General features: G+C 71.9%; 118 protein-coding genes, 4 pseudogenes and 1 riboswitch (2 of these 123 cut by a window edge). Of the genes and pseudogenes, 44 read left to right on the forward strand and 78 right to left on the reverse strand.

Annotated features, from left to right (window positions below):
* A protein-coding gene (gene ppdK / locus OG470_RS36515) for a pyruvate, phosphate dikinase (RefSeq protein ID WP_328419265.1) crosses the window boundary here: on the reverse strand, positions 1–633 show its 5' portion. Its footprint begins 2,103 nt before the window's first position; only the first 633 of its 2,736 coding nucleotides appear in the window; its start codon is at positions 631–633; its stop codon lies off the left edge, out of view.
* Between the two features lie 290 nt (positions 634–923).
* Between ppdK and OG470_RS36520 the strand changes: the two genes are divergently transcribed.
* Complete coding sequence (locus OG470_RS36520; protein WP_442931238.1) at positions 924–2,675, forward strand: beta-N-acetylhexosaminidase; 1,752 nt, start codon at positions 924–926, stop codon at positions 2,673–2,675.
* A gap of 684 nt (positions 2,676–3,359) precedes the next feature.
* Positions 3,360–4,019: a C39 family peptidase gene (locus tag OG470_RS36525; RefSeq protein ID WP_328419267.1), complete on the forward strand. Its 660-nt coding sequence runs from the start codon at positions 3,360–3,362 to the stop codon at positions 4,017–4,019.
* Positions 4,020–4,082: 63 nt separating this feature from the next.
* Here the strand turns inward: OG470_RS36525 and dusB are convergent, their stop codons facing one another.
* The 4 genes from dusB to OG470_RS36545 all read right to left on the reverse strand — a co-directional run bounded on the left by dusB (position 4,083) and on the right by OG470_RS36545 (position 7,659).
* Entirely contained in the window at positions 4,083–5,255 is a 1,173-nt protein-coding gene (dusB, locus tag OG470_RS36530) for a tRNA dihydrouridine synthase DusB (protein ID WP_328419269.1), read from the reverse strand.
* Between the two features lie 64 nt (positions 5,256–5,319).
* A complete protein-coding gene (locus OG470_RS36535; RefSeq protein WP_328419271.1) occupies positions 5,320–6,699 on the reverse strand; it encodes a glycine--tRNA ligase in 1,380 nt (459 codons plus the stop codon).
* Positions 6,700–6,813: 114 nt separating this feature from the next.
* Positions 6,814–7,293 (reverse strand): hypothetical protein, encoded by a 480-nt coding sequence (locus tag OG470_RS36540; RefSeq protein WP_328419272.1) that lies wholly within the window; start codon positions 7,291–7,293, stop codon positions 6,814–6,816.
* Between the two features lie 24 nt (positions 7,294–7,317).
* On the reverse strand, positions 7,318–7,659 hold the full coding sequence (locus tag OG470_RS36545; RefSeq protein ID WP_328419273.1) for an antibiotic biosynthesis monooxygenase: 342 nt from the start codon (positions 7,657–7,659) through the stop codon (positions 7,318–7,320).
* Positions 7,660–7,688: 29 nt separating this feature from the next.
* Here OG470_RS36545 and OG470_RS36550 point away from each other — a divergent pair, with 29 nt between their 5' ends.
* From OG470_RS36550 to OG470_RS36585, 8 genes are all read left to right on the forward strand, one after another.
* On the forward strand, positions 7,689–7,946 hold the full coding sequence (locus tag OG470_RS36550) for a hypothetical protein (protein WP_328419274.1): 258 nt from the start codon (positions 7,689–7,691) through the stop codon (positions 7,944–7,946).
* A gap of 54 nt (positions 7,947–8,000) precedes the next feature.
* On the forward strand, positions 8,001–8,951 hold the full coding sequence (locus OG470_RS36555) for a metal ABC transporter substrate-binding protein (protein ID WP_328419276.1): 951 nt from the start codon (positions 8,001–8,003) through the stop codon (positions 8,949–8,951).
* Entirely contained in the window at positions 8,948–9,709 is a 762-nt protein-coding gene (locus tag OG470_RS36560) for a metal ABC transporter ATP-binding protein (RefSeq protein WP_328419278.1), read from the forward strand. Before OG470_RS36555 ends, OG470_RS36560 begins: the two co-directional genes overlap by 4 nt.
* 2 nt (positions 9,710–9,711) lie before the next feature.
* Positions 9,712–10,578 carry a metal ABC transporter permease gene (locus tag OG470_RS36565; RefSeq protein ID WP_328419280.1) on the forward strand — a complete coding sequence of 289 codons (867 nt, stop codon included), beginning with the start codon at positions 9,712–9,714 and terminating at the stop codon, positions 10,576–10,578.
* A gap of 43 nt (positions 10,579–10,621) precedes the next feature.
* Positions 10,622–10,921, forward strand: a complete 300-nt coding sequence (locus tag OG470_RS36570) for an ArsR/SmtB family transcription factor (RefSeq protein WP_282257156.1) — start codon at positions 10,622–10,624, stop codon at positions 10,919–10,921.
* A complete protein-coding gene (locus OG470_RS36575) occupies positions 10,918–11,316 on the forward strand; it encodes a Fur family transcriptional regulator (protein WP_328419284.1) in 399 nt (132 codons plus the stop codon). Before OG470_RS36570 ends, OG470_RS36575 begins: the two co-directional genes overlap by 4 nt.
* A 100-nt stretch (positions 11,317–11,416) precedes the next feature.
* A complete protein-coding gene (locus tag OG470_RS36580; protein ID WP_328419286.1) occupies positions 11,417–12,025 on the forward strand; it encodes a hypothetical protein in 609 nt (202 codons plus the stop codon).
* Between the two features lie 22 nt (positions 12,026–12,047).
* Positions 12,048–12,215: a hypothetical protein gene (locus tag OG470_RS36585; protein WP_328419288.1), complete on the forward strand. Its 168-nt coding sequence runs from the start codon at positions 12,048–12,050 to the stop codon at positions 12,213–12,215.
* Positions 12,216–12,249: 34 nt separating this feature from the next.
* Here OG470_RS36585 and OG470_RS36590 read toward each other — a convergent pair whose 3' ends face one another.
* The 5 genes from OG470_RS36590 to OG470_RS36610 all read right to left on the reverse strand — a co-directional run bounded on the left by OG470_RS36590 (position 12,250) and on the right by OG470_RS36610 (position 17,415).
* On the reverse strand, positions 12,250–14,256 hold the full coding sequence (locus tag OG470_RS36590; protein WP_328419290.1) for an acyl-CoA dehydrogenase family protein: 2,007 nt from the start codon (positions 14,254–14,256) through the stop codon (positions 12,250–12,252).
* Between the two features lie 120 nt (positions 14,257–14,376).
* Positions 14,377–14,877, reverse strand: a complete 501-nt coding sequence (locus OG470_RS36595; RefSeq protein WP_328419292.1) for a DUF6328 family protein — start codon at positions 14,875–14,877, stop codon at positions 14,377–14,379.
* A 126-nt stretch (positions 14,878–15,003) separates the two neighbouring features.
* Positions 15,004–15,753, reverse strand: a complete 750-nt coding sequence (locus OG470_RS36600; RefSeq protein ID WP_328419294.1) for an SIS domain-containing protein — start codon at positions 15,751–15,753, stop codon at positions 15,004–15,006.
* Complete coding sequence (locus tag OG470_RS36605) at positions 15,750–16,556, reverse strand: aminoglycoside N(3)-acetyltransferase (RefSeq protein WP_328419296.1); 807 nt, start codon at positions 16,554–16,556, stop codon at positions 15,750–15,752. Before OG470_RS36605 ends, OG470_RS36600 begins: the two co-directional genes overlap by 4 nt.
* 28 nt (positions 16,557–16,584) lie before the next feature.
* Positions 16,585–17,415: an alpha/beta fold hydrolase gene (locus tag OG470_RS36610; RefSeq protein WP_328419298.1), complete on the reverse strand. Its 831-nt coding sequence runs from the start codon at positions 17,413–17,415 to the stop codon at positions 16,585–16,587.
* 105 nt (positions 17,416–17,520) lie between these two features.
* Positions 17,521–17,625: riboswitch (TPP riboswitch) on the forward strand.
* Between the two features lie 76 nt (positions 17,626–17,701).
* On the opposite strand from OG470_RS36610, the gene OG470_RS36615 reads away from it, so the two are divergent.
* The 3 genes from OG470_RS36615 to OG470_RS36625 all read left to right on the forward strand — a co-directional run bounded on the left by OG470_RS36615 (position 17,702) and on the right by OG470_RS36625 (position 20,638).
* Positions 17,702–18,292 carry an ECF transporter S component gene (locus OG470_RS36615; protein WP_328419300.1) on the forward strand — a complete coding sequence of 197 codons (591 nt, stop codon included), beginning with the start codon at positions 17,702–17,704 and terminating at the stop codon, positions 18,290–18,292.
* A 110-nt stretch (positions 18,293–18,402) separates the two neighbouring features.
* Entirely contained in the window at positions 18,403–19,818 is a 1,416-nt protein-coding gene (locus tag OG470_RS36620; protein WP_328419302.1) for an ABC transporter ATP-binding protein, read from the forward strand.
* Between the two features lie 19 nt (positions 19,819–19,837).
* A complete protein-coding gene (locus OG470_RS36625; protein ID WP_328419304.1) occupies positions 19,838–20,638 on the forward strand; it encodes an energy-coupling factor transporter transmembrane component T family protein in 801 nt (266 codons plus the stop codon).
* Positions 20,639–20,692: 54 nt separating this feature from the next.
* Here OG470_RS36625 and OG470_RS36630 read toward each other — a convergent pair whose 3' ends face one another.
* Entirely contained in the window at positions 20,693–21,097 is a 405-nt protein-coding gene (locus OG470_RS36630) for a hypothetical protein (protein ID WP_328419306.1), read from the reverse strand.
* 291 nt (positions 21,098–21,388) lie between these two features.
* On the opposite strand from OG470_RS36630, the gene OG470_RS36635 reads away from it, so the two are divergent.
* Both OG470_RS36635 and gndA read left to right on the forward strand, forming a co-directional pair.
* Complete coding sequence (locus tag OG470_RS36635; protein WP_328419308.1) at positions 21,389–21,685, forward strand: MTH1187 family thiamine-binding protein; 297 nt, start codon at positions 21,389–21,391, stop codon at positions 21,683–21,685.
* 103 nt (positions 21,686–21,788) lie between these two features.
* Positions 21,789–23,231 (forward strand): NADP-dependent phosphogluconate dehydrogenase, encoded by a 1,443-nt coding sequence (gene gndA / locus OG470_RS36640; protein WP_328419310.1) that lies wholly within the window; start codon positions 21,789–21,791, stop codon positions 23,229–23,231.
* Between the two features lie 37 nt (positions 23,232–23,268).
* On the opposite strand, the gene OG470_RS36645 is transcribed toward gndA, so the two are convergent.
* The 5 genes from OG470_RS36645 to recO all read right to left on the reverse strand — a co-directional run bounded on the left by OG470_RS36645 (position 23,269) and on the right by recO (position 26,377).
* Positions 23,269–24,030, reverse strand: coding sequence for a pirin family protein (locus tag OG470_RS36645; protein WP_328419312.1), 762 nt, complete (start codon positions 24,028–24,030; stop codon positions 23,269–23,271).
* A complete protein-coding gene (locus tag OG470_RS36650; protein WP_328419314.1) occupies positions 24,027–24,254 on the reverse strand; it encodes a thioredoxin reductase in 228 nt (75 codons plus the stop codon). The genes OG470_RS36645 and OG470_RS36650 overlap by 4 nt, the downstream gene beginning before the upstream one ends.
* 187 nt (positions 24,255–24,441) lie before the next feature.
* Entirely contained in the window at positions 24,442–24,627 is a 186-nt protein-coding gene (locus tag OG470_RS36655) for a hypothetical protein (RefSeq protein WP_328419316.1), read from the reverse strand.
* A gap of 66 nt (positions 24,628–24,693) precedes the next feature.
* Positions 24,694–25,470, reverse strand: a complete 777-nt coding sequence (locus OG470_RS36660; protein WP_121655422.1) for an isoprenyl transferase — start codon at positions 25,468–25,470, stop codon at positions 24,694–24,696.
* A 4-nt stretch (positions 25,471–25,474) separates the two neighbouring features.
* On the reverse strand, positions 25,475–26,377 hold the full coding sequence (gene recO, locus OG470_RS36665; RefSeq protein WP_328419320.1) for a DNA repair protein RecO: 903 nt from the start codon (positions 26,375–26,377) through the stop codon (positions 25,475–25,477).
* 102 nt (positions 26,378–26,479) lie between these two features.
* On the opposite strand from recO, the gene OG470_RS36670 reads away from it, so the two are divergent.
* Entirely contained in the window at positions 26,480–27,286 is an 807-nt protein-coding gene (locus tag OG470_RS36670; RefSeq protein ID WP_328419322.1) for a DUF4097 family beta strand repeat-containing protein, read from the forward strand.
* Here the strand turns inward: OG470_RS36670 and OG470_RS36675 are convergent.
* From OG470_RS36675 to OG470_RS36710, 8 genes are all read right to left on the reverse strand, one after another.
* Complete coding sequence (locus OG470_RS36675) at positions 27,273–28,412, reverse strand: acyltransferase family protein (RefSeq protein WP_328419324.1); 1,140 nt, start codon at positions 28,410–28,412, stop codon at positions 27,273–27,275. The two genes, OG470_RS36670 and OG470_RS36675, sit on opposite strands and share 14 nt — an antisense overlap.
* A 188-nt stretch (positions 28,413–28,600) precedes the next feature.
* Positions 28,601–29,497, reverse strand: coding sequence for a GTPase Era (gene era, locus OG470_RS36680; protein ID WP_328426839.1), 897 nt, complete (start codon positions 29,495–29,497; stop codon positions 28,601–28,603).
* Between the two features lie 8 nt (positions 29,498–29,505).
* Positions 29,506–29,892 carry a cytidine deaminase gene (locus OG470_RS36685; protein WP_328419326.1) on the reverse strand — a complete coding sequence of 129 codons (387 nt, stop codon included), beginning with the start codon at positions 29,890–29,892 and terminating at the stop codon, positions 29,506–29,508.
* Positions 29,885–31,306, reverse strand: a complete 1,422-nt coding sequence (locus OG470_RS36690) for a hemolysin family protein (protein WP_386984698.1) — start codon at positions 31,304–31,306, stop codon at positions 29,885–29,887. Before OG470_RS36690 ends, OG470_RS36685 begins: the two co-directional genes overlap by 8 nt.
* A complete protein-coding gene (gene ybeY / locus OG470_RS36695; RefSeq protein WP_109818397.1) occupies positions 31,282–31,755 on the reverse strand; it encodes an rRNA maturation RNase YbeY in 474 nt (157 codons plus the stop codon). The genes OG470_RS36690 and ybeY overlap by 25 nt, the downstream gene beginning before the upstream one ends.
* 15 nt (positions 31,756–31,770) lie before the next feature.
* Positions 31,771–32,829 (reverse strand): PhoH family protein, encoded by a 1,059-nt coding sequence (locus OG470_RS36700; protein ID WP_328419334.1) that lies wholly within the window; start codon positions 32,827–32,829, stop codon positions 31,771–31,773.
* A 131-nt stretch (positions 32,830–32,960) separates the two neighbouring features.
* Positions 32,961–34,358: a serine hydrolase domain-containing protein gene (locus OG470_RS36705; RefSeq protein ID WP_328419336.1), complete on the reverse strand. Its 1,398-nt coding sequence runs from the start codon at positions 34,356–34,358 to the stop codon at positions 32,961–32,963.
* The gene (locus OG470_RS36710; protein WP_328419338.1) at positions 34,355–34,714 is read right to left on the reverse strand and encodes a histidine triad nucleotide-binding protein; all 360 of its coding nucleotides are present in this window, start codon (positions 34,712–34,714) and stop codon (positions 34,355–34,357) included. The genes OG470_RS36705 and OG470_RS36710 overlap by 4 nt, the downstream gene beginning before the upstream one ends.
* Before the next feature lie 94 nt (positions 34,715–34,808).
* On the opposite strand from OG470_RS36710, the gene OG470_RS36715 reads away from it, so the two are divergent.
* Positions 34,809–35,570, forward strand: coding sequence for an SDR family NAD(P)-dependent oxidoreductase (locus OG470_RS36715; protein ID WP_328419340.1), 762 nt, complete (start codon positions 34,809–34,811; stop codon positions 35,568–35,570).
* A gap of 25 nt (positions 35,571–35,595) precedes the next feature.
* Here the strand turns inward: OG470_RS36715 and OG470_RS36720 are convergent, their stop codons facing one another.
* The 3 genes from OG470_RS36720 to hrcA form a co-directional block, all read right to left on the reverse strand.
* A complete protein-coding gene (locus tag OG470_RS36720) occupies positions 35,596–36,330 on the reverse strand; it encodes a 16S rRNA (uracil(1498)-N(3))-methyltransferase (protein ID WP_328419342.1) in 735 nt (244 codons plus the stop codon).
* A 23-nt stretch (positions 36,331–36,353) separates the two neighbouring features.
* Entirely contained in the window at positions 36,354–37,502 is a 1,149-nt protein-coding gene (gene dnaJ, locus OG470_RS36725) for a molecular chaperone DnaJ (RefSeq protein WP_328426840.1), read from the reverse strand.
* A 73-nt stretch (positions 37,503–37,575) separates the two neighbouring features.
* Positions 37,576–38,598, reverse strand: coding sequence for a heat-inducible transcriptional repressor HrcA (hrcA, locus tag OG470_RS36730; RefSeq protein ID WP_328419344.1), 1,023 nt, complete (start codon positions 38,596–38,598; stop codon positions 37,576–37,578).
* A gap of 200 nt (positions 38,599–38,798) precedes the next feature.
* Here hrcA and OG470_RS36735 point away from each other — a divergent pair, with 200 nt between their 5' ends.
* Entirely contained in the window at positions 38,799–39,431 is a 633-nt protein-coding gene (locus tag OG470_RS36735) for a DUF4870 domain-containing protein (protein ID WP_328419346.1), read from the forward strand.
* Between the two features lie 66 nt (positions 39,432–39,497).
* On the opposite strand, the gene hemW is transcribed toward OG470_RS36735, so the two are convergent.
* Positions 39,498–40,721 (reverse strand): radical SAM family heme chaperone HemW, encoded by a 1,224-nt coding sequence (gene hemW / locus OG470_RS36740; RefSeq protein ID WP_328426841.1) that lies wholly within the window; start codon positions 40,719–40,721, stop codon positions 39,498–39,500.
* 19 nt (positions 40,722–40,740) lie between these two features.
* Here hemW and OG470_RS36745 point away from each other — a divergent pair, with 19 nt between their 5' ends.
* From OG470_RS36745 to OG470_RS36755, 3 genes are all read left to right on the forward strand, one after another.
* Positions 40,741–41,526, forward strand: a complete 786-nt coding sequence (locus tag OG470_RS36745; protein WP_328419348.1) for an enoyl-CoA hydratase-related protein — start codon at positions 40,741–40,743, stop codon at positions 41,524–41,526.
* 126 nt (positions 41,527–41,652) lie between these two features.
* Positions 41,653–42,513 (forward strand): hypothetical protein, encoded by an 861-nt coding sequence (locus OG470_RS36750; RefSeq protein ID WP_328419350.1) that lies wholly within the window; start codon positions 41,653–41,655, stop codon positions 42,511–42,513.
* A gap of 221 nt (positions 42,514–42,734) precedes the next feature.
* Entirely contained in the window at positions 42,735–43,637 is a 903-nt protein-coding gene (locus tag OG470_RS36755) for a phytanoyl-CoA dioxygenase family protein (RefSeq protein WP_328419352.1), read from the forward strand.
* A gap of 98 nt (positions 43,638–43,735) precedes the next feature.
* Here the strand turns inward: OG470_RS36755 and OG470_RS36760 are convergent, their stop codons facing one another.
* Positions 43,736–44,002 (reverse strand): helix-turn-helix domain-containing protein, encoded by a 267-nt coding sequence (locus tag OG470_RS36760; protein ID WP_328419354.1) that lies wholly within the window; start codon positions 44,000–44,002, stop codon positions 43,736–43,738.
* Positions 44,003–44,103: 101 nt separating this feature from the next.
* On the opposite strand from OG470_RS36760, the gene map reads away from it, so the two are divergent.
* Positions 44,104–44,922 carry a type I methionyl aminopeptidase gene (map, locus tag OG470_RS36765; RefSeq protein ID WP_328419356.1) on the forward strand — a complete coding sequence of 273 codons (819 nt, stop codon included), beginning with the start codon at positions 44,104–44,106 and terminating at the stop codon, positions 44,920–44,922.
* A gap of 106 nt (positions 44,923–45,028) precedes the next feature.
* On the opposite strand, the gene OG470_RS36770 is transcribed toward map, so the two are convergent.
* The 8 genes from OG470_RS36770 to OG470_RS36805 all read right to left on the reverse strand — a co-directional run bounded on the left by OG470_RS36770 (position 45,029) and on the right by OG470_RS36805 (position 53,062).
* Positions 45,029–45,670 (reverse strand): MOSC domain-containing protein, encoded by a 642-nt coding sequence (locus OG470_RS36770; RefSeq protein WP_328419358.1) that lies wholly within the window; start codon positions 45,668–45,670, stop codon positions 45,029–45,031.
* A gap of 126 nt (positions 45,671–45,796) precedes the next feature.
* Complete coding sequence (locus OG470_RS36775; protein ID WP_328419360.1) at positions 45,797–46,627, reverse strand: carbohydrate ABC transporter permease; 831 nt, start codon at positions 46,625–46,627, stop codon at positions 45,797–45,799.
* The gene (locus OG470_RS36780; protein WP_328419362.1) at positions 46,627–47,610 is read right to left on the reverse strand and encodes a carbohydrate ABC transporter permease; all 984 of its coding nucleotides are present in this window, start codon (positions 47,608–47,610) and stop codon (positions 46,627–46,629) included. The genes OG470_RS36775 and OG470_RS36780 overlap by 1 nt, the downstream gene beginning before the upstream one ends.
* Positions 47,607–48,896, reverse strand: coding sequence for a sugar ABC transporter substrate-binding protein (locus OG470_RS36785; RefSeq protein ID WP_328419364.1), 1,290 nt, complete (start codon positions 48,894–48,896; stop codon positions 47,607–47,609). The genes OG470_RS36780 and OG470_RS36785 overlap by 4 nt, the downstream gene beginning before the upstream one ends.
* Before the next feature lie 232 nt (positions 48,897–49,128).
* Positions 49,129–49,413, reverse strand: a complete 285-nt coding sequence (locus OG470_RS36790) for a GlsB/YeaQ/YmgE family stress response membrane protein (protein ID WP_091410004.1) — start codon at positions 49,411–49,413, stop codon at positions 49,129–49,131.
* A gap of 378 nt (positions 49,414–49,791) precedes the next feature.
* Positions 49,792–50,076, reverse strand: a complete 285-nt coding sequence (locus tag OG470_RS36795; protein WP_328419366.1) for a GlsB/YeaQ/YmgE family stress response membrane protein — start codon at positions 50,074–50,076, stop codon at positions 49,792–49,794.
* 426 nt (positions 50,077–50,502) lie between these two features.
* The gene (gene lepA, locus OG470_RS36800) at positions 50,503–52,380 is read right to left on the reverse strand and encodes a translation elongation factor 4 (RefSeq protein ID WP_328419368.1); all 1,878 of its coding nucleotides are present in this window, start codon (positions 52,378–52,380) and stop codon (positions 50,503–50,505) included.
* A 145-nt stretch (positions 52,381–52,525) separates the two neighbouring features.
* On the reverse strand, positions 52,526–53,062 hold the full coding sequence (locus tag OG470_RS36805; protein ID WP_328419370.1) for a DUF4240 domain-containing protein: 537 nt from the start codon (positions 53,060–53,062) through the stop codon (positions 52,526–52,528).
* A gap of 61 nt (positions 53,063–53,123) precedes the next feature.
* Here OG470_RS36805 and OG470_RS36810 point away from each other — a divergent pair, with 61 nt between their 5' ends.
* Positions 53,124–54,113, forward strand: coding sequence for an aminoglycoside phosphotransferase family protein (locus OG470_RS36810; RefSeq protein WP_328419372.1), 990 nt, complete (start codon positions 53,124–53,126; stop codon positions 54,111–54,113).
* A 182-nt stretch (positions 54,114–54,295) separates the two neighbouring features.
* Positions 54,296–54,562: a 30S ribosomal protein S20 gene (gene rpsT, locus OG470_RS36815; protein WP_109818418.1), complete on the forward strand. Its 267-nt coding sequence runs from the start codon at positions 54,296–54,298 to the stop codon at positions 54,560–54,562.
* Between the two features lie 16 nt (positions 54,563–54,578).
* Here rpsT and OG470_RS36820 read toward each other — a convergent pair whose 3' ends face one another.
* The gene (locus OG470_RS36820; protein ID WP_328419375.1) at positions 54,579–55,067 is read right to left on the reverse strand and encodes a hypothetical protein; all 489 of its coding nucleotides are present in this window, start codon (positions 55,065–55,067) and stop codon (positions 54,579–54,581) included.
* Positions 55,064–56,044 carry a DNA polymerase III subunit delta gene (holA, locus tag OG470_RS36825; protein WP_328426843.1) on the reverse strand — a complete coding sequence of 327 codons (981 nt, stop codon included), beginning with the start codon at positions 56,042–56,044 and terminating at the stop codon, positions 55,064–55,066. The genes OG470_RS36820 and holA overlap by 4 nt, the downstream gene beginning before the upstream one ends.
* An 812-nt stretch (positions 56,045–56,856) precedes the next feature.
* On the opposite strand from holA, the gene OG470_RS36830 reads away from it, so the two are divergent.
* Entirely contained in the window at positions 56,857–56,985 is a 129-nt protein-coding gene (locus OG470_RS36830; RefSeq protein ID WP_328419377.1) for a hypothetical protein, read from the forward strand.
* A 14-nt stretch (positions 56,986–56,999) separates the two neighbouring features.
* On the opposite strand, the pseudogene OG470_RS36835 reads toward OG470_RS36830, so the two are convergent.
* From OG470_RS36835 to OG470_RS36855, 5 genes and pseudogenes are all read right to left on the reverse strand, one after another.
* A pseudogene (locus OG470_RS36835) lies at positions 57,000–57,239 on the reverse strand (hypothetical protein); the annotation flags it as partial.
* 50 nt (positions 57,240–57,289) lie between these two features.
* Positions 57,290–57,675: pseudogene (locus tag OG470_RS36840) on the reverse strand (replication-relaxation family protein); the annotation flags it as partial.
* Between the two features lie 835 nt (positions 57,676–58,510).
* Positions 58,511–59,218 (reverse strand): annotated as a pseudogene (locus tag OG470_RS36845) (ComEC/Rec2 family competence protein); the annotation flags it as partial.
* Positions 59,215–60,044 (reverse strand): annotated as a pseudogene (locus OG470_RS36850) (helix-hairpin-helix domain-containing protein). The pseudogenes OG470_RS36850 and OG470_RS36845, both read right to left, overlap by 4 nt.
* A gap of 159 nt (positions 60,045–60,203) precedes the next feature.
* Positions 60,204–60,848 carry a dihydrofolate reductase family protein gene (locus OG470_RS36855; RefSeq protein ID WP_328419381.1) on the reverse strand — a complete coding sequence of 215 codons (645 nt, stop codon included), beginning with the start codon at positions 60,846–60,848 and terminating at the stop codon, positions 60,204–60,206.
* A 74-nt stretch (positions 60,849–60,922) separates the two neighbouring features.
* Here OG470_RS36855 and OG470_RS36860 point away from each other — a divergent pair, with 74 nt between their 5' ends.
* Complete coding sequence (locus OG470_RS36860; protein WP_328419382.1) at positions 60,923–61,444, forward strand: winged helix-turn-helix transcriptional regulator; 522 nt, start codon at positions 60,923–60,925, stop codon at positions 61,442–61,444.
* Positions 61,445–61,532: 88 nt separating this feature from the next.
* Here the strand turns inward: OG470_RS36860 and OG470_RS36865 are convergent, their stop codons facing one another.
* On the reverse strand, positions 61,533–61,733 hold the full coding sequence (locus tag OG470_RS36865) for a DUF397 domain-containing protein (RefSeq protein WP_328419384.1): 201 nt from the start codon (positions 61,731–61,733) through the stop codon (positions 61,533–61,535).
* Positions 61,724–62,491: a DUF5753 domain-containing protein gene (locus tag OG470_RS36870; protein ID WP_328426845.1), complete on the reverse strand. Its 768-nt coding sequence runs from the start codon at positions 62,489–62,491 to the stop codon at positions 61,724–61,726. Before OG470_RS36870 ends, OG470_RS36865 begins: the two co-directional genes overlap by 10 nt.
* Before the next feature lie 357 nt (positions 62,492–62,848).
* On the opposite strand from OG470_RS36870, the gene OG470_RS36875 reads away from it, so the two are divergent.
* The gene (locus OG470_RS36875; RefSeq protein WP_328426847.1) at positions 62,849–63,130 is read left to right on the forward strand and encodes a hypothetical protein; all 282 of its coding nucleotides are present in this window, start codon (positions 62,849–62,851) and stop codon (positions 63,128–63,130) included.
* The gene (locus OG470_RS36880; RefSeq protein ID WP_328419386.1) at positions 63,127–63,372 is read left to right on the forward strand and encodes a flavin reductase; all 246 of its coding nucleotides are present in this window, start codon (positions 63,127–63,129) and stop codon (positions 63,370–63,372) included. Before OG470_RS36875 ends, OG470_RS36880 begins: the two co-directional genes overlap by 4 nt.
* Before the next feature lie 3 nt (positions 63,373–63,375).
* Here the strand turns inward: OG470_RS36880 and OG470_RS36885 are convergent, their stop codons facing one another.
* From OG470_RS36885 to nadD, 5 genes are all read right to left on the reverse strand, one after another.
* Complete coding sequence (locus OG470_RS36885) at positions 63,376–64,149, reverse strand: SDR family NAD(P)-dependent oxidoreductase (protein WP_328419388.1); 774 nt, start codon at positions 64,147–64,149, stop codon at positions 63,376–63,378.
* Between the two features lie 4 nt (positions 64,150–64,153).
* On the reverse strand, positions 64,154–65,008 hold the full coding sequence (locus OG470_RS36890; protein ID WP_328419390.1) for a DegV family protein: 855 nt from the start codon (positions 65,006–65,008) through the stop codon (positions 64,154–64,156).
* A 105-nt stretch (positions 65,009–65,113) separates the two neighbouring features.
* Positions 65,114–65,743 carry a histidine phosphatase family protein gene (locus tag OG470_RS36895; protein WP_328419392.1) on the reverse strand — a complete coding sequence of 210 codons (630 nt, stop codon included), beginning with the start codon at positions 65,741–65,743 and terminating at the stop codon, positions 65,114–65,116.
* Positions 65,740–66,147, reverse strand: a complete 408-nt coding sequence (gene rsfS / locus OG470_RS36900) for a ribosome silencing factor (RefSeq protein ID WP_328419394.1) — start codon at positions 66,145–66,147, stop codon at positions 65,740–65,742. Before rsfS ends, OG470_RS36895 begins: the two co-directional genes overlap by 4 nt.
* Positions 66,148–66,257: 110 nt before the next feature.
* Positions 66,258–66,854, reverse strand: a complete 597-nt coding sequence (gene nadD / locus OG470_RS36905; RefSeq protein ID WP_328419396.1) for a nicotinate-nucleotide adenylyltransferase — start codon at positions 66,852–66,854, stop codon at positions 66,258–66,260.
* Between the two features lie 122 nt (positions 66,855–66,976).
* Between nadD and OG470_RS36910 the strand changes: the two genes are divergently transcribed.
* On the forward strand, positions 66,977–67,654 hold the full coding sequence (locus OG470_RS36910; RefSeq protein WP_328419398.1) for a PadR family transcriptional regulator: 678 nt from the start codon (positions 66,977–66,979) through the stop codon (positions 67,652–67,654).
* 160 nt (positions 67,655–67,814) lie between these two features.
* The gene (locus OG470_RS36915; protein ID WP_328419400.1) at positions 67,815–69,029 is read left to right on the forward strand and encodes an FAD-dependent monooxygenase; all 1,215 of its coding nucleotides are present in this window, start codon (positions 67,815–67,817) and stop codon (positions 69,027–69,029) included.
* Positions 69,030–69,075: 46 nt separating this feature from the next.
* Here the strand turns inward: OG470_RS36915 and pepN are convergent, their stop codons facing one another.
* Positions 69,076–71,592 carry an aminopeptidase N gene (gene pepN, locus OG470_RS36920; protein ID WP_328419402.1) on the reverse strand — a complete coding sequence of 839 codons (2,517 nt, stop codon included), beginning with the start codon at positions 71,590–71,592 and terminating at the stop codon, positions 69,076–69,078.
* A gap of 69 nt (positions 71,593–71,661) precedes the next feature.
* Here pepN and OG470_RS36925 point away from each other — a divergent pair, with 69 nt between their 5' ends.
* Positions 71,662–71,880 carry a DUF397 domain-containing protein gene (locus OG470_RS36925; RefSeq protein ID WP_121653657.1) on the forward strand — a complete coding sequence of 73 codons (219 nt, stop codon included), beginning with the start codon at positions 71,662–71,664 and terminating at the stop codon, positions 71,878–71,880.
* A gap of 42 nt (positions 71,881–71,922) precedes the next feature.
* Here the strand turns inward: OG470_RS36925 and OG470_RS36930 are convergent, their stop codons facing one another.
* Positions 71,923–72,330 (reverse strand): hypothetical protein, encoded by a 408-nt coding sequence (locus OG470_RS36930; RefSeq protein WP_328419407.1) that lies wholly within the window; start codon positions 72,328–72,330, stop codon positions 71,923–71,925.
* 448 nt (positions 72,331–72,778) lie between these two features.
* Here OG470_RS36930 and OG470_RS36935 point away from each other — a divergent pair, with 448 nt between their 5' ends.
* Together OG470_RS36935 and OG470_RS36940 are read left to right on the forward strand one after the other, a co-directional pair.
* Positions 72,779–74,026 carry a cytochrome P450 gene (locus OG470_RS36935; RefSeq protein WP_328419409.1) on the forward strand — a complete coding sequence of 416 codons (1,248 nt, stop codon included), beginning with the start codon at positions 72,779–72,781 and terminating at the stop codon, positions 74,024–74,026.
* 15 nt (positions 74,027–74,041) lie between these two features.
* Positions 74,042–75,169, forward strand: coding sequence for a glycosyltransferase (locus OG470_RS36940; RefSeq protein ID WP_328419410.1), 1,128 nt, complete (start codon positions 74,042–74,044; stop codon positions 75,167–75,169).
* Here the strand turns inward: OG470_RS36940 and OG470_RS36945 are convergent.
* The 3 genes from OG470_RS36945 to OG470_RS36955 are packed head-to-tail and all read right to left on the reverse strand — an operon-like array spanning position 75,163 to position 77,364.
* Positions 75,163–75,813 (reverse strand): DUF3618 domain-containing protein, encoded by a 651-nt coding sequence (locus OG470_RS36945; protein WP_328419411.1) that lies wholly within the window; start codon positions 75,811–75,813, stop codon positions 75,163–75,165. The two genes, OG470_RS36940 and OG470_RS36945, sit on opposite strands and share 7 nt — an antisense overlap.
* Positions 75,810–76,277 carry a phage holin family protein gene (locus OG470_RS36950; protein WP_328419412.1) on the reverse strand — a complete coding sequence of 156 codons (468 nt, stop codon included), beginning with the start codon at positions 76,275–76,277 and terminating at the stop codon, positions 75,810–75,812. Before OG470_RS36950 ends, OG470_RS36945 begins: the two co-directional genes overlap by 4 nt.
* Positions 76,278–76,308: 31 nt before the next feature.
* On the reverse strand, positions 76,309–77,364 hold the full coding sequence (locus OG470_RS36955; protein WP_328419413.1) for a hypothetical protein: 1,056 nt from the start codon (positions 77,362–77,364) through the stop codon (positions 76,309–76,311).
* 231 nt (positions 77,365–77,595) lie between these two features.
* On the opposite strand from OG470_RS36955, the gene OG470_RS36960 reads away from it, so the two are divergent.
* A complete protein-coding gene (locus OG470_RS36960; protein WP_328419415.1) occupies positions 77,596–78,087 on the forward strand; it encodes a DUF4383 domain-containing protein in 492 nt (163 codons plus the stop codon).
* 70 nt (positions 78,088–78,157) lie between these two features.
* Complete coding sequence (locus OG470_RS36965; protein ID WP_328419417.1) at positions 78,158–78,817, forward strand: DUF6766 family protein; 660 nt, start codon at positions 78,158–78,160, stop codon at positions 78,815–78,817.
* A 33-nt stretch (positions 78,818–78,850) separates the two neighbouring features.
* On the opposite strand, the gene OG470_RS36970 is transcribed toward OG470_RS36965, so the two are convergent.
* The 16 genes from OG470_RS36970 to OG470_RS37045 form a co-directional block, all read right to left on the reverse strand.
* Positions 78,851–79,210 carry a GNAT family N-acetyltransferase gene (locus tag OG470_RS36970; protein WP_328419419.1) on the reverse strand — a complete coding sequence of 120 codons (360 nt, stop codon included), beginning with the start codon at positions 79,208–79,210 and terminating at the stop codon, positions 78,851–78,853.
* 159 nt (positions 79,211–79,369) lie between these two features.
* A complete protein-coding gene (gene obgE, locus OG470_RS36975) occupies positions 79,370–80,842 on the reverse strand; it encodes a GTPase ObgE (protein WP_328419421.1) in 1,473 nt (490 codons plus the stop codon).
* A 92-nt stretch (positions 80,843–80,934) separates the two neighbouring features.
* A complete protein-coding gene (gene rpmA, locus OG470_RS36980) occupies positions 80,935–81,189 on the reverse strand; it encodes a 50S ribosomal protein L27 (RefSeq protein WP_109818441.1) in 255 nt (84 codons plus the stop codon).
* Between the two features lie 11 nt (positions 81,190–81,200).
* Positions 81,201–81,515: a 50S ribosomal protein L21 gene (gene rplU, locus OG470_RS36985; RefSeq protein ID WP_328419425.1), complete on the reverse strand. Its 315-nt coding sequence runs from the start codon at positions 81,513–81,515 to the stop codon at positions 81,201–81,203.
* 168 nt (positions 81,516–81,683) lie between these two features.
* Complete coding sequence (locus tag OG470_RS36990) at positions 81,684–82,196, reverse strand: hypothetical protein (RefSeq protein WP_328419426.1); 513 nt, start codon at positions 82,194–82,196, stop codon at positions 81,684–81,686.
* A 117-nt stretch (positions 82,197–82,313) separates the two neighbouring features.
* Entirely contained in the window at positions 82,314–85,364 is a 3,051-nt protein-coding gene (locus tag OG470_RS36995; protein ID WP_328419427.1) for an Rne/Rng family ribonuclease, read from the reverse strand.
* 131 nt (positions 85,365–85,495) lie between these two features.
* Positions 85,496–86,215, reverse strand: coding sequence for a TIGR03936 family radical SAM-associated protein (locus tag OG470_RS37000; RefSeq protein WP_328426849.1), 720 nt, complete (start codon positions 86,213–86,215; stop codon positions 85,496–85,498).
* A gap of 240 nt (positions 86,216–86,455) precedes the next feature.
* Complete coding sequence (gene mycP / locus OG470_RS37005; RefSeq protein ID WP_328419428.1) at positions 86,456–87,838, reverse strand: type VII secretion-associated serine protease mycosin; 1,383 nt, start codon at positions 87,836–87,838, stop codon at positions 86,456–86,458.
* A 10-nt stretch (positions 87,839–87,848) separates the two neighbouring features.
* The gene (locus tag OG470_RS37010; protein ID WP_328419430.1) at positions 87,849–89,273 is read right to left on the reverse strand and encodes a hypothetical protein; all 1,425 of its coding nucleotides are present in this window, start codon (positions 89,271–89,273) and stop codon (positions 87,849–87,851) included.
* A gap of 10 nt (positions 89,274–89,283) precedes the next feature.
* Positions 89,284–89,724 (reverse strand): hypothetical protein, encoded by a 441-nt coding sequence (locus OG470_RS37015; RefSeq protein ID WP_328419432.1) that lies wholly within the window; start codon positions 89,722–89,724, stop codon positions 89,284–89,286.
* A gap of 118 nt (positions 89,725–89,842) precedes the next feature.
* Entirely contained in the window at positions 89,843–90,037 is a 195-nt protein-coding gene (locus OG470_RS37020; RefSeq protein ID WP_328419434.1) for a hypothetical protein, read from the reverse strand.
* Positions 90,034–90,396: a YbaB/EbfC family nucleoid-associated protein gene (locus tag OG470_RS37025; protein WP_328419436.1), complete on the reverse strand. Its 363-nt coding sequence runs from the start codon at positions 90,394–90,396 to the stop codon at positions 90,034–90,036. The genes OG470_RS37020 and OG470_RS37025 overlap by 4 nt, the downstream gene beginning before the upstream one ends.
* Entirely contained in the window at positions 90,393–90,803 is a 411-nt protein-coding gene (locus OG470_RS37030) for a YbaB/EbfC family nucleoid-associated protein (RefSeq protein ID WP_328419438.1), read from the reverse strand. Before OG470_RS37030 ends, OG470_RS37025 begins: the two co-directional genes overlap by 4 nt.
* Before the next feature lie 20 nt (positions 90,804–90,823).
* The gene (locus OG470_RS37035) at positions 90,824–91,549 is read right to left on the reverse strand and encodes a hypothetical protein (RefSeq protein ID WP_328419440.1); all 726 of its coding nucleotides are present in this window, start codon (positions 91,547–91,549) and stop codon (positions 90,824–90,826) included.
* Positions 91,550–91,609: 60 nt separating this feature from the next.
* Entirely contained in the window at positions 91,610–91,918 is a 309-nt protein-coding gene (locus OG470_RS37040; RefSeq protein ID WP_328419442.1) for a hypothetical protein, read from the reverse strand.
* A gap of 106 nt (positions 91,919–92,024) precedes the next feature.
* A complete protein-coding gene (locus OG470_RS37045) occupies positions 92,025–94,019 on the reverse strand; it encodes a TIGR03960 family B12-binding radical SAM protein (protein WP_328419444.1) in 1,995 nt (664 codons plus the stop codon).
* Between the two features lie 156 nt (positions 94,020–94,175).
* On the opposite strand from OG470_RS37045, the gene OG470_RS37050 reads away from it, so the two are divergent.
* Complete coding sequence (locus OG470_RS37050; protein ID WP_328419446.1) at positions 94,176–95,561, forward strand: hypothetical protein; 1,386 nt, start codon at positions 94,176–94,178, stop codon at positions 95,559–95,561.
* A gap of 14 nt (positions 95,562–95,575) precedes the next feature.
* On the opposite strand, the gene OG470_RS37055 is transcribed toward OG470_RS37050, so the two are convergent.
* Together OG470_RS37055 and ileS are read right to left on the reverse strand one after the other, a co-directional pair.
* Complete coding sequence (locus tag OG470_RS37055; protein ID WP_328419448.1) at positions 95,576–96,265, reverse strand: lysophospholipid acyltransferase family protein; 690 nt, start codon at positions 96,263–96,265, stop codon at positions 95,576–95,578.
* Between the two features lie 164 nt (positions 96,266–96,429).
* Positions 96,430–99,576 (reverse strand): isoleucine--tRNA ligase, encoded by a 3,147-nt coding sequence (gene ileS / locus OG470_RS37060; protein ID WP_328419450.1) that lies wholly within the window; start codon positions 99,574–99,576, stop codon positions 96,430–96,432.
* A gap of 342 nt (positions 99,577–99,918) precedes the next feature.
* Here ileS and OG470_RS37065 point away from each other — a divergent pair, with 342 nt between their 5' ends.
* From OG470_RS37065 to OG470_RS37080, 4 genes are read left to right on the forward strand one after another with little or no spacing between them, the layout of a single operon-like run.
* Complete coding sequence (locus tag OG470_RS37065; protein WP_328419452.1) at positions 99,919–100,938, forward strand: ArsR family transcriptional regulator; 1,020 nt, start codon at positions 99,919–99,921, stop codon at positions 100,936–100,938.
* 59 nt (positions 100,939–100,997) lie between these two features.
* Entirely contained in the window at positions 100,998–102,008 is a 1,011-nt protein-coding gene (locus OG470_RS37070; RefSeq protein ID WP_328419454.1) for an ABC transporter ATP-binding protein, read from the forward strand.
* Positions 102,005–102,778: an ABC transporter permease gene (locus tag OG470_RS37075; protein WP_328419456.1), complete on the forward strand. Its 774-nt coding sequence runs from the start codon at positions 102,005–102,007 to the stop codon at positions 102,776–102,778. Before OG470_RS37070 ends, OG470_RS37075 begins: the two co-directional genes overlap by 4 nt.
* A gap of 10 nt (positions 102,779–102,788) precedes the next feature.
* Positions 102,789–103,577 (forward strand): ABC transporter permease, encoded by a 789-nt coding sequence (locus OG470_RS37080; RefSeq protein WP_328419458.1) that lies wholly within the window; start codon positions 102,789–102,791, stop codon positions 103,575–103,577.
* Positions 103,578–103,645: 68 nt separating this feature from the next.
* Here OG470_RS37080 and OG470_RS37085 read toward each other — a convergent pair whose 3' ends face one another.
* Positions 103,646–104,929: an IS110 family transposase gene (locus tag OG470_RS37085; RefSeq protein ID WP_328416230.1), complete on the reverse strand. Its 1,284-nt coding sequence runs from the start codon at positions 104,927–104,929 to the stop codon at positions 103,646–103,648.
* A gap of 358 nt (positions 104,930–105,287) precedes the next feature.
* Positions 105,288–106,838, reverse strand: a complete 1,551-nt coding sequence (locus OG470_RS37090) for an alkaline phosphatase D family protein (protein WP_328419460.1) — start codon at positions 106,836–106,838, stop codon at positions 105,288–105,290.
* A 138-nt stretch (positions 106,839–106,976) separates the two neighbouring features.
* Here OG470_RS37090 and OG470_RS37095 point away from each other — a divergent pair, with 138 nt between their 5' ends.
* The 3 genes from OG470_RS37095 to sigJ all read left to right on the forward strand — a co-directional run bounded on the left by OG470_RS37095 (position 106,977) and on the right by sigJ (position 109,579).
* Positions 106,977–108,155 carry an acyltransferase family protein gene (locus OG470_RS37095; protein WP_328419462.1) on the forward strand — a complete coding sequence of 393 codons (1,179 nt, stop codon included), beginning with the start codon at positions 106,977–106,979 and terminating at the stop codon, positions 108,153–108,155.
* A gap of 120 nt (positions 108,156–108,275) precedes the next feature.
* A complete protein-coding gene (locus tag OG470_RS37100; RefSeq protein ID WP_328426851.1) occupies positions 108,276–108,707 on the forward strand; it encodes a carboxymuconolactone decarboxylase family protein in 432 nt (143 codons plus the stop codon).
* Positions 108,704–109,579 carry an RNA polymerase sigma factor SigJ gene (sigJ, locus tag OG470_RS37105; RefSeq protein ID WP_328419464.1) on the forward strand — a complete coding sequence of 292 codons (876 nt, stop codon included), beginning with the start codon at positions 108,704–108,706 and terminating at the stop codon, positions 109,577–109,579. Before OG470_RS37100 ends, sigJ begins: the two co-directional genes overlap by 4 nt.
* Before the next feature lie 49 nt (positions 109,580–109,628).
* Here the strand turns inward: sigJ and ndk are convergent, their stop codons facing one another.
* Positions 109,629–110,054 (reverse strand): nucleoside-diphosphate kinase, encoded by a 426-nt coding sequence (gene ndk / locus OG470_RS37110; RefSeq protein ID WP_328419466.1) that lies wholly within the window; start codon positions 110,052–110,054, stop codon positions 109,629–109,631.
* Between the two features lie 142 nt (positions 110,055–110,196).
* Here ndk and OG470_RS37115 point away from each other — a divergent pair, with 142 nt between their 5' ends.
* Positions 110,197–111,618, forward strand: coding sequence for a VOC family protein (locus OG470_RS37115; RefSeq protein WP_328419468.1), 1,422 nt, complete (start codon positions 110,197–110,199; stop codon positions 111,616–111,618).
* Between the two features lie 31 nt (positions 111,619–111,649).
* Here OG470_RS37115 and OG470_RS37120 read toward each other — a convergent pair whose 3' ends face one another.
* Positions 111,650–111,651: a 2-nt sliver of a DUF4233 domain-containing protein gene (locus tag OG470_RS37120; RefSeq protein WP_328419470.1), read on the reverse strand. The gene runs 463 nt beyond the window's last position; only 2 of the gene's 465 nt are visible here; its start codon lies beyond the right edge, outside the window; its stop codon straddles the right edge of the window (only 2 of its three bases are visible, at positions 111,650–111,651).

Consider the following 111,651-nt stretch of genomic DNA (forward strand, 5'->3'; position numbering starts at 1 on the left):
GAACTCCCGACCGGTGTGCTTGACGAAGATCTTCTTGTACGAGTCGACCAGCCCGCGCAGGTCGTCGGCGTCCAGGTCCAGGTCGTTGTGGGTGCCCTTGGCGCGCTTGACCTCGTCGAGGGCGTGCTCGAACTCCTCGCCCGGCACGTCGCAGACGGTCTTGCCGAACATCTGGATGAGTCGCCGGTAGGAGTCCCAGGCGAATCTGTTCGCGCCGCCGGAGGCGGCCTGGTCAGTGGAGCCGCCCGCCTGGGCGGAGAGCCCCAGCACGCTCTGGTCGTTGAGGCCGACGTTGAGGACGGTCTCCATCATGCCGGGCATGGAGAACTTGGCGCCGGAACGGACGGAGACCAACAGGGGGTCCTGCGGGTCGCCGAGGCGCTTGCCCATCGCGCGCTCCAGCGATTCCAGGTGCGCCTCGATCTGGCCGGCGAGCCCGTCCGGCTCCCGGCCGGTCGCGAGGTACGCCTGACAGGCCTCGGTGGTGATGATGAAGCCGGGGGGCACCGGCAGCCCGAGGTTGGTCATCTCGGCCAGGTTTGCGCCCTTGCCGCCGAGCAGGTCCTTGAGGTCCTTGTTGCCCTCGGAGAAGTCGTAGACGTACTTGTGATCGACGGTCTCTTGCGCTGCCACCAGAGCCTCCCACGCGCGCCGGATTGACACTTAACGAAGGTTCAGTTTCCTCATACCCCGGGACGGACCACCGGTAATCCCGGGGTTGACATCGATCGGTGGGCGAAGGTTAAGCGAACATCGAGCGGCCGGGGACCGTTCGGTGACAATAGGCACAGCCATCACGACTATCCGCGTTCGTACCGGTTTTTGGGAACGCTTCCACGCGCACGATCACGCATCCCGCCCTCTCGCCGTACTCTTGATGGCAACGCAGCCAGCGAAACTCACTTTTGCCATATTCGGCGCGAATACACCCCGGAGCCGCCGCCGTGTCGACCTTCTCCTCCCCCGGATCCGCCGCCACCCCCGGCGCGGCCGGATCCACCGACCCGATCTCACTGTCGGGGCACGAACCGGACGCGGCCACGCTGGCCCGGGCCGCCGAACGGGCCGCCGGTGAGCTGCTCGCCCCGCCGGCCCCGGTCCGTCTGACCGACGTCGTGCCCGCCCCGCAGGAGGTCGAGCCGAACCCGGCCGAGGACTGGCTGCTGCCGGCCGAGGCGGTCATCGTGGCCAGCGCCGATCCCGCCGCGCTGGCGGTCGCCGAACAGCTCGCCGAGCTGCTGCGTCCGGCCACCGGATACCCGCTGCCGGTGACCGACGCCGCCGGGCCGGCACCGGTCGACGGCATCGCGCTGGTCCTGACCGACGACGACGGCCTGGGCGCCGAGGGGTACCGGCTGGCCGTGACCCGGGCCGGGGTCACCGTCACCGCCGTCACCGCCGCCGGCCTCTTCTACGGCGCGCAGACCCTGCGTCAACTGATGCCACCGGCGATCGAGAGCCCGGTCCCGGTCGCCGAGCACTGGATGCTGCCCGGCGGGTCGATCGTCGACCGGCCCCGGTTCCCGTACCGGGGCGCGATGCTCGACGTGGCGCGGCACTTCTTCGCCGTCGCCGACGTACTCCGGGTGATCGACCACCTGGCCCGGTACAAGCTCAACCACCTGCACCTGCACCTGACCGACGACCAGGGCTGGCGGATCGCCGTCGACTCCCGGCCACGATTGACCGCCGTCGGCGGGACGACCGAGGTCGGCGACGGCCCCGGCGGGTTCTACACGAAGGCCGACTACCGCAGGATCGTCGAGTACGCCGCCGCCCGGCACATCACCGTGGTGCCGGAGATCGACCTGCCCGGCCACACCAACGCCGCGCTGGTCGCGTACCCGGAACTGGCACCGGACAAGGTCGCACCGCCGCCGTACACCGGCACCGAGGTCGGCTTCAGCTACGTCGACCCGGCCGACGAGCGGACGTACGACTTCATCGCAGACGTGCTGGGCGAGGTGGCCGCGCTCACCCCGGGGCCGTGGCTGCACATCGGCGGCGACGAGGCGTTCAAGGTCAAGGGCGAGGTGTACACCGGTTTCGTCGAGCGGGTGCAGCGGATCGTCGCCGGCACCGGTAAGACCGTCGTCGGCTGGCACCAGCTCGCCCCGGCCGCGCACGCCGACGGACGGGTGCTCCAGTGGTGGGGCACGAACGGCGAGGACTCGGCCATCACTGCCGAGGCGGTACGCCAGGGCGCCCGGCTGATCGTCTCCCCCGGCAACCACGCCTACCTGGACATGAAGTACGCCCCGGACACCCCGGTCGGGCAGGACTGGGCCGGCCTGATCGACGCGCGACGCGCGTACGACTGGGATCCCGGGTCACACGTGACGGGCGTGCCGGAGGCGGCGGTACTCGGCGTGGAGGCCCCGCTCTGGACCGAGTCGATCACCTCGCTGGCCGAGATCGAGTTCATGCTGTTCCCTCGGCTGCCCGCCATCGCCGAGCTGGGCTGGTCGCCCCGGGCTACGCACGACTGGGCCGGGTTCCGCGACCGGCTGGCCGGACACGGCGCGCGCTGGACCACCGCCGGGATCACCTTCCACCTCTCCCCCGAGGTCCCCTGGCCGGCTGAGGGGACCGGGGCCGCCCAGCCGACCCGCCCGCACCTCCCGACCCAGCCCGGCCCCGGTACCGCCCCCGTCCCAGTCGCCGACCAGCCCTGACGCCCCGCACCCGCGACCTCGCCTCACCCGTCACCCAGGCCCCTCACAGGCCGCGAGTCGGCTGGGAGGCCGACGCTCGGGCGGAAGATCGACGCTCGGGCGGGTCGACGGCGGTGGGGCACCCGCACCGTTGAGCGTGATACCTGAGAGTCATATTGATACCTCAGAGTCATCACGCTCAAAAGCGCGCACCCGGCCGACGCACGGCGGCGGGCCTCCTAGGTCTGCGCACTTTCCGGGAGGTGTAGGCGTCGGCGTGCCGGGAGGCAGCCACTTTCGCGGAAAGCGCGTGGCTCGACGCCGGTCGACGTGTGCGGCCACGTGGGTGTGTTGTCCGGTTCGGGATGTAAGCCGGATGGGTGGGTGTCCGGTTGTGGGGTGGGTCGTCCCGTGGTCGGGGCCACCCTCAGCGTGGAATCGGGGGCCGGCCCGGGTCGTTATACCTGGCATGCGACCGTGGCCCCCTGGCCCGGTGCGCGGCAGCCGCCGGGAACACCCGCCAGGCCGCCCCGGTTACATCCCCCTGTAGCCAGCCGCCGGGAACACCCGACCGGCCGGCACGGTTACATCCCCGGAACCCCGAGCAGGTCCCCCCGGATCGCCGGACCGTTCCCCCCTTCTTGAACTTCCTTGACGCGGCACCCCCCTGCCGCGTGCACCCCCGATGCAGAGGAGCACGCCATCATGCGTACCGATCTGATTCGTAAGACCGCTCTGACCGCTGCTGGGCTCGCTTTCACCGGCGGTGCGATCGCCGGCCCCGTGACCGCCGCTTACGCCGCGTCGGATGCCAAGCCCGCTACGCAAACCCAGTCGGACCGTAAGTCGTCGGGTGAGCGTCAGCTGGGTGTGCGCTACGAGGCGCAGCCGAACTTCTACTACTGCGGCCCCGCCGCCGCCCGCAACGCCCTGTCCGTGCAGGGCAAGGACATCAGCGTGGACGCCATGGCCAAGGAAATGGGCACCACCGAGGCCGGCACCAACTCCATCAACGACATCACCCCGGTGCTGAACAAGGAAACCGGTAAGAACGACGCCTACCGCAGCGTCGAGATCAGCACCCCCGCCGCTGACAGCAAGCAGACCGACAAGCTGCGCGCCGACGTGGTGAAGACCGTCGATGACGGTCGGGCCGTGGTGGCGAACATCGCCGGCACCAGCGTCGACACCGACGGCACCAGCCACTCCTTCGAGGGTGGGCACTACATCAGCGTCGTCGGCTACCGCGACAACGGCAACATCGTCAAGATCGCCGACTCCGCCGACCCGAACCAGGCCTCCTACGAGGTCACCGTCGAGCACCTCGCCGACTGGATCGCCACCCGCGGCTACGCCACCAGCTGACACCCAGCAACCAACGCGAAGGGCCGGACCCCGACCGGGGTCCGGCCCTTCGTCGTCGTTCGGTCAGCCGCCGGAGTCGTCCATCTCCGCGCCCTCGGGTACGACGTCGTCGTCCCGGCTGGCCAGCCAGCCGTCCGGCAGGAAGACCTTGCCCGGGGAGTTTGTCCGCCCGCGCGGCTGGCCCAGGGCTGCCACCGGGAACGGCTCCGCCGGGTCGAGCTTGCCAAGCAGATCGTCGAGCTGAGCCAGGCTCTCGATCATCGCCAGCGAGCGGCGCAGCTCGCCGCCGACCGGAAAACCCTTGAGGTACCAGGCGACGTGCTTGCGAAAGTCGGTGCAGCCGTCCCGCTCGCCCCGGGCTGGGTTGCGCGCGCCCGCGACGAACTGGTCGACCAGCAGCTCGGCGTGCCGGCGCATGGTCACCGCCACCTCGCCGAGGGTGGGCAGCCGCCGCTCCGGCCGGCCGTTGAAGGCGGCCTCCAGGTCAGCGAAGAGCCACGGGCGGCCCAGGCAGCCGCGCCCGACCACCACGCCGTCGACCCCGGTGTGGGCGACCATCCGCAGAGCGTCGTCGGCCTCCCAGATGTCGCCGTTGCCGAGCACCGGCACGTCCAGGGCCTGCTTGAGGGTGGCTATCGCATCCCAGTCGGCGGTGCCCGAGTAGCGCTGCCCGGCCGTCCGGCCGTGCAGGGCGACCGCGGCCACCCCGGCGTCCTGCGCGGCGAGCCCGGCCTCGACGTACGTCAGATGGTCGTCGTCGATGCCCTTGCGCATCTTCACGGTGACCGGCACGCCGGCCGGTGTCGCGGCGTCCACCGCGGCCTTCACCAGCCGGGCGAAGAGCCGGCGCCGCCACGGGAGCGCCGCGCCGCCACCCCGGCGGGTCACCTTGGGCACCGGGCAGCCGAAGTTGAGGTCGATGTGATCGGCCAGGTTGCGCTCGACCACGATCCGCACGGCGGCGGCGGTGATCTCCGGGTCGGTGCCGTAGAGCTGGAGGCTTCGCGGCTGCTCGTCCGCACCGAACGCGATCATGTGCAGCGTCTTCGGGTTCCGCTCGACCAGCGCCCGGGTGGTGATCATCTCGCAGACGTAGATGCCGCCGCCCTGCTCCCGGCAGAGCCGGCGGAATCCGACGTTGGTGATCCCGGCCATCGGCGCGAGCACCACCGGCGGCCACACCTGGTACCGCCCGAGAGTCAACGGGCGCAGCGCAGGGACGGTCGAGGCGGTCACCGGACAAGTGTACGGGGCCCCGGCCGGCGCTTTCCGCGTCGGCCGAGGCCCCGTAACCACCGTCTCAGCAGCCGGGGAGGCGCTCGATCAGGTAACGCTCGACCTGGTCCAGGGAGATCCGCTCCTGGGCCATGGTGTCCCGGTTGCGGACCGTCACGGCGTTGTCGTCCAGGGTGTCGAAGTCGACCGTCACACAGAACGGCGTGCCGATCTCGTCCTGCCGGCGGTACCGGCGGCCGATCGCCTGCGAGTCATCGAACTCCACCACCCAGCGCTTGCGCAGCAGCGCGGCGAGATCCTTCGCCTTCGGCGACAGCGCCTCGTTGCGGGACAGCGGCAGCACCGCCACCTTGACCGGGGCCAACCGCGGGTCGAACCGCATCACGGTGCGCTTGTCCACGCCGCCCTTGGTGTTCGGCGCCTCGTCCTCGTCGTACGCCTCCAGCAGGAAGGCGAGCACCGCGCGGGTCAGACCAGCGGCCGGCTCGATGACGTACGGCATCCAGCGCTCGCTCTTGGTCTGATCGAAGTAGGACAGGTCGACGCCGGAGTGCTTGCTGTGCGTGGAGAGGTCGAAGTCGGTGCGGTTGGCCACGCCCTCCAGCTCGGCGAACTCGGTGCCGCCGAACTGGAAGCGGTACTCAATATCCACCGTCCGCTTCGAGTAGTGGGAGAGCTTCTCCTTGGGGTGCTCGTACAGGCGCAGGTTGTCGGCCGACAGGCCCAGGTCGAGGTACCAGTTCCAGCGCTCCTGGAGCCAGTACTCGTGCCACTGCTCGTCGGTGCCCGGCTCGACGAAGAACTCCATCTCCATCTGCTCGAACTCGCGGGTCCGGAAGATGAAGTTACCCGGGGTGATCTCGTTGCGGAACGACTTGCCGGTCTGCGCGATGCCGAACGGCGGCTTCTTGCGGGCGACCGTCTCGACGTTCTTGTAGTTGACGAAGATGCCCTGCGCGGTCTCCGGGCGCAGGTAGTGCAGCCCTTCGTCGCTCTCCACCGGGCCCAGGTAGGTCTTCATCAGGCCGTTGAACATCTTCGGCTCGGTGAAGGTGCCCTTGTTGCCGCAGTTGGGGCAGTTCAGCTCGGCGAGCGAGGTCAGCGGCTTGCCGTGCTTCTCGGCGTACGCCTCCTCGAGGTGGTCAGCCCGGAACCGCTTGTGGCAGAACTGGCACTCGGTGAGCGGGTCGACGAACTCGGCGATGTGGCCGGACGCCTCCCACACCTTGCGGGCCAGGATCACCGCGGAGTCGAGGCCGACCACGTCGTCGCGCTGCTGGACCATGGTCTTCCACCACTGTCGGCGGACGTTCTCCTTCAGCTCCACGCCGAGCGGACCGTAGTCCCACGCCGATCGGGTGCCTCCGTAGATCTCGCTGGAGGGGAAGACGAAGCCTCGGCGCTTGGCGAGGCTGACGACGGCGTCGATACGGTCGGCTGGCATGTTTCCTCCTACGCCGGCTGGCGGTCGGCGGGGGCGAGATGTGGATGGAACGGTCGGTTCGGGACAACGGTACGACCACCATCGCCCCGAGCCCAGGAGAATACCGGGGGCGGGTCAGCTCACCCCGCAGACCTCCATGCCGCCGGTCTGACCGTCCTGGCCCAGGCTCACCTGCTGCTGTTCCCGGTCGCCGCCGTCGAGCGTCACATCCACCGGAACGGTCAGGTTGGTGGTGTCCACCTCACCCACCCGGAACGCGGCGACCTGCGGCTCGGCGGCCGCCCGCCGCTCGAACTCGGGGCGGGACTCGCGCCGCTGCGCGTCGTCGCAGAGCTGGTCGTAGGCCCGCCCGTAGTTCCGCTCGACCAGCGCCTGGTAGTAGTCGCCGGTCACGGTGCGACCCTGTTCGCGGATCGCCTGCACACCGCTGACGGCGAGGCCGACCACGGCCGTGCCACCCCCGCCGCAGCAGAGCAGCACGGCGAGCGCGCCGACGCCGAGGCCGATCCAGAGCCGGGTCCGGCGGCCCTCGGTGGGCGGCGCGGCGAACGGCGGAGCCACCCCGGGACCGGGTGGCGGGGCGGGTGCGGTCATAGGAGCAGGGTAGTGCCAGACGGCTCAGCGGTAAGGACCAGCAGCCCGATCACTCTCGGCGATGACCACGGCCCCACCGGGCGCCGCACTGGCCAGCGCCTCGTACGCGGACGGCTCGTCAACGGACTCGGCGAGTAACGGCACGGCGCTCACCTTGACCTCGAAGGCACCCAGCGCCCGCCGGTAGGTGCCGACCGACTCCCACTCGGTGACCAGGGACCAGTACCGGGGGTCGTCCAGCGCCCGGACCAGTTGACCGCGCAGGTAGCCGGGCCGGGCGGCCAGCGCGGTGAGGGCGGCGTGCGCCCGTTCGGTGAAGTCGTCGGCGACATCGACGTCGACCACGAACCGGTTGGTCACCAGCACCGGGGGTTCCTCCTCGTAGAGTCTGTGGGATGCAGCGTACGCAGCGCCCTCTGCTCGCCCGGTTGGCCGGGGCGAACCCGACGTCGGTGTTCCTGCTCACCCTGGTGGTGGTGCTGGTCGCGTTCTTCACCCCCGGCGTGATCGGCGGGCTGCTGACGCTCGCGCTCGCCGCCGGGCTGATCGCCCTGATGGTCACCACCTGGCCGGTTCAGGCCCCGCAAACGCGGCTGATCCGGCTGCTGATGCTGACCCTGCTGGTCACGGTGGGTCTGGCGAAGCTGCTCTGACATGCACTCATGCGTTTTTGACAATCATTATCGTTACGACGGACAGTTGGCGGCATGACCAACCGCACCACGTCCCGTGTCCTGGCCGCCGCCACCGCTGTGCTCGCCCTGAGCGCCGGGGCCGGCTGTTCCACCGGCGGTGCCGCCGGCGCCGATCCCCAACGGGTCGACGTGGTGGCCGCGTTCTACCCACTCCAGTTCCTCGCCGAGCGGATCGGCGGCGACGCGGTCCGGGTCACCAACCTCGCCAAGCCCGGCGCCGAGCCGCACGACCTGGAGCTCAGCCCGAGCCAGGTCGGCCAGGTCAGTGAGGCGGAGCTGATCGTCTACCTGAAGGGTTTCCAGCCGGCGGTGGACGACGCCATCGCGCAGAGCGGTGGCGACCGGGCGTTCGACGTGACCAGCGTGCAGCCGCTGCTGGACGCGACCGCCGGGGGGCACAACCACGAGGGCGAGGAGGAGCACGGCGAGGAGGAGCACGGCGGCGGCAAGGACCCGCACGTCTGGCTCGACCCGACCCGGCTGGCCGGCATCGGCGACCAGCTCGCCCAGCGGCTCGGCAAGGCCGACCCGGACCACGCCGCCGACTACACCGCCCGCTCCGCGGCGCTGCGCGCCGACCTGACGGCCCTGGACGGCGAGTTCAACCAGGGATTGCAGACCTGCCAGCGGCGGGAGATCGTGACCAGCCACACCGCGTTCGGCTACCTGGCCGACCGGTACAAGCTCGACCAGGTCGGCATCACCGGGCTGACCCCGGACGTCGAGCCCTCGCCGCAGCGGCTCGCGCAGGTGATCGAGGAGGCGAAGGAGCACCAGGCCACCACGATCTTCTTCGAGACGCTGGTCAGCCCGAAGGTCGCCGAGACCATCGCTGGTCAGGTCGGCGCGAAGACCGCCGTGCTGGACCCGATCGAAGGGCTCGCCGCCGGCAGCGGCGCGGACTACCTTTCGGTGATGCGTACCAACCTGCAGACCCTGCGGACGGCGTTGAGCTGCTCGTGAGCGCACCCGTCATCACCGTCGAGCACGGGGTCGTCGGCTACGACGGCCGCCCCGTGCTCCGGGACGTCTCGCTCACCGTGACCGCCGGGGAGGTGGTCGCGGTGCTCGGGGCCAACGGCTCCGGCAAGTCCACGCTGATCCGCGCCGTGCTCGGGCTGGTGCCGCTCAGCGCCGGCTCGATCACCCTCTTCGACCGGCCGTTGCGCCGCTTCCGGCAGTGGAAACGCATCGGGTACGTCCCGCAGCGGCTGGGCGCGGGCGGCGGCGTGCCGGCCACCGTCCGCGAGGTGGTGGCCTCCGGCCGGCTGGCCCGCCGGGGGATCCTCCGTCCGCCGGGTGCGACCGACCGGGCCGCCGTCGACGCCGCGCTGCACGCGGTCGGGCTCGCCGACCGGGCCGCCGACCCGGTGTCCACCCTCTCCGGCGGCCAGCAGCAGCGCACCCTGATCGCCCGCGCGCTGGCCGGCCAACCGGAACTGCTGGTCCTCGACGAGCCCACCGCCGGGGTGGACGCGGCCAGCCAGGAGGCGTTCGCCGCCGCGCTGCGCGGCTTCGTGGCCGACGGCGGCACGGTGCTGCTGGTGGCCCACGAGTTGGGCCCGCTGCGACCGGTGATCAGCCGGGCGGTCGTCGTCCACCAGGGCGGGATCTGTCACGACGGCGCCGTGCCGGACCCGGCCGGCCATCACGCGGAGCCCGACCACGACCACGTGCACCCGCACGGTCCCGACGAGCCCGCCGGGCTGTGGAGCAACTGACCATGGAACTCTTCCAGTACCCGTACATGCAGCGCGCCCTGATCGCCGCCCTGGTGATCGGCCTGGCCGCGCCGGCGCTCGGCATCTACCTGGTGCAGCGCCGGCTCACGCTGATCGGCGACGGCATCGGGCACGTGGCGTTGACCGGCGTCGGCGCGGGCCTGCTGCTCAACCGCTCGCCGGTGCTGGTGGCGGTGATCGTCGCCACCGCCGGCGCGATCGCCATCGAGCTGGTCCGCGCCCGCGGGCGCACCTCCGGTGATCTGGCCCTGGCCCTGCTCTTCTACGGCGGCATCGCCGGCGGTGTGCTGCTGGTCGGCCTCTCCGATGCCACCAGCGCCAACCTCAACGCCTACCTGTTCGGGTCGCTGACCACCATCTCGTCCGCCGACCTGATCACTATCGGGGTGCTCGGCGCGGCGATCCTCGTCACCATGATCGCGTTGCGGCCGGCGCTCTTCGCGGTCAGTCACGACGAGGAGTACGCCCGGGTCTCCGGCCTGCCGGTGCGCACCCTCAACCTGCTGATCGCGGTCACCACCGCGATCACCGTGACCATCGCGATGCGGGCCGTCGGGGTGCTGCTGATCAGCGCGCTGATGGTGGTTCCGGTGGCCACCGCCCAGCAGGTCACCCGGGGCTTCCGCAGCACGATGACCGCCGCCATGGCGCTCGGGTTCTTCGCCGCCGGCTCCGGCGTCTGGGTGGCGGCGACGGCGGACACCGCGCCGGGCGCCTCGGTGGTGCTGGTGGCGATCGCCTCCTTCCTGGTGGTGGCCGTGGCCGGCGGGGTCTGGCGGGCGGTGCGCCGCCGGGCGACCCCGACCGCCGCGCTGGCCCCGGAACCGCACGAGGTCGTGCTCCGCTGAGCCGGATCAGCGGAATGTCCGCGATATTGGTTACCGTTGCAGGATGACCAGCGCAACAGGCTACGAGGGGTTCGATGGGGCCAGCGAGTTGCTCCGCGCCCTGTCGGCGCCCATCCGGCTGGCCATCGTCAGCGAGCTCGCCGACGGCGAGCGGTGCGTGCACGAGCTGGTGGAGAAGCTCGGCGCCGCCCAACCGCTGGTCTCCCAGCACCTGCGCGTGCTTCGCGGCGCGGGCGTCGTGCGGGGTTCCCGCCGAGGTCGGGAGATTGCGTACAGCCTGGTCGACGAGCATGTGGCGCACATCGTGGCGGACGCGGTCAGCCACGCCGGGGAGGGATCATGAGCGAGAGCAGCACAGCGGTGCGCAACACCCGGCAGCGTTCGGCGGTGAGCGCCCTGCTGGGCGAGATGGAGGGCTTCCACAGTGCCCAGGATCTGCACGCGATGCTCCGGCAGCGCGGCGAGCGGGTCGGCCTGACGACGGTCTACCGCACCCTGCAGGGGCTGGCCGACGCGGGTGAGATCGACGTGATGCGTCCACCGGGCGGCGAGCATCTCTACCGCCGGTGCAGCGAGGGGCACCACCACCACCTGGTCTGCCGGGCCTGTGGGAGCACCGTCGAGGTGGCCGGCCCGGCCGTGGAGAGCTGGGCCGACCGGGTCGCGGCTCAGCACGGGTACGCCGACGTCAGCCACACCCTGGAGATCTTCGGCACCTGCCCGACCTGCGTGCACTGACAGCGTCGCCCCGGCCGCGTCGGGGCCGCTCGGGTCGTGGCCGTCCCGGCGGTTGATCCGACGGGTGCCGGGCCGGGCCGTTCGTGGCACGCTGTCCGGCGTGAAGATCTACGCCGATCGCTTTCCGACCGCCGCCCGCCAGTTGTTCACCGACCTGCTCGTCGTCGCGTGGGTGTACGTCGCGATCCGCGGCGCGCTCTGGCTGCACGACCTGGTGCAGAAGCTCGCCGTACCCGGACAGAAGTTGGAGGGCGCCGGCAGCGGGCTCGCCGACAATTTGGGCGAGGCCGGCGGCAAGGTCGGCCGGGTGCCGCTGGTCGGCGACGAGCTGACCGCGCCCTTCCAGCGGGCCGCCGACGCCGCCCGGTCCCTCGCCGACGCTGGCCGCGACCAGCAGCACCTGGTCGACCAGCTCGCCCTCGCGCTCGCCATCGCGGTGCTGATCTTCCCGCTCGGCCTGGTGCTGTTCGGTTGGCTGCCGCTGCGGGTCCGCTGGATGCGCAGGGCCTCCTCGGCCGCACAACTGGCCTCCGGCCCGGCCGGGCGGGACCTGCTCGCCCTGCGCGCGTTGGCCACCCAGCCGCTGGGCCGGCTGACCCGGATAGCGCCGGACGTGGCCGAGGCGTGGCGGCGCGGCGACGACGACACGGTCGACGCGCTGGCCGCGCTGGAGCTGCGCCAACTCGGCCTGCGCGCCAGGAGTCGCTGACTGGCCCGCTAAGGTCGTCGGCGTGTTCTACTTCCTGATCGTCATCGCCGTCCTGCTGCTCGGCTACGCCGCGGTCCTGGTCTCCTTCGTCCGCCGGGGCAAAAAGATCCCGCCTGCGGCGTACCTGGCCCTGGCGGGGCTCAACGGCCTGATCCTGGCGGCGGTGCTGGCCTGGGCGGTCTCCCGCTGACCGCCCGGCGCGACGGCACGCCGGGCGGCACCGGTCACGGCTTGGGCGGGATGCGGCGGCGAACGTCCTGCGCGGTGGACGGGCCGGGCGACCAGCCGGCCACCCAGGGCAGCTCGTCGGACGGGGTGATGACCCCCTCCTCCAGGCCCGCGTAGCGGCCGGCGAGGATCCGCTTCGCGGCGGCGGTGTCGACCGAGTCGGTGTTGTCCCAGAGGGCGCTGAACAGCGCGTCCACCCGGACCCGGGCCTGCCGGCAGAACAGGTCGGCCAGCTCGACGTTCTCCGGTCGGCTGTCCCGCTCGGCGACGGCCCGGACGCAGACCGCCGACATCGCGAACAGCTCCGCGCCGATGTCCACCACCCGGCCGAGGAACGCCTGCTTGCGCTCCATCTTTCCCTGCCAGCGGGACATCGCGTAGAACGTCGACCGGGCCAGCTTGCGCGACGACCGCTCCACCTGCCGCAGGTGCGCGGCCAGCGGCCCGAACTCGGCGTACGCCGACGGGTTCTGCCCCCGGCCGACGGCCAGGGTGGGCAGCCACTTCGCGTAGAAGGCCCCGGCTCGGGCGCCGGCCCGGGCCTTGCGGCCGAGCCCCGCCTCCGGGTCGATGATGTCGCCGGCCACCGACAGGTGGGCGTCGACCGCCTCCCGGGCGATCAGCAGATGCATGATCTCGGTGGAGCCCTCGAAGATCCGGTTGATCCGCAGGTCGCGCAGCATCTGCTCGACGGCGGCCGGGCGTTCGCCGCGGGCGGCCAGCGAGTCGGCCGTCTCGTAGCCGCGCCCACCCCGGATCTGGACCAGCTCGTCGGCGATCTTCCAGGCCATCTCGCTGGCGTACAGCTTGACCAGCGCCGCCTCGATCCGGATGTCGTTACGGTCGTCGTCGGCGAGCAGGCAGCACAGGTCGAGCATCGTCTCCATGCCGTACGTGGTGGCGGCGATGAAGGAGAGCTTCTGCGCGACCGCCTCGTGCTCGCCCACCGGCCGACCCCACTGGACCCGGTCGGCAGCCCAGTCCCGGGCCACGTTCAGCGCCCACTTGCCGGCGCCCACGCACATCGCCGGCAGTGAGAGCCGGCCGGTGTTCAGCGTGGTCAGGGCGATCTTCAGCCCCTTGCCCTCACCGCCGATGACGTTCTCGGCCGGCACGAACACGTCGTGGAACCGGGTGAGACTGTTTTCCAGGCCGCGCAGGCCGATGAACTCGTTGCGCCGCTCCACCGTGATGCCCGTGCTGTCGCCGTCCACCACGAACGCCGTGATGCCACCGCGCCGACCCTCGGCGGCCGGCACCCGGGCCATCACCACCAGCAGGGTGGCCACGATGCCGTTGGTGGCCCACAGCTTCACCCCGTTGAGCCGGTAACCGGTGCCGTCCTCGGTCGGCTCGGCGATGGTGGCCAGCCGGGCCGGGTCGGAGCCGACGTCCGGCTCGGTGAGCAGGAACGCGGAGACCTCGCCAGCGGCGAGCCGGGGCAGGAAGCGCTGCTTCTGCTCGGCGGTGCCGAACATCTTCAGCGGCTGCGGCACCCCGATCGACTGGTGCGCCGAGAGCAGCGCGCCGATCGCCGGGCTGACCGAGCCGGCCAGCATCAACGCCCGGCAGTAGTGCAGGTTGCTCAGCCCGAGACCGCCGTACGAGCGGTCGATCTTCATGCCGAACGCACCGAGGTCGGCCAGACCGTGGAACACCGCGTCCGGAATGGACCCGTCCCGCTCGATGGCGGCACCGTCCACCTCGGACGTCAGGAAGGCGCGGAACCGGCCGAGGAAATCCTCCGCGCGGGCCACATCGGCTGGGTCGGAACGGGGCCACGGATCGATCAGGTCGAGCCGGAACCGGCCGAGGAACAACTCCTTGCCGAAGCTGGGCCGGTCCCAGACGGACTCCCGGGCGGCCTCGGCGACCTGCCGAGCCTCCTTCTCGGAGACCTGCCCGGCCTCTGCCGGCAGCGGCGCCGCGCCGCCCTGGGTGCTGGGGGTGGCGCCGGAGTCGGGGCCGTCCGGTGCAGGTCGGCTGTTCTGCGTCGTGGTCACGGCTGCCCCCTCGAAGCTCGGTGCGGCTGCGTCGACATGCGCGACTACCGTCACGCTACCCCCGGTTGTTACCCAGGGGTAGCGCTCCGTGAAGATCGAGTTCGGCCTCGCCCGGCGGCGTCAGTCGGCCAGAGCCCGCGGGTCGTCGTCGTCATCGTCGATGTCGTCCTCGCCCCAGTTGCGGCGGGCGAACGGCAGGAGCATCCAGAAGGTGAGGAACCAGAGCCCGGTCAGCGCGCTGAGCACGAAGGCGATCGGCCGGTCCAGCACGAAGTCGGTGATCAGCAGCACCGCGCTGACCATCGCGATCAGCATGAAGGCGAGGCCGCCGGTGGCCATCCGGTGGGCGAAACGGACCAGCTCCGGCTTGCGGCCCTGCCGGAACAGCGCCCGGTGGAACGCCACCGGGGAGATGATCATCGCGGTGGCGGCGGCCGCCGCGAGCAGCGCGACGATGTAGACGTCCCGCTGAAACTCGCTGGTCTGGGTGAAGCCGTTGCTGAACGGCAGGGTGAGCAGGAAGGCGAAGAGGATCTGCACGCCGGTCTGGGCGACCCGCAACTCCTGCAACAGGTCGGCGAAGTTGCGCTGCCAACGCTGCTTGTCGGTCTCCTTTGACACGTGCTACCTCCGGTGCGACGGTACTGCCGGCGATCCTGGCCGCCGGCAGCAACGCCAATGCCCCACCCGGCCGAGCACGAAACAGGTTCACGACACCAGTCGGTCACCTGCCCTGCCCGAGCGGGCTCAGGAGCCGCGCCGGATCCGGCCCGCGTACCGGGCCTCCAACTCCGCGTTGTGCGCGTCGCCGTCCGGGATGTTCGCCGACAGGTAGACCGGGGGCCGCTCCCCCGCCGCCAGCAACCGGGCCACCACCTCCACGGTGATCTGCTGGGCCAGCAGAGCCGCGGTGATCGAGGAGACCGCGCCGACCGCGCCACCGCCGGGCAGCGGCAGCGTCGCGTCGCCGTACGGTGCGCCGTTGTCGAGCACCACGTCGGCGAGGTCGGCCAGCTTGCGCCCGGACGGGTGCCGGGAGGCCATCCCACCGGAATGTTGTGCGGAGGTGATCGCCACCAGCCCGTGCCCGCGCTGCTTGACCAACGTGGCGAACTCCACCATCGCGCCGTTGACCCCGGAGTTCGAGGCGAGCACGAAGACGTCGGCGGGCCGCACCGGGGCAAGCTCGTAGAGCCGGTGCGCCACCGCCGGGTCCCGTTCCAGCAGCGGGCCGAGCCGCTCGGCCGGCTCCCCGCCGAGCAGCACCAGATCACGCAACGCGATCCGGTTGGTCGGCACCAGGCCACCGGCCCGGCCGGCGATCTCCATGGCCAGCGCCTCCGAGTGCCCGGTGCCGAACGCGTGCACCACCCCGTCGGCGCGCACCGCGTCGGCGATCAGGTCGGCGGCCTGCTCCACCGCCGCCCGCTGGCTGGCGGCCACCCGGCCGATCGTCTCGGTCACCACGGCCAGGTAGTCCTCGGCACTCACGCTCATGCATCCTCCATCGTCCGGTTGCGGGCCAGCCAGTGCACCGCGAAGTCGACCGCCGCCCGCTGGCGCATCAACCTGCCGGTCCCGGTGCCGACCGGTCCGATGCGGACCGCCCCGGTGGCCTCCAGGTCCCGGCCCAACGCGCCGAAGTCGGTCTCGTCGAGCCGTACGTCCTGCCACCACACCCATTCGCGGCCACCATCGGCGGTACGCACCGCCCCGCCCAGCCGCTCCCTGGGCGGGGACGGTCGGCGGTACTCGGCGAGGTGCAGTGAGGTGTTCACGTCATGGTCCACGCCGAGCAGCAACACGTCGGCGTCCAGATCGTGGAGCCGGGCCAGCGGGGAGCCCTCGCCGAGCATGTCGGCCCGGTCGTGCCCGGCCACCACCTGATCGGCGGCCGGCCCGAGCGCGGCGAACGACACCTGCGGATGCGAGCTGCGCAGTGCGCCCGGCCAGCCACGGACCGTCTCGGCGAGCACACCCATGTACCGGCTCGGGGTGACCGCCGGGTCGAAGCCCGGCATCTCGGCGCGGATCAGCGGCCACCAGTCCGCCGGCACCGGCGGGTTGCGCCACTGCGCGGGGTCGCTGTTGTCGGGAGTGTGGGTGGGCACCACGAGGGTGCCGTCCGGGCCGAGGGCGTCGCGCAGGGCGAGCACCACCGCCTGCGGCCCGCCGCAGACGAAGCCCAGCGGGCGCAGCGCGGCGTGCACCAGCAGCGTTGCGCCGGGGCGTACGCCCAGCAGGCGCAGTTGCGCGGCGAGCGACCGCCGGGTGCCCGGCGTGCCGGCGTCCGTCGTCACAGTGGTCCTCCTCGCTGCCCGGCGCGGTTCAGGCCGCGCCGGCGACCCGGGCCAGGATCGCCTCGGCCAGCGGGCCCGGCGCGGCGTCCGGAATCCAGTGACTCACCCCGGGCAGTTGTACGAAGCGGTAATCCCCGGTCACGTTCGCGGCGCACGCCTCCGCGGCGGTCCGGCCGATGGCGATGTCCCGGTCGCTCCACAGGTACGTGGTGGGCACCGCGACCGGGCCGACGTCGGCCAGGTCGGCGCGCGACATCGCCCGGTACCAGTTCAGGGCGGCGGTGAGCGCTCCCGGCTCGCGCATCGGGTCCGCGTAGCGGGCCACCCGGGTCGCGTCGCCCACCCCGCCGAGCAGCTTGCGCAGCGCGGTCGCGTTCCACGCCAGCAGCACCTTCTCCGCCTTTTCCGGCTTGCGGAACAGCGCGATGTACGACGAGCGGGCCTTCTGCTGGCCGTCGTTGGCGAGCGCGTGTGCCATGGCCGCCGGATGGGGCACGGACACCGCGGTCAGCGTGTGGACCCGCTCGGGGTGCTCGGCGGCCATCGCCCACGCCACGACGGCGCCCCAGTCGTGGCCGACCAGGTGAACGGCGTCCAGACCGAGAGCGTCGAGCACCGCCACCACGTCGGCGACCAACTCGGGGATCCGGTACTCGGCGACCGCCGCCGGCCGGGCGCCCGGCGAGTAGCCCCGCTGGTCCAGCGCGTACGTGCGCAGCCCGGCGGCGTGCAGCGCCGGGACGACCTCGTCCCACTCACCGGAGTGCTGGGGGAAGCCGTGCAAAAGCACGACGGGTGCACCGCCCGATGGGCCACCGGTGCGTACCTCGAACGTGAGACCTCGCGCGTCGACCCGCATGATCGTCAGCCTACCCAGCCGGCGTGGTGCGGGCCGGCCGCCGAGGTGGCGGACGTCCTGCTGGGCCGGCACCCCCGGTCGGTGCTAGCGTCAGCGAGACAACTTCACATCCGACAGGGGAGCGCACAGCGCTGAGAGTGCGGGCACGCCCGCAGACCCTCGAACCTGATCTGGGTAATGCCAGCGCAGGGAGTTCGGTCGACCTCCAGCCGCGCCGCCGTCCGGTGCCAACCGGGCTGCGGCGTGCGTCTTCTCCTGGTTCGCATTCAGGACTGGGAGCATCCACATGAACCACACCGACACCAACCGCTGGCGCACCATCGACATCGTGGTCGCCTCGGTGATCGCGGTCGCCTTCGGCGTCATCTTCTGGGCCTGGGGCCTGGTCTGGAGTGCCACCGAGGGCGCCTTCGCCTTCTTCCCGCCGGCGCAGACCCTGCTCTACGGGGTCTGGCTGATGCCGGCCGTGCTCGGCGGCCTGGTCATCCGCAAGCCCGGCGCCGCGCTCTACTGCGAGACGGTGGCCGCGGTCCTCTCCGCGCTGCTCGGCAGCCAGTGGGCCGGCACGGTCATCCCGCAGGGCATCGTGCAGGGAATCGGCGCCGAGTTGGCCTTCGCCGCCTTCCGGTACCGGTCGTTCCGGCTGCCCACCGCGGTACTGGCCGGCGCGCTGACCGGGCTCAGCGCCGCCCTGTTCGACTTCTTCGTCTGGAACGTCGACTACGCGCTCACCGACTACCGCATCCCGTACGCACTGCTCACCATCGTCAGCGCCACGGTGCTCGCCGGCGCCGGCGGTTGGCTGCTCACCCGCGCCCTGGCCAACACCGGCGTCCTCGACCGCTTCCCGGTAGCCCGCGACCGCCCCGCCATCTGACCATCCGTGTCGATCATGAGGTTGACCGGCGGATTGATCTTCGAAACACCCGCCAACCTCATGATCGACCGGGCAGGGTGGATCGGACGCTGAGTGGGGGTGTGGGTGCGGTGAGCGGGGTGCAGTTGCGGGGGTTCGGCTGGCGGCACGCCGGGCGCCTCGCCTGGGCGGTGCGTGGGGTGGACCTGCGGGTCGAGGTTGGGGAGCGGGTGCTGCTGCTCGGGCCCTCGGGGGCCGGCAAGAGCACCCTGCTCAGCGCACTGGCCGGGCTGCTACCCGAGGACTCCGGCGAGCAGGAGGGCACGGTCGAGATCGACGGGCTCGACCCGCGCAAGGGGCGGGAACGGGTCGGCATCGTCTTCCAGGACCCGGAGACCCAGTTGGTGATGGCCCGATGCGGCGACGACGTCGCGTTCGGGTTGGAGAACCGGGGCGTGCCGGCCGACGAGATCTGGCCCCGGGTGGACGAGGCCCTGCATCGGGTCGGCTTCCCGTACTCCCGGGACCGGAACACCGCCGCGCTCTCCGGCGGCGAGCAGCAACGCCTCGCCCTGGCCGGCGCGCTGGCGCTGCGACCCGGCCTGCTCCTGCTCGACGAGCCGACCGCCAACCTCGACCCGGCCGGCGCCGACCTGGTCCGGCGGGCGGTGGCCGGCGCGCTGGACGCGGACACCACGCTGATCCTGGTGGAGCACCGGGTCACCGAGGCGCTGCCGCTGGTCGACCGGGTCGTCGTCCTGGAGCCCGGCGGCGGGGTCCGCGCGGACGGCCCGCCGGCGGCGGTCTTCGCCGCGCACGGCGACGCCCTCGCCGCCGAGGGTGTCTGGGTGCCGGGTCACCCCATCGCGCCCCGGCCGGCGACCGCCGCCCCCGGCGAGCTGTTGCTCACCGCCGACCGGATCGGCCTGCCGCCCCGGCTGGGCCCCACCGACCTGGCGGTACGCGCCGGCGAGGCGCTCGCCGTACGCGGGCCCAACGGCGCCGGCAAGTCGACGCTGGCACTGCTGCTCGGCGGGCTGCTCCGGCCGGGCGCCGGCCGGGTCACCGCGTCCGCCGAGCTGGCCGGGCCGGATCAGCGCACTCCCCCGCACCGGTGGCGGGCACCCGCGCTGGCCCGCCGGATCGGGTCGGTCTTCCAGGATCCGGAGCACCAGTTCGTCACCAGCACGGTCTTCGACGAGTTGGCGCTCGGCCCGCGCCGGACCGGCCAACCCGAGGCGGCCGTCAAGGAGACCGTGGCCGGGCTGCTGGACCGGCTGCGGCTGACCCGGCTCGCCGCTGCCAACCCGTACACCCTCTCCGGTGGCGAGGCGCGGCGGCTGAGCGTGGCGACCGCCCTGGCCACCGCGCCCCGTCTGCTGATCTGCGACGAACCCACCTTCGGCCAGGACCGACGCACCTGGCGGGAGTTGGTCGACCTCTTCGCCGACCTGCGCGACGCCGGGCACGGCGTCGTCACGGTCACCCACGACGCGGACTTCGTCGCCGCGCTCGCCGACCGCACCGTCACCCTGGAGCGATCGTGACCAGCGGGGACGACAACCGATGATCAGCATCGAGCCGGTCGCCGCGCCCGGTGCGCCGCTGGCCCGCCGCAACCCGGTGGCGAAGGTGGCCGCCGCACTGCTCTTCTCGTTCATCCTGCTGGCCACCCTGGACCCGGTGGCCCCGGCGATCGCCATCGCGGTCGAACTCGCCGTGCTGCCGCTGTTCGGCATCCGCTACCGGGTGCTGGCCCGGCGAGCGTGGCCGCTGCTGGTCAGTGCCGCCGGCATCCTGATCACCCTGGTGCTGTTCGCCGCCGACCGGTCCGGCCGGGTCCTGCTGGACGCGGGACCGGTGCTGGTGACCACCGGAGTGCTGCTCACCGCGCTCGGCCTGGTGCTGCGGGTGCTCGCGGTGGCCCTGCCCGGCGTGATCGTCTTCGCCACCACCGACCCCACCGACCTGGCCGACGCGCTGATCCAGAACGCGAAGGCGCCGGCCCGGTTCGCCATCGGGGCGCTGGCCGCGTTCCGGCTGGTGCCGCTGCTCGGTCAGGAGTGGCAGATGATCAGCATGGCCCGGCGGGCGCGTGGCGTCGACGCCGGGCGCAACCCGGTGGCGAAGCTGCGGCTGTTCACCTCCACGGCGTTCGCGCTGTTGGTCGGTGCGATCCGCCGGGGCACCCGGCTGGCCGTGGCGATGGACGCGCGCGGCTTCGACGCCGGCACGCCGCGTACCGTGGCCCGCCGTCAGCCCTTCACCCGCGCCGACACCCTGCTGATCGTCGCCGCAGCGGTGCTGGCCGGCACCGCCCTGACGACCAGCATCCTCCTGGGAACCTTCCGCCCCCTGATCGGCTGACCCCACCCCACCCACAGCAGAGCTGAGGGCGGGGCGGGGCCGACAAGGGTTGGTTCAGCTGCGGCGGAAGGCGTAGCGGCGGGGTTGGCCGGCGCGTTGGCTACGGCCGCCAGCGGAGCGGGGGCCGCCGCCCTGCGGCGGTCCGGCCGTCGGTGCCGCTGGCCGTTCGGCCGCCGGCAGGTCGACCACCGCCGGCACGTTGACCACCGGCGGCACCTCGATCCCTGCCGGCACCTCGGTTGCCGTCGGCACGTCGGCCAGCGGCAACAGGTCGACCGGCCCCGCCGGCGCGGTCGGCAGCGCCGACCCGACCAGCATGGCCGGTAGGGCCGGCTCGACCGGTGGGAGGTCGGGACGGGTCAGCGGTAGCGGCAGCGAGCCACGGCCGGCCGCCGGGTCGGTGCCGGGCGGCGTCGGTGCGGGGGTACGGGACTTCTTCGGGTTGCGCCTGGCTGGCATCCGGGCCTCCTTCGGGCCGATCGACACGGCCGGTCCCGCGCTCCGGCGGTCGGTCGGTTCGGCTGGTGACCGTCGCAGCGTGACGGTCGAACGGGGAAGGGACTGCTCACCGGGGTCGAGCAGGGCCAGCACCGCCGCACGGCGGGTGGGGATGCGGGACGCCCGGGAGCGCACGGACCGCTGCGCGGGGCGGCGGACCGGCTCGGAGAGTGGGGCGTCAGATGCGCATGCCCAGACGCTATCCCGTTGGCGGGCACCGGCGCATCCGGTTTTCCTGGCACGATCGGCACCATGCTGATCGCGTTCTCGATTACCCCGCTCGGTGTCGGTGAGTCCGTCGGTGACCTGGTGGCCGAGGCGGTGCGGGTGGTCCGCGAGTCCGGCCTGCCCAACCGGACGGATGCCATGTTCACCACCGTCGAGGGCGAGTGGGACGAGGTGATGGCGGTGGTGAAGCGGGCGGTCGACGTGGTGGCCGCGCAGGCGCCCCGGGTGAGTGTGGTGCTCAAGGCCGACATCCGGCCGGGAGTGACCGACGCGCTCACCGCGAAGGTGGCCCACGTGGAGGATCGGTTGGCCCAGGGCTGAGCGCTACCGGCCGGTGACCGGCTGTCGACGACGACGCCCGCACTCCCACGCACCGCGATACGGTCGCAGCACGGCAGTGCGACGGTGAGAGGTGGCGGCACGGATGGCTGAGCAGGCGACGGCGCAGATCGGTGTGACCGGGCTGGCGGTGATGGGCCGCAATCTGGCCCGCAACCTGGCCCGCAACGGCTTCACCGTGGCGGTGCACAACCGAACGCCTGCGCGCACCCGCAGCCTGATCGCCGAGCACGGCGACGAGGGCACGTTCGTGCCCGGCGAGTCGATGACCGACTTCGTGGCGTCGCTGGAACGACCCCGCGCGGTGATCGTGATGGTCAAGGCGGGTGCGCCCACCGACGCGGTGATCGACGAGCTGGTGCCGCTGCTGGATGAGGGCGACATCATCGTCGACTGCGGTAACGCCCGCTTCGCCGACACGCGTCGCCGGGAGGAGTCGCTCCGGGCGCGAGGGCTGCACTTCAGCGGCACCGGTGTCTCCGGCGGCGAGGAGGGCGCGCTGCTCGGGCCGAGCATCATGCCGGGCGGCTCCGCCGAGTCGTACGCCAAGCTCGGGCCGATGTTCGAGAAGATCGCCGCGCACGTGGACGGCGTCCCGTGCTGCATGCACATCGGGCCGGACGGCGCCGGGCACTTCGTCAAGATGGTGCACAACGGCATCGAGTACGCCGACATGCAGCTCATCGCCGAGGCGTACGACCTGCTCCGGGCTGGCCTGGACGCGGAGCCGGCGCAGATCGCGGAGATCTTCCGCGACTGGAACAGCGGCGAGCTGGAGTCCTTCCTCATCGAGATCACCGCCGACGTGCTGGCTCACCACGATTCCGCCACCGGCCGGCCCTTCGTGGACGTGGTGCAGGACCGGGCCGAGCAGAAGGGCACCGGGCGGTGGACCGTGCAGAGCGCGCTGGACCTGGGCATCCCGATCACCGGGATCGCGGAGGCGACCTTCGCCCGCTCGCTCTCCGGGCACGTCGACCAGCGCGAGGCGGCCCGCCGGGCGTTCCCGGACGCCGGTGAGAAGTGGCAGGCGGCCGACCGGGAGGCGTTCATCGAGGATGTCCGCCGCGCGCTGCTCGCCTCGAAGATCGTCGCGTACGCGCAGGGCTTCGACCACATCCGCGCCGGCAGCCAGGAGTACGACTGGAACATCGACCTCGGCGGCACGGCGACCATCTGGCGGGGCGGCTGCATCATCCGGGCCCGCTTCCTGAACCGGATCCGCGAGGCGTACGACGAGCAGCCCGACCTGCCGACGTTGCTGGTGGCGCCGTACTTCGCCGACGCGGTCGGTGCCGGCGTGCCGAGCTGGCGGCGGGTGGTGGCCGACGCGGTCCGGGCCGGAGTGCCGACGCCGGCGTTCTCGTCGTCGCTGGCGTACTTCGACGCGCTGCGCGCCGAGCGGCTGCCCGCCGCGTTGATCCAGGGCCTGCGGGACAACTTCGGTGCGCACACCTACCAGCGCGTCGACCGCGAGGGCTCGTTCCACACCACCTGGGCGGGAGAGCGCACCGAATCCCCCGCCTGACGGCGTGCGCCTGGCCTCTCCCCGTCTCGGAGCGGGGTCAGGCGATGGTCGCGTGCATCTCCCAGACGAGGATCTCGGCCGGCTCGTCCGCGGTGACCCGACGGCCGCCGGTCGCGGTGAGTCGGGCCGCGTCGCCGGTGCCGAGGGGGCCGCTGCCCTCCAGGGTCACCGTGCCGTTGGGCACGTACAGGTGCACGAAGGGCGCATCCGGGATAGTGACCTCGTCGCCGGGGCCGAGCCGGGCGGCGTGCAGGGTGGCGTACCGGTTGCGGATCCGGATCGCGGACGCCCCGTCGTAGCGGTCCATTCCGGAGGCGATCGGGACCAGGCCGCCACGCAGCAGTTCGTCCTCGATCTCCAACTGCTCGTAGCCGGGGTCGACGCCCTGCTCGTCGGGGAGCACCCACATCTGCACGAAGTGCACCGGGTCGCTGTGTGGCGCCTGGTTGTTGAGTCGCCAGGCGTCGTTCTTCTCCGAGTGCAGGATGCCGGTGCCGGCGCTCATCCGCTGGGCCAGCCCCGGGTAGATCACCCCGGAGTGGCCGGTGGAGTCCTGGTGCACCAGGGAGCCGCGCAGCACCCAGGTGACGATCTCCATGTCCTCGTGCGGGTGGGTCTCGAAGCCGGCACCGGGGCGGACCACGTCGTCGTTGTTGACCAGTAGCAGACCGTGGTGGGTGTTGGCCGGGTCGTAGTGCCGGGAGAACGAGAAGGAGTGCTTCGAGTCCAGCCAGGAGATCCTGGTGGCGAAGCGGTCCTCGGCCCGGTGTACGTCGACCGATGGGGCGGGCGCGGTCACCAGGCACGCTGCCCGGTGTCGGAAGACGACGGCGCCCAGGTCAGGGCCGGGTCCCCAGTGGCCAGCTCGGCGATCTCGCCGCTGCGCAGCTGCGGCGTGTGGCCGAACTCGGCGCAGTGCTGCTCGGCGATCTCCGAGCAGATCTCGGCCACCTGCTCGCAGATCGGGTCGCCCAGGTCGGCCGCGTTCAACGCCATGATCATCTTGTACCGGAGATCCCGCATGTCCACCTCCGACCGCCTCGGTCCCGCCACCTTCGGACCCTACCCGCCACCAACCCGCAGCACCCCGAAACGACTCCCTCCCGGGGCGACCGCCCCGGTCGGGTCGCCGCCACCGCCGACCCGACGGGTGCGGACACGGAGCGGCGCCGCCCCCGAAGATGTGGGGGCGGCGCCGAGGATCACAGGGTTACCAGAATCGGCGACGCTTGGCCTTCTGGGGGCGGATCAGGTCGGCACCCTTGGTCAGCAGCCGACTCGCCCCGGAGGGACCACGTCGGGCCTCCAGGGTGTGGCTGAGGCGGCGGGCACCGGCCGCGGCCAGTGGCACCGCGATCGCCATCACCGCCCACTGTGCAATGCGCTTCTGGATCATGTGGGTTCACCTCCGTCAGTGGCTCCTGACATCACTGATACCCAGCGTGACGTGCCGGTAAGCCTCTCAGCCCACCGGGGCGACCGGGTTGGGCAGCGCACCGCCGAACCGCCGGTCCCGCTGGGCGTACAGCTCGCAGGCGTACCAGAGGTGGCGGCGGTCGAAATCCGGCCAGAGCGTGTCCAGGAAGACCAGCTCGGCGTACGCGGTCTGCCAGAGCAGGAAGTTGGAGATCCGTTCCTCCCCGGAGGGGCGCAGGAACAGGTCCACCTCCGGGATCTCCGGGTGGTAGAGGTACTTCGCCACGGTCTTCTCGGTGACCTTCGCCGGATCCAGTCGGCCGGCCGCCACGTCGCGGGCGATCGCGGCGGCGGCGTCACCGATCTCCGCCTGCCCCCCGTAGTTGACGCAGAACTGCAGGGTCAGCGTCGAGTTGCCGCGGGACATCTCCTCGGCGGTCTGCAGCTCGGAGATGACGCTCTTCCACAGGCGCCCGGGCCGACCCGACCAGACCACCCGGACACCGAGGTCGACCAACTGGTCGCGGCGGCGGCGGATGACGTCCCGGTTGAACCCCATCAGGAACCGGACCTCGTCCGGCGAGCGCCGCCAGTTCTCCGTGGAGAACGCGTACGCCGACAGGTAGGGGATGCCCATCTCGATCGCACCCTCGATGGTGTCGAAGAGGCTGTGCTCCCCCGCCTCGTGACCCTTGGTGCGCGGCAGCCCGCGCTCCTTGGCCCACCGGCCGTTGCCGTCCATCACCACGGCGACGTGCTTTGGCACCGCCTCGGTGGGCAGCGCCGGCGGACGGGCGCCCGACGGGTGCGGTGTCGGCGGCATCGGCTCACGCCGGCCGGCCCTCATCGATCGGATCACTCTCTCTCCCCCTGCTCGCACCGTCCGCCCCGGCCTCGACGTCGCCGCGCGGCCGGAGCATCGCGGCCCCAGCGCCCCCCGACGGCGGGACCGTGCCGGTCACCGAGGGACCCCGGTCGACCAGCGGGAGCGAGCGTAGCGCGCGTTCCAGATGCCACTGCAGGTGCGCCGCGACCAGCCCACTGCACTCCCGGCGGACGCCGGTCTCGGTGGCGTCGGCGACCACCCAGTCGCCGGTGGCCAGCGCGGACATCAGGTCGATGGTGGCCGGCGCGGGATGGGCCGCGCCGGGCGGTCGGCAGTCCGGGCAGACCGCGCCACCGGCCGGTACGGAGAACGCCCGGTGCCGCCCGGGTGTGCCGCAGACCGCGCACGCGATCAGCGCCGGCGCCCAGCCCGCGAGGGCCATCCCGCGCAGCAGGTACGCGTCGAGCACCAGCGTGGTGGCGTGCTCGCCCCGGGACAGCGCCTTCAACGCGCCCACGGTGAGCTGGAAAAGCCGCAGCGACGGCTCCCGCTCCACCGGGGTCAGCCGCTCGGCGGTCTCGGCGATCGCGCTGGCCGCCGTGTAACGGGGGTAGTCCCCGAGGAACCGCTTGCCGTACAGCTCGATGCCCTCGACCTGGCTGACGGTGTGCAGCGAGCTGCCGTGGTTGCCCTTCGGGTCACCGGCGAGCTGGAGGTCGACGTGGCCGAACGGCTCCAGGCGAGCACCGAACTTGCTGGTCGTGCGGCGGATCCCCCGGGCCACCGCGCGCAGCCGGCCGTGCCGGCGGGTGAGCAGGGTGATGATCCGGTCGGACTCGCCGAGCTTCTGCACGCGCAGCACCACCGCGTCGTCGCGGTAGAGCTGTCGGCGATACCCGGCCATCGGACCATTCTCCCTCGGGGTGTGAAATCAGGGTCGGATCGGGGTGGACGCGCGGACGAACCCCGATGCGCCCGGCGCGCGACCGGCCGTAGCGTGCTGGACATGGCACTGCACCGGACCACCGGCCACCCCCGTCACCGCGCCGTCGCTCCCGTCGCACTGGGGGCGGCCACCGCCCTCATCCTGCTCACCGGGTGCGACAACCTGGCGTTCCGCCGCCTCGACTACGACAACACCGAGGCGGTGAAGATCACCACGATCCGGGTGCTGCCCGGTTCCGGCGACCTGGTGGTGCACGGCACCGGCTCGGCGTCCGAGGTGCGGATCAAGCGGGTGGTGCGCTACCAGGGCGGCGAGCCCAACAGCCGGTACGAGATCAAGGACGGCGAACTGCTACTGGACGCCGACTGCGGCGACCGGTGCAGCATCTCCTACGAGGTGACCGTGCCGGAGGGGGTCGCCGTGCAGGGCGAGACCGGCTCCGGCGATGTCGAGCTGACCCGGGTCGGCACGGTCGACCTGCGACTCGGCTCGGGCGACGTGCGGGTCGCCGGCGCCACTGGCGCGGTCGGCGTGGAGACCGGCTCCGGCGACATCGTCGTGAGCGAGGCCAGCGCGGCGGTACGGCTACGCGCCTCGTCCGGGGACATCGCCGCGCGCCGGCTGAGCGGCGCGGTCGACGCCGAGGCTCAGTCCGGCAACGTCACGGTCGAGCTGGACGCGCCGGCCTCGGCCCGGGCGCACGCCTCCAGCGGGGACGTCACGCTGGTGGTGCCGGCGGGCAGCTACCGGGTCCGCTCCAGCACCGGCTCCGGCGACGCGCGGGTCACCGTTGCCGACAACCCGGCCGCGTCGCTGGTGCTCGACGGCTCGGCGGGCAGCGGCAACGTGACGATCAGCGAGCGCTGACCTCGACGGTGGCCGCCTCCCCGGCCACCCGCTGCGCCGGTACGACGGGCCGTCCGACGGTCGCCCCCACGCCGGTCTGGTTCGCCGGTCGATTGTCGGAGCGGATCGGCGGGCCGGACTGGCGGGGCGGGCCACCGGGGAGCAGTTCCGGGCGCCGGCGGGCGGCGACGTCCTCGACCCAGCCGACGGCCAGGGTCACCACCCCGACCAGTGCGAAGACCAGCAGCACCCGGATGGCCAGCCCCAGCGGATCCTGGTGGGACCAGCCGACCACGTCCACCAGCGGGGTGAGCGCCACCACGAAGGGCATGTGCCAGAGGTAGATGGTGAGCGCCCGCCGATTGACCACGGTTACCGCCCGGTCGGCCAACCGGCTACGCCTCAGCCAGTCGATCCCGGCCGGTGCCCGACCAAGAACGATCAGGATGAACGCGGTGGACCAGAGGGCGTTGCCGAGATGGTTGTCGTTGAGGTCGTACCCGCGCGGGCCTGGATGCGCGACGATCCAGGCCCCGCCGGCCGCGGCGAGCACCAGCGCCGCCGGGTACAGCACCCGGCCGGCGAGCCGGCGCAGCATCCCGGCCTGGTGGGCGAAGCCGAGCAGCCACGCGCCGAAATAGAGCCCGAACTCGCGCAGCACCGCCGGGGGCGCCGGGTAGATCCCCACCTCGATCGCCACCAGCAGGAGGTACGGGGCGAGCAGGGTGGGCAGCGGGGCACGCCGGAACAGCCAGAGCGCGATCGGTGAGGCGAGCACGAACCACAGGTAGTCGCGCAGATACCAGATGACGCTCAGCGCCAGGGCACCCCAGTTGTTGGCCGGCGGGTCAGCGATCGGGAACAACCACAGCAGCAGCCGCGGCGTCACCGGCAGCCCGGTGAACAGCATGGCCGGCACGAAGACCGCGGCCATCACCCACAGCGACGGCAGCAACCGGCGCAGCCGGCGGCCGACCGCCACCGGCCCCGAGCGGTTCAGCGAGGCGGCCATCAACGAGCCGGCCAGCGCGAACATCACCGACATGGCAGGAAAGACGAGCGTGAGGGTCGCCCACCCGGTGACGTGGTAGACGACCACTCGGACGATGGCCAGGAAACGGAGCAGATCTAGGTACCTGTTGCGCATCAGCCTGCATCTGGGTCGGGGACGCGGGATGTACCTCCCCTACCCTGCGCGGCGGCATCGCCAAACGGCCGTGGCCCCGATCAAACGTGAATCTTGCCATCGGCCCGACCGAAGATGATCGTGTTGCCGGGTGGCACCCACCCCTCGGCCGGCCCGACCGGAGTGCCCGGCCGGACCGGTGAGACGGGTCAGAAGCCCAGCTTGCGCAGCTGCTTCGGGTCGCGCTGCCAGTCCTTCGCCACCCGCACGTGCAGGTCCAGGTAGACCCGGGTGCCGAGCAACTCCTCGATCTGCTTGCGGGCGTTGGTGCCGACCTCCTTGAGCCGGCTCGCCCGGTGACCGAGCACGATCGCCTTCTGGCTGGGCCGCTCCACATACAGGTCGGCGTAAATCTTCATGAGCTGACCCTCGGGGATCATCTCCTCCACCACCACCGCGATGGAGTGCGGCAGCTCGTCGCGGACCCCTTCCAGGGCCGCCTCCCGGATCAGCTCCGCGACCAGCACCTGCTCCGGGTCGTCGGTCAGCATGTCGTCCGGGTAGAGCTGCGGCGACGGCGGCAGGTAGCTGGTCATCACGTCGACAAGGGTGTCCACCTGGTGCCCGGAGACCGCGCTCACCGGCACGATCTCGGCGAACTCGCCCATCTTGCTGACCGCGAGCAACTGCTCGGCCAGGCGGCGCTTGTCCACCAGGTCGGTCTTGGTGACCACGGCCAGCACGGTCGCCTTCAGCTCGGCCAACTCGCCGGTGATGAACCGGTCGCCGCGCCCGACCGGCTCGTCGGCCGGGATGCACAGGCCGATCACGTCCACCTCGGTCCAGGTCGATCGGACCAGGTCGTTGAGGCGCTCGCCGAGCAGCGTACGGGGGCGGTGCAGGCCCGGCGTGTCGACCAGGACCAGCTGCGACTCCGGCCGGTGCAGCACGGCCCGGATGACGTGCCGGGTGGTCTGCGGCTTGTTCGAGGTGATCGCGATCTTGGTGCCGACGATGGCGTTGGTCAGCGTGGACTTGCCGGCGTTGGGTCGGCCGACGAAACAGCCGAACCCGGCCCGGTAGGGGCGTGCCTCCGGATCCTTCACGCCGCCGGTCACTGGGTCACCGTGCCGAGCACGGTGCCGTCCGGTGCGGCCACGTGGATCGGCGCGTCCACGGCGAGGTCACGCACCACCGCGTGCCCGGCGCCGTCCAGCGTCGACGCCTCGGTCACCACCGCCGCCGCCTCCAGCCGGGTCGCCCCGGCCGCCACGGCCGAGGCCACCGCCAGTTGCAACGCGGTGAGGGTCAGCGAGGGCAGCGCGACGCTGGCGGCCGCGTACGTCCGGCCGTCCTGGTCCCGGACCGCGGCGCCCTCCACGGCGCCGACCCGCCCGCGGGCTCCCCGGGCCAGGACGACGAGCTTGCCGTCCTCGGCGCTCAGCGGGGCCGGCGCGGTGGGGGTGGGCCGGGCGGCGTGCGCGGCGGGTGTGTCAGGCATCGGCGGGTTGCCTCTCCTCGTCTCGATTGTGGTCCTGGTCGTCTCCGGGGCCGGCCTGCTCGCCGCGCCCTCCGTTGTCCTGCTCGTCGCCCGGCTCCACCCGGCTGACCAGGACGGTGTCGATCCGGTTGCGTCGGCCGGTGGTGCCCTCGGCGACCAGCCGGAGGCCGGCCACCTCGACCTCCGCTCCGGGGATCGGCACCCGCCCGAGCGACTGGGCCAACAGACCACCGACCGTCTCCACCTCGTCGGCGGGCAGGTCGGTGTGGAACAGCTCGCCGAGATTCTCCACCGGCAGGCGGGCGGTGACCCGCACCGAGGAGTCGGCCAGACGTTCGACCGGCGGGCGTTCGACATCGTACTCGTCGGTAATCTCGCCGACGATCTCCTCCAGGATGTCCTCGATGGTGACCAGGCCGCCGGTGCCGCCGTATTCGTCGACGACGATGACCAGGTGGTTGCGGGCCGCCTGCATCTCCGACAGCAGGTCGTCGACCGGCTTGGACTCCGGTACGAAGGTCGCCGGGCGCATCAGCTCGGCCACCGGCAGTTGCTCGGCGGCCGGGTCACCGCCCCGGGAGCGCCGGATCAGGTCCTTGAGATAGAGCACGCCCAGCACGTCGTCGACGCTCTCGCCGATCACCGGGATGCGGGAGAAGCCGGAACGCAGGAAGAGCGCCAGCGCCTGCGAGAGCGTCTTGCCCTCCTCGATCCACACCATCTCGGTACGCGGCACCATCACCTCACGGGCGATGGTGTCGCCGAGCGCGAAGACCGAGTGGATCATCTGTCGTTCGCCGTGTTCGACCACACCCCGTTGCTCGGCCAGGTCGACGAGCTCGCGCAGCTCCACCTGGGTGGCGAACGGTCCCTCCCGAAAGCCGCGCCCCGGGGTGACCGCGTTGCCGATCAGGATGAGCAGCGACGCGAGTGGGTTGAGCGCCCGGCCCAGCCAGCGGACCAGTGGCGCCACCGCCCGCCCCACGGCGTACGCGTGCTGCCGGCCGATGGTGCGCGGGGCGACCCCGACCACCACGAAGCTGACCACGGTCATCGCGCCGGCGGTGACCAGCGCGGCCCGCCAGCCGGCGCCGAAGCTGTCCACCGCGACCAGGGCCACCAGCGTGGTGGCGGTCAGCTCGGCGAGCAGCCGCAACAGCAGGAGCAGGTTGAGGTGCCGGACCACGTCGCCGGCCACCGCCTGGAGGGTCCGGGCGCCGCGTACGCCGTCCCGGGCCAACTCGGCGGCGCGGGCCGGGGAGACGGCGGCGAGCGCCGCCTCGGTCATCGCGATCACGCCGGCCAGCACGACCAGGCCGGCCGCGAAGACGATCAGTTGTAGATCGGGTAGGCCGGCCGTGGGGCCGGCCGCCAGTAGTGGAGTGGACATCACTGGTTGCGGGTCGACCGCCAGCTCGCCAGCAGTCGGGCCTGGAGCGCGAACATCTCCCGCTCCTCCTCCGGCTCGGCGTGGTCGTACCCGAGCAGGTGCAGCACCCCGTGCACGGTGAGCAGGTGCAGCTCGTCGGCCGGGGCGTGCCCGGCGGTCGCCGCCTGCTTGGCCGCCACCTCGGGGCAGAGCACGATGTCACCGAGCAGGGCGGGCTCACCGCCGGCCGGGGCGCTCTCGCCCGGGCCGTGGTCGACGCTGCCCTCGTCCATGGGGAAGGCGAGCACGTCGGTCGGGCCCTCGCCGCCCATCCAGCGGTGGTTCAGCTCGGTCATGTAGTCGATGTCGACCAGCAGCACGGACAGCTCGGCGAGGGGGTTGACCCCCATCTCGTCGAGGGCGTGCCGGGCGACGGCGAGCACGGCGTCGGTATCAACGTCGACGCCGGACTCGTTGGCGATCTCGATGGACAACTGCTTTCCTCTGCTTTAGCGGCGTCGGCCGGCCCGGCCGCCCTGGGCGGGTCGCCCGGGCACGGCGTGGACACCCTGTGCCTGCTGGTTCTCCCGCTCGGCGTCCCAGCGGGCGTACGCGTCGACGATCTGCCCGACCAGCTGGTGGCGGACCACGTCGGAGCTGGACAACTGGGCGAAGTGCACGTCCTCGACGTTCTCCAGGATGTCCCGGACCACCCGCAGACCGCTGGTCGTCCCGCCGGGAAGGTCCACCTGGGTGACGTCACCGGTGACGACGATCTTGGAATTGAAGCCGAGCCGGGTGAGGAACATCTTCATCTGCTCGGGCGTCGTGTTCTGCGCCTCGTCCAGGATGATGAACGCGTCATTGAGCGTCCTGCCCCGCATGTACGCCAGCGGGGCGACCTCGATCGTGCCCGCGGCCATCAGCTTCGGGATCGACTCCGGGTCGAGCATGTCGTGCAGCGCGTCGTAGAGCGGGCGCAGGTACGGGTCGATCTTCTCGTTCAGCGTGCCGGGCAGGAAGCCCAGCCGCTCGCCCGCCTCAACCGCCGGTCGGGTCAGGATGATCCGGTTGACCTGCTTGGCCTGCAACGCCTGGACGGCCTTCGCCATCGCCAGGTAGGTCTTGCCGGTGCCGGCCGGGCCGATGCCGAAGACAATGGTGTGCGAGTCGATAGCGTCGACGTACCGCTTCTGCCCGAGCGTCTTGGGACGGATGGTGCGCCCGCGCCGGGAGAGGATGTTGAGCGTCAGAACCTCGGCGGGCCGCTCGGCGCTACCCTGCTCGAGCATGCCGACGGTACGTCTTACCGCGTCAGTGGTCAGGGTCTCGCCTTTCTCGATGAGTTCGAGTAGCTCGCTGAAGACCCGCTCGGCGAGGGCGTTGTCCGCAGGGGCGCCGGTGATGGTGATCTCGTTGCCACGGACGTGCACGTCACTGGTGACCGAGCGTTCGACGAGTCGAAGGATCTCGTCACCCGCGCCAAGCAGATTGACCATGATCTTCGAGTCGGGCACGGTGATCCTGGTCTGCACCCGGGGCGGGCCGGGAGGTGGGGTGCCGGTCATAGGTCGGGCCGAAGGCCCCTGCGCACCTGCTCTCGATCTCAGCGCCGGCTCTACTGGCACGGCGTGCGGACGTTACACCCATCGTATCGGGTCAACGCGGCCCGCATCGTGTCCATTTCCGCTGGCCGCGATCAACTCCCGGACCGGAAGTCGTACCGGTCGAAGGTCTCCTGGTGGCGCGAGAAGCGGTACGTCGCCCAGTGCATCCGGACCACCGTGCCGGCCTCGTCCCGGGTCATCCTCAGCAGCTCGCCGGCCTCCCGACCGGAGACCGTGCGGAACACGTCCGGGCGGTCCGGCAGCGGGGTGAACACCGCTGGCGGGCGCCCCGCCGGGTCGCCGGCCCCGCGCGCCCGCAGGGTGCCGTCGTGCCAGGAGAAGACGTACTCGAAACCCTCACCCCACCAGCGGCCGAGCACGCCCCGCAGGGCCGCCGGAGCAGGTGGGCCGGGCCGCCACGGCTCGATCTCGGCCGGGTCGTGCTCGACCGCCGCGGCGAGCAGCTGGTGCGGCAGGTCGAACAGCTCCGCCGCCGTGCCGGAGGAGCCGAGCACCGCGGCACCCATCGCGCCCGCCGTGCCGTCGCCACCCCGCCGGCCGTAGACCGCGGCCAGGAAACCGGGCATCGCCCCGTCGTGCCCCACGTGCACCACCCGCTCGCCCTGCGGGATGAGGATCAGCCCGAGCCCGAAGCCGGCGCCCCAGAGCGTCTCGTCGGTGGTGGTCAGCGGCCAGCGCATCTCGTCCAGGGTGCCGAGGGTGAGCACCGCGCCGGCCGGGTCGAGCGCCGCCGGGTCGGCGAGGAACGCCGCCCAGCGGGCCATGTCGGTCGCGGTGCTCCAGAGCTGGGCGGCCGGGCCGACCGCGCCGAAATCGGTCGGCGGCTCCGGATGCGCCTCGTCGGAGTACGCGTCGACCAGGAACCCGGTGGCCGCAGCCGGCCCGGGGGTCACCGTGGTGTCGGTCAGCCCCAACGGCGTCAGCACCCGCTCGGTGAGCACCTGCGCCCAACTGCCACCACGCAGGCGGGCGACCAACTGGCCGAGCACGGCGAGCCCGAGGTTGGAGTAGTGGAAGCGGCGGGCCGGCGGCAGCACCCGCTCGGCCCGGTCCAGCTCGGCCACCAGCCGATCGTCGTCCGGCGCGCTCAGGGTGTCCCAGACGTCACCGAACGGCTCGCGCTGCAGGCCGCCGGTGTGCGAGAGCAGCCGGCGGACGGTCAGCTCTCCGTGCGCCGGCAGGTCCAGGTGCCGGCCCACCGGGTCGTCCAGGTCCAGCAGCCCGTCGTCGCGGCACTGGAGGGTGAGCACCGCGGTGAACGTCTTGGTCACCGAGCCGATCCGGAACTGGGTGCGCGGTCCCAGCGCGTTGTCGCTGCCGGTGTCGCCCACGGTGCACTGCCACAGCGGCCGGTCGGCCCGGTGCAGCGCCGCCGACACCGCCGGCACCCGGGCGTCGGCCTGCACCCGGCGGACCAGGCGGCCCAGCCGCTCGTCCACGCGGGCGTCGGGCCCCGGCCCAGTGCTCACGCCAGGTCCCGGGCGAGCATCGGGCCGAGCGGCGCGCCACCGAGCAGGTGCGCGTGCGCGTGGAAGACCTCCTGGCCGCCGTACGCGCCGGTGTTGAACATCAGCCGGAATCCGTCGCCGAGCAGCCCCTCGTCGTCCGCCACCGCGGCGGCCGTGGCCAGCACCTCGCCGGCCAGCGCCGGGTCACCCTCGGCGAGGGTGGCGACGTCGGCGTAGTGCTCCTTCGGAATGACCAGGAGGTGCACCGGCGCCTTCGGGTCGATGTCCCGGAAGGCGAGCGTGGTGGCGGTCTCCCGGACCACGGTGGCCGGGATCTCCCCGGCGACGATGCGGCAGAACAGGCAGTCGGATCCCATCCGGGCAGTGTAAGGAAAGGGCCCCCTGTCAACGCCTCCGGTGGCGCAAGGGTCCCTTCCCGGCGTTCGCGCCGGCTACGGCAGGATGCCCTGCATGACGGATCGGGCGGTACTGGTGACCGGGGCCTCGCGCGGAATCGGGCGGGCGGTGGCGACAGCGTTCGCGGCCGGTGGCGACCGGGTGGCGATCCACCACCGCGACTCGGCGGACGCGGCCGAGGAGCTGTGCGCGCAGCTGCCCGGCGAGGGGCACGTGGTGGTCCGCGCCGACCTCACCGACCCGGATGCGGTGCGGGCCATGGTGGACCGGGCCGCCGAGCTGCTCGGTGGGCTGGACGTGCTGGTCAACAACGCCGGGGTGTACGGCGACCGGGACGACCCGCACCCGATCTTCGGCGCGTCCTACGAGCAGTGGCAGCGGCGCTGGCGGCAGGTGCTGGAGACCAACCTGACCGGTGCCGGCAACGTCATCTGGTGTGCCGCCCAGCACATGCGGGAGCGCGGCGGCCGGATCGTCAACGTCTCGTCCCGGGGCGCGTTCCGCGGCGAGCCGCAGCAGCCGGCGTACGGCGCCAGCAAGGCGGGGCTGAACGCGCTGGGCCAGTCCCTCGCCGTGGCGCTCGCGCCGTACGGCATCGCGGTGGCCACCGTCGCGCCGGGCTTCGTGGCGACCGACATGACCACCGAGCACCTGCGCGGCGAGAGCGGCGCGGCGATCCGCGCACAGAGCCCGTTCGACCGGGTGGCCCGGCCGGAGGAGATCGCCGCCGCGGTGCACTGGCTGGCGTCGCCACAGGCCGAGTGGGCCTCCGGCACCATCGTCGACCTCAACGGCGCCTCCTACCTGCGCAGCTGACCGCCGGGGTGCAGCTGTCGGACGGTCACCAGCGGCTGAGCCGGGTGGCGAGCACGCTGAGCGCCGCGACCCCGGCCGTGGAGGTGCGCAGCACCGCCGGCCCGAGCCGCACCGGTCGGCCTCCGGCCGCGCGGAACGCGGTCAGTTCGGCCGCGTCGATGCCGCCCTCGGGGCCGACCACCAGGACGATCTCCCCGGCGGTCGGCAGCTCGGCCGTGGTCAGCCGCTCCTCGGCCTCCTCGTGCAGCACGAACCCGGCGGCGGCACCGGCGATCCGGCGGGCCACCGTCGCGGTGGACTCGTCCGGTGCACCGGCCACCACCGGCAGCCACGGCCGGCGGGCCTGCTTGGCCGCCTCCCGGGCGGTGGCCACCCACTTCTCCCGGGCCCGTACGCCCCGGTCACCGCGCCACTGGGTCACCGAACGGGCCGCCGCCCAGGGCACGATCTCGTCGACCCCGACCTCGGTCATCGCCTGCACGGCCAGCTCACCCCGGTCGCCCTTGGCGATGCCCTGCACGGTCACCAGCCGGGGTACGGGCGCGTCCGCGTACCCCCGGGAGGTGACGGTGAGCTCCAGGCTGCCCCGGCCGACGGCGGTGACCACGGCGGCGGCGGTGCCGCCCCGGCCGTCGGCGAGCAGCAACTCCTCGCCGACCCGCAACCGCTGCACGGTGGCGGCGTGGTGCCCCTCGGGACCGTCGAGGGTCAACGCGTCGGCGGTGGGCAGGGACTCGACCAGGAACAGCGGCGCGGACACGATGATCAGGCTAGCCGCAGTGGTCAGGCGTGACCGTTGAACGCGTCGCGCATCCGGGAGAAGAAGCCGCCCTGCTTGGACAGCTCGGCGACCTCCTCACCGCGGGTCTTGGCGAAGTCGCGCAACATCCGCTCCTGGTCCGGGTCGAGCTTCGTCGGCGTCCGGACGTCCAGGTGCACGTAGAGGTCGCCCCGGCCGGTGCCGCGCAGGTGCGGCACGCCCCGGGCGCGCAGCCGCAGGGTGCTGGCCGGCTGGGTGCCGGCCTTGACGTCGACCGTCTCCTCGCTGTCCAGTGTCTTGATGGTCAGTCGGGTGCCCAGTGCCGCCGCGGTCATCGGCACGGTGACCCGGCAGTGCAGGTCGTCGCCCTTGCGGGAGTACACGTCGTGCGGCCGCTCGTGGATCTCCACGTAGAGGTCACCGGCGGTGCCGCCACCCGGACCCACCTCGCCCTGCTGGGCCAGCCTGATCCGCATGCCGTCCTCGACACCGGCCGGGATCTTGACGGTCAGCGAACGGCGGGTACGCACCCGGCCGTCGCCGGCGCAGGTGGGGCAGGGGTGCGGGATGGTGGTGCCGTAGCCCTGGCAGACGGTGCACGGCCGGGCGGAGACCACCTGGCCGAGGAAGGTGCGCTGCACCGACTGCACCTCGCCCCGACCGCCGCACGCCTCGCAGGTGGCCAGGTGGGTGCCGGCGGCCGTGCCGGCGCCGGAGCAGGTGGTGCAGAGCACCGCGGTGTCGACGGTGATCGGCGCCTCGACGCCGAACGCCGTCTCGTGCAGGTCCAGCTCCAGGCGCAGGATCGCGTCGGCGCCCGGCCGGGTCCGCGGACGCGGGCCACGGGCGCCACCCGCCGCGCCGCCGAAGAACGCGTCCATGATGTCCTGGAAACCGACGAACGGGCCGGCCCCGCCCGGACCGCCCGGACCGCCAGCGCCGCCGCCACCACCGGGGGCGAGCGGGTCGCCGCCCAGGTCGACGATCTGCCGCTTCCGGTCGTCCGAGAGGACCTCGTACGCGGCGTTGATGTCCTTGAACTTCTCCTGTGCCTCCGGGTCCGGATTGACGTCCGGGTGGAACTGGCGCGCCAGCTTGCGGTAGGCGCGCTTGATCTCGTCGTCGGAGGCTTCCCGGCTCACACCGAGAATGCCGTAGTAGTCCCTGGCCACTGCGTTCCGTGTCCTCATGTTCGTCTCGCGTTGCGCCGGTCGTCGGCCGGAGCCGGCCGTCGGCCCTGACTGGTCAGTTCTGGGCCAGCAGCTCGCCCACGTAGCGTGCCACGGCGCGCACCGTGGCGATGTTGCCGGGGTAGTCCATGCGGGTGGGCCCCAGCACCCCCAGGCCGCCCACGATGGTGGCGCCGGGGCCGTACCCGGTGCTGACCACCGAGGCGGCGCGCAGGTTGTCGAACTCGTTCTCGTCGCCGATCAGCACCCGGGTCGTGCTCGGCTCGGTCTCGCCGATGAGCTTGAGGAGCACGACCTCCTCCTCCAGCGCTTCGAGGATCGGGCGCAGCGAGCCCTGGAAGTCGAGCAGGCCGCCCCGGGTGAGGTTGGCGGTGCCGGCCAGCGCGATCCGCTCCTCGTGCCGCTCGACCAGCGTCTCCAGCAACACGGTGGCGAGGGTGGTCATCGTCGGACGCAGCTCGGTCGGCGCCTCTTCGACCAGCGTCTGCACCAGCGGCGGCGTATCGGACAGCCGGGCGCCGGCGAGCTTCTCGTTGACCAGCCGACGCAGGTCGGTGACGTCGTCGGCGGGCACCGGCCCGGGCAGCTCGACCAGCCGCTGCTCCACCCGACCGGTGTCGGCGATCATGACGAGCATCAGCCGGGTGGTGGAGATCGGCACCAGCTCCAGGTGCCGCACCGAGGATCGGGCCAGGCTCGGGTACTGCACGACGGCGACCTGCCGGGTCAGCTGGGCGAGCAGCCGCACGGTGCGGTGCACCACGTCGTCGAGGTCGACCGCACCGACCAGGAAACGCTCGATGGCCCGGCGCTCGGCCGGGCTGAGTGGCTTGACCCGGGACAGCCGGTCGACGAAGAGGCGGTAGCCGCGGTCGGTGGGCACCCGGCCGGCACTGGTGTGCGGCTGCCGGATGTAGCCCTCCTCCTCCAGCACGGCCATGTCGTTGCGGACCGTGGCCGGGGAGACGCCGAGCTGGTGCCGCTCGACCAGCGCCTTGCTGCCGACGGGCTCCTGGGTGGAGACGTAGTCCTCGACGATGGCGCGGAGCACGGCTAGCTTGCGGTCGTCGAGACCCATCCTCCGCACCTCCTGTCGCACGTCGGCCGCCGGCCACGGTGGGGCCGGCGGACCGTCCTGGCACTCGACTGTAACGAGTGCCAGTCTACGTCGGCGTACCCGCCGGCGCGATGATCAAGGTCGTCGCTGTCCGTTCAGCCGCGCCGACCCGGCGGTGTCGCTCTGGTGCGGCATTGCCACGGGCCCTTACCGTGACATCCATGACTGAACCACCTCGCCCTCCCGGCGCGGGAGACCCCGGCGGATACCCGACGGACCCGACATCCCCGCCGCCCTCTCCGGGCGCCTCGGCCGAGCCACCCACCGCACCACTGTCCGGGGCACCCGGCCCGGGCGGCTATCCCCCGGCCGGTGGCTATCCGCCGCCCACTGGTGACCAACCGCCGTCGGGTGGCTACCCTCCGTCGGGCGGCTATCCGCCAGCCGGGGGCTACCCTCCTGGCGGCTATCCGCCCGGTGGCGCCTACGGCGGCCCCGGCGGCGGCTACGCCAACAACGAGGACAAGACCTGGGCGCTGGTCGCGCACTTCGGCGGCGCCGCCGGGATGATCATCAGCGGCGGCGTGCTCGGCTGGATCGGCCCGCTGGTGGCGATGCTGGCCCGGGGCAACCAGTCCCCGACGGTTCGGGCGCACGCGGTGGCGGCGCTCAACTTCCAGCTCATCTGGTCGATCGTCGGCCTGGTCGGCTGGGTGCTCTCCTGCATCGTGATCGGCTTCATTCCGGTCGCGGCGGCGATCATCCTCGGCGCCGTGTTCGGCATCATCGCCGGGATCAAGGCCAACGAGGGCCAGCTCTACCGCTACCCGCTCTCCGGCAGCTTCATCAAGTGATCCGGGCCGGCCGCTCCCCCGGCCGGTCCGGCACACCGTCGCGCCGACCGGGGGGCGGCGCGACGGTCAGGGCAGCAGGTCGCGGACCACGGCGTCGGCGAGCAGCCGGCCGCGCAGGGTGAGCACCGCCCGGCCGGCCGCGTACTCCGGGGCGGCCAGCAGGCCGCCGGCCAGCGCCCGCTCGGCGCCGGCCCGGCCGGTGGCGTCGAGCACCGCCAGCGGCAAACCGGTGGCGAGCCGCAGCCGGAGCATGACGTCCTCCATGTGCGCCTCGTCGACGGTGAGCACCTCCCGGGCCAGGCCGGGCGACGCGCCGGCGGCCAACCGCTGGGCGTACGCCGACGGGTGCTTGACGTTCCACCAGCGCACCCCGCCGACGTGGCTGTGCGCCCCGGGGCCGAGACCCCACCAGTCCGCGCCGGTCCAGTAGAGCAGGTTGTGTCGGCACCGGGCCTCGTCGGTGCGGGCCCAGTTGGAGACCTCGTACCAGGACAGGCCGGCCGCGTCGAGGGCGGCCTCCGCAGCCAGGTAGCGGTCCGCGGCGACGTCGTCGCTGGGGTACGGCAGCTCACCGCGACGCATTCGGGCGGCCAGCCGGGTGCCGTCCTCCACGATCAGGGCGTACGCGCTGACGTGGTCCACCCCGGCGGCCACCACCTGGTCCAGCGAGGCGGCGAAGTCCTCGGCCCGCTCCCCCGGAGTGCCGTAGATCAGGTCCAGGTTGACGTGCTCGAACCCGGCGTCGCGCGCCTCCAGGGCGGCGGCGGTGGCCCGGCCGGCACTGTGCCTGCGGTCGAGGATCGCCAGCACCCCCGGGGAGGCGGACTGCATGCCGAGCGAGATCCGGGTGTAGCCGGCTGCCCGCAGCAGCTTCAGCGATTCCGGGGTGACCGACTCCGGGTTGGCCTCGGTGGTCACCTCGACGTCGGCGGCGAGCCCCCAGGTGCGGTCGATGCCGTCGAGGATGCGGGCCAGGTCGTCGGCGGGGAGCAGGGTGGGCGTGCCACCGCCGACGAAGACCGTGTCGACCCGGGGCGGCGGGCTGTCACCGAGCACCCGGGCGGCGAGCGCCAGCTCGGCCAGCACCGTGTCGGCGTACCCCTCACGGCTGGCACCGCCGCCCAGCTCGCTCGCCGTGTAGGTGTTGAAGTCGCAGTAGCCGCAGCGGCTGGCGCAGAAGGGCACGTGCACGTACACGCCGAAACCGCGCTGGCCGACCGCGGCGGTGGCGGTGGCGGGCAGCGATCCGTCGACGGGGACGGTCTCACCATCTGGAAGGACGCCGGGCATGGCCACTAGTGTGCCCGGCATGACCTCTCCCGACGTCCTCGTGCGGGTCGCCACGGCCCGCGGGGTGACCACCCTCACCCTGGACAGCCCGCACAACCGCAACGCACTCTCCACAGCCCTGATGACCCAGCTGCTGGGTGGGCTGGCCGACGCGGTCGCCGACGAGGCGGTCCGGGTGATCGTGCTGGACCACACCGGCCCGGTCTTCTGCTCAGGTGCGGACCTGAAGGAGACCGCCTTGGCGTACGCCAGCGGGACGGTGCCGGCCGGGATGCTGGGCGAGGTGCTCGCCGCGATCTGGGAGTGCCCCAAGCCGGTGCTGGCCCGGGTGGCGGGGCCGGCGCGGGCCGGCGGGTTGGGCCTGATCGCGGCCGCCGACCTGGCGGTCTGCGCCGACGAGGCGACGTTCGCCTTCACCGAGGTGCGGATCGGGGTGATCCCCGCGGTCATCTCGGCGACCGTGCTGCCCCGGCTGCACCCGCGCGCCGCCGCCGAGCTGTACCTGACCGGGGACACCTTCGACGGCCGGCGGGCCGCCGAGATCGGCCTGGTCACCGCCGCCGTCCCGGCGGACGGGCTGGACGCGGCGGTACGCCGGTACTGCGACTCGCTGGTGCGCGGCGCGCCCGGCGCGCTGGCCGGCGCGAAGGACCTGCTGCGCCGGCCGGGCACCGCCGAGTTGCGCGGCGAACTGGCCCGGCTGTCGGCGCTGTCGACGGGCTACTTCCTCGGCGACGAGGGACGCGAAGGGGTCACCGCGTTCCGGGAGAAGCGGGACGCCAGCTGGGTACCCGCCGCGGATTAGCCGGTTTGTCCTGCCGACGGCGGGGAACGTCACTCTGGCCTTCCCCGCTCCCCTCGGGCGTGAACCGGTCGGACGACCCGGACGACGCCATCGGGGACGTACGCTTGGCGGACTGTCGATCTGGGGGTGTGGGTGCGAACTCGTGCAGCCGTGGCGGGCGGGGTGGTTCTCATCCTCGTCGCCGTGATCGCAGTCTGGCTCGTCGTGCGGCAGGTCGGGGACCGTCTGCAGCTACCACTGGCGAGCCGGAAATGCACGGTCCAAGCCGACGGCCGGGTCGCCCTGGACGCCGACCAGATGGCCAACGCGGCGACCATCGCGGCGATCGGCGCACAGCGCGGGATGCCGGAGCGGGCCGTGGTGGTCGCGCTGGCCACCGCGTACCAGGAGTCCGGGCTACGCAACCTCGCCGATGGCGACCGTGACTCGGTCGGCCTGTTCCAGCAACGTCCGAGCCAGGGCTGGGGCACCCCGACACAGATCCGCGACCCGCGCTACGCGGCGAACCGGTTCTACGCGGCACTGAAGAAGGTGCGCGGCTGGGAGAAGATGCGGGTCACCGACGCCGCCCAGCGGGTGCAGCGCTCGGCGTTCCCCGAGGCGTACCAGAAGTGGGCCGACGACTCCGAGGTGCTCAGCCGGGCGCTACTGGGCGACGTCACCGGGGCGGTCGCCTGCACGGTGGGGCGTACCCCGGTGATGCGCGGCGCGGCAGCGGCCGCCCAACTGACCCGCAACCTGGTGCTGGACTGGGGGTTGTCGGGCACGGACACCGCAGGCCAGACCGGGCTGGCGGTGACCGCGGGCGACCAGCGCGACGGCTGGCGGTACGCGCACTGGCTGGTCTCGCACGCCCAGGACCACGGGGTGAAGCGGGTCCGCTTCGGCGACCTGGAGTGGACCGCCCGGGACGGCACCTGGGGGCGGGTGACCGGCGAGCAGAGCGCGTCTGGTCAGGTGGTGGCCGAGGTGTTCGCCGAGGGGTGAGCGGCCCGGATCTCTTAACCGGCAGTCACCGCACAATCGGACAACAGCCAACAAACGCCGCTATTTATCGCGGAAATCTGACTCTACGGAGTGGCTCCGCTGCGCATGGTCCGGCTGAGGTCCATTCCTGTCATGCGCACTCCCCGCTGCCAAGGTGATCGCGTTACGATCGGCGGCCTGTGCCAGAAATGATTTCACCTCATGGGGAGGGGTACGACGCGGTGTTCGATTACGGCGACCGGACCGGCTACGAACCGATCAGCGACACTGACCGCAAGGAGTTTCACGAGCAGGGCTTCCTCCTGCTGCGCAACGTCCTGACGGAGGACCACCGGGCGGCGCTGGAGGCGGCGGTCGACCGCGTCTACGCGGAGGAGCAGGCAAAGGGCACCACCAAGAAGGACGGCACCCTGCACCTGCTGGGCTTCCTGGAGCGCGACGAGCTCTTCGGTGAGCTGCTCACCCACCCGATCACCTTCCCGTACATGTGGGGGCTGGCCGGCTGGAACATCTACACCCACCACAACCACCTGGACGTCACTCCGCCGGCCGCCGAGCCGGAGAAGCCGTACTGGGGTTGGCACCAGGACGGGTACCGGCAGAACTCCGACCCGGAGACGATGGACCCGAACCTGCCCCGGCCGATGTTCTCGCTGAAGGTCGCGTACGTGCTCTCCGACCTCTCCGAGACCGGCCGCGGCGCCACCAAGGTCATCCCTGGCAGCCACCTGTGGAACTCGCTGGACCGGCCCAAGGACCTCAGCGTGCACAACCCCGACCCGGAGGGCACGGTGGAGATCACCGCCAAGCCGGGCGACGCCTTCATCTTCGACCGCCGGCAGTGGCACTCCCGGTCGACGAACCTGTCGACCATCACCCGCAAGATGCTCTTCGTGGGCTACACCTACCGGTGGATCCGCCCGCTGGACGAGCTGCACCCGGACCTGAACGGCGAGTGGTACCGCAACCGCACGCCGGTGCAGCGCCAGCTGATCGGTGAGGGCACCCACACCGCCAACTACTGGGGCATCAACTGGGACGGGTACGTCGACGACGAGATCCCGCTGCGCAAGGAGCTCAAGGAGCGCGGCCTGCTGGACCGCAGCGTCCCCTGGCTTCGCTGAGTCGTTAGCCGAGAGCCCCTGACATCGCCGATGTCGGGGGCTCTCGCGTGTCCGCCGGCTTTCGGCACAGCCGGCCCTCAGGCGCGGCCGGCCCGCGGTTAGGACGCTTCGCGGAGGCGCAGGTCGGCCAGCCACACCTCGGCCAGGTCGCTGAGCGCGACGCCGAGAACCTCGCTGAGGCAGACCACCGTGCCGAACGCGGGTGCCGGGAGCCGGCCCACCTCGATCTTGCGCAGCGTCTCCGGTGAGATGCCGGCCGCCACGGCCACCTCGACGGGGCTGCGGCCACCTCGGGCGACCCGAAGCGCCGCCCCGAGACGTTGCCCCGCTGCGATCTGTTCAGGTGTGAGCGGTGGGCGAACCATGTCAGCAGGATAGATCCGCCTTCTCGGACCGGCAACGCCCACCGGCCGGCGCGCCGACCAGCGTGGTATAAATATACCGCTACGAAGAGGGAGGGTTGATCGTGATCGAGCTTAAGTCCCCTGAGGAGATCGAACGGATGGCCGTGACCGGCCAGTTCGTCGGCGAGCTGCTGGCGGAGCTGCGGGAGGTCGCCGCCGTCGGGGTCAACCTGATGGACCTCGAGCACCACGCCCGTCGCCGGATCAAGGAGCGTGGCGCCGAGTCCTGCTACTGGGACTACACACCGTCGTTCGGTCGCGGCCCGTTCCGCAACGTCCTGTGCCTCTCGGTCAACGACGCCGTGCTGCACGGCCTGCCGCACAACTACGCCCTGCGCGACGGTGACCTGCTGAGCATCGACATGGCGGTCGGGATCGACGGCTGGGTCGCCGACTCCGCACTGTCCGCCGTCATCGGCACCCCCTCCCCGGATGACCTGAAGCTGATCGAGGCCACCGAGGCCGCGCTGGAGGCCGGGATCGACGCCGCGCGGCTGGGCAATCAGCTCGGCGACATCTCCGCCGCCATCGGCGGGGTCGCCCGCCGCTACGGCTACCAGGTCAACGCCGAATTCGGCGGGCACGGCATCGGCCGCACCATGCACGAGGCCCCACACGTGGCCAACGACGGCCGCTCCGGCCGGGGCATGAAGCTCAAGCCCGGCCTGACGATCGCGATCGAGCCGTGGTTCTGCCACAGCACCGACAAGATCAAATATGACAAGGACGGGTGGACGATCCGGTCCGCGGACGGCTCGCGCACGGCCCACTCCGAGCACACCGTCGCGATCACCAAGGCCGGCCCTCAGGTGCTGACCCCCCGCCCCGGGCACGACACGAGGCAGGGCACCCGCAGCGGGCAGTCGGCCGCGACGTCCTGACGAGCGCCGCTTCGGGGCGTGTGCGGTCGGACGGAGCAAGGGTGAACCGCCCCGAGGGCAGCCAAGTTTCAGGCACGGCCGGCCCTCAGGCGCGGTCGGTGGTCGGTCAGGCGCGGCTGGCGAGGCGGCGGCGGGCCTTCTTCCTGATCGCCACCGGCAGGTCCTCCGCGTCGAGCAGCCGGGGCAGCAACTCCGGCTCCAGGCTGGTCGCCCGGAACACCTCGCCGATGGTCACCCCGTGCGCCGGCCGCTCCACGACCTCGACCGGGTCACCGGCACCCACCTCGCCCTCGCGCAGCACCCGCAGGTACGCCCCCGGGGTGGCACGCACGGTGAACCGCCGGATCAGGTCGGGCATCCCCCAGAAGCCGGCGAACGTGGTGCAGGGGGTACGCGGCATGGTCACCTGGAGCACCGCCGTGCCGATCGCCCACTGCTCGCCGATCACCGCCCCGGTCACGTCGACCGCGTAGGTGGTGAGGTTCTCGCCGAAACCGCCGGGCCGGACGGCGCGGCCGATCTCCGCGGACCACCACGCGGCGTCCTCCTCGGCGTACGCGTAGACGGCCTTGTCCGGCCCGCCGTGGTGGGCGCGCTCGGCGATGAAGTCGCCGACCAGGCCACCGGCGAGCAGCGGCACCGGCCCGTCGACCGGTCGCTTGTCGATGCCGCTGCGACCGCTCGCGTCGCCGGCCCACTCCGCCTCGGTCACCACGCCGAGGTTCACCGCTGCCACCCTGCCCGTCATGACGGTCAGCCTAGTGGCGGCGCTGCGCCCGACGCGCCCGCCGATACCCGCACTCGACGCGGCGTGGCGGCCCGGGCCGGCCTGGGCCGCACGCGGTCCGGTCAGCCCCGACGCTGCCTGCCCTGGTCAGCCCTTGACGGCGCCGGCGACCAGGCCGGAGACCATCCGTCGTTGCACCAGCAGGAAGAAGATGATGACCGGCAGGGTGAACAGGGTGGAGGCGGCCATCACCGGCCCCCAGTTGGTGTCGTCCCGGCCGAAGAAGAAGGTCATCGCCACCGGCAGGGTGTAGCGACCCTGGTCGTTGATGAACGTCAGCGCGAAGATCAGCTCGTTCCACGCGGTGATGAAGGAGAAGATGCTGGTGGCCACCAGGCCGGGCGCCACCAGCGGGAAGAGGATCCGGCGGAAGGTCTGGGCCCGGGTGGCCCCGTCGATGGCCGCCGCCTCCTCCAGTTCCTTGGGCACGGCCGCGACGAAGCCCCGCAGCATCCAGACCGCGAACGGCAGCGAGAAGCCGAGGTACGTGAGGATCAGGCTGGGCAGGGTGTTGTAGAGCCCGAGCCGCTGGATCATCAGGAACAGCGGGATGACCAACGCCTCCAGCGGGATCATCTGCACCACCAGCAGCATGATCAGGAAGCTGGTCCGCAGCTTGAACCTGAACCGGGCGACCGCCGTCGCGGCGAGCAGCGCGACCAGGCCACTGAGCACCACCGTCGAGACCGCCACCAGCGCGCTGTTGAGGAAGAAGTCGAAGAAGCTCACGCCGGGGATGAGGTTGCCGGTCAGGATCTCCCGGTAGTGCGTCAGCGTCGGGTGGGTCGGCACCGGCTGCGGAGTGGCCGAGAAGATCTCGCTGCTCGGCTTCAGCGAGGTGGAGATCATCCAGTAGACGGGGAAGGCCGCGAAGAGCGCGACCAGCAGCCCGGCGGCGTTGAGGGCGACCTTCTTCACTACTCGTCCTCCTGCTTGAGCACCATCCGCACGTAGAAGCCGGTGACCACGAGCAGGATCAGCGTGAGGATCACCGCGATGGCCGCACCGAGGCCGTACTTCGGCGGCGGCGAGAACGCCTCCGCGTAGGAGTAGATGGAGAGCATGAACGTCGGCCGGTCCTGGGTGCCGCCAGCCAGCACGAACTGTTGGGTGAAGACCTTGAAGTCCCAGATGGTGGAGAGCACGATCAGGATCCCGAAGACCGGGCGCAGCAGCGGGAAGGTGATCTTCCAGAACACCCGCCAAGGGCTGGCGCCATCCACCCGGGCCGCCTCGTGCAGCTCGCTCGGCACGCTCTTCAGGCCGGCGAGCACGCTCACCGCGATGAACGGGAACGAGTGCCAGACCACCACCAGGGTGAGGATGGCGAAAAAGAGCAGTGGCGAGTTGAACCAGCCGTAGCCGGTCCAGTCACTGCGGCCGAACAGGCCGTTGGAGAGGCCGTCCGGCAGCGCGTTGAACAGCCAGGTGACCAGGCCGCTCGTGTCGTCGAAGATCCACTTCCAGACGATCGTGCCGGTCAGCGCCGGGGTGGCCCAGGCGAGCATCACGCAGCTGGCCACGAAGGTGGCCATCTTGCGGCCGAGCCGGTTGAGCAGCAGCCCGACCAGGGTGCCGAGAACCATCGTGAGCAGCACGTTGGCCGCGGCGAACAGGACCGTGTTGCGCAGCACGGTCAGGAAGAACGGATCCGAGAGGATCTCGGTGTAGTTGCCCAGCCCCACCCATGGCCACTCCCGGTCGCCGCGCAGTTGCCGGACGCTGTTCAGCCGGTAGAAGGACATCGTCACCACCTGGCCGAGCGGCCAGAGCAGCAGCACACCGATGATCACCAGCGCGGGCAGGAGCAGCAGGTAGGGCAGGCGGTCCACCGGGCGGCGCCGCCGCGCGGGGGTCTCCCGCGCGGCAGCGGCCTCCGGCGCCTCGGTCAGCGTGGTCACTTGGCGTTGAGGATGCTTTCCATCTCACCGGCCGCATCGGCGGTAGCCTTCTCGACCGTCTTCTGACCCTTCATGACCGAGCTGTTCATCGCCTGGGTCACCGTCTTCGTCCGGCTGACCTCCACCCACTTCGGGGTGAGCGGCGTGAGCTTGGTGTTCTGCATGGTGGTGGCGAACGCCGCCATGATCTTGTCGTTGGCGTACGTGTCACCGGCGACCAGGTCCTGGTAGACCGGGAAGAAGCCGAGGCTGCTCGCGAAGCTCTGCGAGTTCTTCTTGTTCAGCAGCACGGTCAGGTAGTCCCAGGCCAGGTCCTGGCGCTCGCTGTCCTTCCAGATCGCCAGGTCCGAGCCACCGGCGAAAGCGGGTGCCGCCTTGCCGTCGGGACCGGGGATCGGGAACGTACCCCAGACCTTCTCGATCTCGGGGTTGTCCTTCTTGATGGCACCCTGCTGCCAGCTGCCGGCGAAGGCCATCGCGGCCTTGCCGGTGGCGAACTGGGTGCGGGCGTCGATCTCGTTCCAGCCTGCCGCCGCCGGCGGAGCCACCTTGTGCACGGTCACCAGGTCGGTCCAGAACTTGACCGCCCGCTGCGCCTCGGGGGTGGTGTAGCCGGACTTCCAGGTGCCGCCCTGGTTGCTGGCGATCTCACCGCCGGCCCCCCAGAGGAAGGAGTAGAACGGCAGCTCGGAGTTGCCCGGCAACGCGATGCCGTAGGTGCCCGGCTTCTTGGCCTGCACGGCCTTGGCCGCGCTGACCAGCTCGTCCCAGGTCTTCGGCGGCTGCACGCCCGCCTCGGCGAACCAGTCGGTGCGGTAGTAGATGGCCCGCACGCCGGCGTACCAGGGCACGCCGTACTGCTTGCCGTCGAGCTGCGCGTTGCGGACGAGGTCGGGCAGCAGGTCCTTGCCGTCGGTCCAGCCACCCATCCGCCCGCTCACGTCGGCGAGCGCCTCCTGGGCAGCCCAGCCCTGGGTCTCGGTGTTGCCCAGCTCGGTGATGTCCGGTCCCTCACCGCCGGCGAGCGCGGCCTGGAACTTCTTGGGCGCCTCGAGCCACGGGAGGTACTGCACCACCACGTCGGTGTCGGGGTGCTTCTGCCGGAACTCGGTCTCGACTCCGTCGAGGAAGGCGTTCTGCGCGTCGCCGCCTTCGCCCATCATCCAGACCGTGAGCTTGCTGTTGTCGGCCGCGTCGTCATCGGAGCCCCCGCCGCAGCCCGTCAGCACCATCGCGGCCGAGGCCACTACGGCAGTGACCGGGGCCAGCCGCTTCCACCTGTTCACGCCACTTCTCCCCTCGCGCCGCCTGGAACTAACCTTCCACGCCGCACCCTAGTACGAAGAATTCCTTTACGACAGTGGGCGCATCGACGGAGCGAGGCGACCGTACCGCAGCGGATCGGCGAAAGGGACCGTGGCATCAGGCCGAAGTCGGGCACTTCAGCACGAAGAAGCGCCCGGCCGATGGCCGGGCGCTTCTTTCAGTAGTGCGGTGGTCGTAGGTGATGCCAGGTCGTTATCGGGTGACGCTGCGGCGGCGACCCACGCCAGCCACCAGCGCGACCGCAATCGCGGCCACCACGACCTGCACCAGCAGCTCGGCCCAGTCGATCCCGCTGGTCTCGGTCGCGATGCCGATGGCCCGCGCCAGCACCGTGCCCAGCAGGGCCGCGCCGACGCCGATCAGCAGGTGCAGCCAGATCGGCATGTTCTGCCGGCCCGGGACGACCAGGCGGCCCAGCGCGCCGACGATGAGACCAACAACGATGGCAGTGATGATGCCCCACACGGTGAGCTCCACGGTCGCCCTCCTTCAAAGAATGTCTGACGCACAACGTGCGCTTCCTGTCGTGACCGCTAAGTGCCCGATCCACCGAAATTCCAAACCGACTTTGCCCACCAGAGGATCACGATCAGGCATACACGGACGTGTTCCACCGGCGACCGCTCTCCCGAGGCAACCGGCCTCTCGGGAGATGCAGCAAGATCCGCGCAACATCGCCGAAAGTGCTGCCTCCCAACGGGTTGAGACAGCACTTTCGGCGAAAGTGCGCGGATCTTGAGGCCATCGCGCGGCGCGGTCACCCCGGGCGGCCAGGTGAACGCCGATGGGCGCCCGACCAGTCGGCCGGGCGCCCATCGGAAGTGTTGCGGTGGTACGAGGTGATGTTGGGGGGTGTTATCGGGTGACGCTGCGGCGGCTACCCACACCTGCCACCAGCGCGACCGCGATGGCCGCCACGACGACCTGCACCAGCAGCTCGCCCCAGTCGATCCCGCTGGTCTCCGTCGCGATGCCGATGGCCCGCGCCAGCACCGTGCCCAGCAGGGCCGCGCCGACGCCGATCAGCATGTGCAGCCACATGGGCATGTTCTGCCGGCCCGGGACGACCAGGCGGCCCAGGGCCCCGATGATGAGACCAACAACAAGCGCAGTGATGATGCCCCACACGGTGAGCTCCACGATCGCCCTCCTTCAAAGAATGTCTGACACACAATGTGTGCTTCCTGTCGTGACCGCTAAGTTCCCGACCCACCGGAAATCCAAACCGACTCACTCTCAACGGAGAGCGGCACACGTCAATGCTGGTCGGGTGCGTCGATTGGCACGGGAGCGCGTCCAACCAGGTAGAAGGCCATCTCGTCGGATCGCCCACCGCACGGCGAGGCGGAGAAAATTTTCTTCACCAGCCGCCAGCCGCCAGGCCGTGCTGGCGCTCTGCCCGCGGCGGGCGGCGGGCCACCGGGATCCGGACACGGCGACGGCCGGTGCCCCCGGCCGTACGCCTGATCGTGGCGACCGGCCCAGCCGGGGCACCGGCCGTTCTCGTCAGTCAGCGCCGGCGTACCGGCGGTTCTCGTGAGTCAGCGCCGGCGGACCGGCGTCGGGTCACTTCTTGCCGGCGGCCTTGCCGTCGCCGGAGTCGGAGGAGAGGGCGGCGATGAATGCCTCCTGCGGCACCTCGACCCGGCCCACCATCTTCATCCGCTTCTTGCCTTCCTTCTGCTTCTCCAGCAGCTTGCGCTTACGGCTGATGTCACCGCCGTAGCACTTGGCGAGCACGTCCTTGCGGATCGCCCGGATGGTCTCCCGGGCGATGACCCGGCTGCCGATGGCCGCCTGGATCGGCACCTCGAACTGCTGGCGCGGGATCAGGGTGCGCAGCTTGGCGGCGATGGTGACGCCGTAGTTGTACGCCTTGTCCTTGTGCACGATGGCGCTGAACGCGTCCACCGGCTCGCCGTGCAGCAGGATGTCCACCTTCACCAGGTCCGATGCCTGCTCGGTGGAGGGCTCGTAGTCCAGCGAGGCGTAGCCCTTGGTCCGGCTCTTCAACTGGTCGAAGAAGTCGTAGATGATCTCCGCGAGGGGCAGCGTGTAGCGCAGCTCGACCCGGTCGGCGGAGAGGTAGTCCATGCCGAGCAGGCTGCCGCGCCGGCCCTGGCACAGCTCCATCACCGCGCCCACGTAGTCGTTAGGCGTCAGCACGGTGGCCCGGACCACCGGCTCGTACACCTCGGCGATCTTGCCGGTCGGGTACTCGCTGGGGTTGGTGACGACGATTTCCTCGCCGTCGTCCGTGATCGCCCGGTAGACCACGTTCGGCGCGGTGGAGATCAGGTCGAGGTTGTACTCGCGCTCCAGCCGCTCCCGGATGATCTCCAGGTGGAGCAGGCCGAGGAAGCCGCAGCGGAAGCCGAAGCCGAGCGCCCCGGAGGTCTCCGGCTCGTAGTCCAGCGCGGCGTCGTTGAGCTTGAGCTTGTCCAGCGCCTCACGCAGGTTGGGGTAGTCGGACCCGTCGATCGGATAGAGGCCGGAGTAGACCATCGGCTTCGGGTCCTTGTAGCCACCCAGCGCCTCGGACGCCGGCCGGCTGTTGATGGTGACCGTGTCACCGACCCGGGACTGCCGGACGTCCTTCACGCCGGTGATCAGGTAACCGACCTCGCCGACACCGAGCGCCTCGGCCTTCACCATCTCCGGCGAGATGACGCCGATCTCCAGCAGCTCGTGCACCGCCCCGGTGGACATCATCTTAATCCGGTCCCGGGCGCTGATCCGGCCGTCGATGACCCGCACATAGGTGACCACGCCGCGGTAGACGTCGTACACCGAGTCGAAGATCATCGCCCGGGCGGGCGCCTCGGCGTCACCGACCGGCGGGATGAACTGCCGGACAATCTCGTCGAGCAGGTACGGAACCCCCTCGCCGGTCTTGCCGGAGACCCGGATGCAGTCGGCAGGGTCGCCGCCGATCAGGTGCGCCAACTCCTCGGCGTACTTCTCCGGCTGGGCGGCCGGCAGGTCGATCTTGTTGAGCACCGGGATGATGCGCAGGTCGTTCTCAAGGGCCAGGTAGAGGTTGGCCAGGGTCTGCGCCTCGATGCCCTGCGCGGCGTCGACCAGCAGCACGGCACCCTCGCAGGCGGCCAACGACCGCGACACCTCGTAGGTGAAGTCGACGTGCCCCGGGGTGTCGATCATGTTGAGCACCGCGTGCTCGCCGGTCCGCTCGCCCTCGCGGATGGTCCACGGCATCCGGACGGCCTGACTCTTGATGGTGATGCCGCGCTCGCGCTCGATGTCCATCCGGTCCAGGTACTGGGCGCGCATCTGCCGGGGGTCGACCACGCCGGTGAGCTGCAACATCCGGTCGGCCAGGGTCGACTTCCCGTGATCGATGTGGGCGATGATGCCGAAGTTCCGGATGCGACCGGGGTCGGTGGCACCAGGAGCGTTCGCGCCGGGATCGAGCTTCGGTGGCACAGCGGTCCGTTCTGGTCGGCTGACGTGAGCAGGCCGGCGCACCGCCGACCCCCTCTATGCTCCCACGCCGCCGGGGTGCGTCCGCTGCGCGGGCGATCCTCCCTACCCCGCGACCCCGGCACTGGGCGCCGAACCGCCCAACACCTCACTCCATCGGCGGCTCAACGAAGAGCGCGGCCAGCCGGGGCAGCCGGCGGCGGGCCTCCTCCTCGTCGTCGAAATCCCAGAAGTCGTTGAGATCCGGCGCGCGCACCGGCTCCCGGTCCGCCGGCAGTTCCGCCGCGGTGGCCTTGCGGTACGCGTCCCAGGGCACCGCCAACATGTGCTCGGCGGAGAACTCCTCGCCGCTGAGCGAGGCGGCCCGCACCTGGGGCAGCTCGGCCAGCGAGTCCGGGTCGGTGACCGCGCGCGCGAAGACCGCCCGGCCCTGGGTCATCAGCCAGCCCCGGAAGTGCTCGAAGCCGTCCGCCGAGGCACCCCCGTTGATCAGGTACGCCGCTCCCCAGAGATCCGCCTTGTGCGAGGCGGCCAGCACCCGCGTCTGGTGCCGGGCGTATCCGACGATGTCCTCCGGGTCACGCTCGGCGAGCAGCGCGACAGCCCGCGCGGCGACCGGACCCGGTTCTCCCCCACCGCCGGCACGGGCCTGGTCGATCAGCTGCCAGAAGTCCTCGGTCCTCATGGCTTGGCAGTCTCGCAGTGTCGCCGCACGCCGCGCACGTACCCCGGGGCAGCATGGTGGGGTGTCGTCCCCCACGCCGTTGCCTCCGGTCCCGTACCACGCGAGTGCGCTGCGCCCGTCGTGGCCGTCGTTGCCGGCGGCGCTGCGGGACGCGATCGCCGACCGGCTCGGCGCGCCGGTGGTCACCGCCAGGGTCGCCGGCGCGGGCTTCACCCGGGGCTTCGCCGCCGTGCTCGGCACCGCCGACGGCGGCCGGGCCTTCGTCAAGGCCGCACCCGCCGCCGAGCAACCGCACCTGGTCGACTGGTACGCCCGGGAGGCCGCGATCCTCGACCGGCTGACGGCCGGCCTGCCGGCGCCCCGCCCCCGGTGGACGCTGTCCGAGGCCGGCTGGTTCGTGCTGTGCACCGACGCCGTCGACGGCCACACGCCGCAGCTGCCCTGGGTACCGGCCGAGCTGGACGCCACGCTCGCCGGGTACGCCGAGGTCGCCGCCGCGCTGGCCGACCCGCCGGTCGAGCTGACCGCGCTCGGCCTGCCGCACCTGGCCGACCTGGCCCGGTCGGACATCCTCTGGTGGGAGGAGGTCGCAGCCGGTCGGGAGCCGTCGCCGGTGCTGCCGCCGCCCCTGCGGGACCGGCTGCCCGAGCTGGTGGCGCTGGAGTCCCGCCTCCCCCAGTACGCCGCCGGTGTGACCGGCCTGATCCACGGCGACCTGCGGGTGGACAACGTGCTCATCGGTGCGGACGGCCGGGCCTGGTTCTGCGACTGGACCTGGGTCTGCCACGGGCCGGCCTGGTTCGATCTGGCCGGCCTGCTGATCACCGCGTACGCCGGCGGCCTGGACGCGGACCGGCTCTTCGCCGCGCACCCGGTGACCGCGGGCGCACCCCCGGACGCGCTGGACGCCACCCTGGCCGCGTTGGCCGGCTACTACCTCACCGGCGCCGCGGCAGCGCCGGTGACGGCCTCGCCGCACCTGCCCGCGCACCAGCGGTGGAGTGGCGAGCAGGCACTCGACTGGCTCGCCCACCGCCAGGGCTGGCGGTGACCGGCCGGGGCGTAAACTTGTCCTCGATGGGCCGGGTGATCGACGCGTTCGGCCGCGCGGTGGCCGGCCGTTTTGGCTCGTCCCGGGCGACCTGGTAACCTGGCTCTTCGCGCAGCGATGACGCATGTTCGTCATCCCGCGCATAAGCTGACCAACCCGAGCTATCAAGACGAGGCTGTCGCGTGGCGAACATCAAGTCCCAGATCAAGCGCAACCGGCAGAACGAGAAGGCCCGGCTGCGCAACAAGTCGGTCAAGTCGTCGCTGAAGACCGCCGTCCGGAAGTTCAACGAGGCTGCTGAGGCCGGTGACGTCGAGAAGGCCACCGCGCTGATGCAGGACGCCTCGCGCAAGCTGGACAAGGCCGTCAGCAAGGGCGTGATCCACTCCAACCAGGCCGCGAACCGCAAGTCCGCGATCGCCAAGCGCGTGGTGGCTCTCTCCGCCTGACGACTCACCGTCAGACCTATTCGGAAAGCCCCGGACTCCGGTCCGGGGCTTCCGTGTGTCCAGCCTCGGTCGCTGGCGTCGGTCGGTCCGCCCGGTCCGGACGGCGAACAGGCCGCGCCGGATCGGCGTCGATCACCACGCCGGTGACGCTGTGCGAGATCCACTCCACCCGGGCCCGGCCGACAACCGGCTCCATCTGGCGGCGGAAGCGGTCCCGTTCCTGCTCGGGCACGAGCGCGGCGGAGCGGACCACGATCGCGGCCACCATGTCGTTGAGTTTGACCATCACCGCCACCACGGCCGGCAGCACCAGCACGGACCACCAGGTGACCAGCTCGGCGAGGGCGAGCAGTGCGGCCAGCGCGATGGTGCCCTCGAAGAAGAGAAAGCAGAGCACCCCGCCGGGGTTGACGAACCGCAGGTTGAGGAGCCGGGCGTAGAGCGGCCGGTAACGCTCCTCATCGGCGGGGATGGTGGCCCACGCCGTACGGTTCGGCCCGGTCACCGGCCGCTGCCCTGCCGGGCCGCCGCGACCGAGAAGACGGCACGCTCCAGGGCGTACGCCCGATCGTCCGAGCCGCCCTTGACGGCCGCGTTGCACTCGGCGGCGACCTGCATGGCCCGAACCAGGCCCTCAGGCGTCCAGCCGCGCCCCTGTCGCTGCGCCCGCTCGATCTTCCAGGCCGGCATGCCGAGACTGCTGGCGAGCTGGTACGGGTTGCCCCGCCCGGCCGACGCCACCCGGGCCACCGTGCGCACCCCGTCGGCCAGGGCGTCGGCGATGGGCACCGGGTCGACCCCGACGTGCAGGGCCCAGCGCAGCGCCTCCAGAGCCGCCGGCACGTCGCCGACCATGGTGGCGTCCGCCACCGTGAAGCCGGTCACCTCGACCCGACCCCGGTAGTAGCGGGAGACCGTGTCGGCGCTGATCCGCCCGTCGGTGTCGGCGATCAGTTGGGAGCAGGCGGCGGCCAGCTCGCGCAGGTCGTTGCCGACCGCCGCGATCAGCGCCTCGGCGGCGTCGTCGGTGCATTTGCCACCGGCCCGGCGAATCTCGTCGCGGACGAAGGCCAGCCGCTCGCGGTGCCCCTTGAGCTTCGCCGCCGGGACCACCGTCGCGCCCGCCGCCCGCAGCCCGTCGGCGAATGCCTTGCCCTTGGCAGCGCCCAAATGCAGCACCAGCAGCTGAACCTCCGGGTCGGGGTTCTTCGCGTACGCGAGCAGCGCGGTGACCAGGTCCTTGCGGGCATCCTGGCCGGAGCGCAGGATGAGCAGCCGCCGCCCGCCGAACAGCGACGGGCTGAGCATCTCGGCGATCTCGCCGACGGTGAGCGCGCTCGCCTGGTACTCGCGGACGTCCACCTCGGGGTCGACGCTGCGGACCCTCGCGATCGCTTCGGTCACGGCGCGCGTGGCGAGCAGTTCCTCATCGCCGAGGACGAGCAGAATGGGGGCGAGGCTGGCGGGGGTCACGCCGCCCATATTCGCACGGCCCACGGTGGGATCGTGCCTGGTCATTCGCCGCTCACTCGGCGCAGCCCGCACTCAGTGCAAATCCCGACATTTATCGCATTTCATTATCTAATGCATAAGACGGCAGACGTGAACGGCAACAGCACCAGCGAGCGCTGATGTCGAGGCCATGTCGTGCGTAGCGTCCGATGCACTGAAGTGCTTCGATTACCCGGGTGAGAAACGCATCCCGGCTCTCGATCGCGGCGGCCATCGCAGTCGGCACGGCGGGCTACTTCGTTCCGACGCCGTGGTCTGTCGTCGCGGTCGCGCTCGACCTCCTCCTGCTGTCGACGGCTGTACTCCTCACCAGGGTCGGACGCCGTGCGAACGTCGTCGAACCCGGACGCAGCGCGAACATCGTCGAAGCGAGAAGGTTGGAGGACGTCCCTCCGATCGGCCAGCGCCCCGGCCATGTTGGCGAGCACGACCAGGGGACGAGCGAGACCCGGCCGGGCGACGGAGATATCCGGGTGGGGAGCGCTCCGTGGCGCGGCACCACCGCACCGCCGCCCCCACCTCCGCTGGACGACCTGCCTGAGCCATGGTTCCCACCAACCACCGACGCGCCGCCGTCGTATCCGCACGAGACCGGGCCGGCACCATGGGGGAGACCGCCAGAACGACCTGCCGCACGGCCGAGCGAGGCAGGTCCCCGATTCCGTGCGTCGCAGGCACGCGACTCCCACTCGGCGACCAGCCGGGTCCGGCGACCGGAGGCGCCTGCGTCGAGCGTTTCCACGCGGGCCACGGTGGCGGCTCACTCGCCGACACCTGACGAGATGCTGAGGGGCATCACGACGATCGTGGAGACCACCCGCAGGGGCCAGCAGTCCCAGATCTGGTGGTTCCTGGCCGGGGTCGCCGCATCGATCCCCGCAGGCATCCTGGTCAACCTCCTCACCGGCTGACCGGCGCCCGGCCGTCAGGGGCGCTGACCCGCCGGCACGCACCGGCGGACCACGGCCAGGCCATCGCCCGCCCGGATCGCCGCCAGGTCCCCGTCGGTGTCGGTCCGCAACACCCGGACACCGCCCCTGCTCAGCCGGGCGAGCAGCCCCGGATTCGAGTGCCCGTAGGTGTTGCCGGTGCCCACCGGCACCAGGGCGACGGCCGGCCGGACGGCGTCGAGAAACCCCGGATCCTGGCACGCCGAGCCGTGGTGCCACCAGTGCAGTGCCGTGTCGGGGTGGGTGCGGGCGTGGCAGCGAGGTCAATGAAGACCTGGTTGCCACCGAGCAGGTGCGGCAGGTCCGGCCGGCCGGTGAGGGGTTGCTTGCGGCGGCGGGCCTGGTCGCGGCGGGGTGGACCAAGGCCACGTTGGGCGTGAACGTGTCCGTAGCCGAGTTGGTCCAGGACTAGTGGTACGGGTGCGAGCCGCCGTAGGCCCGGTTGGGTCGAAACCGGTCTGTCGCGCGCAGGACGGTGAGGCGGCGTAGTCGGCGTTGGGCGAAGTCCAGGGACGGGAACAGTGCGGTGGCGATCTGGTCGGTGGTGAGGACGCCGTGGTCGTAGAGCCAGCCGAGGAGCTGGTCGTCGCGGGCGGTGATGCTGGCCTGTAGACGCAGCAGCGGGTCCGGAGCCGGTAGCGGTTTACGCATGGGCGGCCCTTGGGGGGACACCCCACACCGGTAGCGGTTTACGCATGGGCGGCCCCTGGGGGGACACCCCACACATGAGGGTGTGTCTGGAGCCGCGCCGGACTCCTGAGAGGGGGTCTGGCCTGGGCTGTGAGCGGGATCGGGGGGTCGGTTCGGGGGTCAGTGTCAAGACGGACGGTGCAACGGGGATCGACACCGACGTCGGCACGGCCAGCAACACCGGTTCCGCTGAAACGATGGTGTGGAAGGTTGTGCGCCCCGGGTCGGTGACGGCCCTGGTGGCGCGGGTGGGGGTCGCTGAGCTGGTTCAGCATGCTTGTTACTCCTTTGAGGAACGGAATGCGGGATGGATGGCGAGGCGTGCGCTGGTCACCCTGCCGCCGGGCGGGACGGTGTTCGCTCTGCCAGGTCGGGTCAGGTTCTGTCAGGAGGCGGGTTTCCTGACAGACGCGTGTGCTGGTCTCACGTCAACGGCTCGGTCTGACAGAAGTGACGGATTGTGGTTCTGTCACGCCGCCTCCCGGTGTGACAGGTCCGGCGCGGGTGGGGTGGTCTCGGCGCGCAGAGCGCGCACGAGCGTGGAGGCGGTGGCGTTGGACAGTTGGTGCCCGTCCGCGCGCAACTGTCGGGCGAGGGCCTTGCGGGACAGCGGTGTCCCCTCGGCGGTCAGGGTGCGGGCGGCGGTCCGGGCGGCCGGGACCAGCGCGGCGATCTCCGGACCCCGGTCCCGGACAGTCGGGTCGTGGGCCCGTCGGTCCGGGACCGCCGGGTCCTGGTCCGCCGGGGCGGGGACTGCGGTGGTGGAGTCCCGGACCGGGGCAGTGTTCGCCGGGACCGGAAGTGGCGGTGCGGGGACCGGCTTGTGGGTGCGCGTCCCAGCGGCGCGCTGCGCCCAGGACGGCACACCGTGCCGCAGGGGTGGGCCGCTGGTGCTGAGCACCGCAGCGGTGAGGTCACCTCCGCGCGGGACGCCGAGCCGACCCTCGGCGGTGAGGCGCTGCCCCGGCAGCAACCCCCGCCAGGCCGGGTCGGTGGCCAGAATCAGCAACCGCACCGATGCTTCGACCCGTCGGCCGTCCGGGCCGGTGAGTCGCACCAGCTCGGTCGGCACCAGCAGCATGCCTGGGCGCGCGGCGGACCGGATCGGACGCGGATCGTCCCGGACGACCAGGTCAGCGGTGACCGGGGCGCGCTGCTCGGCCAGGACGCGGATCGGCTGCGCGTCCCGGACGACGAGCCGGGCGGCGGTGGCCGTCGCACCGCAGACCACGCCGAGGCCGACCGCGACAGCGATCCAGCCGTACCGGCGGGCGGCGGCCCGGGGATGGCCGAGGCGGCCGAGCAGGTGCAGGGCGCTCAACGCCGTCAGGCCGGCGGCTGTGCCGCCCAGCACCAGGACCGGCCGGGCGCCGAGGTGCAGGCCGGCGAGCGCGCTGAGCCAGGTGGCCACGGCGAGCCCGGCCAGCCGCAGGTCCGGTGGTTGGGTCTGACCTTGGGCAACGCTCAAGCCGCCCGGCGCACTGACGATGGAATGGCCCCTCACACCGTCACCAGATCCTTGAGCTGCTCGTAGCGGGCGTCGCCGATCCCGTCGACCTGGCGCAGGTCGCCGACGGACTTGAACCCGCCGTGCTGATCCCTGTGCGTGAGGATCCGCTGGGCGAGGACCGGCCCGACCCCAGGCAACGCGTCGAGCTGCCCAGCGTGGCGGTGTTGAGGTTCAGCGGCTCGGCGGCGGGTGCCGCCCCACCCACCGCCGGGCCGGCCGCACCGCCCGGCACCGGCGGTGGCGTCACCCCCACCACGATCAGCTCCCCGTCGGTGAGCTTGCGGGCGGGATTGAGCAACGCCACGTCGACACCGGGCAGCGCGCCGCCGGCCGCCTGCACCGCGTCGGCGAGGCGGGATCCGGCCGGCAACCGCACCAGCCCGGGTCGACGGACCTTGCCGGCGACCGCCACCACCAGCTCGCCGGTGCCGGAGGCGCTGGGGTCACCCGCCGAGGTGGCCGGAGCGGCCTCGCTGGCCAGCGGGGCGACCGGCTCCTGCTGCGGCCGGGACCGCCAGGCCCAACCGGCGGCACCCAGCACGACCACCGCGGCGACGACCGCCAGCGCCCGCACGCCGCGCCGCCCCGGGTCGAACGCCCCGGGACCGGGCAGCCGCGAACCCGGCCCGGCCGCGAGGCCGTCCGGCCCCGGGGGCACGCCCGCGTCCGGCTCTATAAGCGGCCCAGCCCGGGGCGGCAACGCGCCGACCAGAGGTACGCCCGCGAACGGCGTCTCAGCCGGGGGTGGCAGCACGCCGACCGGCGGGACAGTCAGCCGGTGCAGGCGCTGGCGTACCTCTGTCTCCTCGTCGTGCGGCACGACGCGACGCTATGGCGACGGACGGCGTGGCGGGACGTGCTGGCATCGCCCTGTGGATAAGTAACGCCAGTGTGGACAGAGCCCTGATCATCGTCGGATCTGCTACGGGGCCAGCAGCACGGACATCGATCGCCGTGCGATCGTGCCGGGGGGCGGTGGTCATCGTCTCCAGAACAGGAGGTGAGTGACTCCGCTGGGGCTCGGCACTGACTCAAGGTGGAAGCGGTCGAGGAGATCAGTGTGGCTCTCCCACAGCCGCTCGCCTCGACCGAGGTCGAGGCGAGCGACAGCGATGTGCATCGTGTCGACCAGGTCGGCCTCGATGAACTCGCGGATCGTGGCAACCCCACCACCGAGGCGTACGTCCCGACCAGCGGCGGCCTCCTTCGCGCGTGCCAGCGCCTCGACCGGGCTCGCATTGAGGAAATGAAAGGTGGTGTCAGACAGGGTGAACGACGGGCGTTCGTGATGGGTGAGCACGAAGACCGGCGTGTGGAACGGTGGGTTGTCCCCCCACCATCCCTGCCAATCGTGGTTCTCCCAGGGGCCGCGCTGGGGGCCGAACTTGTTACGACCCATGATCTCCGCCCCGATGTTGTAGTCGTAGTCGCGGGTCATGTAGTCGTCCAGGCCGCGAGTGCCGCCGGGTTCGGTGCGGTACACGAAGCTGGCAGTAGCGGCGCGCCAGGAGAACAGTGGGGTGGGGTCTGCGTGGCCGAAGGGCCGCTCCAGGCTTTGCCCCTCACCGGTACCGAACCCGTCACGCGACACCATGAAGCTCTGCACCCTTAGCAACTGCGGCATGTCTCCTCCTCTGGATCGGACGAGCAAAATCCGATTGCAACTTACAACCGGTTGCACCGTACTAGACTGATGGCATGCTGCAACCAGTAGGGGTCGGTCGCCTGCCCGTGTCGGAGGGAAAATCGGGGTGCCCGATCAATCTGACCGCCGAACTGCTGGGCGACCGATGGAGCCTGGTCGTGCTGCGGGACATCATGTTCGGCGGCCACAGGCACTTCCGCGAGCTGCTCACGAACTCGATCGAAGGCATCGCGTCGAACATCCTCGCCAGCCGCCTGTCGAAGCTCGTCGACGCGGGCCTGCTCACTCGGCACGATGACCCGAGCCACCGACAGAAGATCGAGTACCGGCTCACCGAGGCAGCGATCGAACTCGTTCCACTCATGGCTCACCTCGGCGCCTGGGGCTCCCGATGGCTCCCAACATCACCTGAGCTGTCGATCCGCGCCGAACTTCTCGCTCACGGCGGTCCTGACTTATGGGAGAGGTTCATGGACGAACTCCGCGCCGCGCACCTCGAAGGCCGTCCACACCCTGCCGACGGCGTCCTCGCCGAACTCACCCTGGCCTACGAACGGGCCGCTTCCACCAGCTAGAGAAGAGCAGTTCCCGAACACGCGCGTCCTGCAACAGATAAGCCCCGGCACACCATCACGGGTGACCCGGGCTCCTGCTTAGGTCTGGTCAGCTTACGGTGCCAATTCCCTTTGCCAGGCTCACGAAGCTCTGCCAGGCCGCCGGCCCGAAGGTCAACGTGCCGCCGTCGCGGTCCTTCGTGTCGCGGACGAGCACGACGCCGGGCAGGTTGTCGGCGACCTCGACGCAGTCACCCTGGTTGTTCCCACTCTTCGCGGACTTGCGCCACCGCGCGCCGGTCATGTCCATGATCTTGCTGCCTCCCTCAGAAGATCCAGGGAGCGACCACGAGGAAGGGCTTCGCCCCGGATCCGTTCCCACCGTCGGTTCAGGGTAACAATCTCGGTTGGCTCATCGATGATCTGCGCTTGAGCCTGACTGTCGACGTACGCCACGTGCACTCCGGTTCCAAGCTCAGCGATCGTGAACGGGCCACCGAGGCCGGGGTACATGCCGACGTCCTGGGGCACGATGTGAATCTGCACCGAGGGAAGCTGTGCACATTCGACCAGGTAGGCGAGCTGTTCGGCCATGAGTGCCCGATCGCCGTACGCCTGCCGCCGGAGGACGTTCTCATCGAGGACGGCTACGTAGAGCGGTCCGCCCAGTCGTCGCAGGATCGCGTGCCGCCCGGTTCGGGCCGCCACCATCTCGTCCACCTTAATGGGCAACAGCCCCTCGCCCTCGACCGTTGCCCGTGCGTACGCCTCGGTCTGGAACAGGCCGGGAACCCAGGCAAGCTGAAAGCCGCGCAGTGCCACCGCCTCCCGCTCGATGTCCACCCAGGGGCGGAACCACACGGGCTCCCGGCGTTTGAGCACATCCGGCCAAAGGTCCCCCTCCTCGCGACCGAGAATCGTTGCGACCTTCGATCGGTGGCGAGTCTGCGGGATACGTCCGGGGTTCGCCCACTTGGCTGCCGTCTTCGGGTCGACGCCTATCTGAGCTGCGAGGCTGTCCGCTGTCTCGCCCGCTGCCGACATCGCCTCAATGACTGCATGGTTCATCCGATTCCTCCCCGGAACGTTCTGCACGTCCATTGGAGATACTGCTACGCAGTGTGTTCGACCTGCAACCCTTGGCAAGGTGCTTCGTAGACGGCGCGGCCGGCAGGGACCCGAACCCGGCGGACGCGTTCGTAGCGGGGCCGCCCCACGGGCGAGCACTCACGGGGCGGCCCCTCCCACCAGCGTCCAGGGGAGACCGTGCCGAACGACAAGCCGCAGCCGAAGCCCGCAAACCCGCCACCGACGTCACCGCCCGCCAGCCCGGTCGTACCAGGCCCCATCAGGCCGTTCATCCCGCCGTTCCGTGGGCCGGGCCAGGTCGGCTACCGCGTTCCCGATCACGGTCGGGGGTCGGTTATTGCGCGCAAGGTTCATTCCAGCGAGGTCCTGCTCCTGACCCGCGCGGCAAGCCCGCAGTTCTTCCGACCCATCACGGTTCGGGTCATCCGGGTCCTGGATTGGATCACGTACGACGGCTGGCTGTGGATCGACGCCTACCAGCTCGCGCCTGACGGCACGGCGCTGGCTCGGCGGTCTTTGTTCTTCATGCCGGAGGGTGCCCACTGGGTGAAGGCCCCTGCGGTCGTCCCGGGACGTCGCCAGTCGGTCCGCCGAAGCCCGGTGAGGGTCGGCGGATGACCGGCCGCCCGAAGCATGCTCCGATCAAGCCGTCCTGGCGATGCCGGACCTGCGGGATCGCCTGGCCCTGCTCGGCCGCGAAGCTGTGGCTCCTCGGCGAGTACCGCAACGACCGCCCGGCCCTGCTGGTCCACCTGGCGTCCCTTCAGGAGGAAGCAGCCGGCCACCTGGCCGCGCTCAACCCGAGCGCCCTTTCGGCCAACCTCACAGACCGCTTCGTCGACTGGGCTCGTGGCCGCTGACTGTCAGCGGGCCTCTGGGTCGAGGCCGAGCACAGCCCGTCCCCCGTCCACCGGCAAAGTCACCCCGTTGATGAAGCTCGCCGCTGGCGACAGCAGGTACGCGACCGCCTCCGCCACCTCGTCGACCCGCCCGATCCGGCCCACCGGGTGCAGCCGGGTCAGTTCGGCGTCGATCCACTCGGCCTGGGTGGGCTCCTGGGTTGCCAGAAAGTCGGCATGGCGCTCGGTGGCGATCGAGCCGAGCGCGACAGCGTTGGCGCGGATGCCGTGCCGCCCGTATTCGACGGCCAGCGCCCGGGTGAGCCCCTCCACGGCGGCCTTCGCCGTCGAGTACGGCAGGGCGCCCGATACCGGTCGGTGGGCCTGGTGCGACGAGATGTTCACGATGGACCCGCCCGCACCGGCGGCCAGGAACCGGCGGACCGCCACGGCGGCGCCCACCACGGCCGGGCGCAGGTTCTGCCCGATCAGGTCCAGCACCGCGTCGGCCGACGCCGAGTGCAGCGAGGCGTCCCGGAACACCGCCGCGTTGTTCACCCAGCCGGTCAGCGGTGCGGCCCGCTCCGCCTGGTCGGCGGCCTGCTCGGCCACCCGCTCGTCGCTGGCGTCGCCGACCACCGCGACCAGCCGGTCGGCGGCCGGGTGCCCGGCCAGCCAGTCCAGCGCGTCGGCGTCACGTTCCATGACGACGACGGTGGCACCGGTCGTCACCAGCCGTTCCACCACGGCCCGGCCGACACCACGGCCTCCCCCGGTCACCACGCACGATGTGGGCACCGGCTCAGCCTGCCGGCCGTCGGTGGACGACCACGCAGGCCAGCCCCGGACCGGCGTGCGCGGCGACCACCGCGCCCGCCTCGGAGACGTACGTGTCGTGCAGCCGGTCACCCAGCCGCTCGGTCAGCGCGGCGAGCAGCGCCTCGGCCCGCTGTGGCGCGGCCAAATGGTGCACCCCGAGGTCCACCTCGTCGTCCCCGGCCGCCTCGACGGCCAGGTCGACCAGCCGGGCCACTCCCCGGCTGGCGGTCCGCACCTTTTCCCGCAGCACGATCGCGCCGTCCGGCATGTGCATGATCGGCTTGACCGACAGGGCGGTGCCGAACAGCGCCTCGGCCGCGTTGATCCGGCCGCCCCGGCGGAGGAATTCCAGCGTGTCGACGTAGAACCAGACCGTGGTCCGGGCGACGGCGGCGAGCGCAGCGTCGCGTACCCCGGCCAGGTCGGCGCCGGCCTCGGCGGCCTTGGCGGCCGCGATGGCCGGGAACCCGAGGCCCATGCCGGTCGAGCGGCTGTCCACCACGGCAACGCGGCCGTCCAGGTCGGCGGCGGCCAGCCGGGCCGCCTCGACCGTGCCGGAGAGGGTGGCGGAGAGGTGCACCGAGACGACTCCGTCGGCGCCGGCGTCGAGCAGCCGGCGGTACGTCTGCGCGAACTGTTCGGGTGCCGGTCGGGATGTGGTGGCCGTGACCCGCCGGCCGCTCAGCGCCAGGGTGGCGTCGGCGGGCTGGGTCTCCACCCCCTCCAGCCCTTCCGCGCCGTTGAGCACGACGGTCAACGGGACGACGGTCAGCCGGTGCGCCTGCACCAGGTCGGGCGGGAGGTAGGCGGTGGAGTCGATGACGACCGCGACGGGCATGCCCGGCACGCTAGCCGATCGAGGCCTTGAACGCCGAAGCGCGAGCGCACCGCGGGCGGTGGGGACGGCGGTCGGATCACGCCGGCGGGGGGACGGGACGGCGGCTCAGACCGCGTCGACGACGGCCGGTGCGGTGACCAGGCCGACGTTGTGCGCCCGCAGCTGCCAGCCGCGGACGTCGTCGTGCCGCAGCTCGGTCCAGTGGCAGTTGGCCAGTGAACCGATGGTGCGCAGCACGCTGGGATCCCAGCCGAGCAGGTGACCGACGCCCTGCCGGGAGCCGCCACCGTGGGTGGCGATCACCACGGTGCCGCCCGGTGCCGCGTCGGCCGCCTCCAGCAGCGCGGCGGCGACCCGTTCGCCGAGGTCGCGCAGGGGTTCCAGGTCAGCACCCGGGGCCGGGTCACCGGCCCGCCAGCGGGCGTACTCGGCCGGGAAGCGCTCGGCGACCTCGGTGAGGTGCAGGCCCTGCCACTGGCCGAAGTGCCGCTCGCGCAGCCGAGCGTCGGTGCGGACCGGCAGCCCGGTCAGCGCGGCCAGCGCGGCGGCGGTCTCCGCGGCGCGGCTCAGGTCGCTGGACACGATGGCGTCGGGTCGCAGCGACGCGAGCAGCGGGGCGGCGGCGCGGGCCTGGTCGCGGCCCAGCTCGTTCAGGGGTACGTCGGTCTGCCCCTGAACTCGGTTGGCAGCGTTCCAGTCAGTGTTGCCGTGCCGCCAGACGATCAGTCGGGTCATTCGGCTGCGGCGGACCCGCCGGCGTCGGCCTCGACCAGGTCGCGGTCGACGAACGGGATGGTGGGGCAGTCCTTCCAGAGCCGGTCGAGCCCGTAGAACTCGCGCTCCTCGGTGTGCTGGACGTGCACCACGATGTCGACGTAGTCGAGCAGCACCCAGCGGCCACCACGCTCGCCCTCGCGCCGGATCGGCTTGGCCTTCTCCGGCAGCTCCAGCAGGCGCTCCTCGATGGCGTCGACGATGGCCAGCACCTGACGCTCGTTGGGGGCGGCGGCGAGCAGGAACGCGTCGGTGATGGCGAGCTGGTCGCCGACGTCGATGATCGCGATGTCCTGCGCCTTCTTGTCGGCGGCGGCCTGGGCGGCAGCGATTGCCAGCTCGTGAGCGCGTTCGGAAACTGTCACCGTTCTCCTTCGATCAACCGTGCGATCCACCAAGCGTCTCATACCCGGCGACGCCCCGACTTGTCAGTTCTGGTCGATTAGGCGCATGAAACGGCCCATATCGGGCGTGATTAGCGCTGATAGAGGCTGCGCTTGCCGATGTACTGCACCACACCGTCGGGCACCAGATACCAGACCGGCTCGCCCCGGGCCACTCGCGCGCGGCAGTCGGTCGACGAGATGGCCATCGCCGGCACCTGGACCAGGCTGACAGTGTCCGCCGGCAGGTGCTTGTCGGTGAGCCGGAAGCCGGGCCGGGTCACCCCGATGAAATGGGCCAGCTCGAAGATCTCGTCCAGATCCTTCCAGGACAGGATGCGTTGCAGCGCGTCCGCGCCGGTGATGAAGAACAGCTGCACCTTGGGGCCGTACTCGGCCTGAAGGTCGCGCAGCGTGTCGACGGTGTAGGTCGGCCCATTCCGGTCGATGTCGACCCGGCTGACCTGGAAGCGGGGGTTGGAGGCGGTGGCGATGACCGTCATCAGGTACCGGTCCTCGGCGGGGCTGACCGGCTCGTCGGACTTCTGCCACGGCTGCCCGGTGGGGACGAAGACCACCTCGTCCAGGCCGAACCGGTCCGCCACCTCGCTGGCCGCGACGAGGTGCCCGTGGTGGATCGGGTCGAAGGTGCCACCCATGATCCCAATCCGCCGGATATCTTCCTCCACCCCGTGATCGTAGGCCGGACGCCGGGGCTGGCCGTTGCGGCCCGGTTCAGGGGTCGCGCTCCGGGCACTCGTGGGCATATACTCGCCTACGAGTAATCGGATACGAGGAACGGGAGAACGTCGTGCCGAAGCGGCGCAAGGTCGGCAACCTGCTGGCGCTGGCCGTGCTGTCCGCCCTGGTCCAGCGGCCGATGCACCCGTACGAGATCGCCACCGCACTGCGCGCCTGGGGCAAGGACCAGGACATGGAGTTCAAGTGGGGATCCTTCTACACGGTGATCCGCAACATGGACAAACACGACATGATCGAGGAGGTGGAGAGCCTCCGCGAAGGCCGGCGCCCGGAACGCACCGTCTACCGGATCACCGACGCGGGGCGGGCGGAGCTGGTCGACTGGGCCCGCGAGCTGGTCTCCACCCCGATGCCCGAGCATCCCCGCTTCCGCGCCGGCCTGTCCGTGCTCGCCGCACTGCATCCCGACGAGGCCACCGACCTGCTGCGGCAGCGGCTCGACCTGCTGGACGACGCGATCCGCCAGGACCGCGAAGCGCTCGACGCGCACCTGCGGGAGATCCCGCGACTGTTCCTGGTCGAGACGGAGTACGACCTGGCCATGCGCGCCGCCGAGGCGGCCTGGCTACGGGCACTGCTCGCCGAGCTGACCTCGGGCAGCTACCCCGGGCTGGACATCTGGCGGGCCTACCACGAGACCGGCGAGGTGCCAGCCGAGCTGACCGAGCTGGCGGAGAGGACCAGCACCCCCGACCCCAGCACCCGACGCCCCGAGACCCCCAACTGAAAGACGGCCCCGGCGGGGTGCGCCAACACCCCGCCGGAGCCCTTACCTCGAACCGACACCTGGAAAGGCACCCGGCCCGAAGCGGCAAACACGAGGATAACCGGGTTCCCTCCCAGGTCGGTTCGCCCGCGCACGGACCGACGACACCCAGGGAGAGAACATGACCACGGTACGAACCGCGATCGTCATCGGCGGCGGCATCGCCGGCCCGGTGACGGCACTCGCACTGCGCCGCGCCGGCATCACCGCCACCGTCCACGAGGCGTACCCCGCCACCGCCAGCGGAGTTGGCGGCATCGGCGGCACGCTCGCGCTCGCGCCCAACGGCGTGGCGGCCCTGCAAACGGTCGGCGCGGACCAGGCGGTGACGGCAATCGCCACCCCGATCGAGCGCAGCGTCATGGCGGTCGGCCGCCGCCGCATCGACCTGCCCATCCTGTCCGGAGTGCCGCCGCTGCGCGTGGTGCACCGGGCCGAACTGCACCGGGTGCTGCACGACCGGGCGGTCGCCGAGGGCGTCGCTTTCGCGTACGGCAAGCGGCTGGTCGGCGCCGAGCAGACGGACAGTGGCGTAACCGCCCGCTTCGAGGACGGCAGCACCGCCACCGCCGACATTCTGGTCGGCGCCGACGGCATCCGGTCGACGGTCCGTGGTCTCATCGACCCGGCCGCCCCCGGCCCCCGGTTCACCGGGCTGCTCGGCTTCGAGGCGGTGGCCCGGCACGAGGTGGACGTCGAGCCGGGCACGATGACCTTCGCGTTCGGGCGACGCGGCTACTACCTCTACTGGCCGGAGCCCGGCGGCGGCACCCGGTGGGGGGCCAACCTGCCGCAGCAGCGGCCGATGAGCCTGGTCGAGGCCCGCGCGGTGCCGTCGGCGGAATGGCTGGCCACGCTGCGCACCACCTACGGCGACGACGATCCGGGCCGGGAGCTGGTGGCGACCAGCAACGCCGACGAGCTCCAGGTGGTCGGTTCGCTGCAGATCATGCCGCCCGTGCCGCACTGGCACCGGGGGCGGATGGTGCTGGTCGGCGACGCGGCGCACGCGCCGTCGAACAGCTCCGGGCAGGGCGCGTCGCTGGCCATCGAGAGCGCGGTGCAGCTCGCCCGCTGCCTGCGCGACCTGCCGGACGTGGCGTCGGCGTTCGCCGCGTTCGAGCGGCTCCGCCGCGCGCGGGTCGAGAAGGTCGCCGCCCGCGCGGCGCGGATCAACCACGCCAAGGCGCCGGGGCCGGTTGCCCGGACGCTGATGCCGCTGCTGATGCCCCTGCTGACGCGCACCGCCATGGACCCGGAGAAGACGGTCGCCCACGAGCAGCGCTACGTCATCGACTGGGACGCGCCGGTCACGGCAGAGCCCGCGCTGCGCTGAGCCGGGGGCGGGGTGGCCGGTGGGCCACCCCGCCCCGACCGGTCTGTCAGGCCGCCGCAGCGGCCATCGCGGTCCGGGCGACCAGCGCACGGCGCAGGTCGTCGTCGGCGTCGGTGACCACCCGGCGCAGGCCCGGGGTCAGGTCGTCGCGGGCCAGCAGCGCGGCGGCCGCCTCCCGGGTCGGCTGCGCCACGGCGTAGCGGGGGAACGCCAGGGAAGCCACCCGGTCGGCCGTCCACGCGGTACGCCGTCGCGCGGCCGACGGCATGTCCGCGAAGTACCGCTCGACGTACGCGGCGGTCAGCTCGGCCTGTTCGGGTTGCCAGAACCCCTCGGCCGTCGCCTCCAACAGCCGGTTGGACAGCTCGGTGTCCCGCACGATGATCTCCCATGCCGCCTGCTTGGCGGCCGGGTCGGGCAGCGCGGCCCGGCAGCGGGCGGCTCGCTCCGCGCCGGTGGCGCTGGGGTCGGCGGCCGCCTCAGCGACGATCTCCGCCTCGCCGGCGGCGCCCAGCACCACCAGCCGGCGCAGCACCGCCCAGCGCAGCTCGGCGTCGACCTTCAGCCCCGCCGGCACGTCCCGGCCGGCGAGCCAGCCGGTGAGCAGGTCCGCGTCGGTGGTCGCGGCGATCCACGCCCGCGCCGCGGCGAGCTGCAACGACTCCCCCGCCGACGCGCCGTCGAGCAACTGCCGACACGCCCCGGCGACCCGGGCCAGCGCCGCGGACCGGGTCAGCGGGTCGAGGTAGCGATCGACCAGCGACCGGCTGAGGGTGAGCACGTCCTCCGCGATGATCACCTCGGTCTCGGCGGGCAGCGCGGCGACCATCAGGTCGACCAGGCCGCTGACCGGCCGCTCCCCGTCGGTCGCCGCGTCCAGCGCCTCGCCCCAGAGCACCGCCCGCGCCAACGGGTCGGCCAGCCCCGGCAGCACCAGCGGCACGGCATCCGCCGACGCCGGGTCGAGGCGCACCTTGGCGAAGGTGAGGTCGCCGTCGTTGGGCAGCAGGAGCCGGGCCGCCGGCTGGCCGGTCAGCTCGCCGAGCACCGTCCGGCCGCCGTCGGCGGCCGGGTCGAGGTCCACCTCGTCGCGCCGCACGGCGCCGTCCGCCGAGTAGCGGCCCACGCCGACCCGGTGCGGGCGAAGCACCGGGTACGACTCGGGCGCGGTCTGCACCACGGCCACCTCGGCGTAGCGGCCCTCGGCGTCAACGGCGACCTCGGCGCGCAGCGTGTTGACCTGCGGCCGGCGCAACCACACATCGGCCCAGCCGGAGAGGTCCCGGCCGCTCGCGATTGTGAGACTGGCCAGCAGGTCGGCGAGGGTCGCGTTGCCGAAGCGGTGCGCGGAGAAGTGCGCGTTCAGCCCGGCGAGGAACGCCTCGTCACCGAGCCACGCGACCAGCTGTCGCAGCACGCTGGCCCCCTTGGCGTACGAGATGCCGTCGAAGTTGAGCAGGCCCTCGTCGGCGTCGGCCACCTCCTCCGGAGCGACCGGGTGGGTGGAGGGGCGCTGGTCGGCGGCGTACCCCCAGGCCTTGCGGCGCATGGCGAAGGTGGTCCACGCCTGATCGAAACGGGTCGCCTCGGCGGTGACCCGGGTGCCCAGGTACTCCGCGAAGGACTCGTTCAGCCACAGGTCGTCCCACCAGCGCATGGTGACCAGGTCACCGAACCACATGTGCGCCATCTCGTGCGCGATGGTGGTGGCCCGCAGCTCGCGCTGGGTGTCGGTGACCGCCGAGCGGAACACGTAGTCGTCGCGGAAGGTGACGATGCCGGGGTTTTCCATGGCGCCGGCGTTGAACTCGGGCACGAACGCCTGGTCGTACTTGCCGAACGGGTAGCGCTCGGTGAAGAGCTGGTGGAACCGGTCCAGGCACTGCCGGGTGATGGTGAAGATCTCGTCGGCGTCGGCGTCCAGGTGCTCGGCGAGCGACCGGCGGCAGTAGATGCCCAGTGGCACGCCGTCGTGCTCGGCCCGCCGCACGTGGTACGGCCCGGCGATCAGCGAGAAGAAGTAGGTGGCCAGCGGCGCGGTCGGGGCGAACTCCCAACGACCGGGCACGGGATTGGCGGCCACCTCGGCGTTGCTGGCCACCGTCCACTCTGGCGGGGCGGTGACCGCGAGGGTGAACGACGCCTTGAGGTCGGGCTGGTCGAAGGCGGCGAAGATGCGCTGCACGTTGTCGAGGAAGGTCACCGCGTAGAGGTAGGTCTCACCGTCGGCCGGGTCGACGAAGCGGTGCATCCCCTCCCCCGTGTTGGAGTACGCCATTTCCGCCTCGACGACCAGGGTGTTCTCCGCGGCAAGGTCGCTCAGCGGCAGCCGGTTGTCGGTCAACGCTCCGGGGTCGACGGCGCGGTCGTTGAGGCGTACCGCCAGCAGTGTGGCGGGTTTGATCTCGGCGAAGGTCGCGGTGCCGGGGGTCGCCCGGAACCGGATCTCGACGCGGGAGCGGAACAGCTCCCCACCACCGGTCAGGTCGAGGTCCACCTGATAAGACTCGACAGTAATCGCCGCGCCACGCGCGGTCGCCTCTACACGGGTCAGGCTCGGCATCCGCTTATCCTGCCCGATGGGGATCCGCACGCGGTCACCACACGACCCTCGGCACTGGAGGAAAGAACCATGGCGCAGCACCCCAAGGGCGACTTCGACCTCTCTCGGGCGGTCTGGCAGCGGGCCGACGGGGACACCTCCGACAGCGCCGTCGAGGTCGCCTTCGTCGATGACCTGATCGGGATGCGCAACTCCGCCGAGCCGGAGGGGGCGGTGCTGGTCTTCACCCAGGCCGAGTGGGACGCGTTCGTCGCCGGCGCGCAGGACGGCGAGTTCGACCTGGACTGACACTTGTCGCCGGCGCGGTGCCCCACCCGGGGCACAACGCCGTCAGCCATCGCCGGGACCGTCGCCGTCGCCCCAGCCGAGCCCGCCGGGACCCGGGGCGTGGTGGAAGCCGGGGTGGTCGGCCACGTCGACGCAGCGCTCCCCGTCCGGGCCGACCGCCCCGCAGAACAGCCGTTCGGCGCGTTGCCAGGCGTCGGCCGGTGACAGGGCCGCCGCGCCGAGCGCCAGCTCCGGGCGGAGCAGGCTCAGCGCCTCGGCGTACGCCACGGCCAGCTCGCGGGCGTCGGCCGCGCCCGGCGCGGTGAAGCCCAGGTGCACCGTGAAGAACCGGTGCGGCCGGGTGGGTCTTCCGGGCGGACGGATCAGCCCTCCGCCGTCTCGACCCCTGCCGATGCCGAGCGCCCCGACCACCCGCCGCTGCCGCCAGTACGGTGATCTGTTGTCCCGCATCCACCCCTCCCCGTGATCCGTGGTCGCCGCCCGGCCACGCCACCGGGCAACCCGCCCGGCCCGGCTCTGTGGCCGGCCACCTACCGAGAAGCCAACCAGGTTTCCGCGCCGGTGGGAGGGGCCAGCAGACGCCGATCCGGTGGCCCCGGCGAGCGGACCGCCGGCCCAGCAGCGATCCGGGCGGCGGGATTCAGGAGCGCTGACCCGGGTAGACGCAGCCGACCGAGGAGGCCGGCCAGCGGCGACGGCCGCCACCCGCAGGTGAGGAGACCCGATGGCGACCATGCCGGCCGACCGCAGCCCGGACAGCACGGGAGACCGGCCAGCGGCGACGGCCGCCACCCGCAGGTGAGGAGACCCGATGGCGACCATGCCGGCCGACCGCAGCCCGGACAGCACGGGAGACCGGCCAGCGGCGACGGCCGCCACCCGCAGGTGAGGAGACCCGATGGCGACCATGCCGGCCGACCGCAGCCCGGACAGCACGCTCGCGTTCCTCCGCGCCGGCTACCGGTTCATCGGCGAGCGTTGCGACCGGTACGGCAGCGACGTCTTCCAGACCCGGATCCTGCTGACCCCGACCATCTGCCTGCGCGGCAGGCCGGCGGCGGAGCTGTTCTACGACACCGAGCGCTTCCAGCGGCGCACCGCGATGCCGCTGCGGGTGCAGCGGACCCTCACCGGTCGGGGCGGGGTGCAGGGGCTGGACGGCTCGGAGCACCGGGACCGCAAGGCGATGCTCATGTCGATCATGACGCCGACCGCCATCCGGCAGCTGGGCCAGCTCTTCGACGACGAGTGGCAGGCCCGGATCCCCGCCTGGGAGGGTGCCGCGCCGGTGGTGCTCTACGACGAGCTGGGCAGGCTGCTCACCCGGGTGGTCTGCGCCTGGGCCGGGGTGCCGCTGGCCGCGTCGCAGGTCGACCGCCGTACCGTCGAGCTGCACGCCATGATCGAAGCCCCGGCGGTGGTCGGCCCCCGGCACTGGCGGGGGCGGCTCGCCCGTCGCCGGGCCGAGCGCTGGCTCGCCGACGTCATCGAGCGGACCCGGGTCGGTAGCGTCGCCGCGCCGGCCGGCAGCGCGCTGCAGGTGATCGCCGAGCACCGGGACGCCCGGGGCAGGCTCCTCCCCCGGCGGATCGCCGCCGTCGAACTGCTGAACGTGCTGCGGCCGACGGTCGCCGTGGACCGGTTCATCGTCTTCGCCGCGCTCGCCCTGCACGACCACCCGGCCTGGCGGCAGCGGGTCCGCGAGGACGACGAGGCCACCGAGCAGTTCGTCCAGGAGGTACGCCGCTACTACCCGTTCTTCCCGGCCGCCGCGGCCCGGGTCCGGCGCTCCTTCGACTGGGAGGGCCACCACTTTCCGCAGGGCCGACGCGTACTGCTCGACCTGTACGGCACCAACCACCACCCGGCGCTCTGGCCACAGCCCGAGCTGTTCCGCCCGGAACGGTTCGCCGGCCGCCGCGTGGACCCGTTCGAGTTGATCCCACAGGGCGGCGGCGACCACAGGACCGGGCACCGCTGCGCCGGTGAGTGGATCACCATCGACCTGATGAAGCGGGCGGTCACCAACCTGACCAGCACCATGCGCTACGAAGTCCCCCCGCAGAACCTGGCCCTGGATCTGCACAGGATGCCCGTCCTGCCCCCCACCGGCCTCACCCTCACCAATATCCGCCGCACCGCCTGACCCGGACGTCTGGGAATGGACCGCCCGCACCCGCAGCGCTACCCGGCGTCGGCCCGCAAGGCCGAGGCCGGCCGCGCGCGGGCCGGAGAGCGGTCGAGCGACGGCCGCGCCGGCACGCCGCCACCCGCACTGCCGATGGCGTACGTCCTGCCGCTGCGCCGGACCACCGACGTTGGCCTGGCCGAGCTGACCGACTACCTGCGCTGGCTGGGCGACCGGGTCGAGGTGACCGTCGTCGACGGTTCGCCGCCGGATCTCTTCGCCCGGCACGCCGCCGCGTGGCGCGGACTGAACCTCCGGCACCTGCCGCCCGACCCCACCCTGCACGGGCTGAACGGCAAGGTGATCGGGGTGCTCACCGGCGTCCGCGTGGCGGGCCACGAGCACGTGGTGATCGCCGATGACGACGTCCGGTACGACGACGCCGGGCTGCGCGCGGTGCATGGGTTGCTGGGCCGGGTGGACCTGGTACGACCGCAGAACTACTTCGACCCGCTGCCCTGGCACGCCTGGTGGGACACCGGCCGGACCCTGCTCAACCGGGCGTTCGGGGCGGACTACCCGGGCACGCTGGCGGTTCGCCGCAGCACCTTCCTCGGCATGGGCGGATACGACCCGAACGTGCTCTTCGAGAACCTGGAGCTGATTCGCACCGTGCGGGCGTACGGCGGCACCGAGGCGGCACCGGCCTGGCTGTACGTACGCCGGCTGCCGCCGGACGCCGCGCACTTCCGCGGCCAACGAGTCCGCCAGGCGTACGACGATCTGGCCCAGCCGGCCCGCCTGCTGACGGTGCTCGCGGTCCTGCCGGCGCTGGCGGCGGCCGTCGCGGCCCGTCGACCCGGACTACTGCTCGGTGCGGCGGCCGGCACCGTCGCGCTGGCCGAGTTGGGCCGCCGTCGCGCTGGCGGCAGCACGGTCTTCCCGCCGACAACCGCGCTGTCGGCCCCGCTGTGGCTCCTGGAACGCGGCGCGTGCGGTTGGCTGGCGGTGGGCCGGCGTTTCCTGCTGGGCGGAGCCCGCTATGGCAACACCCGAATCCGCCAAGCCGCCCACCCCACCTCCCGCCTCCGCCCCCTTGCAGGGAACAGCCCGCGGGCACCGGGGTGGCCGCGGGCTGTCGGGGTGGGGACGGATCAGTAGGTGACCTGCTGGCGGGACTGCTGGGCCTGGTCCTTGACGTCCTGCGCAGCCGACTTCGTGTCGTCCTTGACCACGTGCACGGCGCCCTGGGCGGTGGACTTCACCGACTCGGCGGCGTGCTGGGCCGGCTCGCGCAGCTCGTCCTTGAGCTCGCTGGCCACCTCGCCCAGCTTCTCCTTCACCGCCCCGCTATGCTCGCCGACCTTCTCCTTGATCTGGGTCGCGGCCTCCTGCTCGCGACGGGAGGCCGGGATCAGCGAGGAGGCCAGCCAGCCCACCCCGAACGCGATCAGGCCGGCGGCCAGCGGGTTGCCCGCCGACTTCTGCCGGATCACGTGCGGCGCGCTGTGCGCGGCGTCGCTGACGGTGGAGGCCGCCGAGTGCGCGGCGTCGTTGACGCTGGAGGCCGCCGACGAGGCGCGGTCGCCCACCGAGTGGGCGGCGTGGCCGGTGCCGTGGCCGAGGTCAGACGCGGTTCCCATGACCTTGTCCCTCACATTCTGCAGCGCGGAGCGGGCCCGCTGCTTGCGGTCGTCGACGATGCGGCTGGGGCTGACCTTGTACGCCAGCGCGTCCACATCGGAGCTGAGGCTGTTGCGGGTGGCTTCGATCTCCCGGCGGATCTGGTCGGGATCGGTGCTCATCGGGTGACTCCCTCCGGGTGGGGCTTGAGCGCGTCGGGGATCCGCTGCACGCTGTCGTTGGTCTGCTTGAGGCCGCGTACGTGTTGGGCGTTCTTCTTGGCCATGGAGTAGAGAACCGCAGCGATCGCCGCCCAGATTACGGCCACGATCAGCCCGGCCCAGCCGGCGTCCATGACGTTGGACAGCCCGGCCCAGAGGGCCAGCGAAAGGAAGAGCGCCACCATGTAGCCGCCGAAGCCGGCCCCGCCGAAGAGCCCGGCAGCCTTGCCGGCCTTCTTGCCCTCCTGGCGGATCTCGGCCTTGGCCAGCTCGACCTCCTGGCGCATCAGCGTCGAGAGGTCACCGGTGACCTGACGCATCAGCTCACCGATCGAGCTGCCCTTCACCTCCGCCGCGGTGTGCGGGGCACCCGCGTCGGGGTGGTAACCGGAGTCCAGTCCGGACCCCTGCGTCGGCATGCTCATGCCGTCGCCTCCCTTCGGATGACTCGGTGGCTCACGGGCGGGTGGTGCCGCTGGACGGCACGCCGGGCAGCGGATCGGTCTGGGTCACCGGCGGCAGCGGCTGGCCGGTGCCGGTCTGCTCCGGGTAGTCGCCCCGGCGCGGGTCTGCGTAGCCACCGGGCGTCGGGTCGGCGTAGCCACCAGGCGTCGGGTCGGCGTAGCCACCAGGCGTCGGGTCGGCGTAGCCACCAGGCGTCGGGTCGGCGTAGCCACCAGGCGTCGGGTCGGCGTAGCCACCAGGCGTCGGGTCGGCGTAGCCACCAGGCGTCGGGTCGGCGTAGCCACCAGGCGTCGGCTCGGCGTACGTGCCGGGGGTCGGGTCGGCGTAGGTGCCGGGGGTCGGGTCGGCGTAGGTGCCGGGGGTCGGGTCGGCGTAGGTGCCGGGGGTCGGGTCGGCGTAGGTGCCGGGGGTCGGGTCGGCGTAGCCGCCCGACGGGACGGCGTCCGGCACCGCGCGGGGCGCCGGCGTCGGGATCACGGCAGTCTGCTCCGGGTCGTACGCCCCAGCGCCCCGGTAGGTCGAGGAGCCGTTGCCAGAGTCGTCGCCAGCGGCGGAGATGCTGCGGGTCAGCCGGCCGGCCAGCACGCCGAGAACCGCCGCGCCGACCAGGAAGGTGCCCGGGTTACGCCGCGCGTAGTCGCGTACCTCGGTGAGCAGGTCGCCGGGCTCGCGCTCCTCGAGCCAGCCGGCCGCGCCGTGCACCCGGTCGGCAGCCTGACGGGCCAGCTCGCTCACCGGGCCGGCCTGGCCACCCTGCTCGGCCATCGAGCGCATCTCGTCGGCCAGCGAACGCAGCCCACCGGCGGCCCGGCGCTGCTGCTCACCGGTCTGGCTGGCGAGCTGCGTGCGGGCCTCGCCGTACAGGTTGCGGGCCTGCCGGGCAGCCTCACGACCGACCTCGGTGCCCTGCTCCTTGGCGGTCTGGGCGACCGCACCGCCGGCCTGCGCGGCCTCGGAACCGACCTGGCGCGCCTGGTCGCGGACGCCACCGCCGTTGGTCGACTCCTGCCCGTACGTGGAAGACGTAGGTGAAAGATCGTAAGTCATGATTTCCCTTCCGCTCGGATAGTCGTCGCGGTTGTGCTGGGGGGATGCGGCTGCGTTACCGCGGCCGCCGACCATTCACCTACCCTGCGTTTTGGCTTCCATACCTCTTCGTGCATTTCTCTGCGCGGCCTGCCGGATCGACTTCAAAATGGAGGATCGTCGGGCTGCGTCACGTCGCCGCTGCGGACAGTGAGGTTCGCGAGGGCTGGCAGATCCACGAAGGGGGCAGCGATGGCACGAGACGCGCGAGGTGGCCGGCCGGCCGGCCCACGGCCCCGGGTCCAGCTGGCCGCGTTGATCGTGGCCGGGGTCTTCCTGCTGATCGGCGTCCTCGGCTTCATTCCCGGCATCACCACCGACTACGGCGAGCTGAGGTTCGCCGGGCACCACTCGGACGCCCGGCTGGTCGGGCTGTTCCAGGTGTCGATCCTGCACAACGCGGTGCATCTGCTGTTCGGGCTGGCCGGCCTGGTGATGGCCCGGAGCCTCGCCGGAGCCCGGCTCTTCCTGGCCGGCGGCGGTGCGATCTACCTCGCCCTCTGGCTGTACGGGCTGGCGATCGAGGCCATCGACGAGGAAGGCGGGGCGAACATCCTGCCGGTCAACAACGCCGACAACTGGCTGCACCTCGCCCTCGGCTTCGGCATGCTCGCGCTCGGGCTGCTGCTCTCCAACCGGGCCGGCGCCGGCGGGCGGCTGGACACTCCCGCCGACCGGCACTGACCTGCCGGTTCGTCGGTTTCGCGGTCGTACCGAGGTGGGTATCGGGAGCTGATCCGCGAAGGAGGACGAGATGCCTCGTTGGCTGCGCGACAACGCGCTAGCCGTCGCCATGCTCGGCGCGTTCCTGGTCTTCCTGGTGTTGCAGAGCGTCTTCGGCTGGCAGACCCACAACGAGGAACTGACCGAGTTCGGCGCCGCGCCGCTGAGCTGGCCGGCGTACCTGACCACCGGGCACTTCGCCGAGGCGGTCTTCGAGAACTGGGAGTCGGAGTTCCTCCAGATGGGCGGGTACGTGCTGCTCACCGCGTACCTGGTGCAGCGGGGTTCCGCCGAGTCGAAGCCGGTGGACCAGACCGACCGGCCGGAGGACGACGAGCGCCGGGCCACCCCGCAGTCGCCCTGGCCGGTGCGCGCCGGTGGCCTGCCGCTGGTCGTCTACCGCAACAGCCTCTCCATCGCGCTGCTGCTGATCTTCGCCGGCTCGTTCGTCGGCCACCTGCTCGGCGGCACCGCCACGTACAACCAGGAGCAGGCGTTGCAGAGCGGCGCACCGCCGATCGGGGTGTGGGACTTCCTCGGCACCAGCGACTTCTGGTTCCAGTCCATGCAGAACTGGCAGAGCGAGTTCCTGGCGGTCGGCGCGCTGATCCTGCTGAGCATCGTCCTGCGCCAGCACGCCTCGCCGGAGTCGAAGCCGGTCACCGTGTCGCACGCCAGCACCGGCGCCTGAGCGCCGACAGCGCCGGGTGCGGCGGCGGGGTCGTCAGGCCGCGACCGGCAACCGCTTGGCGAAACAGACGCTGTACGGGTTGTCCACGTACTCGCCGTAGACCGGGATCCGGTCGTAGCCGCACGAGGTGTACAGCCCGATCGCGGCCGGTAGGTAGGTGCCCGTCTCCAGGCATACCACCGAGTGCCCCTGGCGGAACGCCAACTCCTCCAGCGCGGCGAGTAACTGGCGGGCGATGCCCCGACCCCGGTACGCCGGCCGGACGTACATCCGCTTGACCTCGCCGGTGGCGGTGTCGAGCGACTGGAGCCCACCGCAGGCGACCGCCCGGCCGTTCACCACCACCGCGAGGTAGCGGATGTCGTCGTGGGTGACGGTGACCTGCCCGTCCAACCCGCCGTCGCCACGCGCAGCTCACGCTGCTGTGCGATGACCAGGGCGGCGATCTCCGGATCGGTGGTGGGCCGGACTTCGATCAGCATCACCCAACGCTAGGCGGGGCGGATTTCGCGGAGGTTTCCGGCAATCAACCCGATCACGGAGCGCACCGGGCTATTCGGCGTCGTCCTCGTCGTCGAGGTCCTCGATGTCGTCGGACGCGTCGGCACCCACCTCGTCGGCCGACCGCACCCGGCGGGCCTTGCGCGCGGCAAGCCGGTCCGCCGCCGACGCCCGGTTCGACTTCTCCTCCAGCCGGACGTCGGTGCCCCGGTTGCCGGGCACGTACTCCACGCCGGCGTAGAGCGTCGGCTGCCAGTCGAACTCGCGGGCGCCGATCCGGACCAGGTCACCAGGCTGCGCGCCGGCCTTGGCCAGCTTCTCCTCGACCCCGAGCCGGGCCAGCCGGTCGGCCAGGTAGCCGACCGCCTCGTCGTTGTCGAAGTTGGTCTGCTTGACCCACCGCTCCGGCCGGATGCCACGGACGGTGAACGAGCCGTCCGCCTCGGTCGTGATGGTGAAGCCGGCGTCGTCCACGGCCATCGGTCGGATCACGATCCGGGTGGGCTCGGCCGGTGGCGCGGCCTTGCGCTGCGCCTCGACCATCTCGGCCATCGCGTAGGTGAGCTCCTTGAGCCCTTCCCGGGTGGCCGCGGAGACCTCGAACACCCGGTAGCCGCGCTCTTCCAGGTCGGGGCGCACGATCTCGGCGAGGTCGCGGCCGTCCGGCACGTCGACCTTGTTCACGGCCACCAGCCGCGGTCGGTCGGCCAGCCCGCCGTACTCCTTCAGCTCGGCCTCGATGGTCTCGATGTCCGCGACCGGGTCACGGCCGGGCTCCAGCGTCGCCGAGTCGATGACGTGCACCAGCACCGCGCAGCGCTCGATGTGCCGGAGGAACTCCAGGCCCAGCCCCTTGCCGGTGGCCGCGCCGGGGATCAGGCCCGGTACGTCGGCGACGGTGAAGGTGTGGTTGTCCATCCGGACCACGCCGAGGTTCGGCACGAGGGTGGTGAACGGGTAGTCGGCGATCTTCGGCTTGGCGGCGGAGATCACCGAGATCAGCGACGACTTGCCGGCCGACGGGAAGCCCACCAGGCCCACGTCGGCGACGCTCTTGAGCTCCAGCACCACGTCCAACTGGTCGCCGGGCTCGCCCAGCTCAGCGAAACCGGGAGCCTTGCGCTTCGCGTTGGCCAGCGAGGCGTTGCCCCGCCCGCCGCGCCCGCCGCGGGCCACCTCGAAGGTGGTGCCGGCACCGACCATGTCGGCCAGCACGGTGCCGTCGGAGGTCTGCACCACGGTGCCGTTGGGCACCTTGAGCACCAGGTCGTGGCCGTTGGCCCCGTCCCGGTTCGACCCCGCGCCGCCCTTGCCGTTGTCGGCCTTGACGTGTGGGCGGAAGTGGAAGTCGAGCAGCGTGGTCACCTGTGGGTCGACGACCAGGGACACGCTGCCGCCGTGCCCACCGTTGCCACCGTCCGGACCACCGAAGGGCTTGAACTTCTCGCGGTGGATCGAGGCACAACCGTGCCCGCCATCGCCGGCCTGCAGATGCAGAACGACCCGGTCAACGAACGTCGCCACGGCGTCAATCCTTCCAGCGAGGTCGGACCCCGCACTGCGAAAAAGCTAAGCGGGCCGGGACCCGGAGGTCCGCGGCCCGCTTAACCGGAAAACTACTGCTGCGGAACGATGCTGACGGTCTTGCGACCGCGCTTGGTGCCGAACAGGACCGAGCCGGCGGACAGCGCGAACAGCGTGTCGTCGCCGCCACGGCCGACCAGGTCACCGGGGTGGAACTTGGTGCCACGCTGCCGGATGAGGATCTCACCGGCGCTGACAACCTGACCACCGAAGCGCTTCACGCCGAGTCGCTGGGCCGCAGAATCACGACCGTTACGCGAGCTGGACGCACCCTTTTTGTGAGCCATTGGAGGACGACCTACTTCCCGCTGGAGATGCCGGTCACCTTGACCTGGGTCAGCGGCTGACGGTGACCCTGGCGCTTGTGGTAGCCAGTCTTGTTCTTGAACTTGTGGATCTTGATCTTCGGGCCCTTGGTGTGCGCGGCAATCTCGCCGGACACCGCGACCTCGGCAAGCTTCGTCGCGTCGGTCACCAGGTCGTCACCGTCGACGAGGAGCACCGCGGTGAGCTTCACCGCGTCACCGGGGGCACCGGTGAGCTTCTCGACCTCGATCACGTCGCCCTCGGCGACCTTGTACTGCTTGCCGCCGGTCTTGACGATCGCGTACATCGGAGGCGGACTCCCTGTCGTTGAGGCTGCTGGCGGGTCGTCCCCGCGGCGGCTCGCCGGGTAGCAGTGCACGGCGGCGCGGGCACACGGGAACTCGGCACACCAAAAGTGCGCCGCAGGCAAGAGTACGCCATTGCCGGCCTCGACCCCAAACCGGCCCGCCCCCGGTCAGCGGGCGCAGAGCTGATCAAGGCGTTGCTGGAGCCGGTCGAGCTCGGTCTCGTCGATCGACTCGACGTCGGTGCCGAGCGCGGCGACCTCGGTGCCGATGTCGGTCAGGAGCGTCTTGAGCTGCGGATCGGTGGCCTGGGCCGACTGCTCCCGCAGCACGGTCCGCCAACCGGTCAGCGCCGCCTCAGCCCGCCTGCGGGCCGCCTCGGCCGTGGCGCTGTCCCCGGCACCCACCGCAGCGATCATCTGGCCTAGCTCCGCCACGTACGTCTGGACGGCCGTGCTGCCCGCCTGCTGCGCGGCGGCGCAGACCTGCGTGGCGTTGCCGCCTGCCGCACCACCCGTACCGGTCGACCCCGCTGGCGTGCCGGTCGACCCGGCGGAGGCGCCCCCGTACCCGGCGGCCGGGCTGGATCCCCCGGTCGTCTCGCCAGCGGGCCGGTCAGTGGAGCAGCCGGCTCCGGCGGAGAGCGCGGTGACCAGCACGGTGACGGCGAGCAGACGACGCATCTTCTTCTCCTGACCGGGGGTGGCCGATCCTGGACCGGGTTGGCCGGACCGGCGAGGTCCCTCCCCCGTCACATTGCCGGGAAAGGGACCTCGTCAAACACCGGGCCGGTCAGGCGGTCAGGGGCGGGTCCGCCGGCGGGCGCCACCCCGGCGGGAGCGGCGACGGCCGGTGCCGCCCTCGGTGCCCTCCTCGTCGGCGTCGCCGTCGGCGAGCGCGTCCGGGTCGTCCGCGGCGGCCAGCCGGGCCGACTCGCCCTGCTGGGCGTCGGAGACAGCCGGCGCTGCGGCGGTGTCCGCCTCGTAGCGGGACAGGTCGTAGCCCATGGTGTCGACGTAGTCGGCGTCCGGTTCGGCGCTGGTGTCGGTCTCGACGACCTCGACCGCCGCCCGCTCGGCCGGGGCGTTCTTGCGCGCCCGGCGGCGGGAGGACGCGGTGCCCTGCTCGGCGGCCGGGGCGGCGGCGACCGCCGAGGCGACCGCCTTGACCTTCTCCCCCGCTGCGGCGGGGCGCGGCTTCTCCGGCACCGGCTCGGTGTGGATGATGACGCCGCGACCCTTGCAGCACTCGCAGGTCTCGCTGAACGCCTCCAGCAGGCCCGCGCCGATCCGCTTACGGGTCATCTGCACCAGGCCGAGCGAGGTGATCTCGGTGACCTGGTGCTTGGTGCGGTCCCGGCCCAGGCACTCGGTGAGCCGGCGCAGCACCAGCTCGCGGTTCGACTCCAGCACCATGTCGATGAAGTCGATCACCACGATGCCGCCGATGTCGCGCAGCCGGAGCTGGCGGACGATCTCCTCCGCCGCTTCCAGGTTGTTACGGGTGACCGTCTCCTCCAGGTTGCCCCCGGAGCCGGTGTACTTGCCGGTGTTGACGTCGACGACCGTCATGGCCTCGGTACGGTCGATCACCAGCGAGCCGCCGGAGGGCAGGAAGACCTTCCGGTCCAGACCCTTGATGATCTGCTCGTCGATCCGGTACTCGGCGAAGATGTCGCTCGTGCCGACGTGCCGGCGCACCCGGTCCACCAGGTCCGGGGAGACGTGCGACAGGTACGACTCGACCATGCCGTACGACTGCTCGCCCTCGATCACCAGCTCGCGGAAGTCCTCGTTGAACAGGTCCCGGACCACCCGGATGACCAGGTCGGGCTCCTCGTAGAGCAGCACCGGAGCGCCGCCCTCGGTGGCCTTGGCCTGGATGTCCTCCCACTGCGCCTGAAGCCGCTTGACGTCGCGGGCCAGCTCGTCCTCGCTGGCGCCCTCGGCGGCCGTCCGGACGATCACGCCCGCGCCGTCCGGAACCAGCTTCTTGAGCACGTCGCGCAGCCGCTTGCGCTCGTTGTCCGGCAGCTTCCGGCTGATCCCGGAGGCGTTGCCGTTGGGCACGTAGACCAGGTGCCGGCCGGAGAGCGCGATGTGGCTGGTCAGCCGGGCGCCCTTGTGCCCGATCGGGTCCTTGGTGACCTGGACGAGCACCGAGTCGCCGGACCGCAGCGCCTGTTCGATGGAGCGGGCCCGCCCCTCCAGGCCGGAGGTGTCCCAGTTGACCTCACCGGCGTACAGCACCGCGTTGCGGCCCCGGCCGACGTCGACGAACGCCGCCTCCATGCTCGGCAGCACGTTCTGCACCTTGCCCAGGTACACGTTGCCGGCCATCGTGCCGGACGAGTTGCGGGTGACGTAGTGCTCGACCAGCACGCCGTCCTCCAGGACGGCGATCTGGGTGCGGTCACCGCGCTGGCGGACCGCCATCACCCGGTCGACCGCCTCCCGGCGGGCCAGGAACTCCGACTCGCTGAGGATCGGCGGCCGGGTACGCCGCTGCTCCCGGCCGTCCCGGCGGCGCTGGCGCTTGGCCTCCAGCCGGGTCGAGCCGGACACGCCCTGCACCTCGTCGACGGTCCGGCGCGGCTCGCGGATCTTGACCACGGTCGGTACGCCGTCGTCGGCGGCCCCCTCCGTGTCACCGGCGCCCCGACGACGACGCCGCCGGCGACGACGGGTCATCCCGTCCCCGCCCTCGGCCTCCTCGTCCTCCTCGCCCTCGGCCTCGGCCTCGGCGGTCTCTTCCTCCTCGGCCTGCGCCGCCTCCTCGGACTCCTCGTCCTCGGCGTCGTCGGCACCGCCCTTGCCCCGGCCCCGGCCGCGGCGACCACGCCGGCGGCGGCGGCGCGCGGCGGCGCTGTCCTCGTCGTCCTCATCCGCCTCGGCGGCCTCGTCGGCCTCCTCGGTCGGCTCCTCCTCGGCCTCGATCGCCTCGACCGGCTCGGCCTCGCGGCGACCCCGCCGCCGGCGGCGGGACGGCTCGGCGGCCTCCTCCACGGCGGGCTCCTCGGCGACCGGAGCGGGCTCCGCCGGCCGGGTCACCGGCACGGCGTCCGGCTGCGGCGCCATGAACAGCACGGTGGGCGCGGAGAGCGCCGCGCGCCGACGGCGGGTCCGCGGCTGCTCCGGCTCGTTGACCTCGACCGGCTCGATCGGCTCATTCGCCACACCGGCCACGGCCACGCCCGGCGGCACCTCGCCGGAACGCTCCTGCGCCCCACTGGTCCGGGCCGGCTCGGCGGTGGTCTCGCTCGGGGCGGTCTCCGCCTCGCGCAGGTCGGACTCCGCCGGCGTCTCGGCCTCCGGCTGCTCCAGCGCAGCGGGCTCCTCGACGGCGGCCGGCTCCTGGACAGCGGCCGGCTCCTGGACAGCGGCCGGCGTGGTCTTCTTCCGCCGCGTGCGGGTCACCTTGACCGGCGGGACCACCTCGGCGGTGGCCTCCTCGGCGGTGGCCGCGACCAGCGGCTCGTCGGCGGTCGTCTCGACGGGGGCGGCCTTGCGGCGGCGCCGGGGGGTCTTCGGGGCGACGTCCAGATCGCCGGAGACCGGCGCGAACACCTCCGCCTGCGGCGACTCGTCGCTGCCGGCCCCGGCGGTGGAAGCCTCGACCGGAATCTCGGTCTGCTCCGGCTGGTTGAGCGGGGCGGCCCGGCGGCGGGTCGCCCGGGTACGCCGCACCGGGGCGGCGGGGGGCTCGGCGCTCTCCGCGCCGGCCGGCTCCGTGGTGGCGGCGCCGGTGGGGTTCGCGACGGCGGCGCCGTCGGCGGTGGTGCTCTGGTCAGCGGTGTCGCCGGCCGGCTGTGAACCGGTCCGTTCGCCGCCCTCGGGCTCGTTCTCGAGCATGGACGTTCTCCAGTTCTGGCTGCCCCGGGCGCGGGTAAGCGCTGCCACGCAGGGTTGCCGCAAAAGTGTTTCCGCCGGGCGCGCGTGGTGCGCGACCGCCGAAGTCTGCCTGCCAGAGCACTGACCGTCGGTCAGTGCCCAACGATGGCTGCCCCGCCGCGGTCCGCATCCAACGGATCCACGATCGCACCCTGCGCGGTCAACGTGCCCTGAGCCAGCCGGGTCACCCTCGGCGAGACCGGCGGCTCCAGGTCGGCCACCACGCGGAGGCCGGAAAGGACGTCATCGGGCCGTACGGACGGGGTGACCTGCCGCACGACCAGTTCGAGTATCGCACACGGTACGGCCGGCGCCCCGGAAGGCGTCGGCGTCGCATCGAGGACATCGATCGATATCACGGCCGCTCGGGCGTCGAAGGTGCGGCGGCCCTGCTTGGTCATCCGCTCGACCAGCACCTCGTCGGCGGCGTTGAAGGCGTCCACGGCGGCGCGCAGCACGGCCGTGTCGACCTCGGGCAGCTCGATGTGCCAGTACGACGCCTCGATCCGGTCCGGCAGACTGCCGCTCACGGCGATCACGGCGTCCAGCACGTCCAGCCCGGGCGAGAGCGCGGCGTCCAGCGCGGCCCGCAGCGCCTCCGGGTCGACCGGCGCCTGGAGGCCGATCTCCAGGTACTCCGCCTCGCTGGCGACTCCGGTGGGCGCGGCGCTGGCGTAGGAGATCTTCGGGTGTGGGGTGAAGCCCTGGGAGAAGGCGATGGGCACGGCGGCCCGACGCAGCGCACGCTCGAAGGCCCGCGCGAAGTCCCGGTGGGAGGTGAACCGCAGCGGGCCCCGCTTGGCGTACCGGATACGGACGCGCTGGACGACCGGCGCCTGGCCGCCCTCGGGTTGAGGCTTTCTGGCGATCGTGGGCTCCTCGGGTGGACCTGCGTGTCCGTCCCATCCTGGCGCAGGGCTCGTGACGGTACGCAGCCGGGGCGGCCGAAACGCCCGACGAAAACGTTGAAACCGGTCGGCGAGGTCGTCCGGACCCACCGGGGACGGCAATGGCCGGCCGGTGACCCGCAGGTCACTGGCCGGCCACCAGGATCAGGACCGGTTGCCGCCCCCGGGCGGGGCGGGCGGCGCCCCCGGAGGAGGGCCGTAGCCAGGCGGCGGGGGGTAGCCAGGCGGCGGGGCGTAGCCGGAGTGCGGGGCATAACCCCCACCTGGGGTCGGCGACTGGTAGGCGCCCGGGGAGCCGTACCCGCCGGGAGGCGGCTGGTCGAGCAGGTGATCGGGTACGTCGGCGGCCGCCCTCGCCTCACGGCGGTACCGACGCCGGTTCCAGATCAGGAAGGCCGCCAGCCCCACCAGCAACACCAGCACCACGGCGACGCCAATGGCGATCACCATGACCTGCTGGTCCGTGGGGCCGCCCCGGTCACCGTGCTGGGTGACGTCGAACTCCTCGTCCGCGCCCCCTGTCCGGGCAGGCTCCGGACCGGTCGCGGCGGCCGGATCGAGCAGCGGGTTGGCGTTGACCCGCGGCACGTCCGCGCTCAGCGCGGTTACCGGGTCGATCCGGCCGAAGCCGTACTGCGGGTCCCGGCCGGACGGCCCGGCGTCCCGGGAGGTCTGGATGATCCGGTTGATGACGTTGGCGGCGTCGAGGTCCGGGTACTTCGCCCGGATCAGCGCCACGAGACCGGAGACGATCGCGGTGCTGTCGGAGGTGCCGTCGCCCCAGCCGTAGCCGTGGTCGGGGCCCACGTTGTAGATGCCGTCGCCGGGTGCGGCGATCACCGCCGCCGGCCCCTGGACCGAGCCGGACCAGAAGTTGCCGCCCCGGGTCGTCCCGGTCACCGCGACCACGCCGGGGACGTTGGCAGGACTATCCACGTCGGTGCTGCCCTTGGCGGTGTTCCCGGCGGCGGCGACCACGACGACGTCGCGGTCCAGCGCGTACCTGATCGCGCTCTCCTCGTCGGCGCTGGCCGCCCCCGGTGCACCCTGGGACAGGTTGATCACCTTGGCGCCGCCGTCGACGGCCATCCGGATGCCGAGGGCGACCGCATCGGCGGCGTTGCCCCCGGTGCCCGCGCGCAGCTTGATGGGCAGGATCTTCGCGCCGGGGGCGATGCCGTCCACGCCGTCACGGCTCGCGTTCGTCGCCGCGATGATGCCGGCCATGTGCGTGCCGTGCCCGTCCTCGTCGACCCGTCCGTCGCCCGACGCACCGTAGCTGCGACCGCCGGGAAGCACCTGACCCCGCAGGTCCGGGTGGGTGGCGTCGACGCCACTGTCGAGCACGGCCACGACCACGCCCCGCCCGGTCGAGATCTTGTGCACCTGGGCGATCTTGAGCTCGTCCAGATACCACTGCTCGGCCCGCCGGGGCGCGGCGGACGCCGGTTGGGCGGCCCCCAGCACCAGGAGCCCCGCCAGCAGGCAGGCCGTGACCGGCCGACGCGCTCCGACGTTCACCCTCATCCGTCCGTCCTCATCGCAGGATGCCCGGGGACGCACCGTCACCGGAGCCCCACGGATCGTCGTCCTCAGTCAACCACGACGAGTGCTCGGAGCCGGTGCCGCCATGCCCGGCACCGCCCTGGCCCCCGCCCATCATGCCGCCGCCCATCATGCCGGCGCCCGCCATCCCGCCACGCGCGCCGCCCGCGCCAGCGCCACCGGCGGCTGCGGCGTTGCGCAACGCGCTCGCCGCGCTCGTCATCGGCGGCACCTTGCCGTTGCCGCCGCCCACCATGCCGGGGATACCGCCCATGCCGATCCCGCCGGCCGATCCGACGCCGCCGCCGATCCCGCCGCCAGCACCGCCGCCGCCGATCCCACCGCCGAAACCGCCGCCGGCGCCGCCGAGACCGGCGCTACCGACTCCGGGGCCGCCGCCGAGGCCACTCAGGCCGCCGACGCCGCTCGGTGCCGCGCCAGCCAGACCGCTGCTGAAGCCGTCGTCGCCCCCGGGGTAACCGGACCCGGTGGACGGGGGTGTGAACGGGCCGACGCCGGAGGTGGGGCCGTCAGGAGTGTCGCCGATGGTCGGCGGCTTGCTGTCGATGGTCGGCGGCTTGTTGTCGATGGTCGGCATCTTGCTGTCGATCTTGGGGTCATTTCCCCGATCGAAGTCACCCAGGTCCGGCTTCCCCGTCGGCGGAACCCGGGTGTCGGGGCGGTAGCCGTCCGAGTCGTCGCGGTCTGGCCCGACGAGTGTCAGCTTCGGACGCTCGGTCACCACCGCCGTGGGCAGCGGAGACATCGCGGTGTTCGCCGCCTGCTGGTTGTCCCGGTACCAGTTGTCCAGGTGGGACTTGGTGTCCCACCAGCCACCCCGCTTGCTGTCACCGGCCTGGCCGTCGACCTTCATGGTCGCCTCCAGGTCGTCGGCCTTGTCGCGGAACGCGCCGTCGGCGTACGAGGCGGGGTTGTTCTGGTAGTCCTTGCGCAGCGCGGCGAGGAAGCCCGACGTGCTCTCACCGTCGCGGGAGTCGTCGAGCTCGGTGCCGTTGGGCAGGCTCCACTCGTTCCACCCGAAGTCGTCCATCAGTGGGATCGGGATCGTGGAAACCGCCTTGCGGATGTCACCCTCGATCCGCGACAACGCCCCGCTGACGTTGCTCGCGTCGGTGATCAGTTTCTCGATGTCCTTGCCGATCTCACCCAGGTGCTCGCGGTACGCGTCGCCACCGCTGCCCTTCCAGCCGGCGAGCATGCCGGGCAGACCGCCGACGTGCGGGCGCTCCACGCCGGTCGCGATCGGGCCGACGAACGATCGGCCGACGAGCGCGTCCCGAAGCTGTGTGAGGCCGGAGGAGAGGTTGCTCCACCCCACCCCGACCGATCCGACCGTCTCCGGGTCTGCGGAGAGCGTCACCTCGCGGACGCACCGCTCCCAGGTTCCTCCAGCCATGACGTCCCCCTCAGGCCGTGTACGGGTAGGTGGGCTGGCCGCCGGCAGCGGGCGGCGGGGCCGCGGACTCGAGCAGCCGCTCGATCTGCGAGCCGTTGGCAGCGTTGCGCTCCTCGGTGTCGCGGAACGCCTGGGCGATGTCCTCGGTGCCCTTCTTGAGCGCGGCGAGCTTCTGGGAGAGCGACTTGAGGTGCGCCTCCATGTTGGTCGTCGACCGAGTCAGCGCCTGCCACTGCATGCGGGCGTCCTCGTAGGCCCCGAAGGGGGTGCCGTTCGGGACGGTCTGGGCGGTGGTGCTGTCGCCCTTCATCCGCTCCTTGACGCGCTCCATCTCGTAGCCGATGGTGTCGTCGACGTACTGCTTGAGCCGCTCGACGTAGGCTGCCGCGGCGTCCAGGTCCTCGACGCTGACGTGCAGATCGCCGATGTTCGGCGGCGTGATGCCAGCCATCCGCTTCCTCCCCGTTTTCCGACCCGCAGGGGTCGGTCCATGTCAGACGCAGCGTATCGAGTGTTGCCAAGTCAGGGCAGCCCCGGCCACCGCTATTCGGTAATTATGACCGTCGATATCAGCGACGCAGCTGCGGGACCAGCAACGCGATGCCGATCCCGACCAGGGCCAACGGGGCCAGAAGCACGACCACGCCGCTCCAGTCCGCCTCCCCGCGCAGCGCCTGAACGGCCATCAGGACCACCAGGAACACGAGCAGCAGGGCGAGGACCGAGAGCATCACCACCAGCAGACGGGCCTTGTCGGGGCTCATCGGCCGACCGTCCCGCGCGGCAGCAATGACATCGGATCGGCCAGGAAGGCGTCAGCGCCGACGCCACCCAACCGCAGGCCGGACATGACCTCCGCGCGTCGCTCCTCGGCCAGCGCCTCCGCCGCCCGCACGGCCTCCACCACCGCCTCGCCGAGCGTGATGTTGTCGACCGTACGGTGGGCCCGCGCGGCGATGGAGATGTCCAGCAACTCCTTCGCGCCGGACACCGTGGCGGTGACCATGCCGTCCGCTGCGGTGCCGACGAACTCCTCCCGGGCGAGCCGTCCGGTCTCCGTGGTGGCGCTCTCCAGCAGCGCCGTCATCTCCGTGACCAATCGCGCGAGCTCCTGTCTCCTCATTGGAACCGCCGCGTCGCGTCCCGCCACACCGCGAGCGGATCCTCCGTGCGGCCGTCCCACTCGACCGGCGCCTCCACGACGTCGTCGAGGCTGGCCCGCATGCTCTCCGCCATGGCGAGGCGGGCGGCGGTCACGGCCTGTCGGCAGTGCGGACCCAGGAGCTCGGCGGGCAGGTCGCGCACCGCCCGCGCACTGATCCGTACGTCCGTGAGCTGGCCCGCGCCGTCGACGACGGCGGTGATCGTGCCAGTCTCGTCGAACCCCTCGTGCGTCCGGTCCCCGGTTTCGGTCACCAGCGCGACGAGGTCGCGGGTAGCGGCCTCGGCGCGGCGCATGGCGGGCTCGTACGCCTCGGTGCGGCTCACCTCCCGGACGGACTCGACGGCCCTGCGGTAGACATCGCTCATCACTGCTCCGTTCGCCCGACTCAGGTAACCGGTTCCTTGTTCCAGTTCTCCGGATTGCTGACGATGTCGCGGTACCGGTCCCCGATTTTGGCGCTCTCGGCGTCGACCTTCTCCCCGGTCAGCTCGAACCCTCGCTTGAGCTGGGCCACGGCCGTGCCGATCGCGCTGTTCGCACCGCGCATCCCCTGCATCAGCCCGACGATCGCGGTGATGATGCCGAGCACGAAGGCGGCCCAACTGCCGATGATCGCCCACTTGAAGGCGGGCCCGGCCGGTCCGCCGGCGTTCGCGGCGATGCAGCCGACGATCGCGAGGCCGGTGCCCACCGACCAGGCCCAGAAGAGCGTCTCGAGCCCGTCCGCGACGGTGTTGCACCCGGACGAGGTCGTGATGGCGAGTTTCTGGAGCGCGTCCAGCGGCTCGACCACCTTGGTGGTCAGGAAGTTCTTGAAGACCTCGGAGCCGGTGCCCTTCCAGATACCGTCGACCTCACCGTTCAGCCGGGACAGCTTGCCGGCAAGTTCGGAGAACTCCTCCGCGAGGCCGGTCCACTTGTCGTCGGCCTCCTGGAACGGTGCCCAACTGCGCACGTTCATGACGGCGACCGGGGTGACGAAGGCCATCGCCAACGCCCCCGCGCCGGAGGGCTCGGCGGCCACCGCGAGCGTGCCGCCCAACCCGATGATGACCGCTTCCAGCGCGATCGTGGCGGCCTGGTCGGCACCGGATACCACGTTCTCACCCACAGAAGCTCGCCTCCCTGTTCCGTCGTGAAGGAGAGACCGGGCAGGTCGCGGGGACCGCGCTCAGTCCAGTGCCGTGTCGAAGGACTGACCGTGCCGTTCCTCCATCGTGCGGTAGTGCTCGACCACCCGGCCGAGCCCTTTCGCGACCTCAGCGACGGCAGCGGCGAGCGCCGTCACGGCCTGCGTCGTCGTCTCATGCATCTCGTCGTACGCGGCGGAGAAGCCGGCGTCGAAGGCCGGCGCGGCCCCGGCGGGCAGCCGCAGATACTCGATCTTGGGAAGCACTCCGGTATCCAGCGACTTTGCCGTCGCCGACAGCTCGGAGACGAGGTCGCCCAGCCTCTCGGTATTCATGGAGAAATCGGCCACCCGAGCCCCCTCCGCCAGCGCCGCTCACCCACCGGGCAAAGACCCGATGGGTGACGTGTTGGTAATGGAGGGTAGCGGGTGACCGCCGCCCGGCGCTGCCCCGCGATCAGGCGGACTGGTCGCCCGCCGGCACCTTCATGCCGTTGCCGCCCAGCGGCGTGAGGGGGAGGAGCTTCTTGCCGGTGGGGCCGATCTGGATCTCGGTATCCATGGAGGGGCAGACGCCGCAGTCGAAGCACGGGGTCCACCGGCAGTCGTCCTGCTCGTACTCCGAGACCGAGTCCTGCCAGTCCTGCCAGAGCCAGTCCTTGTCCAGGCCCGAGTCCAGGTGGTCCCAGGGCAGGACCTCCAGCTCGTCGCGCTGACGGGTGGTGTACCAGTCGAGGTCCACCCCGAACGCGGGCAGCGTCTCGGCCGCCGCGTCCACCCAGCGCTGGTACGAGAAGTGCTCGCTCCAACCGTCGAACCGGCCGCCGTTCTCCCACACCTTGCGGATCACCGAACCGACCCGACGGTCGCCCCGGGAGAGCAGGCCCTCGATCAGCGACGGCTCGCCGTCGTGGTAGCGGTAGCCGATCGCCCGGCCCAGCGAGCGGTCCGAGTTGATCGCCTGCTTGAGGATCTTGAGCCGGTGGTCGATGACCTCCGGGCGCTCCATCGGTGCCCACTGGAACGGGGTGTGCGGCTTCGGCACGAACCCACCGATGGAGACGGTGCAGCGGATGTCCTTGGAACCGGTCGCCGCCCGGCCAGCCTTGATCACCTCGTGCGCCATGTCCGCGATCTCCAGGACGTCGGCGTCGGTCTCGGTGGGCAGGCCGCACATGAAGTAGAGCTTCACCTGCCGCCAGCCGTTGCTGTACGCGGTGACCACGGTGCGAATGAGGTCTTCCTTCGACACCATCTTGTTGATGACCTTGCGGATCCGCTCCGACCCGCCCTCCGGGGCGAAGGTCAGGCCGGTGCGCCGCCCGTTGCGGGACAGCTCCTGCGCGAGGTCGATGTTGAAGGCGTCCACCCGGGTCGACGGCAGCGACAGCGAGACGTTGGTGCCCTCGTACTGCTGGGCCAGGCCCGAGCACATGTCGCCGATCTCGGAGTGGTCGGCTGAGGAGAGCGACAGCAGGCCCACCTCGGAGAAGCCGGAGAACTCCAGCCCGTCGCGCACCATCTGCCCGACCGTGGTGATCGACCGCTCGCGCACCGGGCGGGTGATCATGCCGGCCTGGCAGAACCGGCAACCCCGGGTGCAGCCCCGGAAGATCTCCACCGCGTACCGCTCGTGCACCGTCTCGGCCAGCGGGACGAGGGGCTTCTTCGGGTACGGCCAGGCGTCCAGGTCCATCGTCGTGCGCTTGTGCACCCGGAACGGCACGTCCGCCCGGTTCGGCACGACTCGCTGGATCCGGCCGTCGGCGAGGTAGTCCACGTCGTAGAAGCGCGGCACGTAGACGCTCTCGGTGCGGGCGAGCCGCAGCAGCAACTCGTCGCGACCACCCGGGGAGCCCTCGGCCTTCCACTCCCGGACGATCGCGGTGATCTCCAGGACCGCCTCCTCGCCGTCGCCGAGCACAGCGGCGTCGATGAAGTCGGCGATCGGCTCCGGGTTGAACGCGGCGTGCCCGCCGGCCACGATCACCGGGTCGGCGTCGGTGCGGTCGGCGGCCAGCATCGGGATGCCGGCCAGGTCGATCGCGGTGAGCAGGTTGGTGTAACCCAGCTCGGTGGAGAAGGAGATGCCGAACACGTCGAAGTCGCGGACCGACCGGTGCGCGTCGACGGTGAACTGCGGCACGCCGTGCGTGCGCATCAGGGACTCCAGGTCCGGCCAGACCGCGTACGTCCGCTCGGCGAGAGTGTCGGGCAGCTCGTTGAGCACCTCGTAGAGGATCTGCACACCCTGGTTGGGCAGGCCCACCTCGTACGCGTCGGGATACATCAGCGCCCAGCGCACGGTTGCCGCGTCCCAGTCCTTGACCACCGCACCCAGTTCACCACCGACGTACTGGATGGGCTTCGTGACCTGGGGTAGCAGCGGCTCCAGCTGGGACCAGATGGAATTGGTCGCGGCCGGGCGCGGCGTCGTGGACGGGGCACTCATGATGCCCAAGGGTACGCGTCCGCCCGGCCGTGACCGCGCGCACGCCGCCATGACGTCCGATCGACGCCGACTGTCGTGCGCGGCAGCCCGCAGCCCGGTCGGCGGAGCTGGCGGCGCGGTACTAACCTCGGACCGGCGCGAGAGGAGATTGCCGCGATGCCGGAGCCCCAGCCGGGAGCAGGCCGTCCGGCCGACGGGAGCACCCCGGGCACGGAGCCGGACCGGGATCCGGCGGTCGCCGACGAGCCGACGCCCCCACCCGTACCCTCGGACCAGCCGGAACCCTCGGACCAGCCGGAAGTACCGCAGCGGCCGGATCCCTCAGACCAGCCGGAGCCGCCGACCGACCAGGCCGCCGGCCCGGACGACGCCGCACCGACACACGGACCGGGACCGGCGGACGACCCGCGACCGGCCGACGAGCCGCGACCGGCCGACGAGCCGCGACCGGCCGACGAGCCCGCAGCCGCCGGTGCGGCCGACTCCCCGGCCGCCACCGCGCCGATCAGCGCGCCCCGGTGGAGCGGATCCGCGCCGGTGCCGCCCCCGCTGCCGCGCAAGCGGGCCTGGGGTGCGTCGGCCGAGCCGACCCCTGTCCCACCCACTCCGGACGAGCCGCCGGAGCACCGGAACCCGGTCGACCCGTGGGCCGGCGTGGACACCGGCGGCTGGGACCTGCCGCACGCCGAGCTGCCCCCGCTGCCCCCGACGCTGCACTACCCGGTGCCACCCGCGACCCGGCAGTGGCCCGGTCCGCCCACTCCCCCGGTCGGACCGCACCCGGCGTCGCCGCCGGCCGCCCCACTGCCGCCGGCCGCCCCGCTGTCCCCGGCCGCCCGGCCCACCATGCCGGCCCGGCCGATGTCTCCACCCGCACCGCCGCCCGCCCCGCCGAAGCAGCGCCGGGGCCGACGGTCCGCGGCACCGCCACCGGTGTCACCGCCACCGGGCTGGCAGGCCCCCAAGGGGTACGTCCCGGTCAAGGTCCGTCGGCGACGCCGCTGGCCGTGGCTGCTGCTGCTCACCCTGGCCTGCTGCTGCGGCTGCCCGGCCTACTACGGGTTTCCGATCTCGGCCCAGTACCCGGCCCGAGCGGCGCTGCCCGAGCAGGTGGCCGACCTGAGCCTGCGCCAGGACAGCCGCAACGCGGACGCCGCCCGTGACCTGGAGAACGAGGTACGTCGGGAGCACTGGCTGGCCGAGGACACCTTCGCCGGCGTCTACGGCACCGCGGACGGCAAGCGGGTGACGGTCTTCGGCGGCACCGGCTTCCGGCTCACCCCAGAAGCGGACGCGGACGCGGAGATCACCCGCCTCAGTGAGCGCTACGCGCTGGAGGCCCCCGAGACGGTGAAAACCGGCGTGCGGGGCCGGCACGAACGCTGCGCGGTCGGCCGTTCCGCCGGCAGCGACGTGGTGGTCTGCACCTCGGTCGACCACGGCAGCATCGCCACCGGCGTGTTCACCCGGCTCTCCGTCGCCGACAGCGCGGCGCTGCTGGACACTCTGCGCGGTCAGATCGTCCAGCCCGAGCAGAGCTGACGGCCGGGGGTCGGTCAGGAGTCGCGGGTCGGGTCCGGGTGGGCGCGCGGCGGGGCGTAGCGGGGCACGTACTCCTGGCCCGTGAGCTTCTGGATCTCGCTCATGATCTCGTCGGTCATCTGCCGCAGCGAGGTGCGGTCGTCCTGCCGGCCGGTGAAGTCCAGCGGCTTGCCGAACCGAACGGTGATCTTGGCGGCGCCGGGGCGGGGCACCCGGGCGCCGATCGGCTGCGCCTTGTCCGTGCCGATCATGCCGACCGGGATGACCGGCACTCCGGCGGAGAGCGCCAGCCGGGCCGCTCCGGTCCGTCCCCGGTAGAGCTTGCCGTCCGGTGAGCGGGTGCCCTCCGGATAGACCACCACCAGGTCGCCGCCCTTGAGTGCCGGGATGGCCGCGTCGAACGCGGACAGCGCAGCACGCCCGCCGGCCCGCTCGACCGGGATCGCGCCCAGGCCGGTGAGGACGAACTTGGAGATCGCGCCCTTGACCCCGGTGCCCTTGAAATACTCCGACTTCGCCCAGAACGCCAGGTGCCGGGGCACCACCGTGCCGAGGAACAGCTCGTCGGCCACCGACAAATGGTTCCCGGCGAAGACCGCGCCGCCGGTCTCCGGCAGGTGCTCCAGCCCCTCCACGGTCGGGCGGAACGCCAACCGCAGCGTGGGCGCCACGGTGAGCTTGCCGATGGTGTAGAGCAGGGGCACTGGTCCTCCGGCGGTCGTGGGTTGCACAGGCGGTGTCACGTTAGCTGACGCCCGCACTCCGCCCGGATCGGGTGGCGGGCGTCCCGGACCCACGGGGGGGCGGCCCGGGAGTGAGCGTCCGGGGACGGACGGGACGACCTCGACCCGTCCGTCCCCGGACCACCTCATACCCGACGGACCACGACCGTCACCCGGTCACCCTCGCCGACCTCGCCGACGAAGCCATCGACGCCCTCGGCGAAGTCGACGGAGTCGGCCAGCACCTCTCCGGAGACGAAATCGATGTACGCGGCCACCGCCGCGCGCACCTCCTCGGACGCCGACACCGACACCACGATCCGGTCCGAGACGTCCAGGTCGGCGTCCCGGCGGGCCTGCTGCACCACCCGGACCACGTCCCGGGCCAACCCCTCGGCGGCCAGCTCGGGGGTGACCTCGGTGTCCAGCACCACCACACCCTCACCGCCGGGCAGCGGCGCGGAGTGCTCGGCGTCGGCGGCGACCAGGCGCAGCTCGTACTCACCCTCGGCCAGGGTGACCCCGGCGGCCACCGGAGCGCCGTCGACCAGCTCCCACTCGCCCGCCTTGACCGCCTTGATCACCTGCTGGACCTGCTTGCCGACCCGCGGGCCGAGCGCCCGGGGCACCACGGTCAGGACCTGCTGGCAGTACTCGGCCAGGTCCGCGCTGAACTCCACCGCCTTCACGTTGACCTCGTCGGTGACCAGGTCGGCGAACGGGCGCAGCTGCTCGGCCGCCGGCGAGGCCACGACCAGCTTGGGCAGCGGCAGCCGCACCCGCAGCCCCTTGGCCTTGCGCAGCGACAGCGCCGCCGAGGCGACCGCCCGGGTGGCGTCCATCGCGGCGACCAACTCGTGGTCGGCCGGAAACTCGGTCGCCTCCGGCCAGTCGGTCAGGTGCACCGAGCGCTCCCCGGTCAGCCCGCGCCAGATCTCCTCCGCGGTCAGCGGCGCCAGCGGCGCCACCACCCGGCAGAGCGTCTCCAGCACCGTCCACAGCGTGTCGAAGGCGTTCGCGTCCCCGGACCAGAACCGGTCCCGGGACCGGCGCACGTACCAGTTGGTCAGCGCGTCCAGGTAGGACCGGACGGTGGCACAGGCGCCGGAGATGTCGTACGCCTCCATCTGCGCGCCGACCGTCGACACCAGCTCGTTCGTCTTCGCCAGCACGTACCGGTCGAGCAGGTCCGGCGAGTCGGTGCGGCGCCGCGCCTGGTACCCGTCGGCGTTGGCGTAGAGCGAGAAGAAGTACCAGACGTTCCACAGCGGCAGCATCACCTGGCGGACGGCGTCCCGGATGCCCGCCTCGGTGACCGCCATGTCGCCGCCGCGCAGCACCGGCGAGGACATCAGCATCCAGCGCATCGCGTCCGAGCCGTACGCGTCGAAGACGTGGTAGACGTCCGGGTAGTTGCGCAGGCTCTTGGACATCTTGCGCCCGTCCGAGCCGAGCAGGATGCCGTGGCTGAGGCAGTTGCGGAACGCCGGCCGGTCGAACAGCGCGGTGGCCAGCACGTGCATCGTGTAGAACCAGCCGCGGGTCTGCCCGATGTACTCGACGATGAAGTCGCCCGGGTAGTGGTGCTCGAACCAGTCCGCGTTCTCGAACGGGTAGTGCACCTGGGCGAACGGCATCGAGCCGGACTCGAACCAGCAGTCCAGCACCTCCGGCACCCGACGCATCATCGACTGCCCGGTCGGGTCGTCCGGGTTGGGGCGGACCAGGTCGTCCACCGCGGGCCGGTGCAGGTCGGTCAGGCGTACGCCGAAGTCCCGCTCGATGTCGGCCAGCGAGCCGTAGACGTCGAGCCGGGGATAGTTCGGGTCGTCGGACTTCCAGACCGGGATCGGCGAGCCCCAGAACCGGTTCCGGCTGATCGACCAGTCGCGGGCGTTGGCCAGCCACTTGCCGAACGAGCCGTCCTTGATGTGCCCGGGCGTCCAGTTGATCTGCTGGTTCAGCTCGACCATTCGGTCCTTGAACCGGGTCACCGCGACGAACCACGACGACACCGCCTTGTAGACCAGCGGGGTGTCGCAGCGCCAGCAGTGCGGGTACGAGTGGGTGTAGGTGTCCTGCTTGAGCACCACCCCCCGCTCCTTGAGCTCCCGGATCACCGGCTTGTTGACGTCGAAGACCTGCTCACCCTGGTACGGCGGAACCAACGCCGTGAACCGGGTGTGGTCGTCGACCGTGACGATGGTGGGGATGCCGGCGGCGTTGCAGACGTTCTGGTCGTCCTCACCGAAGGCCGGAGCCAGGTGCACGATCCCGGTGCCGTCCTCGGTGGTGACGAAGTCCGCGCCGAGCACCTGGTAGGCGTTCTCGCCGGCCTGCTCGACCAGGAAGTCGTAGAGCGGGGTGTAGCGGCGCCCGACCAGGTCCCGGCCGTACACCGTGCCGACCTGCTCGTATCCGTCCAGCTCCTTGGCGTACGCCCCGAGCCGGGCGGCGCCCACCACGTAGCGGTCACCGTCGCGCTCCAGCACGGCGTACTCGATGTCCGGGCCGACGGCGAGCGCCAGGTTCGACGGCAGTGTCCACGGCGTGGTGGTCCAGACGCCCAGCTTGACCGACCCGCGGAGCAGCTCCGGGGCGGACTCGTCCGGGGTCAGCCCGAACCACACGGTCAACGTCGGGTCGTGCCGGTCCCGGTAGACGTCGTCCATCCGGGTCTCGGTGTTCGACAGCGGCGTCTCGCAGCGCCAGCAGTACGCCAGCACCCGGAAACCCTCGTAGATCAGGCCCTTGTCGTGCAGGGTCCGGAAGGCCCACATGACGCTTTCCATGTAGTCCAGGTCGAGGGTCTTGTAGTCGTTGGTGAAGTCGACCCAGCGGGCCTGCCGGTTGATGTACCGCTCCCAGTCCTGGGTGAACTCCAGCACCGAGGTGCGGCAGGCCTCGTTGAACCGGGCCACGCCGAGGTCGATGATCTCTGCCTTGCTGGTGATGCCGAGCTGCTTCTCGGCCACCACCTCGGCGGGCAGGCCGTGGCAGTCCCAGCCGAAGCGCCGCTCGACGTGCCGGCCGCGCATGGTCTGGTAGCGGGGCACCACGTCCTTGACGTAGCCGGTGAAGAGGTGGCCGTAGTGCGGCAGGCCGTTGGCGAACGGCGGGCCGTCGTAGAAGACGTACTCGTTCTTACCGTCGTCGCCGGCCGGGCGGGCCTCCACCGACGCCTCGAAGGTCTTGTCGGCCGTCCAGTGCTCCAGCACCCGGCGCTCGACCGCGGGCAGGTCCGGGCTCGCCGGGACACCGGCGGCGGTCGGGTCGTGCAGTGGATAGGCCATCGGGGGTCGCTCTCCTCGCGCAGCTCACTCATCAGTGGGTCTGCGAGGACGAGCGTCTCCGGGGACGCCTCGACGGCGCTCCCGGGTGGCCCGCGGTACCACCCCGCTTGGCGGTCAGGATCGACCGCCCGCTCATTGGCCGGCTGTGACGGGCCGGACCCGTCCGGTTCTACTGGGCCGGTTGCCCGGCTGTTCTTCCGGAGGCTCACCGGTGATGGCCGGGTCATCGCCTTACGGTGCACAACGATACTCGACCCGCCCACCGGCGCGCCGCCGAGTAATCCCGCCCGCCGGCGCGCCGCCGCCGGATCCCGCCCGCCGACCGCCGCCTAGGCTGGCCGGGTGATCCAGATCGAGTTGGACGAGCCCACGCTGGCTCGCACCCGGATCGCCACCAGCCCGCTGTGGGAGGTGATGACCAGCCTGTACGTGCTGCACCGCAACCCGGGCGAGGCGCCCTGGCCGTACACCGGTTGGGCGCGGCACGCCCGGCGGGTGCTGGCCGAGGTGCCGGCGACCGCCCCGGTCCGGCTGCTGGCCATCGGCTCGCGCGCACCGGACTTCCTCAGCCCGATTCCCACGTCGGCCACGCCGACCCTGGCCGACCAACTCGCCGAGCTGCGCGCGACGCCGCCGGAGGTGATCGCCGACCAGATCCCCCGCTACCACCGGCCCGACGACCTGCCCGGGTGGCTCAGCCCGTTCGTCACGGACCGGCAGGCCGCCCTGGACCGGTTGGCGGACGGTATCGAGGCGTACTGGGACGCGGCTATCGCGCCCTGGTGGCCGGCGATGCGGGCGACGCTGGACGAGGAGGTGCTGCACCGGGCACGGGCACTCGCCGCGCACGGCCCGGACGCGCTACTGGCCGACCTGCACGAGCGGGTGCGCTGGGACAGGCCGGTGCTGACCCTGGTGAAGCCGCTGGAACAGCATTTCGAGGCGGTCGACAAGCGACTGCTGCTGATCCCGCTGATTTTCTCCCGGGGAGCGCTCGCCTGCTCCACCGACCACCCGGAGATCGTCGCCGTCTCCTACCAGGCGCGTGGCGCGGCGCTGCTCGCCGATGGCGCGCCCGCCCCGGCTGCCCCGACCGGGCCGGCGGTCGACCGGCTGGCGGTGCTGGTCGGGCGGGGGCGTGCCCAGGTGTTGCGGGCGCTGACCCGGCCGGCGACCACCGCCGGCCTCGCGGCCACCCTGGGGCTGGCCCCGAGCACCGTCTCGGAGCAGCTCTCCGCGTTGCTCACCGCCGGCGTGGTGCACCGCCGTCGGGTCGGCCGGCGGGTGCTGTACGGCCTGGAACCAGCCGGCGTGGCCCTGGTGCAGTTGATCGGCGACGAGCCGGTGACCGCCTCGGCCTGAGCATTCGGCCGGATCCGAATTCGTTTCCCGCCGTCCCGACCGCTCCTAGCCTGCGGGCCATGAGCGAACACGCGATCGAGGCGGTCGGGCTGCGCCGCACGTACCGCAGCCGCACCGGATGGTTACGACCACAGCGCCGGGAGGTCGAGGCGGTCCGCGGCGTCGACCTGACGGTCGGCAACGGGGAGCTGTTCGGCCTGCTCGGACCGAACGGCGCTGGCAAGACGACGACCATCAAGCTGCTGAACACGCTGCTCATCCCGACCGCCGGCGAGGCCCGGATCTGTGGCTTCGACGTGGTCCGGCAGACCCGCGAGGTACGCCGGCGGATCGGGTACGTCTTCGGCGGTGACCGGGGGCTCTACGACCGGCTCTCCGCACGGGACAACCTGCGCTACTTCGCCGAGCTGTACGGCGTGCCGGGGCGGGAGCAGAAGCGGCGGATCGCCGAGCTTCTCGACCTGGTCCGGCTGACCGGCCGGGAGAACGACCGGGTGGAGGGTTACTCCCGGGGCATGCGGCAGCGGCTGCACATCGCCCGGGGCCTGCTGCACCGGCCGCGCGTGCTCTTCCTCGACGAGCCGTCGATCGGGGTGGACCCGGTGGCCGCCCGGGAGCTGCGGCAGACCGTCGCCGAGCTGGCCGCCACCGGCACCACCGTGCTGCTCACCACGCACTACATGGCCGAGGCGGACGAGCTGTGCGGCCGGATCGCGGTGATCGCGAACGGCACCATCCAGGCCCTCGGCACCCCGGCGGAGCTGCGGCACCACGCCGACGGCCGGCAGGTGCTGGAGGTGGAGGCGTACGGGGTGGGCGACACCCAGCTCGCCGTGATCCACGCCCTGCCCGGGGTACGCGAGGCGAGCGTGGCCGTCACCGGTGCGGCGCAGGTGCTGACCGTGCAGTCCGACGCGGGGGTGGACGTGCAGGCGGACGTGTTGCGCGCGCTGGACGGGGTCAGGCTGGGCCGGGTCACCGCGCGGCAGCCCACCCTGGAGGACGCGTACGTGGCGATCGTGAACCGGGTCGACGCGCAGGCCCGTGCGTTCGAGGCGGTGGCCGGGTGAGGACGCTGCGGATGATCGCGGTCGGTGCGCTGTTGCACGCCAAGCAGCTCAGCCGGTCGCCGTTCGAGATCGCCACCGCGCTGATCGTGCCGGTGGTGCAGGCGACCCTGGCCGTCTACCTGTTCCGGGCCGGCGGTGAGCCGGGCCGGCTGTTGGAGGCCGCTGTCGGAGCGGGGCTGATGGGCATCTGGTCGTCGGTGCTGTTCGGTTCCGGTGGCGCCATCCAGAACCAGCGGTGGCAGGGAACCCTGGAGATGATCATGTTGGCACCCCGGCCGCCCGCCCTGGTGGTGCTGCCGATCACGCTGGCCACCGCGCTCACCGGCACGTACGCCATGCTCGCCACGCTGGCCTGGGGTCGGCTGCTGTACGGCATTCCGCTGTCCTTCGCCCACCCGTTGGCGTTCGCGGTCGCGGTGCCCGGCTGCATCATCGGGCTCGGCATGTTCGGCCTGCTGCTCGCCTCCACGTTCGTGCTGCTCCGCAACGCCAACGCGCTGGCCAACACGCTGGAGTACCCGATCTGGCTGGTCTCCGGGATGCTCGTGCCGATCACCGCGCTGCCCGGTTGGACCGGCCCGATCGCAGCCGTGCTGCCCACCACGTGGGGAGCGCGTGCGGTCCGCGAGGCGGCCACCGGCAGCGGGCCGGTCTGGCCGTCGCTCGGCGTCTGCCTGGCGATCAGCCTGGCCTGCCTGGCGCTCGGCGCGATCATGATGACCCACGTCGAGCGGCGGGCCCGCGCGGCGGCCACGCTCGCTCTGGCCTGAGGAGGCGACGATGACCGCACTGCTCCGCCTGGTCGGCATCGGTGGCGTGATCGCCTACCGGGCCCTGTTCAACTGGACCACCCCTGCGATGTTCGTCGGCACGCTGCTCGTCGGCCCGCTGTTCCAACTGCTCTTCTTCGCCTATCTGGGACGGCAGCTCGGGGTCGCCGACGACAGCTTCTACATCACCGGCAACGCGGTGCTGGCCGCCTCCCTGGCGTGCGTGTTCGGCGGCACGATGGCGGTCTCCAACGAGCGGCGCTTCGGCACCCTCGGGCACGTGCTGCTCTCGCCGCGCAGCCGTACCGCGGTCTTCCTCGGCCGGGTCCTGCCGTACGCGGCGAACGGCCTGCTGATCGCGGTGACCACGCTGACCGCCGCGTCGCTGCTGCTCGGCCTGCGGGTGCCGGTCGACGCGCTGCCGGGGCTGCTGCTGACCCTGGCGGTCGCGGCGCTGGCCTGCGGCTTCTTCGGCCTGACGTTGGGCGCGATCGGGCTGCGGTTCCGGGACGTCTGGCTGGTCTCCAACGTCTCGATCGCGCTGCTGCTCCTGCTGACCGGGGTGAACGTGCCCGCCGCCGGGCTACCGGCCTGGATGCGGCTCACCGGCGAGCTGCTGCCGATCACCCACGCCGCGGAGGCGGCCCGGCGGCTGGTCGCCGGTGAGGGTTTCCGGGCCGCCGCACCCCAGCTCGCGGTCGAGCTGGCCATCGCGGTCGCCTACGCCCTGCTCGCGGCCACCCTGCTCAAGCTCTTCGAGGCCGAGTCCCGCCGCCGAGCATCCCTCGACACCCTCTAATCCGAAAACTGAGGGTGGGTGGGCGCGCGGCAGCGTCCGGCGGAGCCGGACTCGGTGTGGTGGTGCGGTCAGGCTGCGGTGGGTAGGTGGGTGCGTTCGGCGGTGACGGTGTAGCCGAGGGCTTCGAGTTGTCGGATGTGGTTGCGGGCGCGTCGTTCGGGGTTGACGCGGGTGTCGTAGAAGTCGGCGCCGAGGTCGTGGAATGTGGCCTCGGGGTCGTGGAGAAGGTGCCAGATGATGATGAGGGTGGATCGGCCGACTGCGACGATGGCGCGTTTGGCGCCGCGTCGGCGGGCGATGCGGCGATAGCGCTCGCCGAGGAAGGTGGGGGTGCGGGCGGCGCTGACGGCGATCTGGCCGAGGACGCGGGCCAGGTAGGGGTTGCCGTGGCTGGTGGAGCCGCTGCCTTTCTTGCGGCCTGCGGATTCTTTCACGGTGGGTGAGAACCGGGCCCATGAGGTCAGGTGGGCCGGGGTTGGGAAACGGCTCATGTCCACGCCGATTTCCGCGATGATCGCCCGCGCGGCCACCGGTCCCACGCCGGGGATGTGCTCAAGCCGGCTGGCCGCCTGCGCGAAAGGGGCGATGCAGACCTCGATCTGCGTGTCGACGTCGGCGATGTCGGCCTCGATCGCGTCGACGCGGGTGAGCATCTTGCTCAGCAGGAACGCGTGATGGTCGGTGAACCGACCGACGAACGCCTCTTCCAACATGCTGATCTTGCGGCGGAGGCTGGACCGGGCCAGTTGCGCGAGCTGGCGCGGGTCGCGTTCACCGGCGATCAACGCCGCCATCATGGCCCGCCCGGAAGTGCCGAAGATGTCGGAGGCGACCACGGACAGCTTGATCTGCGCGTCTTCGAGGAGCTTCTCGGCCCGGTTCTTCTCCGCTGTCTGCGCGGCGACGAGATCGACTCGATAGCGGGTCAGGTCGCGCAGCATCCGAATCTGCGGCGGCGGCACGAAACTCGGCCGCAGCATCTGCCGCTCGGCGACCTTACACAGCCACACCGCGTCCAACCGATCGGTCTTGGGTCGTCCCGGCAGGTGTTTGACATCGCGGGCGTTGACCAGCCACGTCTCGAACCCGGCTGCTTCCAGCAGATAGAACGCCGGCTTCCAGTAGTCGCTGGTCGCCTCCATCACCACCCGGGTCACACCCAAGCTGCGCAGCCGCTCGGCCATCCGCCCCAGCGACCGGGTCATCGTCGAGAAGGTCTCGACCTCCTGCACCCGCCGACCCGGTCTGTCCGGGTGGGGCAGCCGCACACAACACACGAGCGAGGACTTACCGATATCCAGCGCGGCGATCCGCTCGATGATCTCCTCGCGCTCCTGAGTCTCCTCCAACACGTGACCCTCCCTGCCCGCGCCGAACCCGCCAACGGCGTCGCCCGCGGTGACCACAGAGGGACAGCGAATCTAATCCTCGTGCTCGAAGCAACAGTGAAGGGCCCATCAGCGTGGCCACCAGCATCCGACTAACCCACGGCCTGAACCGAACCAAGGAGGCGACGACGTCAGCGGGCGACCCCACCACGGCACCACCAACCACCGGCACAGCGCAACAGGCGAGAACAGTTTTCAGCCCGGAACGGGCCACCCAACAGGGAGACGGAGACTAACCCCAGGGCCGACCGAGGCCGACCAGGAGGTTGGCGGGCGCGCCGAACTGCGCACGCCCGCCAACCTCATGATCACCGTGCTCGGGTCAGGGTGCCGGGAGGGTGGTGCTCCAGAGGGCGGCGCCGTCGCGGTCGCGGAGGTGCACCGTGAGGGCGGCCGACTCCCCGTCGATGGAGACCTCACCGAAGTGCTGGAAGCCCTCCGCCGGCGAGGTGTTGGCGCGCGGCGGTGCGTGCACGAAGGCCGCCTGCGGTCCGAACGTGCCGTCCAGCGCGTTCGGACCGAACGCGCCGGCGTGCGCCGGCCCGGAGACGAACTCCCAGAACGGGGTGAAGTCGCCGACCGCCGCGCGCGACGGGTCGTAGTGGTGTGCGGCGGTGTAGTGCACGTCGGCGGTGAGGAAGACCATTCCGGTCACCCCGGCCCGGTGGGTGGCCCGCAGCACCTCGGCGAACTCCAGCTCACGCCCGGCCGGCGCGCCCGGGTCGCCCTGCGCGACACCCTCCTGCGCGCCCGGACCGTCCGGCACGACCACCCCGATCGGCAGGTCGTTGGCGATCACCTTCCAGGTCGCCCGGGACCGCTTCAGTTCCCAGATCAGCCACTCCCGCTGCTCGCGGCCGAGCAGGCCGCGCTTCGGGTCGGCGTACGTGTTGCCGTCGTTCGCGTCCTTGTAGGTCCGCATGTCCAGCACGAACACGTCCAGCAGCGGCCCGTACGACAGCCGCCGGTACATCGGCCCGTCGACCGGCACCGGCAGCCACTCGTTGAACGCCTGACGGGCCCGGGCGGCCAGCACGTCCACCCGCTGCTCGGTGTAGCGGGGGTCGTCCAGGATCTCCCCCGGGTACCAGTTGTTGAGGACCTCGTGGTCGTCCCACTGGTTGATCTGTGGCACCGTCGCGGCGAACGCCCGCAGGTGCTCGTCGAGCATGTTGTACGCGAACTGTCCCCGGTACTCGGCCAGCGTCTCGGCGACCTTGCTCTTCTCCGGGGTCACCAGGTTGCGCCAGATCTGCCCGTCGGGCAGCGTCACCGACTCGACCAGCGGGCCGTCGGCGTACACGGTGTCACCGCTGCACAGGAAGAAGTCCGGCCGGGTCTCCCGCATCGCCTTGAAGATCGACATCCCGCCGAAGTCCGGGGCGATCCCCCAGCCCTGCCCGACCACGTCCCCGGTCCAGACGAACCGCACGTCGCGCCGCCGGTGCCGACCCGGCGCGGTGGTCAACGACCCGGTCAGCGGCTCGCTGACCAGCCCGTGCCGCTCCAGGCTCTCCACCCGGACCCGGTAGTGCAGCCGCTCGGCGTCCGGCAGACCCCGCAGCCGGACCTTGCCGGTGAAGTCACCGGTCGGGGCCAACACCGGCCCACGCAGCTGCCGCGCGCCCCGGAAGTCCGGCCGGCGACTCACCTCGACCAGCATCCGACCCGGCCGGTCGGCCCGGGTCCAGACCAGCGCCGAGTCCGCGGTCACGTCTCCGCTCTGCACACCATGGGTGAGCACCGGGCGCCCCGCCGGGCGCCAGGCCGGCGCCGCGTTCGCCCCGGCACCGCCCAGCAGGCCGCCGCCGGCGACTCCGACCCCGGCCACCAGGCCGGCCCGCAGCAGGGTACGTCGATCAAGCTCGGTCATGCTTCCTCCCGATGATGGGTTGACCCCGTCGGTCTACCGGTCGGAGATGGCCGCGACCGGCGGTCCGGGTGACGAGAGCGGGAACCCCGGTTGTCCGGCCGGCTTGACCCGGCTGGCGCGCTCACGCAAACTTCGCCGGTGCGTTCGCTTCGGTACGACGAGTTCCAGGCCATGCGTCGATTCCCCGCCCTGGACGGGCTGCGGGCTGTGGCCGCCATCATGGTCTTCGCCTTCCACTACGGAGGCCCATCCTGGAAGTGGCTGACCGGCTGGATCGGCGTACACCTGTTCTTCGTGCTCTCCGGCTTCCTCATCACGACGCTGCTGCTGCGTGAGGAGCACCGGTACGGCAAGGTCTCGCTGCGCGCGTTCTACCTGCGGCGGTTCTTCCGGATCATGCCGGTCTACCTGCTGGTGCTCTTCCTGACCTGGGGGCTGGCCCGGCTCAGCGGCAGCGCCGACTCGATCGAACGCCTGATGAAGTACTACCTGCTGTTCCTCAACGAACTCCTGCCGGCCAGCGCGCCGTACCTGCACTCCTGGACCATCGGGATCGAGCAGAAGTTCTACCTGTTCTGGCCGGCCATCGCGTTCGTCCTGGTGACCGCCGCGTTCCGCCGCCGGCTGGCCGTCACGGCCGGCCTGATCGTGCTCTTCATCGCGCTGATCCCGCCGGACATCGCCTGGCTGAGCTGGCCGATCCACTATGTGGCGATCCTGCTCGGCTGCCTGACCGCGGTGGTCATGCACCACCCCCGAGGCTTCGCGGTGGTCCGGCCGCTGACCCACCCGGCGACGGCCACCGTGGTGATCGTGGTCTTCATCGCGTTCCAGGTGGCCGTGCAGTACTGGCCGATCCGGTTCGGCCAGGAGGCGCTGATCGGCACCTACGCCGCCGCCGCGGCGCTGCTGCTGCCTGCCCTGCTCTCGCGCAGTGTGCTCGCCCGCGGGTTGGGGCTTCGTCCGCTGGTCTTCATCGGCGAGCGGTCGTACTCGATGTACCTGGTCCAGTCCATCGCGGCGCGGGCGGCGATCGGACTGCTGCCCACCATGGGACGTCGCAGCACCGGCCTCTTCCTGGGTGCCGTGGTGGTGGCGCTGCTCATCGCCGACGTGCTCTACCGGTGGGTCGAGCTACCCATGATCGAGGTGGGCCGCCGGCTGGCCGCCCGGGTGACCCGGCGCGGCCCGCGCGACAGCGGCGACAACTCCGGTGCGGGCGGTACGACAGGTGACACCGCCGGGGTCCCCGCGGCCGAGCTGATCCCCCGCCCACGCGAGGTGCTGGCGGACACCGCCCCGGCGACCCGCGGCTGACCTCTTCCCCGACCCGTTCCGGACGGCATGACCGGGGTCACAGCGGCCCACTGTCACGGCACACCCCGGCCCACCCGTCGTGACGGTGTCGAACCGATCAGGGAGGTAGTCGTGCCACGGATGAACCCGGCCGAGCTGGTACCCCAGGCGTACAAGGCCGTCATGGGGATGGAGAAGTACGTCCAGACGAACGTCGACCACACCGTGCTGGAGCTGGTCAAGCTGCGGGCGTCGATCCTGAACGGGTGTGCGTTCTGCGTCGACATGCACAGCCAGGACGCGCTCGCCGCCGGCGAGTCGAGCCGGCGGCTGTTCGCGGTGGCCGCCTGGCGGGAGGCGACGTTCTTCGACGAGCGGGAGCGCGCGGCACTGGCGCTCACCGACGCGGTCACCCGGCTCGGCGAGCACGGGGTGCCGGATGAGGTGTGGGACACCGCCGCGAAGGTCTGGACGGAGAAGGAACTGGCCGACCTGGTCATCGCGATTGCCACAATCAACGTGTGGAATCGGATCGCGGTGACGATGCAGCTGGAGCCTCCGGCACAGGTGTGACGACCGAGGCGGCAGAGGCGGCCGGTGCGCTTGAGGCGCACCGGCCCATGCTGCTCGGGCTCGCCTATCGCCTCCTCGGCAGCCGGGACGACGCGGAGGACGTGCTCCAGGAGGCGTACCTGCGCTGGCTGGGCGTGGACCGGTCAGCGGTGGACGAGCCGCGCCGGTACCTGTCCCGGGTGGTCACCCGGCTGGCCCTGGACCGGCTGCGGACGCGGCAATCCAGGCGTGAGACGTACGTCGGGACGTGGCTGCCCGAGCCGGTGCCCACCGCGCCCTCGCCGTTCGGGCCGTTGGACCGCGCGGAGCTACGCGACTCGCTGTCCACCGCGCTACTGCACGTGCTGGAACGACTCACCCCGCCGGAGCGCGCGGTGTACGTCCTGCACACCGCCTTCGAGATGCCGTACGCCGAGATCGCGGAAATCCTGGATCGGACCCCTGCGGACTGCCGGCAACTGCACCACCGCGCGACCGCCCGGGTGCACCAGGAGCAACGACGGTTCACCGCCAGCCGGTCCGAGCGGGAACGGTTGCTGGACGCGTTCCTGGCCGCCGCCCGGGACGGTGACCTGGCGACGCTCACCGGCCTGGTCGCCGCGGACGCCACGGCCTGGACCGACGGTGGCGGCCGGGTGTCGGCCGCCCGCAGGCCGATCAGCGGAGCGGATCGGATCGCCCGGTTCTTCGCCGGGATCTACGGCCCGCGCCACAGCTGGGCGGCGCGCCACCTGGAGCTGAACGGGGAACCCGCCGCCCTGATGACCCGCGCGGACGGCAGCCGGTACACGCTGACGGTCACCGCGGCCGACGGGCGGATCACCGGGATCTACGTGGTCGGCAACCCGGCGAAGCTACCGCCGCTCGACTGAGCCCCGGCACCGTCAGCCGATGCCGTCAGCCGGACCCGGCGAGGACGCGTCAGCCCAGCTCGGGGAACCAGAGCGCGATCTCGCGCTTGGCGCTGTCCGGAGAGTCGGAGGCGTGCACCAGGTTCTCCCGGTTGGACAGCGACAGGTCGCCGCGGATGGTGCCGGCGACAGCCTTACGCCCGTCGGTCGCGCCGACCAGCCCGCGGACCACCTCGATGACCTGGTCGCCGGAGAGCACCAGGGCCACCAGAGGGCCGCCGGTCATGAAGTCCTTCAACGGCGGGTAGAACGCCTTGTCGACGTGCTCGGAGTAGTGCTCGTCGGCGAGTGCCGCGTCCATCGTCCGGTGCACCATCGCGTCGATCCGCAGCCCCTTGCGCTCAAAGCGGGAGAGGACCTCGCCGACCAGGCCTCGGCGGACCGCGTCGGGCTTGATCAGAACGAGGCTGCGCTCATCCGCGCTGTTGCTGGACACGCTGGGTTCCTCCTGTACGCGCTGAACGCTCGGGGTCGGTACGGTCAGCCTAGCGACCCGGTCCCGGCGCCGGCGCGGCGGCCGGTCTTCCCCCCGGTGGCCGATCCGGCCTAGCCTGGCCCTGACCCCCGGGAGGTCCACTGTGGCGAATGGCGGGAACCGACCCATCGCGCCGGTACGCAAGCTGATCGGCACGGTGCTGGGCACCGTGGCCACGTTCGTCGTCCTCTTCGGGCTGGGCATGACCAGTTGGGCCATCGTGGCGCTCGGCGTCGCCCTGTTGGTGCTGGCGATCGCGCTGGCCACCGTGCGCGGCGGCGGGCGCACCTGGGTGGTCGGTGTCGGGCATGTGCACAGCGCTTCCGAACCACCCACCCAGTACGCGTTCGGCCGCTGCGAGCTGCAACTGGTGATCGACGCGCCCGGCCTGCCGCCCCGATCCAAGAAGATCATCGAGCCGCGGGTGCCGGTCTCCAAGTGGCCGTCGCTGGGCCAGACCCTCCCGATCCGGGTTGCGCTGGACGACCAGCGGCACGTCAAGGTCCTCTGGGACGAGGTGCTGACCCACGCCGAGACCGCGGCGGCCGTCGCGGACCTGCCGCCGGAGTTCGCCGACGCCGAGGCCCTGGACGAGGTGCTGATCCAGCAGGACGCGCCACCGTGGGCCGACCGCGCGCCCGACGACGACTTCCGGGACGACTTCCGCGATCCGCGCGGCGGTGACCCGTTCCGCAGCCCGCTCGACCCCGACCCGCTGCGCGACGACCTCGGCGTCGCGCCCGAGGAGCGCGAGCCGGTGGTGGTGCACCAGAGCCCGGGTGGCCCGGTGGTGCTAGAGGGGGTCCTGGTCGAGCAGCAGACCGGCGGCGGGCTGCCCCGGCGGGCCACCCCCGCGCCGCGTCCGCCCGCCGAGGAGCAGTTCGACCAGCCCGACACCGACCGCTTCGACCAGCCGGCGGACGATCCGCCCCCGCCGGCCGAGGAGCGCTCCGACCCGCCTGCCGCACAACGCTTCGACCCGCCTCCCGCACAGCGGTCCGGCCCGTTCGTGACGGACCCGCTGGACCCGCTCGACCTGCCGCTGGACGATCCCACCCCGGCCGGAGCGGCACGCGAGACCGTCACCGCCGAGGAGTTGGACGAGGCGATCTTCGGGTACGACGCGACGACCGCCGCCGATTCGGCCGCCCCGATCAGCGGGGTGGGCCTCACCCTGCTGGTCACCGACCTGTCCCGGTCGCTCGGCTTCTACCGCGACGTGCTCGGCTTCACCGAGGTCGACCAGGGCGCCGGCAACGCGGTGCTCGCCTCCGGCACGACCCGGCTGGTGCTGCGCGAGGTGACCGGGGCGGCGCCCATCAGCCGCCGGCTGGTGCACGTCAACCTTGAGGTCGACGACATCGAGGCGGCGTACGGGCGGCTGCGCGGGTCGGGCGTCCGCTTCACGTACGCGCCCCGGGTGGTCAACCGGGGCACCAAGCTGGAGGTGTGGGCGGCGGCGTTCCGCGATCCGGACGGCCACGGCATCGCCCTCACCCAGTGGCGCGAACGCGCCGACGCCTGAGCGGCACGGGCGCGGCCGTCCGGGTCGGGCTTC

The organism is Micromonospora sp. NBC_00389 (genome assembly GCF_036059255.1).
Classification (GTDB): Bacteria; Actinomycetota; Actinomycetes; order Mycobacteriales; family Micromonosporaceae; genus Micromonospora.

Excerpts from the sequence above, each read along its gene's own strand:
- OG470_RS36700 (WP_328419334.1), bottom strand. The coding sequence starts at position 32,829 with ATGACCGGCACCCCACCTCCCGGCCCGCCCCGGGTGCAGACCAGGATC.
- OG470_RS37015 (WP_328419432.1), bottom strand. The coding sequence starts at position 89,724 with ATGGCTGGCATCACGCCGCCGAACATCGGCGATCTGCACGTCAGCGTC.
- OG470_RS36915 (WP_328419400.1), top strand. The coding sequence starts at position 67,815 with ATGACCACGGTACGAACCGCGATCGTCATCGGCGGCGGCATCGCCGGC.
- OG470_RS36940 (WP_328419410.1), top strand. The coding sequence starts at position 74,042 with ATGGACCGCCCGCACCCGCAGCGCTACCCGGCGTCGGCCCGCAAGGCC.
- OG470_RS36615 (WP_328419300.1), top strand. The coding sequence starts at position 17,702 with ATGAACCACACCGACACCAACCGCTGGCGCACCATCGACATCGTGGTC.
- OG470_RS36865 (WP_328419384.1), bottom strand. The coding sequence starts at position 61,733 with ATGGACATGACCGGCGCGCGGTGGCGCAAGTCCGCGAAGAGTGGGAAC.
- OG470_RS36550 (WP_328419274.1), top strand. The coding sequence starts at position 7,689 with ATGCAGCGTACGCAGCGCCCTCTGCTCGCCCGGTTGGCCGGGGCGAAC.
- OG470_RS36995 (WP_328419427.1), bottom strand. The coding sequence starts at position 85,364 with ATGCTCGAGAACGAGCCCGAGGGCGGCGAACGGACCGGTTCACAGCCG.
- gndA (WP_328419310.1), top strand. The coding sequence starts at position 21,789 with ATGGCTGAGCAGGCGACGGCGCAGATCGGTGTGACCGGGCTGGCGGTG.
- OG470_RS36655 (WP_328419316.1), bottom strand. The coding sequence starts at position 24,627 with ATGATCCAGAAGCGCATTGCACAGTGGGCGGTGATGGCGATCGCGGTG.
- OG470_RS37070 (WP_328419454.1), top strand. The coding sequence starts at position 100,998 with ATGAGCGAACACGCGATCGAGGCGGTCGGGCTGCGCCGCACGTACCGC.
- hemW (WP_328426841.1), bottom strand. The coding sequence starts at position 40,721 with ATGCCCGGCGTCCTTCCAGATGGTGAGACCGTCCCCGTCGACGGATCG.
- OG470_RS36660 (WP_121655422.1), bottom strand. The coding sequence starts at position 25,470 with ATGCCGCCGACACCGCACCCGTCGGGCGCCCGTCCGCCGGCGCTGCCC.
- OG470_RS37020 (WP_328419434.1), bottom strand. The coding sequence starts at position 90,037 with ATGAGCCCCGACAAGGCCCGTCTGCTGGTGGTGATGCTCTCGGTCCTC.
- hrcA (WP_328419344.1), bottom strand. The coding sequence starts at position 38,598 with ATGGGTCTCGACGACCGCAAGCTAGCCGTGCTCCGCGCCATCGTCGAG.
- OG470_RS36630 (WP_328419306.1), bottom strand. The coding sequence starts at position 21,097 with ATGCCAGCCAGGCGCAACCCGAAGAAGTCCCGTACCCCCGCACCGACG.
- recO (WP_328419320.1), bottom strand. The coding sequence starts at position 26,377 with ATGGCCGGGTATCGCCGACAGCTCTACCGCGACGACGCGGTGGTGCTG.
- OG470_RS36990 (WP_328419426.1), bottom strand. The coding sequence starts at position 82,196 with ATGCGTCGTCTGCTCGCCGTCACCGTGCTGGTCACCGCGCTCTCCGCC.
- OG470_RS36935 (WP_328419409.1), top strand. The coding sequence starts at position 72,779 with ATGGCGACCATGCCGGCCGACCGCAGCCCGGACAGCACGCTCGCGTTC.
- OG470_RS37100 (WP_328426851.1), top strand. The coding sequence starts at position 108,276 with ATGAACCCGGCCGAGCTGGTACCCCAGGCGTACAAGGCCGTCATGGGG.
- rpmA (WP_109818441.1), bottom strand. The coding sequence starts at position 81,189 with ATGGCTCACAAAAAGGGTGCGTCCAGCTCGCGTAACGGTCGTGATTCT.
- OG470_RS36715 (WP_328419340.1), top strand. The coding sequence starts at position 34,809 with ATGACGGATCGGGCGGTACTGGTGACCGGGGCCTCGCGCGGAATCGGG.
- OG470_RS36735 (WP_328419346.1), top strand. The coding sequence starts at position 38,799 with ATGACTGAACCACCTCGCCCTCCCGGCGCGGGAGACCCCGGCGGATAC.
- OG470_RS36925 (WP_121653657.1), top strand. The coding sequence starts at position 71,662 with ATGGCGCAGCACCCCAAGGGCGACTTCGACCTCTCTCGGGCGGTCTGG.
- OG470_RS36635 (WP_328419308.1), top strand. The coding sequence starts at position 21,389 with ATGCTGATCGCGTTCTCGATTACCCCGCTCGGTGTCGGTGAGTCCGTC.
- OG470_RS37010 (WP_328419430.1), bottom strand. The coding sequence starts at position 89,273 with ATGGCTGGAGGAACCTGGGAGCGGTGCGTCCGCGAGGTGACGCTCTCC.
- pepN (WP_328419402.1), bottom strand. The coding sequence starts at position 71,592 with ATGCCGAGCCTGACCCGTGTAGAGGCGACCGCGCGTGGCGCGGCGATT.
- OG470_RS36760 (WP_328419354.1), bottom strand. The coding sequence starts at position 44,002 with ATGGTTCGCCCACCGCTCACACCTGAACAGATCGCAGCGGGGCAACGT.
- OG470_RS36555 (WP_328419276.1), top strand. The coding sequence starts at position 8,001 with ATGACCAACCGCACCACGTCCCGTGTCCTGGCCGCCGCCACCGCTGTG.
- OG470_RS36685 (WP_328419326.1), bottom strand. The coding sequence starts at position 29,892 with ATGCCTGACACACCCGCCGCGCACGCCGCCCGGCCCACCCCCACCGCG.
- OG470_RS36535 (WP_328419271.1), bottom strand. The coding sequence starts at position 6,699 with ATGCCAGCCGACCGTATCGACGCCGTCGTCAGCCTCGCCAAGCGCCGA.
- OG470_RS36570 (WP_282257156.1), top strand. The coding sequence starts at position 10,622 with ATGACCAGCGCAACAGGCTACGAGGGGTTCGATGGGGCCAGCGAGTTG.
- OG470_RS36960 (WP_328419415.1), top strand. The coding sequence starts at position 77,596 with ATGGCACGAGACGCGCGAGGTGGCCGGCCGGCCGGCCCACGGCCCCGG.
- OG470_RS36600 (WP_328419294.1), bottom strand. The coding sequence starts at position 15,753 with ATGAGCGTGAGTGCCGAGGACTACCTGGCCGTGGTGACCGAGACGATC.
- OG470_RS37025 (WP_328419436.1), bottom strand. The coding sequence starts at position 90,396 with ATGAGGAGACAGGAGCTCGCGCGATTGGTCACGGAGATGACGGCGCTG.
- holA (WP_328426843.1), bottom strand. The coding sequence starts at position 56,044 with ATGGGCGGCGTGACCCCCGCCAGCCTCGCCCCCATTCTGCTCGTCCTC.
- OG470_RS36575 (WP_328419284.1), top strand. The coding sequence starts at position 10,918 with ATGAGCGAGAGCAGCACAGCGGTGCGCAACACCCGGCAGCGTTCGGCG.
- OG470_RS37050 (WP_328419446.1), top strand. The coding sequence starts at position 94,176 with ATGCCGGAGCCCCAGCCGGGAGCAGGCCGTCCGGCCGACGGGAGCACC.
- OG470_RS36890 (WP_328419390.1), bottom strand. The coding sequence starts at position 65,008 with ATGCCCGTCGCGGTCGTCATCGACTCCACCGCCTACCTCCCGCCCGAC.
- OG470_RS36710 (WP_328419338.1), bottom strand. The coding sequence starts at position 34,714 with ATGGGATCCGACTGCCTGTTCTGCCGCATCGTCGCCGGGGAGATCCCG.
- OG470_RS36955 (WP_328419413.1), bottom strand. The coding sequence starts at position 77,364 with ATGACTTACGATCTTTCACCTACGTCTTCCACGTACGGGCAGGAGTCG.
- OG470_RS36965 (WP_328419417.1), top strand. The coding sequence starts at position 78,158 with ATGCCTCGTTGGCTGCGCGACAACGCGCTAGCCGTCGCCATGCTCGGC.
- OG470_RS36565 (WP_328419280.1), top strand. The coding sequence starts at position 9,712 with ATGGAACTCTTCCAGTACCCGTACATGCAGCGCGCCCTGATCGCCGCC.
- OG470_RS37080 (WP_328419458.1), top strand. The coding sequence starts at position 102,789 with ATGACCGCACTGCTCCGCCTGGTCGGCATCGGTGGCGTGATCGCCTAC.
- mycP (WP_328419428.1), bottom strand. The coding sequence starts at position 87,838 with ATGAGGGTGAACGTCGGAGCGCGTCGGCCGGTCACGGCCTGCCTGCTG.
- OG470_RS36670 (WP_328419322.1), top strand. The coding sequence starts at position 26,480 with ATGGCACTGCACCGGACCACCGGCCACCCCCGTCACCGCGCCGTCGCT.
- OG470_RS36945 (WP_328419411.1), bottom strand. The coding sequence starts at position 75,813 with ATGAGCACCGATCCCGACCAGATCCGCCGGGAGATCGAAGCCACCCGC.
- rplU (WP_328419425.1), bottom strand. The coding sequence starts at position 81,515 with ATGTACGCGATCGTCAAGACCGGCGGCAAGCAGTACAAGGTCGCCGAG.
- OG470_RS36895 (WP_328419392.1), bottom strand. The coding sequence starts at position 65,743 with ATGACCCGACTGATCGTCTGGCGGCACGGCAACACTGACTGGAACGCT.
- OG470_RS36625 (WP_328419304.1), top strand. The coding sequence starts at position 19,838 with ATGATCAGCATCGAGCCGGTCGCCGCGCCCGGTGCGCCGCTGGCCCGC.
- ileS (WP_328419450.1), bottom strand. The coding sequence starts at position 99,576 with ATGGCCTATCCACTGCACGACCCGACCGCCGCCGGTGTCCCGGCGAGC.
- OG470_RS36950 (WP_328419412.1), bottom strand. The coding sequence starts at position 76,277 with ATGAGCATGCCGACGCAGGGGTCCGGACTGGACTCCGGTTACCACCCC.
- OG470_RS36770 (WP_328419358.1), bottom strand. The coding sequence starts at position 45,670 with ATGACGGGCAGGGTGGCAGCGGTGAACCTCGGCGTGGTGACCGAGGCG.
- OG470_RS37090 (WP_328419460.1), bottom strand. The coding sequence starts at position 106,838 with ATGACCGAGCTTGATCGACGTACCCTGCTGCGGGCCGGCCTGGTGGCC.
- OG470_RS36930 (WP_328419407.1), bottom strand. The coding sequence starts at position 72,330 with ATGCGGGACAACAGATCACCGTACTGGCGGCAGCGGCGGGTGGTCGGG.
- OG470_RS36860 (WP_328419382.1), top strand. The coding sequence starts at position 60,923 with ATGCTGCAACCAGTAGGGGTCGGTCGCCTGCCCGTGTCGGAGGGAAAA.
- OG470_RS36880 (WP_328419386.1), top strand. The coding sequence starts at position 63,127 with ATGACCGGCCGCCCGAAGCATGCTCCGATCAAGCCGTCCTGGCGATGC.
- OG470_RS36855 (WP_328419381.1), bottom strand. The coding sequence starts at position 60,848 with ATGCCGCAGTTGCTAAGGGTGCAGAGCTTCATGGTGTCGCGTGACGGG.
- OG470_RS36610 (WP_328419298.1), bottom strand. The coding sequence starts at position 17,415 with ATGCGGGTCGACGCGCGAGGTCTCACGTTCGAGGTACGCACCGGTGGC.
- OG470_RS36650 (WP_328419314.1), bottom strand. The coding sequence starts at position 24,254 with ATGCGGGATCTCCGGTACAAGATGATCATGGCGTTGAACGCGGCCGAC.
- OG470_RS36805 (WP_328419370.1), bottom strand. The coding sequence starts at position 53,062 with ATGAGGACCGAGGACTTCTGGCAGCTGATCGACCAGGCCCGTGCCGGC.
- OG470_RS36675 (WP_328419324.1), bottom strand. The coding sequence starts at position 28,412 with ATGCGCAACAGGTACCTAGATCTGCTCCGTTTCCTGGCCATCGTCCGA.
- OG470_RS37045 (WP_328419444.1), bottom strand. The coding sequence starts at position 94,019 with ATGAGTGCCCCGTCCACGACGCCGCGCCCGGCCGCGACCAATTCCATC.
- OG470_RS36540 (WP_328419272.1), bottom strand. The coding sequence starts at position 7,293 with ATGACCGCACCCGCCCCGCCACCCGGTCCCGGGGTGGCTCCGCCGTTC.
- OG470_RS36870 (WP_328426845.1), bottom strand. The coding sequence starts at position 62,491 with ATGAACCATGCAGTCATTGAGGCGATGTCGGCAGCGGGCGAGACAGCG.
- OG470_RS36745 (WP_328419348.1), top strand. The coding sequence starts at position 40,741 with ATGACCTCTCCCGACGTCCTCGTGCGGGTCGCCACGGCCCGCGGGGTG.
- OG470_RS36525 (WP_328419267.1), top strand. The coding sequence starts at position 3,360 with ATGCGTACCGATCTGATTCGTAAGACCGCTCTGACCGCTGCTGGGCTC.
- OG470_RS36830 (WP_328419377.1), top strand. The coding sequence starts at position 56,857 with ATGCTGAGGGGCATCACGACGATCGTGGAGACCACCCGCAGGGGCCAG.
- OG470_RS37030 (WP_328419438.1), bottom strand. The coding sequence starts at position 90,803 with ATGAGCGATGTCTACCGCAGGGCCGTCGAGTCCGTCCGGGAGGTGAGC.